Source organism: Streptomyces sp. Root1310, assembly GCF_001426425.1.
In the GTDB taxonomy this organism is placed as follows: domain Bacteria; phylum Actinomycetota; class Actinomycetes; order Streptomycetales; family Streptomycetaceae; genus Streptomyces.
In genome coordinates this window covers 2,084,981-2,195,430 of record NZ_LMEQ01000001.1, presented here as the reverse complement: position 1 = coordinate 2,195,430, position 110,450 = coordinate 2,084,981, and the positions used below count along the sequence as shown (strand labels likewise).

General features: G+C 71.6%; 111 protein-coding genes, 1 tRNA gene and 1 riboswitch (1 of these 113 cut by a window edge). Of the genes, 62 read left to right on the top strand and 50 right to left on the bottom strand.

All coding sequences use genetic code 11. The features are described 5' to 3' along the window. Window positions 1–225 precede the first annotated feature (225 nt). Genes ASD48_RS09535 through ASD48_RS09520 form a run of 4 tightly spaced genes read right to left on the bottom strand, consistent with a single transcriptional unit; the run spans window position 226 to window position 3,666 of the window. A complete protein-coding gene (locus ASD48_RS09535) occupies window positions 226–1,248 on the bottom strand; it encodes an ABC transporter permease (protein WP_057600897.1) in 1,023 nt (340 codons plus the stop codon). Further along, complete coding sequence (locus ASD48_RS09530; RefSeq protein WP_057600896.1) at window positions 1,245–2,273, bottom strand: ABC transporter permease; 1,029 nt, start codon at window positions 2,271–2,273, stop codon at window positions 1,245–1,247. Before ASD48_RS09530 ends, ASD48_RS09535 begins: the two co-directional genes overlap by 4 nt. Next, on the bottom strand, window positions 2,270–3,211 hold the full coding sequence (locus ASD48_RS09525; RefSeq protein ID WP_057600895.1) for an ABC transporter ATP-binding protein: 942 nt from the start codon (window positions 3,209–3,211) through the stop codon (window positions 2,270–2,272). The genes ASD48_RS09530 and ASD48_RS09525 overlap by 4 nt, the downstream gene beginning before the upstream one ends. Further along, window positions 3,208–3,666 carry a GntR family transcriptional regulator gene (locus ASD48_RS09520; RefSeq protein WP_057600894.1) on the bottom strand — a complete coding sequence of 153 codons (459 nt, stop codon included), beginning with the start codon at window positions 3,664–3,666 and terminating at the stop codon, window positions 3,208–3,210. Before ASD48_RS09520 ends, ASD48_RS09525 begins: the two co-directional genes overlap by 4 nt. Window positions 3,667–3,787: 121 nt before the next feature. Between ASD48_RS09520 and ASD48_RS09515 the strand changes: the two genes are divergently transcribed. The 5 genes from ASD48_RS09515 to ASD48_RS09495 all read left to right on the top strand — a co-directional run bounded on the left by ASD48_RS09515 (window position 3,788) and on the right by ASD48_RS09495 (window position 8,440). Beyond that, window positions 3,788–4,339 (top strand): RNA polymerase sigma factor, encoded by a 552-nt coding sequence (locus ASD48_RS09515; protein WP_057600893.1) that lies wholly within the window; start codon window positions 3,788–3,790, stop codon window positions 4,337–4,339. Window positions 4,340–4,406: 67 nt separating this feature from the next. Further along, window positions 4,407–5,249 carry a hypothetical protein gene (locus tag ASD48_RS09510; protein ID WP_057600892.1) on the top strand — a complete coding sequence of 281 codons (843 nt, stop codon included), beginning with the start codon at window positions 4,407–4,409 and terminating at the stop codon, window positions 5,247–5,249. 58 nt (window positions 5,250–5,307) lie between these two features. Further along, entirely contained in the window at window positions 5,308–6,186 is an 879-nt protein-coding gene (locus ASD48_RS09505; protein WP_057600891.1) for an ABC transporter ATP-binding protein, read from the top strand. Further along, window positions 6,183–7,733 carry an ABC transporter permease gene (locus ASD48_RS09500; protein ID WP_079073673.1) on the top strand — a complete coding sequence of 517 codons (1,551 nt, stop codon included), beginning with the start codon at window positions 6,183–6,185 and terminating at the stop codon, window positions 7,731–7,733. Before ASD48_RS09505 ends, ASD48_RS09500 begins: the two co-directional genes overlap by 4 nt. Beyond that, window positions 7,721–8,440, top strand: a complete 720-nt coding sequence (locus ASD48_RS09495) for an ABC transporter (protein ID WP_242432536.1) — start codon at window positions 7,721–7,723, stop codon at window positions 8,438–8,440. Before ASD48_RS09500 ends, ASD48_RS09495 begins: the two co-directional genes overlap by 13 nt. A gap of 368 nt (window positions 8,441–8,808) precedes the next feature. Here ASD48_RS09495 and mshD read toward each other — a convergent pair whose 3' ends face one another. Next, window positions 8,809–9,735 carry a mycothiol synthase gene (gene mshD / locus ASD48_RS09490; protein WP_057600890.1) on the bottom strand — a complete coding sequence of 309 codons (927 nt, stop codon included), beginning with the start codon at window positions 9,733–9,735 and terminating at the stop codon, window positions 8,809–8,811. Between the two features lie 249 nt (window positions 9,736–9,984). Between mshD and ASD48_RS09485 the strand changes: the two genes are divergently transcribed. The 4 genes from ASD48_RS09485 (at window position 9,985) to ASD48_RS09480 (ending at window position 14,304) form a co-directional block, all read left to right on the top strand. Continuing rightward, window positions 9,985–11,787, top strand: a complete 1,803-nt coding sequence (locus tag ASD48_RS09485; protein WP_057600889.1) for a bifunctional metallophosphatase/5'-nucleotidase — start codon at window positions 9,985–9,987, stop codon at window positions 11,785–11,787. A 248-nt stretch (window positions 11,788–12,035) separates the two neighbouring features. Then, complete coding sequence (locus ASD48_RS45930) at window positions 12,036–12,170, top strand: hypothetical protein (protein ID WP_282438179.1); 135 nt, start codon at window positions 12,036–12,038, stop codon at window positions 12,168–12,170. A 100-nt stretch (window positions 12,171–12,270) separates the two neighbouring features. Continuing rightward, window positions 12,271–12,405, top strand: a complete 135-nt coding sequence (locus tag ASD48_RS45925) for a hypothetical protein (RefSeq protein ID WP_282438178.1) — start codon at window positions 12,271–12,273, stop codon at window positions 12,403–12,405. A gap of 93 nt (window positions 12,406–12,498) precedes the next feature. Continuing rightward, window positions 12,499–14,304 (top strand): ABC transporter ATP-binding protein, encoded by a 1,806-nt coding sequence (locus tag ASD48_RS09480; RefSeq protein WP_057600888.1) that lies wholly within the window; start codon window positions 12,499–12,501, stop codon window positions 14,302–14,304. 133 nt (window positions 14,305–14,437) lie between these two features. Here ASD48_RS09480 and ASD48_RS09475 read toward each other — a convergent pair whose 3' ends face one another. The 8 genes from ASD48_RS09475 to ASD48_RS09440 all read right to left on the bottom strand — a co-directional run bounded on the left by ASD48_RS09475 (window position 14,438) and on the right by ASD48_RS09440 (window position 23,495). Then, window positions 14,438–15,232 carry a response regulator transcription factor gene (locus ASD48_RS09475; protein WP_107104252.1) on the bottom strand — a complete coding sequence of 265 codons (795 nt, stop codon included), beginning with the start codon at window positions 15,230–15,232 and terminating at the stop codon, window positions 14,438–14,440. Window positions 15,233–15,279: 47 nt separating this feature from the next. After that, the gene (locus tag ASD48_RS09470) at window positions 15,280–17,415 is read right to left on the bottom strand and encodes a pectinesterase family protein (protein ID WP_057600887.1); all 2,136 of its coding nucleotides are present in this window, start codon (window positions 17,413–17,415) and stop codon (window positions 15,280–15,282) included. A gap of 112 nt (window positions 17,416–17,527) precedes the next feature. Then, a complete protein-coding gene (locus ASD48_RS09465; RefSeq protein WP_057600886.1) occupies window positions 17,528–19,018 on the bottom strand; it encodes a HAMP domain-containing sensor histidine kinase in 1,491 nt (496 codons plus the stop codon). Continuing rightward, a complete protein-coding gene (locus tag ASD48_RS09460; protein WP_057600885.1) occupies window positions 19,015–19,752 on the bottom strand; it encodes a response regulator transcription factor in 738 nt (245 codons plus the stop codon). The genes ASD48_RS09465 and ASD48_RS09460 overlap by 4 nt, the downstream gene beginning before the upstream one ends. 117 nt (window positions 19,753–19,869) lie before the next feature. Further along, window positions 19,870–20,079, bottom strand: coding sequence for a hypothetical protein (locus ASD48_RS09455; protein ID WP_057600884.1), 210 nt, complete (start codon window positions 20,077–20,079; stop codon window positions 19,870–19,872). 29 nt (window positions 20,080–20,108) lie between these two features. Then, entirely contained in the window at window positions 20,109–21,362 is a 1,254-nt protein-coding gene (locus tag ASD48_RS09450; RefSeq protein WP_057600883.1) for a trypsin-like peptidase domain-containing protein, read from the bottom strand. Between the two features lie 216 nt (window positions 21,363–21,578). After that, window positions 21,579–22,601, bottom strand: coding sequence for a LacI family DNA-binding transcriptional regulator (locus ASD48_RS09445; RefSeq protein WP_079073672.1), 1,023 nt, complete (start codon window positions 22,599–22,601; stop codon window positions 21,579–21,581). 105 nt (window positions 22,602–22,706) lie between these two features. Next, complete coding sequence (locus ASD48_RS09440) at window positions 22,707–23,495, bottom strand: response regulator transcription factor (RefSeq protein ID WP_057600881.1); 789 nt, start codon at window positions 23,493–23,495, stop codon at window positions 22,707–22,709. Window positions 23,496–23,697: 202 nt separating this feature from the next. Here ASD48_RS09440 and ASD48_RS09435 point away from each other — a divergent pair, with 202 nt between their 5' ends. The 7 genes from ASD48_RS09435 to ASD48_RS09405 all read left to right on the top strand — a co-directional run bounded on the left by ASD48_RS09435 (window position 23,698) and on the right by ASD48_RS09405 (window position 29,259). Continuing rightward, complete coding sequence (locus tag ASD48_RS09435) at window positions 23,698–24,537, top strand: alpha/beta fold hydrolase (RefSeq protein ID WP_079073671.1); 840 nt, start codon at window positions 23,698–23,700, stop codon at window positions 24,535–24,537. A 37-nt stretch (window positions 24,538–24,574) separates the two neighbouring features. Beyond that, complete coding sequence (locus ASD48_RS09430; RefSeq protein WP_057600879.1) at window positions 24,575–24,829, top strand: MoaD/ThiS family protein; 255 nt, start codon at window positions 24,575–24,577, stop codon at window positions 24,827–24,829. Window position 24,830: 1 nt separating this feature from the next. Further along, window positions 24,831–26,393 (top strand): hypothetical protein, encoded by a 1,563-nt coding sequence (locus ASD48_RS09425; protein WP_057600878.1) that lies wholly within the window; start codon window positions 24,831–24,833, stop codon window positions 26,391–26,393. Window positions 26,394–26,523: 130 nt separating this feature from the next. After that, a complete protein-coding gene (locus tag ASD48_RS09420) occupies window positions 26,524–27,261 on the top strand; it encodes a DUF2993 domain-containing protein (RefSeq protein WP_057600877.1) in 738 nt (245 codons plus the stop codon). Window positions 27,262–27,743: 482 nt separating this feature from the next. After that, complete coding sequence (locus ASD48_RS09415; protein ID WP_020130363.1) at window positions 27,744–28,583, top strand: sulfurtransferase; 840 nt, start codon at window positions 27,744–27,746, stop codon at window positions 28,581–28,583. Window positions 28,584–28,622: 39 nt separating this feature from the next. Further along, the gene (locus ASD48_RS09410; protein ID WP_010351646.1) at window positions 28,623–28,910 is read left to right on the top strand and encodes a DUF1416 domain-containing protein; all 288 of its coding nucleotides are present in this window, start codon (window positions 28,623–28,625) and stop codon (window positions 28,908–28,910) included. A gap of 88 nt (window positions 28,911–28,998) precedes the next feature. Continuing rightward, a complete protein-coding gene (locus ASD48_RS09405; protein ID WP_054243839.1) occupies window positions 28,999–29,259 on the top strand; it encodes a DUF3099 domain-containing protein in 261 nt (86 codons plus the stop codon). 83 nt (window positions 29,260–29,342) lie between these two features. Here ASD48_RS09405 and ASD48_RS09400 read toward each other — a convergent pair whose 3' ends face one another. After that, window positions 29,343–29,705 (bottom strand): DsrE family protein, encoded by a 363-nt coding sequence (locus ASD48_RS09400; RefSeq protein ID WP_057600876.1) that lies wholly within the window; start codon window positions 29,703–29,705, stop codon window positions 29,343–29,345. A gap of 34 nt (window positions 29,706–29,739) precedes the next feature. On the opposite strand from ASD48_RS09400, the gene ASD48_RS09395 reads away from it, so the two are divergent. From ASD48_RS09395 to ASD48_RS09380, 4 genes are all read left to right on the top strand, one after another. Then, complete coding sequence (locus ASD48_RS09395; protein WP_057600875.1) at window positions 29,740–29,949, top strand: hypothetical protein; 210 nt, start codon at window positions 29,740–29,742, stop codon at window positions 29,947–29,949. Between the two features lie 231 nt (window positions 29,950–30,180). Continuing rightward, complete coding sequence (locus ASD48_RS09390; protein ID WP_057600874.1) at window positions 30,181–30,756, top strand: FABP family protein; 576 nt, start codon at window positions 30,181–30,183, stop codon at window positions 30,754–30,756. A gap of 16 nt (window positions 30,757–30,772) precedes the next feature. Next, on the top strand, window positions 30,773–31,219 hold the full coding sequence (locus ASD48_RS09385; protein ID WP_020130354.1) for a Fur family transcriptional regulator: 447 nt from the start codon (window positions 30,773–30,775) through the stop codon (window positions 31,217–31,219). A gap of 10 nt (window positions 31,220–31,229) precedes the next feature. Next, window positions 31,230–32,195, top strand: a complete 966-nt coding sequence (locus ASD48_RS09380; RefSeq protein ID WP_057600873.1) for a folate-binding protein YgfZ — start codon at window positions 31,230–31,232, stop codon at window positions 32,193–32,195. A gap of 78 nt (window positions 32,196–32,273) precedes the next feature. On the opposite strand, the gene dtd is transcribed toward ASD48_RS09380, so the two are convergent. After that, entirely contained in the window at window positions 32,274–32,699 is a 426-nt protein-coding gene (gene dtd, locus ASD48_RS09375; RefSeq protein ID WP_057601104.1) for a D-aminoacyl-tRNA deacylase, read from the bottom strand. A gap of 159 nt (window positions 32,700–32,858) precedes the next feature. Here dtd and ASD48_RS09370 point away from each other — a divergent pair, with 159 nt between their 5' ends. The 3 genes from ASD48_RS09370 to ASD48_RS09360 all read left to right on the top strand — a co-directional run bounded on the left by ASD48_RS09370 (window position 32,859) and on the right by ASD48_RS09360 (window position 36,102). Further along, window positions 32,859–33,425 carry a hypothetical protein gene (locus ASD48_RS09370; RefSeq protein WP_057600872.1) on the top strand — a complete coding sequence of 189 codons (567 nt, stop codon included), beginning with the start codon at window positions 32,859–32,861 and terminating at the stop codon, window positions 33,423–33,425. A gap of 159 nt (window positions 33,426–33,584) precedes the next feature. Continuing rightward, entirely contained in the window at window positions 33,585–34,850 is a 1,266-nt protein-coding gene (locus ASD48_RS09365; RefSeq protein WP_057600871.1) for a GNAT family N-acetyltransferase, read from the top strand. A gap of 385 nt (window positions 34,851–35,235) precedes the next feature. Next, window positions 35,236–36,102: a GntR family transcriptional regulator gene (locus ASD48_RS09360; protein WP_199875701.1), complete on the top strand. Its 867-nt coding sequence runs from the start codon at window positions 35,236–35,238 to the stop codon at window positions 36,100–36,102. Here the strand turns inward: ASD48_RS09360 and ASD48_RS09355 are convergent. Beyond that, entirely contained in the window at window positions 36,092–36,286 is a 195-nt protein-coding gene (locus ASD48_RS09355) for a hypothetical protein (RefSeq protein WP_057600869.1), read from the bottom strand. The two genes, ASD48_RS09360 and ASD48_RS09355, sit on opposite strands and share 11 nt — an antisense overlap. 153 nt (window positions 36,287–36,439) lie before the next feature. Between ASD48_RS09355 and ASD48_RS09350 the strand changes: the two genes are divergently transcribed. Continuing rightward, entirely contained in the window at window positions 36,440–37,318 is an 879-nt protein-coding gene (locus tag ASD48_RS09350; protein ID WP_199875699.1) for a GntR family transcriptional regulator, read from the top strand. Window positions 37,319–37,347: 29 nt separating this feature from the next. After that, window positions 37,348–38,064 carry an HAD-IA family hydrolase gene (locus tag ASD48_RS09345; protein ID WP_107104251.1) on the top strand — a complete coding sequence of 239 codons (717 nt, stop codon included), beginning with the start codon at window positions 37,348–37,350 and terminating at the stop codon, window positions 38,062–38,064. On the opposite strand, the gene ASD48_RS09340 is transcribed toward ASD48_RS09345, so the two are convergent. After that, window positions 38,051–38,236, bottom strand: a complete 186-nt coding sequence (locus ASD48_RS09340) for a hypothetical protein (RefSeq protein ID WP_057600868.1) — start codon at window positions 38,234–38,236, stop codon at window positions 38,051–38,053. The two genes, ASD48_RS09345 and ASD48_RS09340, sit on opposite strands and share 14 nt — an antisense overlap. A gap of 169 nt (window positions 38,237–38,405) precedes the next feature. Between ASD48_RS09340 and ASD48_RS09335 the strand changes: the two genes are divergently transcribed. Next, window positions 38,406–39,287, top strand: coding sequence for a winged helix-turn-helix domain-containing protein (locus ASD48_RS09335; protein ID WP_057600867.1), 882 nt, complete (start codon window positions 38,406–38,408; stop codon window positions 39,285–39,287). Between the two features lie 203 nt (window positions 39,288–39,490). After that, window positions 39,491–41,689 carry an aminoglycoside phosphotransferase family protein gene (locus ASD48_RS09330; RefSeq protein ID WP_242432535.1) on the top strand — a complete coding sequence of 733 codons (2,199 nt, stop codon included), beginning with the start codon at window positions 39,491–39,493 and terminating at the stop codon, window positions 41,687–41,689. An 83-nt stretch (window positions 41,690–41,772) separates the two neighbouring features. On the opposite strand, the gene ASD48_RS09325 is transcribed toward ASD48_RS09330, so the two are convergent. Further along, window positions 41,773–42,813: a zinc-binding dehydrogenase gene (locus tag ASD48_RS09325; RefSeq protein WP_057600866.1), complete on the bottom strand. Its 1,041-nt coding sequence runs from the start codon at window positions 42,811–42,813 to the stop codon at window positions 41,773–41,775. A 228-nt stretch (window positions 42,814–43,041) separates the two neighbouring features. On the opposite strand from ASD48_RS09325, the gene ASD48_RS09320 reads away from it, so the two are divergent. Both ASD48_RS09320 and ASD48_RS09315 read left to right on the top strand, forming a co-directional pair. Then, window positions 43,042–43,686 (top strand): TetR/AcrR family transcriptional regulator, encoded by a 645-nt coding sequence (locus ASD48_RS09320; RefSeq protein ID WP_057600865.1) that lies wholly within the window; start codon window positions 43,042–43,044, stop codon window positions 43,684–43,686. A gap of 53 nt (window positions 43,687–43,739) precedes the next feature. Then, a complete protein-coding gene (locus ASD48_RS09315; protein WP_057600864.1) occupies window positions 43,740–45,860 on the top strand; it encodes an AAA family ATPase in 2,121 nt (706 codons plus the stop codon). Between the two features lie 217 nt (window positions 45,861–46,077). On the opposite strand, the gene ASD48_RS09310 is transcribed toward ASD48_RS09315, so the two are convergent. Next, on the bottom strand, window positions 46,078–46,770 hold the full coding sequence (locus ASD48_RS09310; protein ID WP_057600863.1) for a TetR/AcrR family transcriptional regulator: 693 nt from the start codon (window positions 46,768–46,770) through the stop codon (window positions 46,078–46,080). 53 nt (window positions 46,771–46,823) lie between these two features. Between ASD48_RS09310 and ASD48_RS09305 the strand changes: the two genes are divergently transcribed. The 4 genes from ASD48_RS09305 (at window position 46,824) to ASD48_RS09290 (ending at window position 49,906) form a co-directional block, all read left to right on the top strand. Further along, complete coding sequence (locus tag ASD48_RS09305; RefSeq protein ID WP_057600862.1) at window positions 46,824–47,945, top strand: NAD(P)/FAD-dependent oxidoreductase; 1,122 nt, start codon at window positions 46,824–46,826, stop codon at window positions 47,943–47,945. 260 nt (window positions 47,946–48,205) lie between these two features. Further along, window positions 48,206–48,634 carry a helix-turn-helix transcriptional regulator gene (locus tag ASD48_RS09300; RefSeq protein ID WP_057600861.1) on the top strand — a complete coding sequence of 143 codons (429 nt, stop codon included), beginning with the start codon at window positions 48,206–48,208 and terminating at the stop codon, window positions 48,632–48,634. An 86-nt stretch (window positions 48,635–48,720) separates the two neighbouring features. Next, window positions 48,721–49,398 (top strand): hypothetical protein, encoded by a 678-nt coding sequence (locus ASD48_RS09295; RefSeq protein ID WP_057600860.1) that lies wholly within the window; start codon window positions 48,721–48,723, stop codon window positions 49,396–49,398. A gap of 163 nt (window positions 49,399–49,561) precedes the next feature. Continuing rightward, entirely contained in the window at window positions 49,562–49,906 is a 345-nt protein-coding gene (locus ASD48_RS09290) for a DUF2516 family protein (RefSeq protein WP_028806934.1), read from the top strand. Between the two features lie 199 nt (window positions 49,907–50,105). Here the strand turns inward: ASD48_RS09290 and ASD48_RS09285 are convergent, their stop codons facing one another. The 3 genes from ASD48_RS09285 to ASD48_RS09275 form a co-directional block, all read right to left on the bottom strand. Beyond that, a complete protein-coding gene (locus tag ASD48_RS09285) occupies window positions 50,106–51,560 on the bottom strand; it encodes a fused response regulator/phosphatase (protein WP_057600859.1) in 1,455 nt (484 codons plus the stop codon). A gap of 281 nt (window positions 51,561–51,841) precedes the next feature. Then, window positions 51,842–52,933 (bottom strand): C40 family peptidase, encoded by a 1,092-nt coding sequence (locus ASD48_RS09280; protein ID WP_057600858.1) that lies wholly within the window; start codon window positions 52,931–52,933, stop codon window positions 51,842–51,844. Window positions 52,934–53,152: 219 nt separating this feature from the next. Beyond that, complete coding sequence (locus tag ASD48_RS09275) at window positions 53,153–53,983, bottom strand: class I SAM-dependent methyltransferase (protein WP_107104250.1); 831 nt, start codon at window positions 53,981–53,983, stop codon at window positions 53,153–53,155. Window positions 53,984–54,624: 641 nt separating this feature from the next. On the opposite strand from ASD48_RS09275, the gene mshA reads away from it, so the two are divergent. Both mshA and ASD48_RS09265 read left to right on the top strand, forming a co-directional pair. Next, window positions 54,625–55,962: a D-inositol-3-phosphate glycosyltransferase gene (gene mshA, locus ASD48_RS09270; RefSeq protein ID WP_057600856.1), complete on the top strand. Its 1,338-nt coding sequence runs from the start codon at window positions 54,625–54,627 to the stop codon at window positions 55,960–55,962. After that, window positions 55,955–56,458: a YbjN domain-containing protein gene (locus ASD48_RS09265; protein ID WP_057600855.1), complete on the top strand. Its 504-nt coding sequence runs from the start codon at window positions 55,955–55,957 to the stop codon at window positions 56,456–56,458. Before mshA ends, ASD48_RS09265 begins: the two co-directional genes overlap by 8 nt. Window positions 56,459–56,559: 101 nt before the next feature. Here ASD48_RS09265 and ASD48_RS09260 read toward each other — a convergent pair whose 3' ends face one another. Both ASD48_RS09260 and ASD48_RS09255 read right to left on the bottom strand, forming a co-directional pair. Continuing rightward, window positions 56,560–57,144, bottom strand: a complete 585-nt coding sequence (locus ASD48_RS09260) for a hypothetical protein (RefSeq protein ID WP_057600854.1) — start codon at window positions 57,142–57,144, stop codon at window positions 56,560–56,562. A 24-nt stretch (window positions 57,145–57,168) separates the two neighbouring features. Beyond that, window positions 57,169–57,984, bottom strand: coding sequence for an AraC family transcriptional regulator (locus ASD48_RS09255; RefSeq protein ID WP_057600853.1), 816 nt, complete (start codon window positions 57,982–57,984; stop codon window positions 57,169–57,171). Between the two features lie 49 nt (window positions 57,985–58,033). Here ASD48_RS09255 and ASD48_RS09250 point away from each other — a divergent pair, with 49 nt between their 5' ends. Then, window positions 58,034–58,552 carry a DUF2000 domain-containing protein gene (locus ASD48_RS09250; RefSeq protein ID WP_199875697.1) on the top strand — a complete coding sequence of 173 codons (519 nt, stop codon included), beginning with the start codon at window positions 58,034–58,036 and terminating at the stop codon, window positions 58,550–58,552. Window positions 58,553–58,621: 69 nt separating this feature from the next. Here the strand turns inward: ASD48_RS09250 and ASD48_RS09245 are convergent, their stop codons facing one another. Continuing rightward, window positions 58,622–59,953, bottom strand: coding sequence for an MFS transporter (locus tag ASD48_RS09245; RefSeq protein ID WP_057600852.1), 1,332 nt, complete (start codon window positions 59,951–59,953; stop codon window positions 58,622–58,624). A gap of 175 nt (window positions 59,954–60,128) precedes the next feature. Between ASD48_RS09245 and ASD48_RS09240 the strand changes: the two genes are divergently transcribed. Next, window positions 60,129–60,890 carry a phosphoglyceromutase gene (locus ASD48_RS09240; protein ID WP_057600851.1) on the top strand — a complete coding sequence of 254 codons (762 nt, stop codon included), beginning with the start codon at window positions 60,129–60,131 and terminating at the stop codon, window positions 60,888–60,890. Window positions 60,891–60,971: 81 nt separating this feature from the next. Here ASD48_RS09240 and ASD48_RS44135 read toward each other — a convergent pair whose 3' ends face one another. Beyond that, window positions 60,972–61,136: a hypothetical protein gene (locus tag ASD48_RS44135; protein WP_157880611.1), complete on the bottom strand. Its 165-nt coding sequence runs from the start codon at window positions 61,134–61,136 to the stop codon at window positions 60,972–60,974. A gap of 538 nt (window positions 61,137–61,674) precedes the next feature. Between ASD48_RS44135 and ASD48_RS09235 the strand changes: the two genes are divergently transcribed. Beyond that, entirely contained in the window at window positions 61,675–61,953 is a 279-nt protein-coding gene (locus ASD48_RS09235) for a hypothetical protein (protein ID WP_057600850.1), read from the top strand. A gap of 249 nt (window positions 61,954–62,202) precedes the next feature. On the opposite strand, the gene ASD48_RS09230 is transcribed toward ASD48_RS09235, so the two are convergent. Together ASD48_RS09230 and ASD48_RS09225 are read right to left on the bottom strand one after the other, a co-directional pair. Next, on the bottom strand, window positions 62,203–63,570 hold the full coding sequence (locus ASD48_RS09230; RefSeq protein ID WP_057601100.1) for a chloride channel protein: 1,368 nt from the start codon (window positions 63,568–63,570) through the stop codon (window positions 62,203–62,205). A gap of 666 nt (window positions 63,571–64,236) precedes the next feature. Further along, window positions 64,237–64,890, bottom strand: coding sequence for a DUF1326 domain-containing protein (locus tag ASD48_RS09225; RefSeq protein WP_057600849.1), 654 nt, complete (start codon window positions 64,888–64,890; stop codon window positions 64,237–64,239). 209 nt (window positions 64,891–65,099) lie between these two features. Here ASD48_RS09225 and ASD48_RS09220 point away from each other — a divergent pair, with 209 nt between their 5' ends. Continuing rightward, the gene (locus tag ASD48_RS09220) at window positions 65,100–65,927 is read left to right on the top strand and encodes a DUF2182 domain-containing protein (protein WP_057600848.1); all 828 of its coding nucleotides are present in this window, start codon (window positions 65,100–65,102) and stop codon (window positions 65,925–65,927) included. A gap of 138 nt (window positions 65,928–66,065) precedes the next feature. On the opposite strand, the gene ASD48_RS09215 is transcribed toward ASD48_RS09220, so the two are convergent. Next, window positions 66,066–66,560 carry a VOC family protein gene (locus ASD48_RS09215; RefSeq protein WP_199875695.1) on the bottom strand — a complete coding sequence of 165 codons (495 nt, stop codon included), beginning with the start codon at window positions 66,558–66,560 and terminating at the stop codon, window positions 66,066–66,068. Between the two features lie 206 nt (window positions 66,561–66,766). On the opposite strand from ASD48_RS09215, the gene ASD48_RS09210 reads away from it, so the two are divergent. Next, the gene (locus ASD48_RS09210; RefSeq protein WP_157880610.1) at window positions 66,767–67,438 is read left to right on the top strand and encodes a hypothetical protein; all 672 of its coding nucleotides are present in this window, start codon (window positions 66,767–66,769) and stop codon (window positions 67,436–67,438) included. Between the two features lie 33 nt (window positions 67,439–67,471). Here ASD48_RS09210 and ASD48_RS09205 read toward each other — a convergent pair whose 3' ends face one another. Both ASD48_RS09205 and ASD48_RS46140 read right to left on the bottom strand, forming a co-directional pair. Further along, the gene (locus tag ASD48_RS09205; RefSeq protein WP_063887409.1) at window positions 67,472–69,280 is read right to left on the bottom strand and encodes an FAD-dependent monooxygenase; all 1,809 of its coding nucleotides are present in this window, start codon (window positions 69,278–69,280) and stop codon (window positions 67,472–67,474) included. Between the two features lie 298 nt (window positions 69,281–69,578). Then, window positions 69,579–70,148: a hypothetical protein gene (locus ASD48_RS46140; RefSeq protein ID WP_348983210.1), complete on the bottom strand. Its 570-nt coding sequence runs from the start codon at window positions 70,146–70,148 to the stop codon at window positions 69,579–69,581. Here ASD48_RS46140 and ASD48_RS46135 point away from each other — a divergent pair. Next, on the top strand, window positions 70,060–70,479 hold the full coding sequence (locus ASD48_RS46135; protein ID WP_348983209.1) for a DUF4232 domain-containing protein: 420 nt from the start codon (window positions 70,060–70,062) through the stop codon (window positions 70,477–70,479). The two genes, ASD48_RS46140 and ASD48_RS46135, sit on opposite strands and share 89 nt — an antisense overlap. Before the next feature lie 38 nt (window positions 70,480–70,517). On the opposite strand, the gene ASD48_RS09195 is transcribed toward ASD48_RS46135, so the two are convergent. The 3 genes from ASD48_RS09195 to phoU all read right to left on the bottom strand — a co-directional run bounded on the left by ASD48_RS09195 (window position 70,518) and on the right by phoU (window position 72,244). Further along, the gene (locus ASD48_RS09195) at window positions 70,518–70,766 is read right to left on the bottom strand and encodes an SCO4226 family nickel-binding protein (protein WP_057600846.1); all 249 of its coding nucleotides are present in this window, start codon (window positions 70,764–70,766) and stop codon (window positions 70,518–70,520) included. A 298-nt stretch (window positions 70,767–71,064) separates the two neighbouring features. Then, complete coding sequence (locus ASD48_RS44695) at window positions 71,065–71,223, bottom strand: hypothetical protein (protein WP_189921217.1); 159 nt, start codon at window positions 71,221–71,223, stop codon at window positions 71,065–71,067. 295 nt (window positions 71,224–71,518) lie between these two features. Continuing rightward, complete coding sequence (gene phoU, locus ASD48_RS09185) at window positions 71,519–72,244, bottom strand: phosphate signaling complex protein PhoU (protein WP_057600844.1); 726 nt, start codon at window positions 72,242–72,244, stop codon at window positions 71,519–71,521. A 277-nt stretch (window positions 72,245–72,521) separates the two neighbouring features. Here phoU and ASD48_RS09180 point away from each other — a divergent pair, with 277 nt between their 5' ends. Then, window positions 72,522–73,868, top strand: coding sequence for an ATP-binding protein (locus ASD48_RS09180; protein ID WP_057600843.1), 1,347 nt, complete (start codon window positions 72,522–72,524; stop codon window positions 73,866–73,868). Then, window positions 73,865–74,545, top strand: coding sequence for a response regulator transcription factor (locus ASD48_RS09175; protein WP_007382946.1), 681 nt, complete (start codon window positions 73,865–73,867; stop codon window positions 74,543–74,545). The genes ASD48_RS09180 and ASD48_RS09175 overlap by 4 nt, the downstream gene beginning before the upstream one ends. Window positions 74,546–74,676: 131 nt before the next feature. On the opposite strand, the gene ASD48_RS09170 is transcribed toward ASD48_RS09175, so the two are convergent. Then, window positions 74,677–75,351, bottom strand: a complete 675-nt coding sequence (locus ASD48_RS09170; RefSeq protein ID WP_057600842.1) for a copper chaperone PCu(A)C — start codon at window positions 75,349–75,351, stop codon at window positions 74,677–74,679. Window positions 75,352–76,002: 651 nt separating this feature from the next. Here ASD48_RS09170 and ASD48_RS09165 point away from each other — a divergent pair. The 6 genes from ASD48_RS09165 (at window position 76,003) to ASD48_RS09140 (ending at window position 82,523) form a co-directional block, all read left to right on the top strand. Then, a complete protein-coding gene (locus ASD48_RS09165; RefSeq protein WP_003953493.1) occupies window positions 76,003–76,485 on the top strand; it encodes a CarD family transcriptional regulator in 483 nt (160 codons plus the stop codon). A gap of 357 nt (window positions 76,486–76,842) precedes the next feature. Beyond that, the gene (gene ispD / locus ASD48_RS09160; protein ID WP_057600841.1) at window positions 76,843–77,595 is read left to right on the top strand and encodes a 2-C-methyl-D-erythritol 4-phosphate cytidylyltransferase; all 753 of its coding nucleotides are present in this window, start codon (window positions 76,843–76,845) and stop codon (window positions 77,593–77,595) included. After that, window positions 77,585–78,082, top strand: a complete 498-nt coding sequence (gene ispF, locus ASD48_RS09155) for a 2-C-methyl-D-erythritol 2,4-cyclodiphosphate synthase (protein ID WP_057600840.1) — start codon at window positions 77,585–77,587, stop codon at window positions 78,080–78,082. The genes ispD and ispF overlap by 11 nt, the downstream gene beginning before the upstream one ends. 106 nt (window positions 78,083–78,188) lie before the next feature. Continuing rightward, entirely contained in the window at window positions 78,189–79,589 is a 1,401-nt protein-coding gene (cysS, locus tag ASD48_RS09150) for a cysteine--tRNA ligase (protein ID WP_057600839.1), read from the top strand. Between the two features lie 103 nt (window positions 79,590–79,692). Then, window positions 79,693–80,634, top strand: a complete 942-nt coding sequence (rlmB, locus tag ASD48_RS09145; RefSeq protein WP_020130316.1) for a 23S rRNA (guanosine(2251)-2'-O)-methyltransferase RlmB — start codon at window positions 79,693–79,695, stop codon at window positions 80,632–80,634. 218 nt (window positions 80,635–80,852) lie between these two features. Then, a complete protein-coding gene (locus tag ASD48_RS09140; protein ID WP_079073667.1) occupies window positions 80,853–82,523 on the top strand; it encodes a DoxX family protein in 1,671 nt (556 codons plus the stop codon). 184 nt (window positions 82,524–82,707) lie between these two features. Here ASD48_RS09140 and ASD48_RS09135 read toward each other — a convergent pair whose 3' ends face one another. The 3 genes from ASD48_RS09135 to ugpC form a co-directional block, all read right to left on the bottom strand. Continuing rightward, entirely contained in the window at window positions 82,708–83,439 is a 732-nt protein-coding gene (locus tag ASD48_RS09135) for a nucleotidyltransferase family protein (protein WP_057600837.1), read from the bottom strand. Window positions 83,440–83,540: 101 nt separating this feature from the next. Then, window positions 83,541–84,011 carry a hypothetical protein gene (locus tag ASD48_RS09130; RefSeq protein ID WP_057600836.1) on the bottom strand — a complete coding sequence of 157 codons (471 nt, stop codon included), beginning with the start codon at window positions 84,009–84,011 and terminating at the stop codon, window positions 83,541–83,543. A gap of 210 nt (window positions 84,012–84,221) precedes the next feature. Beyond that, window positions 84,222–85,310 carry a sn-glycerol-3-phosphate ABC transporter ATP-binding protein UgpC gene (ugpC, locus tag ASD48_RS09125; protein ID WP_057600835.1) on the bottom strand — a complete coding sequence of 363 codons (1,089 nt, stop codon included), beginning with the start codon at window positions 85,308–85,310 and terminating at the stop codon, window positions 84,222–84,224. A gap of 274 nt (window positions 85,311–85,584) precedes the next feature. Here ugpC and ASD48_RS09120 point away from each other — a divergent pair. The 3 genes from ASD48_RS09120 to ASD48_RS09110 all read left to right on the top strand — a co-directional run bounded on the left by ASD48_RS09120 (window position 85,585) and on the right by ASD48_RS09110 (window position 87,832). After that, a tRNA-Thr gene (locus tag ASD48_RS09120) sits at window positions 85,585–85,658 on the top strand. A 119-nt stretch (window positions 85,659–85,777) separates the two neighbouring features. Next, window positions 85,778–86,404, top strand: a complete 627-nt coding sequence (locus ASD48_RS09115; RefSeq protein ID WP_199875732.1) for a rhomboid-like protein — start codon at window positions 85,778–85,780, stop codon at window positions 86,402–86,404. 9 nt (window positions 86,405–86,413) lie between these two features. Further along, on the top strand, window positions 86,414–87,832 hold the full coding sequence (locus tag ASD48_RS09110; protein WP_057600834.1) for an FAD-dependent oxidoreductase: 1,419 nt from the start codon (window positions 86,414–86,416) through the stop codon (window positions 87,830–87,832). A 101-nt stretch (window positions 87,833–87,933) separates the two neighbouring features. Here ASD48_RS09110 and ASD48_RS09105 read toward each other — a convergent pair whose 3' ends face one another. Then, on the bottom strand, window positions 87,934–89,430 hold the full coding sequence (locus tag ASD48_RS09105) for an MFS transporter (RefSeq protein ID WP_057600833.1): 1,497 nt from the start codon (window positions 89,428–89,430) through the stop codon (window positions 87,934–87,936). Window positions 89,431–89,490: 60 nt separating this feature from the next. After that, window positions 89,491–90,462, bottom strand: a complete 972-nt coding sequence (locus tag ASD48_RS09100) for a zinc-binding dehydrogenase (RefSeq protein ID WP_057600832.1) — start codon at window positions 90,460–90,462, stop codon at window positions 89,491–89,493. A gap of 300 nt (window positions 90,463–90,762) precedes the next feature. Here ASD48_RS09100 and ASD48_RS09095 point away from each other — a divergent pair, with 300 nt between their 5' ends. Beyond that, on the top strand, window positions 90,763–91,479 hold the full coding sequence (locus ASD48_RS09095) for a pentapeptide repeat-containing protein (protein WP_057600831.1): 717 nt from the start codon (window positions 90,763–90,765) through the stop codon (window positions 91,477–91,479). Here ASD48_RS09095 and ASD48_RS09090 read toward each other — a convergent pair. Continuing rightward, on the bottom strand, window positions 91,476–91,976 hold the full coding sequence (locus ASD48_RS09090) for a hypothetical protein (RefSeq protein WP_057601096.1): 501 nt from the start codon (window positions 91,974–91,976) through the stop codon (window positions 91,476–91,478). The genes ASD48_RS09095 and ASD48_RS09090 overlap by 4 nt on opposite strands. Before the next feature lie 58 nt (window positions 91,977–92,034). Between ASD48_RS09090 and ASD48_RS09085 the strand changes: the two genes are divergently transcribed. Beyond that, window positions 92,035–93,462 (top strand): M1 family metallopeptidase, encoded by a 1,428-nt coding sequence (locus tag ASD48_RS09085; protein WP_057600830.1) that lies wholly within the window; start codon window positions 92,035–92,037, stop codon window positions 93,460–93,462. A 4-nt stretch (window positions 93,463–93,466) separates the two neighbouring features. Here the strand turns inward: ASD48_RS09085 and ASD48_RS09080 are convergent, their stop codons facing one another. Beyond that, complete coding sequence (locus ASD48_RS09080) at window positions 93,467–94,441, bottom strand: bifunctional GNAT family N-acetyltransferase/NUDIX hydrolase (protein WP_057600829.1); 975 nt, start codon at window positions 94,439–94,441, stop codon at window positions 93,467–93,469. Window positions 94,442–94,617: 176 nt separating this feature from the next. On the opposite strand from ASD48_RS09080, the gene ASD48_RS09075 reads away from it, so the two are divergent. Then, on the top strand, window positions 94,618–95,196 hold the full coding sequence (locus ASD48_RS09075) for a carboxymuconolactone decarboxylase family protein (protein WP_057600828.1): 579 nt from the start codon (window positions 94,618–94,620) through the stop codon (window positions 95,194–95,196). A gap of 242 nt (window positions 95,197–95,438) precedes the next feature. Here the strand turns inward: ASD48_RS09075 and ASD48_RS09070 are convergent, their stop codons facing one another. After that, window positions 95,439–96,014: a TerD family protein gene (locus tag ASD48_RS09070; RefSeq protein ID WP_020130301.1), complete on the bottom strand. Its 576-nt coding sequence runs from the start codon at window positions 96,012–96,014 to the stop codon at window positions 95,439–95,441. Window positions 96,015–96,213: 199 nt separating this feature from the next. Here ASD48_RS09070 and arfB point away from each other — a divergent pair, with 199 nt between their 5' ends. After that, window positions 96,214–96,651 carry an alternative ribosome rescue aminoacyl-tRNA hydrolase ArfB gene (gene arfB, locus ASD48_RS09065; protein WP_057600827.1) on the top strand — a complete coding sequence of 146 codons (438 nt, stop codon included), beginning with the start codon at window positions 96,214–96,216 and terminating at the stop codon, window positions 96,649–96,651. Between the two features lie 126 nt (window positions 96,652–96,777). Here arfB and ASD48_RS09060 read toward each other — a convergent pair whose 3' ends face one another. Together ASD48_RS09060 and ASD48_RS09055 are read right to left on the bottom strand one after the other, a co-directional pair. Next, window positions 96,778–97,254 carry a GNAT family N-acetyltransferase gene (locus ASD48_RS09060; protein WP_057600826.1) on the bottom strand — a complete coding sequence of 159 codons (477 nt, stop codon included), beginning with the start codon at window positions 97,252–97,254 and terminating at the stop codon, window positions 96,778–96,780. Between the two features lie 50 nt (window positions 97,255–97,304). Then, entirely contained in the window at window positions 97,305–97,823 is a 519-nt protein-coding gene (locus ASD48_RS09055) for a flavin reductase family protein (protein ID WP_057600825.1), read from the bottom strand. A 437-nt stretch (window positions 97,824–98,260) separates the two neighbouring features. On the opposite strand from ASD48_RS09055, the gene cdgB reads away from it, so the two are divergent. Together cdgB and ASD48_RS09045 are read left to right on the top strand one after the other, a co-directional pair. After that, window positions 98,261–99,928, top strand: coding sequence for a diguanylate cyclase CdgB (gene cdgB, locus ASD48_RS09050; RefSeq protein ID WP_057600824.1), 1,668 nt, complete (start codon window positions 98,261–98,263; stop codon window positions 99,926–99,928). Between the two features lie 120 nt (window positions 99,929–100,048). Next, window positions 100,049–100,996, top strand: a complete 948-nt coding sequence (locus ASD48_RS09045) for a hypothetical protein (RefSeq protein WP_057600823.1) — start codon at window positions 100,049–100,051, stop codon at window positions 100,994–100,996. Between the two features lie 10 nt (window positions 100,997–101,006). Here the strand turns inward: ASD48_RS09045 and ASD48_RS09040 are convergent, their stop codons facing one another. The 3 genes from ASD48_RS09040 to ASD48_RS09030 form a co-directional block, all read right to left on the bottom strand. Then, entirely contained in the window at window positions 101,007–101,936 is a 930-nt protein-coding gene (locus ASD48_RS09040) for a 1-phosphofructokinase family hexose kinase (protein WP_057600822.1), read from the bottom strand. 136 nt (window positions 101,937–102,072) lie between these two features. After that, entirely contained in the window at window positions 102,073–103,254 is a 1,182-nt protein-coding gene (gene nagA / locus ASD48_RS09035; protein ID WP_057600821.1) for an N-acetylglucosamine-6-phosphate deacetylase, read from the bottom strand. After that, complete coding sequence (locus ASD48_RS09030; RefSeq protein WP_079073665.1) at window positions 103,254–104,195, bottom strand: ROK family protein; 942 nt, start codon at window positions 104,193–104,195, stop codon at window positions 103,254–103,256. Before ASD48_RS09030 ends, nagA begins: the two co-directional genes overlap by 1 nt. A gap of 229 nt (window positions 104,196–104,424) precedes the next feature. Between ASD48_RS09030 and ASD48_RS09025 the strand changes: the two genes are divergently transcribed. Genes ASD48_RS09025 through otsB form a run of 3 tightly spaced genes read left to right on the top strand, consistent with a single transcriptional unit; the run spans window position 104,425 to window position 106,844 of the window. Further along, window positions 104,425–105,645 carry an extracellular solute-binding protein gene (locus ASD48_RS09025; RefSeq protein WP_079073696.1) on the top strand — a complete coding sequence of 407 codons (1,221 nt, stop codon included), beginning with the start codon at window positions 104,425–104,427 and terminating at the stop codon, window positions 105,643–105,645. A 50-nt stretch (window positions 105,646–105,695) separates the two neighbouring features. Then, complete coding sequence (locus tag ASD48_RS09020; RefSeq protein WP_020130290.1) at window positions 105,696–105,941, top strand: DUF3263 domain-containing protein; 246 nt, start codon at window positions 105,696–105,698, stop codon at window positions 105,939–105,941. A 30-nt stretch (window positions 105,942–105,971) separates the two neighbouring features. Further along, entirely contained in the window at window positions 105,972–106,844 is an 873-nt protein-coding gene (gene otsB, locus ASD48_RS09015; protein ID WP_057600819.1) for a trehalose-phosphatase, read from the top strand. Here the strand turns inward: otsB and ASD48_RS09010 are convergent. After that, on the bottom strand, window positions 106,832–108,244 hold the full coding sequence (locus tag ASD48_RS09010) for a trehalose-6-phosphate synthase (RefSeq protein WP_199875689.1): 1,413 nt from the start codon (window positions 108,242–108,244) through the stop codon (window positions 106,832–106,834). The two genes, otsB and ASD48_RS09010, sit on opposite strands and share 13 nt — an antisense overlap. Window positions 108,245–108,360: 116 nt before the next feature. After that, window positions 108,361–109,305, bottom strand: a complete 945-nt coding sequence (locus ASD48_RS09005; RefSeq protein ID WP_028806925.1) for a glucosyl-3-phosphoglycerate synthase — start codon at window positions 109,303–109,305, stop codon at window positions 108,361–108,363. A gap of 170 nt (window positions 109,306–109,475) precedes the next feature. Continuing rightward, window positions 109,476–109,641, top strand: a riboswitch (SAM riboswitch). 18 nt (window positions 109,642–109,659) lie between these two features. Here ASD48_RS09005 and thrC point away from each other — a divergent pair. Continuing rightward, window positions 109,660–110,450, top strand: the 5' portion of a protein-coding gene (gene thrC / locus ASD48_RS09000; protein ID WP_057600818.1) for a threonine synthase. It continues 511 nt past the right edge of the window; only the first 791 of its 1,302 coding nucleotides appear in the window; its start codon is at window positions 109,660–109,662; its stop codon lies off the right edge, out of view.

Sequence of the window (110,450 nt, the reverse complement as noted above, 5' to 3'; positions counted from 1 at the left end):
CGGAGGACCTGTCGGAGGCGGCCGGGCGGCGGGCTGCGGCGGCGCGGGCTGGTCGCCGTGTGCGGGCGGTCCTGGCGGCGGGGTGTGCTGCCGGGTGCCCGTGGGGTGAGTCGTGCGGCGGGGCGTGGTGTGTGCCGTGTCGGGTGGGGTCCCTCCCCCCGTGGAGGGACCTCCATACCCGCACCCCGGGGCCCGGGGTGCGGGTATGGAGGCAGGGGGGCCGGATCAGGCCGCGGAGGCGGTGGCCGTGCGGCGGCGCAGGAGGAGGAACGCGGCGGCGGTGGCGAGGGCGGCCACGGACAGGACGACGCCGGTCTCCACGAGCTGGATCGGCCAGTAGTGGGACTCGGGGTGGTAGGTCGTGTAGTAGCCGGTGACGCCCAGGTCGTCGAGGCAGCGCCGGGCTTCGGCGACCGTGCCGTCGCAGTTCCAGTAGTCGACGTCCGGGGTGCGCCGTCCGCGGACCAGCACACCGTTCTCCAGCTCCCAGGCGTTGTCCGGATAGTCGACGGCGTCCGCCGCGGAGGTGCGGGTGACGGCGGGCCAGAAGGACCCGCGGTACCGCGCCACGACGAAGGAGAACAGCCCGCTCGCGGCGACGGAGACGGCCAGTGCGGGCAGCGCGCGGCGCAGCACGAGCGCGGTGAGCACGCCGAGGGCGAGTGCGCACAGGACGTACGCGAGGCCGGCCGGACCGCGTGAGAGGTACGCGTCGTCGCCCATCCACCCGTTGTCCGTCAGGGCCCGGTGGGCGCCCCAGGCCCAGCGGTACACCAGGGTCAGCACGGTGACGCCGGCCGACAGGGCGAGCGCGGGGACGGCGAGCTTGGCGGTGAGCCAGCGGGCGGGGGTGATGCCCTGGGCCCAGGCGAGGCGGGCGGTGCCGTTCTCCAGCTCGCGGCCGATCAGCGCGCCGCCCGCGAAGGCGGCCACGGCGAGGAAGCAGTAGGAGATCAGCAGGCCGACCCAGCCGAGGGACTCGCTGTAACCGACCCAGCCGATGGTCATGTCGCACAGGTCCTGGCCCGCACGCTCACAGGCCTCCCAGGCCGCGCGTTCCTCCTCGACGGCGATCTCGGTGAGCCACACCAGCCAGCCGCTCAGGGCCAGTACGACGGCTGCCCAGCCGAGGAGGCCGGTGCGGTGCAGGCGCAGCACGGTGCGGACGGTGCCCCAGGCGGTGCGGCCGCCCCCGCCGCTGCCGCGAGCCGGTCTGTGCGGCGCCTCCTCGGCGGCGACGGCGGTCATACGGAGGCCCCCGTGCCGACGCGCGCGGTGGAGGCGGTGGTGCGCTTGAGCAGGACGAACGCCGCCACGGCGAGAGCGGCGGCCACGGCCGCCACGACGGCGGTCGTGGTCAGCTGGAGCGGCCAGTAGTGGGACTCGGGGTGGTAGGTCGTGTAGAAGCCGGTGGCGTCGAGCTCGGCGTAGACCGCCTGGCAGGTGGAGGAGACGGAGGTCGGCCCGCAGCCTGGATCGGCCATGTGCGCGCCGGTGGCGGTGACCAGGCCCGAGTCGACGCCGAGGCCCGAGCCCCGGTAGCCGTCGGCGAGGCTGGTGACGCGGGTGACGGCCGGCCACAGGTGCGGCATGAGCTGGTCGGCGAGGAACCGCACGGCGGCGACGCAGGTGAGGGCGAACGTCAGCGCGGGCAGCGTACGGCGCAGCAGCACGCCCCCGAGGGCGCCGGCGGCCAGGCCGGTCAGGGCGAAGGCGACGGTGGTGGGCCCGTTGGTGTGCAGGGTGAGGTTGTCGTACCAGGTCTTGGCGGTGTCGATACGGCCGTCGCCCGCCGACCACATCAGGCGGTGCAGCGTGACCAGCAGTCCGGTGCCCGCGGCGACCAGGACCGTCGGCACGATCAGCTTGGTGGCCAGCCAGCGGGCCGGGGACAGGCCCTGGGTCCAGGCGAGCTGGGCGGTGCCGTGCTCCAGCTCGCGGCCGAACAGGGCGGCGCCCGCCCAGGCCGCGACGACGAAGGGGAGCGCGGTCAGCGCGCCGGTCGTGTACATGTACACGCTCTTGTAGCGGACGATCGAGTCCTGGTCGTAGTGGCAGTCGCGGTAGTCGTTGCAGGCCTCCCGGTACTGCCGCCAGGCCGCGACCGACGAGTCGGTCAGCGGACCCCACAGCCACACCAGGGCGGCGGCGAGGACGGCGACGACGCCGATCCAGACGTACAGGGCGGGCCGGTGCAGGCGGAGCAGCCAGCCCGCTCCGGGGGCGCGGCCGGTGGTGGCCGAGGCGTCGGGCGACAGGGCGAGTGCGGTCATACGGCGGCCTCCTCGGGCTCGGCCGGGGTGAGCGGGGCGGCCTGCGGGTTGCGCAGATAGGCGAGCACGAGCTCCTCCAGGGAGGGCGTCGAGGTGCGCCAGTCGGCGGCGAGCGGGCCCGCGGGGCGCACCAGGGCGGTGAGCTGGCGGCCGGTGACGCGGGACTCGACGACGGTGTGCGGGGCCAGTTCCGGCAGGCCGCCCGGGGCGCTGTCCGGGGAGACGCCCGCGGGGGCGGGCCCGGTGGCGCCCGTGGTGGTGCTCACGCGCGTGTGGGCGGCGAGCAGGTCGTCGATCTCACCGGCGAGGCGTACCCGGCCGCCCCCGACCAGCAGCAGGTGGTCGCAGGAGTCCTCCAGCTCGGCGACGACGTGCGACGACATCACGATCGTCGTGCCGTGCTGCGCCGCCCGCGCCATCAGGGTGCCCATCAGTTCGTGCCGGGCCAGCGGGTCGAGGTCGGCCATCGGTTCGTCGAGGAGGAGCAGCTCGGGCCGCTTGCCGAGGGCCAGGGCGAGCGCGACCCGGGTGCGCTGGCCGCCGGAGAGGGAACGGATCTTCTTCCTGGGGTCGAGATCGCCCGCGGAGACGATCCGCTCGGCGGTCTCGGCGTCCCAGCGCCCCGGGTTGAGATCGGCGCCCACGCGCAGGGTCTCGGCGACGGAGAGCTGGGGGTACAGCGGCTTGTCCTGGGCGACGTAGCCGACACGCGCGCGGGCGGACGCAGGATCCGTGCCGAGGACGGTGACCCCACCCTCGGTGGGGGCCAACAGACCCGCGGCGAGGGCGAGGAGCGTGGACTTGCCCGCGCCGTTGGGGCCGACGACGGCACAGACGCGCCCGGAGGGGAGGCGGAACGTGCAGTCGCGCAGCGCCCAGCCCCCGCGCCGGCCGAAGCGCTTGCCGAGCGCGGTTGCCGCCATGGCGGTGTCGGTCATGAAGGGTCTCCAGAATTCAGGTCGGGCCGGTCGTGCATGTCGGTTCGGCTGTGCCGGTCGGTTCGGCCGTTGGGGTCCGGCACGGCGAAGTGCTCGTCGAGTACGGCGGTGAAGAGCGCGGCCACGTCGTCGCGGTCCAGTGCGGCCTCCCGGGCCCGGACGGCCCAGGCGTCCAGTTCCGCGCGCAGGGGCGAGTCGGCCGGGGTGGTGTTCAGCCCGCGCCGCACGAAGGTGCCGACACCGCGCCGGGCCTCCACCAGCCCGTCGCGCTCCAGCTCGCGGTAGGCCTTCAGCACGGTGTTCGGGTTGATGGCCGTCGCCTCGACGACCTCGCGGGCCGTGGGCAGCTTGTCGCCGGCCTGCAGTACGCCCAGGCGCAGGGCCTGCTTCGTCTGCTGGACGATCTGGACGTAGGTGGCCACGCCGCTGTGCCGGTCGATGCGGTATTCGACCACTGGACAACCACCCTTTCACTAATTGAGTAGTGAAAGGGTGGTGGAAGGTGGTGCCCGAAGTCAAGAAAAAATCGTGCGGCGAACCGTGAACCGATCGGCGGGGCCCGTCCGATGAGGGGATGTGAGCGAAACGAGAAGCGACGGGGAGCTGCTGCGGGCCATCGCGGCAGACCGGGACCGTCACGCCTTCGAGGAGCTGTACCGGCGGTACGCACCCTGGCTGACCGCCCGCCTGCGCGGCCGCTGCGCGGACGCCGGGACGGTCGACGACGTCGTGCAGGAGACCTTCCTCGCGGTGTGGCGCGGCACCGCCCGCCACCGCCAGGACGGCTTCTCCGACGACGCCGCCGGCTGGCTGTGGCGCATCGGCTCGCGGCGGCTCGTCGACGCCGTGCGCGGGGACGGGGCGCGCGGCCGGCTGCGCCAGGCGCTCTACCGGCTGCGCCACCGCGACGAGGCCTCGGCGGAGGAACGCGTGCTCGCGGGGGTGGAGCACGGGGACCTCGCCGGGGCCCTCACCCGCCTCTCGCCGGAGCTGCGGGCCGTCCTCCAGGCGACCGTCATCGACGGCCTCACCACCCGGGAGGCGGCCGTTCTGCTCGGCATCCCGCCCGGCACCGTCAAGACGCGGGCCCTGCGTGCCCGCAAGCAACTGCGGGAGGCGCTGGCATGAGGCGGCACGTGTGCGGAACGGACCTGCGCGGACGCGTGGGCGACGGACAGTCGAGGGAGGTCGTGGCATGACGTGGCATGTGGCTGAAGAAGACCTGCGGGCGTACGCGCACGGCGAGTTGGCGCCGCCGCTGCTGTGGTCCGCCGACACCCACCTCGCCGCGTGCGCGCAGTGCCGGGCCCAGCTCGCGGGGACCACCGACCCGGTCGCGCTGGACGCCGGCTGGGAGCGGCTGGACGCCGAGCTGGACGCACCGCGGCAGGGCCTGCTCGAGCGGCTGCTGGTGCGGCTCGGCGTGGCCGACCACACCGCGCGGCTGCTGACGGCCACGCCGGTGCTGCGCCGCTCCTGGCTCCTGTCGGTGCTGTTGCTGCTGGTCATGACGGTGCTGGCGGTACGCATGGCGGACCAGCCGGCGCTGTTCCTGGCACTCGCCCCCCTGCTCCCGCTCGCCGGGGTCGCCCTGTCGTACGGCCCGTCCCTGGACCCGACGTACGAGATGGCCGTCGTCGCCCCGCTGCACGGCTTCCGGCTGCTGATGATCCGCACGGTCGCGGTGCTCACCGCGGGCCTGGCGTTCAACGGCCTGGCGACGCTGGCGCTGCCGGGGTACGGGCTGCTGGCCCTGGCCTGGCTGCTGCCCGCGCTCGCCCTCACCGCGACGGGACTCGCGCTGACCGCCCGGCTCGGTCCGGTCGTCGCGCCCGGCCTGGTCGGCGGCGCGTGGGTGGCGCTGCTGGTGGTGGCGAAGAGCCAGGTGCACGCCCACGACGTGCTCGCCCCGTTCACGGTGGCCGGCCAGTCGGCCGCGGCGGCCGTGGCGGCCCTCGCCGCTCTCCTGCTCTACCAGGCCCGCGACCGCTTCGACGCCCGCCCCCTGGGCGGCTTCCCGGACGGCGGCGCCGGGTGACGCGGCCCGCCCGCACGGCCCCCGCCCCGCCCGCCCACCGGACTTCCAGGAGCTTCACATGACCACCGCTTCCACCGGCCCCGCCACCCTGACGGCCACAGACCTCTCCCTGCGCTTCGGCGGTACCCGCGCCCTCGACGGGGTCTCGCTGCGGCTGACGCGCGGTGTCACCGGGCTGCTCGGCCCCAACGGCGCCGGGAAGACCACCCTGTTGCGGGTGCTGGCCACGGCCGTGCCGCCCGACGGGGGCGCGTTCACGGCCCTCGGGCACGACCCCGGCACCGCGGCCGGCCGCCTCGCCCTGCGCCGCACGCTCGGCTATCTGCCCCAGACCCCCGGCTTCCACCCGGATTTCACGGCTTTCGAGTTCGTCGACTACGTGGCCATCCTGAAGGAGCTGACCGACCGTGGTGCCCGGCTGCGCGAGGTACGACGCGTGCTGGAGGCCGTCGACCTCTCGGAGGTGCGCGGCACGCGCATCAAGCGGCTGTCCGGTGGTATGCGGCAGCGCGTCGCCCTGGCCGCCGCGCTCGTCGGCGAGCCCGGCTTCCTGGTGCTGGACGAGCCGACGGTCGGCCTCGACCCCGAACAGCGCATGCGCTTCCGTGAGTTGATCGCCCAGGCAGGCGAGGGACGCACGGTACTGCTGTCCACCCACCAGACGGAGGACGTGGCGATGCTCTGCCACCGGGTCGTGGTGCTGGCCCAGGGCCGCGTCCACTTCGAGGGCACCCCCGCCGACCTGACCGCCCGCGCGGCCGGCCGGGTCTGGAGCAGCACGGAACGCGACCCGAACGCCCTGGCGGGCTGGCGCACCGGCACCGGAAGCTTCCGCAACATCGGCGATCCGCCTGCCGGCGCCGAACTCCTCGAACCCACCCTGGAGGACGGCTACCTGCTCGCCCTCGACGGCGAGAGCGCGGAGGTGGCGGCGTGAGCACCACGAACCCGACGATCACGGAACCCGCCGCCACGCTCACCGAGCCGCCGCGCGAGGGCCACCGCGCCAGGGCCGTCCTCGCCCTCGCCCGCTTCGAGACCCGTGAACTGCTGCAGCAGATCCCGGTGCTGTTCTTCTTCGCCCTGTACGTCGTCCTCACCGCCCTGCGGCTGATGAGCAGGGACGGCATGGACGACTTCCCCGTCCTCAACACGGTCGACCGCCGTACCCAGGCGATGCCGCTGCTGTTCGCCCTCGCCGTGTTCATCTGCGCCAACGCGGCCGCGCTGCGTTCGCGCAAGCACGGCACGGTGCAGCAGTTCGGGGTTCTGGCCATGGAGCCCTGGCGGCGCACCCTCGCCCATGTCCTCTCCGTGATCCCCTACGCGGGGCTCACCGCGCTCGTCGTCGCGGCCGAGTACACCCGGGAGGCGCTGAGGCCCGGCGCGATCGGCCACGGCTCCTTCGGTGAGCTGGCAGTCGGCCCCCTGAGCGTCCTGCTGGCCGGCGTCACGGGCGTGCTGCTGGCCCGACTGCTGCCCTCCCCTTTCGTGCCCATACTGTTCGTCATCGCCGTGTACGTGCTCGGCGTCCTGGTCTCCGGGCTCGTCGACGTCCGCCAGGAGTGGGTGGCGTGGCTCGACCCGGTCCAGTTCTTCTCGTCCAGCGGCGGCGACCCGGTCCCCTCCGACCTGCTGGGCCGTCCGGCCGGCTGGCACGCGCTGTACGTGACGGGTCTGTGCGCCGTGCTGAGCTGTGCGGCGCTGCTGGTCGCGGGCGGTCGCACCCGGGCCGTCAAGGCGGTGACCGCGCTCGCCCTCGCGGCCACCGCGGCCGGTGTGGTCGGCCAGCTCCCGGGTGACACGGCGGCTCTGGACGCGGCACGCAGGACGGCGTCCGAGTCCCCGGAGAAGGTCCAGTCGTGCGTGACGCACGACGGCTCGACGTACTGCTCGTTCCCCGAGTGGAGCGGTGTGCGGGACGACTGGGCCGAGGTCGTCGACCGCGTCAGGTCCGGGGCCGGCGGCGCGGCGGAGGCCCCGCTGACGGTCCGCCAGCGCATCTACACGGACGGCGGAGTGGAGACGGACGGCGCCCTGGACCCCTCGGCCACTCCCGGCGAGGTGACCGTCGGTACGCGCTGGGGCGGCAACCGCGTCCCCGAGTTCGCGGTCGGTGTCGCCACGGTCCTGGTGGGGGGCTCGGAGGACGTCACGACCGAGCCGATGTGCGACGCCCGCGCGGTGACCATCATGTGGCTGGTCCTGGGCCAGGACCCCGACCCGACGGCCACCTTCCGGAACGTCCGGCTGGACGACAGCACCACCGGCTCGGGCGTGGTCCTGGCTCCGACGAACGGACTGAGCCTGTCGGCCCCGCAGACGACGGTGATCCGGGAACTGCTGGACCGGCCGCGTGCCGAGACGACGGCCCGGGTCAAGGCCCACTGGACGGAACTGACGTCCGCGAGGACGACGACCGCCCAGGCCGCGAAGCTGCTGGGCGTCGAGGTGCCGAAGGAGGCGGACGAGTGCGAGGAATAGCGCAAGCGGCGACGACGAGGTGGGGGCTCCCGGCGGAACTGGTGCGGTCCCTGGTGCGGCCGGTGTGGCGCGGCCTCCCCCGGCGGGCGCTGACCACGGCCGGCGGGCTGGGCCTGCTGCTCGCGGGCGCCACCCGGCTGCCGGACCACGCTCCGGACGCCGAACTGGGGCGGCTGGTCCTGCGCCTCACCGCCCTCGCCGGCGCAGTGGGCCTGGCCTTCGTGCTGGACGACCCGGCCCGCAACACCACGGCGACGACACCGGTGGGCCGCCCGCGGCGAACCGTGCTGCGGCTGGCCGTCGTCGCCCCCCTGGCGGCCCTGTGGTGGGCGGCGGTTCTGCTCCTGACCCCTGCCCCGACCCGCCCCGCGCTCGGCCCGGCCACGCTCGAGGCCGCGGGGACGGCCTGCGCCGCCCTCGTCCTCGCGACGATCGCCGTCCGTTTCACACAGACGGCGGAAGTGGGCAGGAGTACGGCGGTCCGGCTGGGGGCGGCGGCCGCGGTGGCGGTCCTGGTCCCGAACCGGTGGGGCCTGCTGGGCACGCCCCAGGACCCCTACTGGGCGGCGACACAGGTGAGATGGGCGGTGGTGCTGGGGGTGGCGGTCACGCTGAGCGTGCTGTGGACACCGGAGCCGCTGCGGGGACGACCCCGTAGACCCGGCCCGGCCCGGCCCGACCCGTCCTGCGGCCGCCTCTCCGGCTGAGGCCCCGGACCTCGGGGCGAGACCCCGGCCCTCGGCTATGGCCCCGGCTCTCGGCTGAGGCCCGGCTGTCGGGGCGAGGTCCCGGCTGTCGGCTGAGGCCCCTGCTCCCGGGTGAGGCCCGGCTCTCGGCTGAGGCTCGGCTCTCGGGGTGAGATCTAGGCCGTCGGCTGAGGCCCCGGCTCCCGGGGGTGAGGCTCCGGCCCTCGGCTATGGCCACGGCTGTCGGCTGAGGCCCGGCTGTCGGGGTGAGGCCCCGGCTCTCGGGTGAGGCCCGGCTCTCGGGGTGAGATTCAGGCCCTCGGCTGAGGCCCCGGCCCTCGGTTGAGGTTCGGGCTCCCGGGGAGTGACTCAGGCTCTCCGCGGCCGGCTCAGGTCTCCGTCCGGTACATCAGGTCCGTCTCATGGGTGATGAACCCCAGCCGTTCGTACACCGACACCGCGGCCTTGTTGTCGGCGTCGACGTACAGCATCGCCGTCGGCAGGCCCTGCGCCGCGAGGTGCCGCAGACCGATCGTGGTGAGGGACTTGCCGAGGCCGCCCCCCTGCTCGCCGGGGGCGACCCCGAGGACGTACACCTCACCGAGCTGCTCCTCGGCGTGCACCTTCGTCCAGTGGAAGCCGACCAGCAGCTCGCCGCGGAAGGCGAGGAAGAAGCCGGCGGGGTCGAACCATGGCTCGGCCCTGCGGGCGTCGAGGTCGCGCTGGGTGAGGGAGCCCTGCTCGGGATGGTGGGCGAACGCGGCGGCGTTGACGGCGAGCCAGGCGGAGTCGTCCTTCCCGGGGACGAAGGCACGGACGGTCACGCCCTCGGGCAGCACCGGATCGGGCAGGTCGAGGTCGGTCAACGGCCGCCGCATCTGGCGCAGTTCGCGGAACAGGGAGAGCCCCAGGACCTGGGCGAGGTGCCGGGCCGCGGAGTGACCGCCGTGGGCCCACACGCGAAGCCGCTTGCCGGAGGCGGCGAGCAGGGCGGAGCCGAGCGCGCGGCCGTGTCCGTGGCCGCGGTGCGAGGGGTGGACGACCAGTTCGGCGGCGGGTGCCTCGACCGGATCGGTGTCCTCCAGCTGGGCGTAGCCCACGAGTTCGCCGCCGAGGGTGAGGACCAGGTGGGAGACACCTTCGCGGGCGCCTCCGCGCAGCTGGAGGCGGCCCTGTTCGGACACCGCCTGCTGGCCGTCCGTCCGGGCGGCCTCCGCGAGCAGTTCGAGGACGGCCTCGGTCTGTTCGGGGGAGAGCTCGGAGTGGGTCTCGATGGATCGGGAGCCGGGGATCCGTGCGATGTCGTCGCTGGTCATGCGTACGAGGGTAAGGGGCGGGACGCACAAAGTGGCGGCAAGGGGAGAGGCGGAAGGCTGCGGTCCGGAAAGGCAAAGCAGAGGGTAAGCGCAGGACAAAGGGAAACCAGGATGTAACCAAGAACCCCCTGTCGCGCTACGCGCGTTGACCCTAGGCTGCGCCGGACGGGGCCACTTCCTCATACGTCCCCCAGGGCCGGTCGGGCCCGGGGGACGCAGACACCACAGGCAGACACCTCAGGGGGGCGCATGCCAGCCACTTCCCAGCCGCATCCGAACGGCAGACGTCGTACGTACCGTCTTCTCGCGGCCGCCGCGGGTCTCGCCACCGCCGGTGCCATGGCCGCCGCGCTCCCGGCGGACGCCCACGACACCAAGCACTCCAAGCCGCTGCCGAGCCGCTACCAGGACGTGCAGCTGCTGTCCTTCAACGACCTGCACGGCAACCTCGAGCCGCCGTCCGGCTCCTCCGGCCGGGTCACGGAACTCCAGGCGGACGGCACGACGAAGACGATCGACGCGGGCGGTGTGGAGTACCTCGCCACGCACCTGCGTGAGGCCCGCAAGGGCAACACGTACTCGGTCACCGCGGCCGGCGGCGACATGGTCGGCGCCTCCCCGCTGATCTCGGGCCTCTTCCACGACGAGCCCACCATCGAGGCGCTGAACAAGCTCGACCTGGACGTCACGTCGGTCGGCAACCACGAGTTCGACGAGGGCGCCAAGGAACTGGCCCGGCTCCAGAACGGCGGCTGCCACCCGACGGCCGGCTGCTACACGGACCAGAGTTTCCAGGGCGCCGACTTCCCGTACCTGGCGGCCAACGTCCTGTCCGAGAAGACCGGGAAGCCGATCCTCAAGCCGTACTTCGTCTGGAAGAAGAAGGACGTCAAGATCGGCTTCATCGGCGTGACGCTGGAGGACACCCCCGGTGTGGTGTCCGCCGAGGGCGTCAAGGGCCTGAAGTTCAAGGACGAGGTCGAGACGATCAACAAGTACGCCAAGGTGCTGCAGAAGCAGGGCGTGAAGTCGATCGTGGCGCTGATCCACGAGGGCGGTCTGCCGGCCTCGGGCTCCTACAACTACAACTGTGACTCGCCGGGCGCGGGCGCCGGTATCTCCGGCCCGATCGTCGACATCGCGAAGAACATCACGCCGTCGGTGGACGCGCTGGTGACGGGTCACACCCACGCCGCGTACGCGTGCACGATCCCGGACCCGTCGGGCAAGCCGCGCACGGTCACCTCGGCCGCGTCCTTCGGCCGGCTGTACACGGACACCACGCTGACGTACGACCGCTTCACCGGCGACATCGCGCGGACGGCGGTCAAGTCGGCGAACCACGTGGTCACCCGGACCGTCGCCAAGGCGCCCGACATGACCGAGCTGATCAGCAAGTGGAACACCCTGGCGGCCCCCGTCGGCAACCGGGCGATCGGCTACATCTCCGCGGACGTGCCCAGCACCGGCACCGAGTCGCCGATGGGCGACCTGATCGCGGACGCCCAGCTCTGGTACGGCAAGGGGCTGGACCCGGAGACGGACCTCGCGCTGATGAACCCGGGCGGCGTCCGGGCGGGCCTCACCTACGCGGCCAAGGGCAGTGAGGGCGACGGCGTGGTGACCTACGCCGAGGGCTTCACCGTCCAGCCGTTCTCCAACACCGTCAACCTCCAGGACTTCACCGGCGCCCAGCTGATCCAGGTCCTCAAGGAGCAGGTGAGCGGGACGAACGCGAGCGCGCCGAAGATCCTTCAGCCGTCCGCCAACCTGGCGTACACGCTGGACCTGACGAAGAGCGGCGCCGACCGTGTCGTCACCGACTCCATCAAGCTGAACGGCGCGGCGATCGACCCGGCCGCCACCTACCGCGTCGCCACGAACAGCTTCCTCGCGGGCGGCGGCGACGGTTTCACCACGCTGGGCCAGGGCACGAACGACCTCGTCGGCGCCGACGACCTGACCGCGCTGGAGCAGTACCTGCTCGCCAACTCCTCGGCCACGGGCCCGATCGCCCCGCCGACGGCGAACCGGATCGCGATCGTGCAGTAACCCTTTCTGCAGGACAGTCAAGAGGCGGCCGCGTCACCGACGCGGCCGCCTCTTCGTATTAAGACCTGTGTGAGTTCCTGGTTGGTTCCCACTGCTGCCTGAAAACTCGTCTCAGCCGCAATTCATCGAGGTCTAAGCGGAATTGGCTTTCTCCTCTCCGGTCGTCCCGTAGTGTTTTCCATGTCGAAAGCGAACGACGCGAAAGCGAAGTGAGCGAAGTAAGCGAACAGCGTGAACGGAGAAACACCATGAGCTTCCACAAGATCACCCCCGTCAAGAAGGCCCGCAAGGCCGCTGCCGTCGCGGCCCCGAAGCCCGTCGCCAAGAAGAAGGCCGCGAAGAAGGTCGCCCCGAAGCGTCGCCCGATCTCCCACAAGGGCTGATGCCGCAGCCGCCTCGGTCGACACTGTTGCAAATCCGCGACAAATAAGCCGCTCGTAAAAGCAACATATTCAGCGCCTGATAAATGGAGAGGTAATTCCCATGAGCTTCCACAAGATCACCCCCGTCAAGAAGGCCCGCAAGACGGCTGCCGTCGCGGCCCCGAAGCCCGTCGCCAAGAAGAAGGCCGCGAAGAAGGCCGCCCCGAAGCGCCGCCCGGTCGCGCACAAGGGCTGACGGCACGCCACGAGGCGGGGTCACCGGTGCGAGCCGGTGACCCCGCCTCGGCCGTGCCGTTCGTACACGCAGGGAGTCGAGGGAGTTGCTGACATGAGGGAAGCCCGTGAGGCCTTCCGCCGCTTCTGGCCGCTGACCCGCGGTGACCGCGGATGGATGCTGGTGATCGTGGGGTGCGTGGTGGTGTCCGCGCTCGCCGAGACGGCATCCATCCTGCTGTTCGCCGAACTCACCGACAACGCCCTGGCGGCCGGCTCGCTCAGCGCCTTCTGGGGTCCGGCCGGCGCCTGGCTGGGTGTCGCCGCGGTCGGCGCACTCGTCGGCTACCTGGGCAACTCGCTCGCGACCTGGACGGCGGAACGATTCGTCCTCCGGCTGCGCGCGAACGTCTTCGGGCACGTCCAGGACCTCCCGCCCCACTTCTTCCAGCGGCACCGCCGCGGCGACCTGGTGGAACGCCTCACGGGAGACGTGGAGGCCATCGAACAACTGGTCGTGTCGGGCGTGGTCGGCACCATCTCAGCGGCCTTCTCGGCCGTCTTCTACGCGGCGGCGGCCCTGTGGCTCCGCTGGGACCTGGCCCTCGCCACCTTCGTCCTCGCCCCGCTCTTCCTGCTCGCCGCCCGCCGCTTCTCCGGCCGGATCAAGCAGGCCTCCCAGGACGAACGCGTCGCCGACGGCGCGATCACCTCGGTGGTGGAGGAGTCGCTGGGCAACGTCGTGCTGACCCAGGCGTACAACCGCCGCCGCGACGAGGAGCGGCGCCTCGACAAGGAAGCCCGCGCGTGGATGCGGGCCAGTGTGCGCGGTGCGCGGCTGAGCGAGATGTACGAGCAGTTCGTCGAGGTCGTCGAGACCCTCTGCGTGCTGTCGGTGATCGGCCTCGGCGTCTGGGAGATCTCGGCCGGCCGGATGACCCTCGGCGCCCTGCTCGCCTTCGCCGCGTTCATCGGCTACCTCTACCCGCCGGTGCGCAACCTCGGCCAACTCGGCCTGACGGTCACCGCGGCCACGGCGGGCGCGGAACGCATCGCGGAACTCCTGGACGCACAGCCGTCGGTGCGGGACCCGGACGTCCCCGTCCCCGCCTGGCCGGTCCGGGGCCGGGTCAGCCTGCACGGCGTCTCGTTCCGCTACCCCGACGCGGCCCGCGAGTCGCTGCGGGACGTGACCTTCACCGCGGGCCCCGGCGAACTGGTCCTCGTCACGGGCGCGAGCGGGGCCGGCAAGTCCACCCTCTCCAAACTCCTCACCCGCTTCTACGACCCCGACGCGGGCGTCGTCTGCCTGGACGGGGTCCCGCTCACGGACGTCCCGCTGGAGTTCGTCCGCGAGAACACGGCGCTGCTCCCCCAGCAGACCCTCGTCCTCAACGGCACGATCCGGGAGAACATCGCGTGCGGCCGCCCGGGCGCCACGGACCTGGAGATCGAGCGCGCGGCCAGGTCGGCCGCCGCCCACGAGTTCGTCGCCGCCCTCCCCGACGGCTACGACACCCACATCGCCCCCGGCACCGCGGCCCTCTCCGGCGGCCAGCTCCAGCGCGTCGCCATCGCCCGTGCGATGCTCCGCGCGGCCCCGGTCCTCGTCCTCGACGAACCCACCGCCGGCCTGGACTCGGTGGCCGCCCGGCAGATCGTCCAGCCCCTGCGCCGCCTGATGTCGGGCCGCACCACGATCATGATCACTCACGATCTGAGCCTTGCCCGCGACGCCGACCGCATCCTGGTCGTGGACGAGGGGCGGCTGCTGGACGCGGGAACGCACGACGAGCTCATGACCCGCTGCGCGGTCTACACCAGGCTGGTCGAGCCGTGGTCGGAGCCGGCCCGGCGGACCACGGCGGCGCACACGGGGGAGAAGCGGCCCACCGACGACACGCTGGCACTGCGGCTGTGAGACAGCCCCGTCGGCGCCGCCGGTACCGCCGCGCCGGCACGGCCGTCCGCGTCGGCACGGCCAGTACCGCCACGTCAGCACGGCCGTCCGCGCAGGAATGCGGCCGCGTCAGTACCGCCGGACCGGTCAGCGCTCATCCCACCCGCAGCATGTACCCCAGCCCCCGCGCCGTCTGGATCAGCCGGGGTTCGCCGTACTGCTCCAGCTTGCGCCGCAGGTACATGACGTAGACGTCGAGCGTGTTGGACGTCGGTTCGAAGTCGAAGCCCCAGACGTCCTTGTGGATCCGGGCACGGCTGAGGACCTTCGTCGGATGGCGGAGGAAGTACTCCAGGAGGGAGTACTCGGTGGGGGTGAGGTCGAGCGGACGGGCGGCGCGCATGGCCGTGTGGGAGGACAGGTCCATGACGATGTCGTGGAACGTCAGCCGGGCGGGGGCGGCGTCGGCGGGCGGGGCCGCCCGGCTGGTGCCCCGGCGCAGCAGGGCCCGCACCCGCGCCAACAGTTCCTCCGCGGCGAACGGCTTCATCAGATAGTCGTCCGCGCCGTTGTCGAGGGCGACGATGCGGTCGCCGACCGCGTCCCGGCCGGTGATCATCAGGATCGGGACGGTGGAGCCGGAGGCCCGGATCCGCCGGGTCGCGGCCAGACCGTCCAGGCCGGGCATGGTGACGTCCATCAGGACCAGGTCGGGGGCGTTGCCGGGGGCTCCGACCGGATCGAGCGCGAGGTCGAGGGCGAGCCGTCCGTCTCCGACGAGGACGGTCTCGTAGCCCTCGAAGCGGAGCAGCCGGCCGAGTCCCTCGCGGATGTCCGCGTCGTCGTCGGCCAGCAGTATTCGCCCCGCCCTCCCCGCTCGCCCCGCCGTTCCCCCGCCCGCCGCCGTCCCCGCCGTCCCCGCCGTCCCCTTCACCGTTCGTATCACCATTCCCTCACGGTGGGGCGAGGGGCTGTGGTGGAGCTGGCAGAGGGATGTCAGGAGGCCGTGGGGGTCCAGTCGCCCAGCCAGTCCGCGACCTCCTGGGCGGCGGCCTGGGCGTCGGTCAGCAGCGGGCGGTCGGCGCTCGCGGCACCCGAGCCCGCGCCGGTGTTCCTGTACTCCGCGAACCGGTCGTCCTTCCAGGAGAAGCCGCTCATGTCGGTCCACGGTGTGGTCCTGATGGCGGCGCTCAGGGCGGTGTTGCGGACGGTGGTCTGCGGGTCCAGGGTCGCGTCCCCGCCCGCGTGCCAGGGGCGGCCGAGGTAGAAACTGCGGTCGGCGACGTCACCGTTGACCGTGGAGTTGGCGATCAGGATGCCCTTGCGGTCGGCGGCGGTGCTGGGGGCCGTGACATAGCCGGCCGAGGTGCCGTTCCAGCGCTTCTTCAGGGTGATGACGGACTTGTCGATCACCGCGGTGGCCCGGCCGAAGATGAAGTCGGTGTTGCCGATGACGTAGGAGTTGGTGAGGTAGACGCGGCCCAGCTTCTCCTTGGCCGCGGTGTCCACCAGCAGGGTGTCCTGGTCGCCGCTGACGATGACGCTGTCGAGGAACACCTTGTCGGCGGAGGTGCGCAGGGCGACCGCCTGGTTGGCGATGTCCTGGTGGGCGGCCTCGTCGAAGTCGTTGGAGATGGTCAGGTTACGGGCCTGGAAGTCGTCGCCGTCGACGGCGACGGTCGCGCTGCCGCCGGTGCCGTACGTGCCGGAACCGTCGGGCTTCGGCGTACCGGACGCGTTGTCGTAGACGATCGTGGTGTCCTTGCGGCTGCCGCCGGTGCCCTGGATGGTGACGTGCGGCTTGTTGGACGGGACCTTGACCAGCTCGCGGTACGTGCCCGGCTTGACGGCGATCACGACGCGCGCGGGATTGTTCGTCGGCACGGCGTTCACGGCGGCCTGCACGGTCGTGTACTGCCCGCTGCCGTCCTTGGCGACGGTGAGCGTGGTGGCGGCCGCCGCCTTCGTGCCGGCCGCCGCCTTCGTGCCGGCCGCCGCCTTCGTGCCGGCCGTCGTCGTACTCGTCGAGGTGCCGATGGAACCGCGCGGTCCCGCGCCCGACTTGAGCAGCGCCGGCACGTCGGCCGCCTGATCGAGGGTGTACGGGTAGTACGTCTTCGGGTCCCAGGCCGCGCCCGTGCCGCCGCTCTCGTTCTTGCCGGTCGTGCCCGAGAAGACGTTGCCGCGCTGGACGAGGGTGGCGCCGGCGTCGCGGACGACGGGGTTCGTCAGGCCCTGGAAGTAGGAGTTCTCCAGGACCATGTTCGTCGCGCCGCGCGAGTAGTTGCCGTACGAGGACTTGATGTCCGTCCCCGCCACGTCCTCCAGGAAGTTGTTGTACAGGTGCGCGTGGGCGACGTTGTCCGTGGACGGGTTGCGCTGCTCGGTCTCGCGGATCCAGTTGTGGTGGATCGTGATGTCGGCGGTGACGTTGTCGGTCCAGCCGATGCCGAACGCCTTGTTCTCCTGGCTCAGCCTGTTCCAGGAGACCGTCAGATAGGTCGTGTCCTTGCGGCTGTCGATGAGCCCGTCGGCCATGTGTCGGATGTCGTTGTGGTCGATCCAGACGTGGTGCGCGCCGTCCATCTGGATGCCGTCGTAGTCGTGCTCCTTGTCGTTCCAGACGCCCTGGTAGGCGTCCCGGATCGTCAGGTTCCGGATGATGACGTTGTGGACGCCCTGGCCGAGGAAGAAGCCGCCGCCGACGATGTGCCCGGCGGTCCCGGACCCCACGATCGTCTTGTCCGACTGGACCTTGATCTCTTTCCCGACCGGGTCCATGGTGATCGTCGCGGCGACGACGATGACGTACGGCTCGGCGGCCGTCGCGTACTTCTCCAGGTCGGCGAGCGTCTTCACGGTGACGGTCCTGCCGTCCCGCCCGCCGTACGTACCGTTCTGGCCCAGGGCGTCGACGGAGGCGAAGCCGTCGGCGGTGGCGGTCGCCCAGGCGGGCGTGGCCGCGGTCGCTGCCGAGGCCCTCGCCTGCGCGTCCGTGCCGAAGAGCCCGAGGTCCGCGCCGTAGGCGAGGGTGCCGGCGGCGGTGAGGGCGAGGGGTACGCCGATCGCGACCGCGGTGCCGCGCCTGCGATGCCGGGGCCTGCTGGTGCCTCTGTTTCGGTGCGCGCTCATACGACCATCCGTTCCGTGCGGGCGGGGGGAGTTGATGCGCTGCTGGGTCGCCGCCCGGATCGGAAAGGTTGCCGACCTCACGGAGGTTCGTGAGGAGAGTGCCGTCCGCCCGCTACGGGGCGACGGCGGGATCCTCCGGCGGCGGGGTCGGTGCCCCCGGCAGCCGGACCGTCGCCACCGTGCCGCCGCCGTCCGCGCGGGCCAGACCGACCTGGCCGCCGGCCTGTTCCACGGTACGGGCGACGATCGAGAGACCGAGGCCCGAGCCCGGGAGGGCCCGCGCGCTGGGGGAGCGCCAGAAACGGTCGAAGACGTGCGGGAGTTCCTCGGCCGGGATGCCGGGGCCGTGGTCGCGGACCGTCAGCGTCCCGTGGCTCAGCCGGACGTCGATCGTGCCGCCCTCGGGGCTGAACTTCACCGCGTTGTCCAGGATGTTGACCACCGCCCGCTCCAGCGCGGCCGGCTCCGCCCGGGTGTACCAGGGCTCCAGCGAGGCCGTGATGGTCAGCTCCGGGCCGCGCAGCCGGGCCCGGCGCAGCGCAGACTCCACCGCGTCCTCCAGTGAGACCACCTGGACGCGTTCGCCGCGCTGACCCTCGGAACGGGACAGTTCCTGGAGGTCGCCGATGAGCGACGCCAGCTCGGTCATCTGCGCCTTCACCGAGGCGAGAAGCGCCTTGCGGTCCGCCGGGGGGATCGGCCGGCCCGTCTCCTCGCTGCGGGTGAGGAGCTCGATGTTGGTGCGCAGGGAGGTGAGGGGGGTGCGCAGCTCGTGCCCGGCGTCCGCGATCAGCTGCTGCTGGAGCTCACGGGAGTTGGCGAGGGAGGCGGTCATCGAGTTGAAGGAACGGGAGAGGCGGGCGATCTCGTCGTCGGTGTCGTCCTCGACGGGGATGCGGATGCTCAGGTCCTCCGTCCGGGCGACGTGTTCGACGGCCTCGGTCAGCTTGTCCACGGGGCGCAGTCCGGCCCGCGCGACCGCCAGCCCGGCGGCGCCGGCCCCGACGACTCCGATACCGGAGACGAGGAGCAGGACCAGGGCGAGGTCGTTGAGGGTGGATTCGGTGCTCTTGAGGGGCGCGGCGATGAGGAGCGCCGTGTCCGGGTAGAGCTGGGGCGGACTGCCCATGCCCTGAGTGACGATCAGCGGTGCGGTGAGTACGCGTACGGCGTTGCCGTCCGAGTCGGTGCCATTGCGGATGATCCCTTCACCGCTGCTGCTCGCGTCCTTGATCACCTTCTTGTCGGCGTCGGTGACCTTGACGGTGCCCGCCGAGGTCGCGGAGACACAGGCCGTCCCGTCCGCCTTGACCAGCTGGATGTAGGTGTTCCGGGCCCGGAGGTCGCTGATGTCGGGCCCGTCGGTCTGGGCGGACTGAGCGGCCTGGGGACAGCTGGCGAGGAGGTCCTCGACCTGGTTGTACCGCTGCGGCTGTGACATCTTCCTGAGGTCGTTGTCGACCTGGTCGTACAACTTCCCCTGCACGATGAACCAGCAGGTCACCGAGACCGCCGCCACCGCGAAGGCCACGGCGGCAGCGACGAGCATCGACAGCCGGGCCCGGATGGGCAGGGTCCGGAACCGCCGTACGAGCTTTTTCACTCCGCCCCGCCCTGTCGCAGCACGTACCCGACGCCCCGCACGGTGTGCACCAGACGCGGCTCGCCACCCGCTTCCGTCTTGCGGCGCAGGTACATCACGTACACGTCCAGCGAGTTGGACGACGGTTCGAAGTCGAAGCCCCAGACCGCCTTCAGGATCTGCTCACGGGTGAGGACCTGACGCGGGTGTGCCATGAACATCTCCAGGAGGGTGAACTCCGTGCGGGTCAGTTCCACGGGACGTCCGCCGCGGGTGACCTCGCGGGTCGCGAGGTCCATGCGCAGGTCGGCGAAGGTGAGGGCCTCGTCCTCCTCCACGGTGCCCGCTCCGGCCGCCGCCGCGTAGGAGCTGCGCCGCAGCAGGGCCCGTACGCGGGCGAACAGTTCGTCCAGTTCGAAGGGCTTGACCAGGTAGTCGTCAGCTCCCGCGTCCAGGCCCGTGACCCGGTCACCGACCGTGTCGCGGGCCGTCAGCATCAGGATGGGCGTGGTGTCGCCGGCCCCGCGGATGCGGCGCGCGGCGGTGAGGCCGTCCATGCGCGGCATCTGGATGTCCAGCACCACCAGGTCGGGCCGGTAGGCCGTCGCCTTCTCCAGCGCGTCCGCGCCGTCCACGGCGACCTGCGTGTCGTAGCCCTCGAAGGCGAGGCTGCGCTGGAGTGCTTCACGCACCGCCGGCTCGTCGTCGACGATCAGGATGCGCTGGGTGTCACGGTCGCCTTCGGCGGGGCTCATGGGCGTGGTTTCCTCGGGTGCGGTGGGACGACGGGAGGCCGGACCTGCTGAACGTGCTGAGTGTCCTCAGCCTCGCACGGTTCCCGGTGTGCGCGTGAAGAGCGGGTTGTGGTGAGATCAGCCGCGCATCGTCGCGAGCCGGTTCAGCGGCACCTTGCGCTGATGCGGGCGGGCGGCGGTGGTGCGCAGACCCATCAGCTGCGGGGCCGCCACCTCAGGCGCGCGGGTGGGCGCGACCGGCGGGTGCAGCTCGTACGCCACGTCGAGGGCCAGGCCGAGGTCGGCCGCACCGAAACCGGTCACCGTGTGCGAAACCTGCTTGATCATGACGTACTCCCTGACTCGGTGGTGGGTTGTCAGCTGTCGGAGCCGCCGGCCCGCAGCGTGGCGAGGTCGGCCTTGACGGTGTTGATCGGGATGGCGAAGCCGAGGCCGACGCTGCCGGCGTCGGCGGAGGAGGACGAGTCCGTCGCGGCGGAGTACATCGCGGAGTTGATGCCGATGATGTTGCCGCTGGCGTCGATGAGCGCGCCTCCGGAGTTGCCGGGGTTCAGGGAGGCGTCCGTCTGGAGCGCCTTGTACGTCGTCGTGGACGTGCCCGTGTCGCCGTTGAACTGCTGGCCGCCGAACTGGAACGGCCAGTTGCCGTCGCCGCCCTGGCCCTGCCCCTGGCCCTGACCCTGGCTCTCGTCGGTCGAGACGGTCACGTCCCGGCTCAGCGCGGAGACGATGCCGCTGGTGACGGTGCCGGTCAGGCCCTCGGGGGAGCCGATCGCCACGACCGTGTCGCCGACCTTGACGCCGTCGGAGTTGCCGAGGGTCGCCGCCTTCAGGCCGGACGCGTTCTCCAGCTTGATGAGCGCGAGGTCCTTCTTGCTGTCCGTTCCGACGACCTTGGCGGTGTACGACTTCCCGTCGCTCGTCGACACCTTGATCGAGGTGGCGCCGGAGATGACGTGGTTGTTGGTGATGATCTCGCCGCCGCTGGTGATGATCACACCGGAGCCGGTGGACGTCCCGTTGCTGAGTGTGGCGCTGACCTCGACGACGCTCGGGCTGACGGCCGCCGCGATGGTGGCCACGTCACCCGTCTTGCTGGAGGGCACCACGCTGGTGGTGGTGGACGAGGAGACCACCTCGTCCTTGCCGGTCAGCTCCTGGATGCCGTAGGCCGTGCCGCCGCCTATGGCCGCCGCGACGATCGCCACGGCGGCGAGCAGCGCGAACGGGCCGCGGGCGCGCTTCTTCCGGTCGGGCGCGGGCTCGGAGGCCACGGGGGTGAGGAGAGCGGTTCCGCCGCCGTTGCCGCCCTGGCCGTCGTAGCCGCCATAGCCGGCGCCGCCTGCCGCTGCCTGGGTCTGCCACACCGCGGTGGGCTCGACGGCCGGCTGCTGCTGGTGCGCCGACGGCTGCTGCACGGGCTGCTGCTGCACCGACTGCTGCTGCACGGGCTGCGCGACCGGCTCGTAGGCCGGCGGGGGCGGCCACTCCGGGTTCACCGGGGAGGAGCCCACTGGGGCGGAGGCGTGCTGCTGGGCGCCCTCGTACGGGGCCTGGTACGGGTTCTCGAAGTTCTCGTACTCGCCGCTGCGGCGGATGCTCTCGGTCATGGAACGAAGCTTCTCGCCCGACCATGAGAGCTCCCTGAGTGCTCCCTGAGAAGCCCGCCAGAACCTCGTATGCCCGATATAAAGAGCCATCCCGAAGTCGGGCGGACCCTCTCAGACGCGTCTCATGCACGGCTCGTACAGGCCCGTGCACGGCTCATAAGGGCCGGTGCACGGCTCATACGGGCCGGTGAACGCCTCGTTCAGGCCCGTGCACCGCTACTCGCAGCCGCAGGACTGCCGTACCACCAGCTGTGACGGGAACACCTTCAGCCGCTCGCGCCGCGACCCCGCGACCCGCAGACCGTCGTCCAGGACTAGGTCGACGGCGGCCCGGGCCATCGCTGAGCGGTCCGATGCGATCGTTGTCATGGGCGGGTCGACAAGGGCCGCTTCCTTGATGTCGTCGAAGCCGATGACCGCCAGCTCGCCCGGCACGTCGATGCGCAGCTCGCGCGCCGCGCGCAGCAGACCGATCGCCTGGTCGTCGGTCGAGCAGAACACGGCCGGCGGCCGGTCCGGGCCCGCCAGCAGTTCCAGGGAGACGCGGTAGGCGTCGTAGCGGTTGTACGGCGCCTCGAAGAGCCGGCCCTCGGTGCTGACGCCGGCCTCGTCCATCGCGCGCCGCCAGCCCTCGACGTGGTCGGAGACCGGGTCGCCGACGGAGGGGGTCTCCGCGGTGCCACCGACACAGGCCACGTACTCGTGGCCGTGCTCCAGGAGGTGGCGTACGGCGAGCTGGGCGCCGCCCAGGTCGTCGGTGACGACGGCGACGTCGTCGATGGCCTCGGGGCGTTCGTGCAGCAGCACCACCCGGGCGTCCCAGGCGTCGATCTCCGCGGCCGCCAGGTCGTTCAGCGCGTGGCTGACGAGGATGAGGCCCGAGACGCGCATCCCGAGGAACGCCCGCAGATAGTGGACCTCGCGCTCGGCGACATAGTCGGTGTTGCCGACCAGCACCATCTTTCCGCGCTCGGAGGCGGCCTGCTCGACCGCGTGCGCCATCTCGCCGAAGAAGGGCTGACGGGCGTCCGGGATGATCAGGCCTATGAGGTCGGTGCGCCGCGACGCCATCGCCTGGGCGACCCGGTCGGGCCGGTACCCCAGCTCCTTGATGGCGGCGAGGACACGCTCGCGCGTGGCCGGGGCGACCGGCCGGGGTCCGTTGTTGATGACATAGCTGACGACAGCGGTCGAAGTACCCGCCAGTCGCGCCACATCATCCCGAGTCACCTTGGCCACCCGCGGAGTCTACGCGGATGGACCCGCTCTGGGCAGGGCGTACAGGAGCTTCCCTGTGCGCGGGCAACGCCCTTCCCGAGCGGGTGCCGGGCTTACCGGCGGGTACTACGCCTCCGCTGTGACCTCTGCGGCGTCCAGGGCCGTCACGTTGTCCGTATCGTCCGCGTTTGCCTGCTCCGACCGGTCCGTCTTGGCCTTGGCGTCGTCACTCGCGCGCTCCCCCTTCTCAGGGGTAACGAATCGATAACCGACGTTCCGGACGGTTCCGATCAGCGACTCGTGCTCGGGGCCGAGCTTGGCGCGCAGGCGTCGTACGTGGACGTCGACGGTACGGGTGCCGCCGAAGTAGTCGTAGCCCCAGACCTCCTGGAGCAGCTGTGCGCGGGTGAACACCCGGCCCGGATGCTGGGCCAGGTACTTCAGGAGCTCGAACTCCTTGAAGGTGAGGTCCAGGACCCGTCCCTTCAGCTTCGCGCTGTAGGTCGCCTCGTCGACCGACAGGTCGCCGTTGCGGATCTCCATCGGGGAGTCGTCGTTGACGATCTGCTGGCGGCCCATGGCCAGTCGCAGCCGGGCCTCGACCTCGGCCGGTCCGGCGGTGTCCAGCAGTACGTCGTCGATGCCCCAGTCGGCGGTGACGGCGGCGAGACCGCCCTCGGTCACGACCAGGATGAGCGGACAGCCGGGTCCGGTGGAGCGCAGCAGCTGGCAGAGGCTGCGGACCTGGGGCAGATCGCGGCGGCCGTCGATCAGGATGACGTCGGCACCGGGGGTGTCGACGAGAGCCGGGCCTTCGGCCGGGGCCACCCGCACGTTGTGCAGCAGCAGTCCGAGGGCCGGAAGCACCTCCGTCGACGGCTGGAGAGCGTTGGTCAGGAGCAGCAGAGAACTCATACGTCTGGTTCCTCCTCGGTCCCTGCGAGGACATTGCGGCACTGCGGCTTTTGCGGCACTGCTCTGCGATCCCGGGGGGCCGTACACCTGCGGTCACCTGGCGTTTCCCGCCCGGTTCCCATTTCGTATACAACGCTTCCGAAAGCACAAAAGGACCCGGGGGCTACGCTGCCCGAGTCCTCTGTCCAGCAGAATAGCCCACATGAGCAGCGGTCCGGCAGGTCATGTGGCACGTTCCACCGTTCGTCCGTATTCCGAGACGGGCACGCGCGCACCATTGCGGACGTTTCTGCCCACCGCCGACGGGATTTCCGTCGATTCCGTATACGAACCGGGTGCGGCCGTATACGACGCCTCCGCGCCGTCCAGCCGTCATCCGGTGTTCGTCGTCGCCCACGGGTTCACCGGCGACGTGGACCGCCCGCACGTGCGGCGCGTGGCGTCCGCCCTCGCCGGGTACGGCGCCGTCGTCACCTTCTCCTTCCGGGGCCACGGCCGCTCCGGCGGGCACTCGACCGTCGGCGACCGCGAGGTCCTCGACCTGGCCGCCGTCGTGGAGTGGGCCCGCTCGCTCGGGCACGCGCGCGTCGTGACCGTCGGCTTCTCGATGGGCGGCTCGGTGGTCCTGCGGCACGCGGCGCTCCACGCGGGGACGGTGGACGCCGTCGTCTCCGTGAGCGCCCCCGCCCGCTGGTACTACCGGGGCACGGCCCCGATGCGCCGGCTGCACTGGATGGTGACCCGCCCCGAGGGCCGCCTGGTCGGCCGCTACGGCTTCCGCACCCGGATCCACCGCCGGGAGTGGGACCCCGTCCCGCTGTCGCCGGTCGAGGCGGTCCCGAAGATCGCGCCGACCCCCTTGCTGATCGTGCACGGCGACCGGGACGGCTACTTCCCCCTCGACCACCCCCGGATGCTGGCCGAGGCGGCCGCCGGGCACGGCGAACTCTGGCTGGAGCACGGCATGGGCCACGCCGAGCACGCGGCCGACGACGGCCTGCTGGCCCGTATCGGGGACTGGGCGGTGGCGCGGGCGGGCTAGCCTGACCGTGTACACAGCCGATTGATTGAGGAACCTGATGCCCAAGGTCACGGTGCGCTACTGGGCGGCAGCCAAGGCCGCGGCCGGGGTGGCCGAGGAGCCGCACGACGCGGCCACACTCGCCGAGGCGCTCGACGCCGCACGTGCGCGACACCCCGGTGAACTCGTGCGTGTCCTGCGGCGATGCTCGTTCCTCGTCGACGGTGACCCCGTGGGCACCCGCGAACATGAGACGGTACGGCTGGCCGACGGCGGCACGGTCGAGGTGCTCCCGCCGTTCGCAGGAGGGTGAGATGACCGACCAGCCGTACGACCAGCAGGGCCAAGAGGGGTACGAGGGCTACGACCCGTACACCCGGCAGCCCCAAACCCCGCAGGCTCATCAGTCCCAGCAGGCTCATCAGTCCCAGCAGGCTCATCAGCCCCGGCATGCCCAGCAGCCCCGGCATGCCCAGCAGCAGGCCTGGCCTGGGCAGCAGCAGGGGTACGAGGACCCGCAGGCCCACCTCCAGCACACGCAGCAGTGGCAGGGCCAGACCTGGGAGACGAGCGTCCAGGCGCCGGTCACCCCGGCCGACCCGGCCCCGACCGCCTATCTGCCCCCGCAGACCGGCGAGGCGCCGATCTACGGCAACCCGCAGCCCGCGTACGGCAACGCTTCCGCGTACGACGAGTCCTCCGGCTACGGAAACGCCCCCGGGCACGCGGATCCCGGGTACGGAGACGCCCCCGCGTACGGCGGTGGCCCGGCGTACGGCGGCAGCCCCGCGGGGCGCGCACCCCTGCCACCGGAGAACCACGCACAACCGCAGGACCAGGCCCAGCCGCACGGTCACGCCCAGACTCAGGACCAGGCCCAGCCGCACAGTCACGCCCAGCCGCACAGTCACGCCCAGCCGCACAGTCACGCCCAGCCGCACAGTCACGCCCAGGCGCAGAACCACGCCCAGGCGGGAAACTGGCAGGCCCCGGCGCCGCAGCAGGCCTCCCGTCCGGCCTCGGCGCCCGCCGCCCCCCTTGCTTCCGCCCCTGTGCCGGAACCCGCGACCGGAGAGACCGGCATGACCTACGGCCCCGCCACCCTGGCCGGCAACGCCCGTGTCACCGACGCCCAGCGGGCCCGTCTGGAGGGGCGTTCGCCGATCATCGAGCCGGGGATGCAGCCCGCCGCGCTCACCGCGCTCCTCGGTCTGCTCCTCTCCGGCGCGGCGGCCATCGGCTCGTACGCCCTCCTCGTCCCGCTCGTCGTGCTCCAGGCCGTCACCGCGGCGGGCTGGTTCCGGCTGAACGGCATGTGGCCGGCCCGCCAGGGCATCGCGCTCGCCTTCCTGGGCGCACTGGTGTCGGACGCGGCGCTCCTCGCGGCGGGCCGGGAGAACGCGCCCGCCGCCATCTTCGGCACCCTCGGCGTCTGGGTCCTGCTCTGTCTGGTGCTCCAGCTGCGCTCGCACGCCGACCCCGACGAACGTATGTACGGACTGATGGCGACCGTCGCCTCCTCCGCGCTGGCCGTCCTGGCCACCGGGCATCTGGGCGCCGAGCCGGACGCGGTGACGGTCGGCACGGCCGCGGTGGCGGTGGCCGTCCTGGCCCGGGCGCTGCCGCTGCCCACCCCGGCCTCCGTCGTGGTGGCCCTGCTCGCCGCCGCGGGCGCGGGCATCGCGGTCGGCGGGATGACCGGCCTGGGCGCCAAGGGTGCGCTGCTCGGCGCGGGCGCGGCGGTCTGCGCGCTCGTCGGCCACCGGGTCGCGAGCTACGACTACCCCTCCCGCTTCGTCCACTTCACGGCGGGCGTGGCCCTGCCGCTGGCCGCCGCCGCGCCCGCGGTCTACGTCCTCGGGCGGGCGCTGGCGTAGAGGTAAGGGGTAAAGAGCGGTGATGGTCTGTCACAGGTGATCGACAAATCGCCGGTGCCCCTTCCGTGCGGGGTTACCTTGAACCGTTGTCAATGAACCGTTCAGGCCATCCGGGTGGGGGAACTACCGCATGCGTGCGCTTCGAATACTGCTGGTCGTCGTCGTGGTCCTGGGCGGCCTGTTCGTGCTCGCGGACCGCCTCGCCGTGAACTTCGCGGAGGGTGAGGTGGCCGACAAGCTGAAGGCCAACGAGGGCCTCGCCACCACCCCGGACGTGTCCATCAAGGGCTTCCCGTTCCTCACCCAGGTCGTCGGCGGCTCGCTGGACGACGTCGAGGTCGGCATGAAGGACTACGAGGCGGCGACCGGCAAGAGCGGTCAGTCGATCCGTATCGACGACCTCCAGGCGGACATGAAGGGTGTCGAGTTCTCCGGCGACTACAGCTCCGCCACCGCCTCCAGCGCCACCGGCACCGCGTCCATCACCTACGCCGAGCTGCTGAAGACGGCGAAGTCCGAGCCGACGCAGGTGATGCAGGGCGTCACCGCCAACGTGGTCGGTCTCTCCGACGGCGGCAACGGCAAGATCAAGGTCGCCGTCGAGGCCACCGTGCTCGGCACCAAGCTGCCGCAGCCCGTGTACGTCCTCAGCACGGTCACCGTCGAGGGCGACACCGTCCGCGTGCACGCCGACTCGCTGCCCAGCTTCGGCGGGGTCCGGGCCGCCGAGAGCGAGGTGCGCTCCATCACCGACTTCCAGCAGAAGATCGACGACCTGCCCGGCGGGATCCAGCTCGACAAGGTCCAGGCGGGGACGAACGGGGTGGACATCTCGGTGAAGGGTTCGAACGTCAGGCTGGCCGGGTAGGGCTGACCCCCGGACCGGCCATGGGCCGACCATGGACGTCGAGCCATGGACGACGAACCATGGACCGACCCCTGATGGACGGCGAGTGTCCGACAGGCGAGACGCCGCCGTCCGTACCGTAGGGGTGACGACGGACACAAGCGCCCGGAAGCCGTGCTGCAACGGCCCGGGCGCTTTTTCTGTCCCACTATCCGGACGATCGCATCTCAGCATTCGGCATGCTGGTGACATGCCCACCTGTCCGTCCCTACGATCGTCGACATGATGCAGCGACAGGCGGATCTCACGAAGCGGCGGGCAGTAGACCTGTGCCGCGTCGCCGCCATGCTCTGTCGCACTTTCTGAGCGGAAGCGCCGCCGGCCTTCCGCGCCTCCCGGCGCCCTCATTCGAGGGCATCCGTGCGCCGGCCGCCGGCGAGACCCGGCCGCGCGCCCCTCTTTCTTGCACACCCCCGCCGCAACTGCCCCGGAGGAGAACGAGCATGAGCCGCAGTGACGTCCTGGTCGATGCCGACTGGGTCGAGGCCAACCTCGACAACGCCGACATCGCCATCGTCGAGGTCGACGAGGACACGTCCGCGTACGAGAAGAACCACATCCGGAACGCCATCCGGATCGACTGGACCAAGGACCTCCAGGACCCGGTCCGCCGTGACTTCGTCGACCAGGAGGGCTTCGAGAAGCTCCTGTCGGCCAAGGGCATCGCCAACGACACCCTGGTGATCCTCTACGGCGGCAACAACAACTGGTTCGCGTCCTACGCCTACTGGTACTTCAAGCTCTACGGCCACGACAACGTCAAGCTTCTCGACGGTGGCCGCAAGAAGTGGGAGCTGGACGCCCGCGAGCTGGTCGAAGAGGTGCCCGAGCGCCCCGAGACCTCCTACCAGGCCAAGCCGCAGAACAAGTCCATCCGCGCCTTCCGCGACGACGTCGTGGCGGCCATCGGCTCGCAGAACCTGGTCGACGTCCGCTCGCCCGACGAGTTCAGCGGCAAGCTGCTCGCCCCGGCGCACCTGCCGCAGGAGCAGTCGCAGCGCCCGGGCCACGTCCCGTCCGCCCGCAACATCCCGTGGTCGAAGAACGCCAACGACGACGGCACCTTCAAGTCGGACGACGAGCTCAAGGAGCTCTACGCCGACGAGCAGGTCGACCTGGCCAAGGACACCATCGCGTACTGCCGCATCGGCGAGCGCTCGGCCCTGACCTGGTTCGTGCTGCACGAGCTGCTGGGCGTGGAGAACGTCAAGAACTACGACGGCTCCTGGACCGAGTACGGCTCCCTCGTCGGCGTCCCGATCGAGCTCGGCGCCAACAAGTAACCATCCGAAAACCGACCTGAACGACCTCTGGAGAAGCACATGTGTGGAGCGAAGGCCGGCGGCCCGGACGCCTCGACGATCAAGCCCGGTGAGACCACGATCCAGGGTCAGGTGACCCGGGACGGCGAGCCGGTGACGGGCTACGTCCGTCTGCTGGACTCGACCGGCGAGTTCACCGCGGAGGTCCCGACCTCCGCCACCGGACAGTTCCGCTTCTATGCGGCCGAGGGCACCTGGACCGTTCGCGCCCTCGTCCCCGGCGCCACCGCCGACCGCACGGTCGTCGCCCAGCAGGGCGGCCTCGCGGAGGTCGCGATCGCGGTCTGAACGACACCGTGAACCACTGAAGGGCCGCACCCTGCGGGTTGGACACCGGGGGGCGGCCCTTCGGCGTGCACGGACCTACGCTGGAGATATGTACGCACGGCGACGGCACGTCTACTTCGCCATGATGGGGACCTGCATCGGCCTCTTCGTCCTGGCGTGGGCGGTCGTGCGCCTCTGGTCGATCCCGGTGGCCGTGGGCATGTGCGTGGTGGCCATGCTCATCCCGCCGCTCGCCGCGATGGTCGCCAACCGGCGCGGTCCCGAGGACCGCTGGTGGGACGACCCCTCCGGTGACCCGAAGTCCGACGAGTGGTGGGACGAGCTGGACGGCAAGAAACGCCGTCCGTAGGCGCCGCCCCGTCGAGCCCGCCCCGCCGAGCCCACCCCGTCGAGCCCGGCCCGGCGGCCCGTTCCGGTGGACGAACGCCCGTTCTAGTAGACGAGCGCCTGGACGCCGTCGGCCAGCGCCTCCTGCACGAACACCTGCGCTCCCGCGATCCGTACGCCCTCGATGACGTCCTTCTCCGTGATGTCCCGGCGGGCCGCGCACTGGGTGCACAGGGTGAGGCGGCCACCGGCCAGGACCGACTCGAGCAGACCGGGCAGCGGGGCCGCGTGCGGCAGCTCGAACTCGGCGGCCCGGCCCGGCAGCGCGAACCACGCGGACTCCCCGGTCAGCCACAGTGAGACCTCGACCCCACTGGCCACGGCGACGGCCGCGACCGTGAACGCCTGGGAGCACCGCTCGGGCGCGTCCGCGCCCGCCGTCACCTTGATCACGAGCTTCTTCGCCATGCCTGAATCGTAATCAACTCCACTACGACTGCTGGTGTCGATCACGGGTTCCGGTGAGCGCGAGAGGGAATCGGCGGCCGACGACGTCTGCGGGGAGCTCACCACCCATGGAGCGGAGCCGCCGCGGCGGGCCTGCCTCCGCGCGGGTGACGTCGTCGCCGTGGTCCTCCGGTCCCGCAAGGGCACCGCCGCGGCCGTCCCCTTCCAGCAGACCGTCACCCCGCAGAGTCAGCTGCCGGGCTGACCCCCGTGAGGGAGTACCTCACACGGAGGGCCGGTCCCCGGCCGCGTAAGCTGGGGGCCGGCCCTGTAGTACGTACCCCGAAGCACGCTCATCCGAGGAGCACCCCGTGGAGATCTTCTTCGAAGCCCTGCTGGTCCTGGTCTGCGTCGGCACCCTCGCCTTCGCCGGTCTGACCGTGAAGAAGCTGTACCAGGGCCAGCGCTGACCGACCATCTCCAGGAACTGTCACTCATGATCGAGATTCCGTCCGACCTCCACAAGGACCTCGTCCCCCTCGCTTTCCTGCTGGGCAGCTGGGCGGGCGCGGGCGTGCATGACTTCCCCGGCTCGGAGAAGTGCAACTTCGGACAGGAGGTCACCTTCGGCCACGACGGCCGGGACTTCCTGGAGTACCACTCCCACACCTGGGTCCTGGACGGCGACGGCAACAAGGTCCGGCCGCTGGAGTCGGAGTCCGGCTTCTGGCGCGTCGACGCCGACCGCAAGGTCGAGGTGACCATGGTCCGCGACGACGGCGTCGTCGAGATCTGGTACGGCGAGCTGGCCGACAAGAAGCCGCAGATCGACCTCGTCACCGACGCGGTGGCCCGCACGGCCGCCTCCGGCCCCTACACCGGCGGCAAGCGCCTGTACGGCTACGTCAAGAGCGACCTCATGTGGGTCGGCGAGAAGCAGACCCCCGAGACCGAGCTGCGCCCCTACATGTCGGCGCACCTGAAGAAGGTCGTCACCCCGGAGGACGTCGAACGCTGGGCGAAGGCCCTCCCCGACGACATGCCGGACGACGGGATCGCCTTCTTCAAGTAGTTCTAGACTCTTCGGTGTGGTGAGCACTGAAAGCACTGACTGGAAGAGCGACCTGCGGCAGCGCGGTTACCGGCTGACGCCGCAGCGCCAGCTTGTCCTCGAGGCCGTGGACACCCTGGAGCACGCGACCCCCGACGACATCCTCGTGGAAGTGAGGAAGACGGCGTCGGGGGTCAACATTTCCACCGTGTACCGGACCCTGGAGCTCCTGGAGGAGCTCGAGCTGGTCAGCCACGCGCATCTCGGGCACGGGGCACCGACGTACCACCTGGCGGACCGGCACCATCACATCCACCTGGTCTGCCGCGACTGCGGCAATGTCATCGAGGCGGATGTACAGGTGGCCGCGGAGTTCCGGGACAAGCTGCGCGAGACCTTCGGCTTCGACACGGACATGAAGCACTTCGCGATCTTCGGGCGGTGCAAGGACTGCACGCTCAAGGGTTCAATTACCAAGTCGTAGGCTTGGGCCCATGAAGAGCCCTCTGCTGTCCCTGCCCGGCGCCGTCCCCGCCGAGGGTGTGGACGAAGGCGTCGCCGGTCACTACGGCGACCTGTTCCGCGAGCAGCGCGCCCTCGCCGACGGCGCCGGTTTCGTCGATCTCTCGCACCGCGGAGTCGTCACCGTCTCCGGCGAGGACCGGCTGAGCTGGCTGCACCTTCTCCTCACCCAGCACGTCACCGACCTCCGTGTCGGCGAGGCCACCGAAGCGCTGATCCTCTCCGCGAACGGCCACATCGAACACGCGCTCTACCTGGTGGACGACGGCCTGACCGTCTGGATGCACGTCGAACCCGGCACCCAGGAGGCGTTGATCGCGTACCTGGAGTCGATGAAGTTCTTCTACCGGGTCGAGGTCGCCGACCGCACCGCCGACCTGGCGGTCGTACATCTCCCCGCGGGTTCCATCGCCCCCGTCCCGCCGGGTGTCGCCGTCCGGGAGACCGCGTACGGCCGTGATCTCTTTCTCCCCCGCGCCGACCTGGAGGCGTACGCCGGGCAGGCGGGTCCGCCGGTCGGGATCCTCGCCCACGAGGCCCTCCGCGTCGAGCAGCACCGCCCGCGTCTCGGCTTCGAGACCGACCACCGCACCATCCCGCACGAGCTCGGCTGGATCGGCACCGCCGTGCACCTCCAGAAGGGCTGCTACCGCGGCCAGGAGACGGTGGCCCGGGTGGAGAACCTCGGCAAGCCGCCCCGCCGTCTCGTCTTCCTGCACCTCGACGGCAGCGAGGTCCACCTGCCGGTCGCCGGCACCGAACTCCGCGTCGCCGACGACGGCCCCGACGGCCGCAAGATCGGCTTCATCACCACGTCCGTACGCCACCACGAGCTCGGCCCGGTGGCCCTGGCCCTGGTGAAGCGGAACGTGCCGGTGGACGCGCCGCTGCTGGCCGGGACGACCGCGGCCGCGCAGGAAACGGTGGTGGAACCCTAGGGGGCAGCCCCGGGATCCCGGGGGCCCGGTGGCCCAGCCGGACCAGGAGCCCAGGAGGCCTGAGGGGCCAGGAGACCCCTAGACCTCGATCAGCACGGTGAACGGGCCGTCGTTCGTCAGCGACACGCGCATCTGCGCGCCGAACCGGCCCGTCGCCACCGTCGCGCCCAGCTCCCGCAGCCGGGCGACGACCTCGTCGACGAGCGGCTCGGCGACCTCGCCGGGGGCGGCCGCGTTCCAGGTGGGCCGGCGCCCCTTGCGCGCGTCCCCGTACAGCGTGAACTGGCTGATGACCAGCAGCGGGGCGTCGATGTCGCTGCACGACCTCTCGTCGTGCAGCATGCGTACCGACCAGAGTTTGCGGGCCAGCCGGTCCGCCTCCACCTTCGTGTCCTCGTGCGTGACCCCGACCAGGACGCACAGTCCCTCGCCGTTGATCTCCCCGACCGTCTCGCCGTCCACGACGACGCTCGCGCCGTCCACCCTCTGCACCACCGCTCGCATGCGGACCATGATGCCGGGTCCCCCGCACCGACCCGTGAGGGGCCCATTTTTGATCCTTAAGCCCCTATCTGGGGCCGTTCGGGGGGACTCGGTAACCCGGCGGTCGATCGGGGTGGCACGATGCTTCCCACACGCCGGTCGAGGGGACGGTAGAAGGACATGAGCACACCGAGTACCAGGCGGCCTGCCACACAGCGGCCGCCGGCACAGCGCAGCGACAGCCCCGTGCTGCCCGTGGAACAACCCGAGCACGACCTGACCCGGCTGAGCCTGCCCGAACTGCGCACCCTGCGCCGGGACGCCCAGCGCGACGAGGCCGACCTCAGCTACGTACGACGGCTGCTCCAGGGCCGTATCGACATCCTGCGCGCGGAGCTGGCCCGCCGCTCTCCGTCGGGCGCGGCCTCCGTGGTGGAGCGGCTGTCGGAGATCCTCACCGACGCCCCGGCCCGGCACCGTTCCTCGGCCCGGCACGTCACCCTGGGCACCCCGCACAGCGAGGAGTACCGGCGGCTGGCCGCCGACATGCTCGCCGACGTCGAACTGTCCGACCTCGACGCGCGCACAGATCCCGAGCTCCACGACGCGATGGGCTGCCTGGTCCGCTACGAGCAGCAGGTCTCGAGCCGCCGCCAGCGCCTCCAGCGGACGGCCGACGAGTCGGGCGCGGAGATCACGAGGCGCTACCGGGAGGGAGAGGCACAGGTGGAGGACCTGCTGGTGTGACCCCGTCGTGGTCCCACCGGGGCCGCGGCGGGGGTGCTCGGGCCGGCTCCGAGGCTTGGGCCGGTTGCGAGGAACGGGCCGCGGCCGGGGCTCGGGCCGGGGCGGCGAAGGCGGGAAAAATCTTCGCGCCGCCCGCCCGCCCCTGCCTACGGTGATCCCATGACCCGCCGAGCCAGCCAGCAGCCGATCGACGTCCGCGCAGTCACCGACGCGGAGCTTCCCGAGTGGACCCGTGCCGTGAACACGGGCTTTCTGCGCCCGCCCACCGTCCCCGACCAGATGCTCGCCGACCGTCGTCTCGCGTTCGCCGACTCCCGTGTCTCCGGCGCCTTCGACGCGGGCCGGTGCGTGGCGACGTTCCGCTCGTTCGACCAGGAGCTGACGGCGGTCGGCGGCGCGACCGTCGCCGCCGACGCCATCTCCAACGTCACCGTCGCGCCCACGCACCGCCGCCGCGGAATCCTCACCCGCATGATGGCCGACGACCTGACGGCGGCGAAGGACCGCGGGGACGTCGTGGCCACCCTGATAGCCGCCGAGTACCGGATCTACGGCCGGTACGGCTTCGGTCCGGCGACCACCATGACCGAGTGGTCGATCGACGTGCCGCGCGCCGGCCTCGACCCGAACTGGTCGGGCCCGCAGGACGGCGGCCGGATCGACTTCGCCGACCCCGAGGAGATCCGCCGGATCGGTCCCGAGCTGCACGAGCGGCTGCGCAGCGCCCAGCCGGGCGCGATCGACCGGGACGAGCACTGGTGGGCGGCGCGCACCGGGCGGTTGTGGCTGTTCGGCAGTGCGTGGGTCGAGCCGTTCTTCGTGGTCTACCGCTCGGCGGAGGGTGTGGTGGAGGGCATGGCCTCCTACAGCGCGGACGACGAGTGGAGCGACGGCAAGCAGCCGCTGAACACGGCGACGGTGAACTGGCTGAGCGCGGTGACCCCGGCCGCGGAGCGCGCCCTGTGGCACTACCTCTGTTCCATCGACTGGATCACCCGGGTGAAGACGGGCTGGCGCTCACCGGACGACCTGCTCCCGCTCCATCTGCCGGACCCGCGCGCGGCGCGCATCACCACGCAGGCGGACTGGCTGTGGGTGCGGATCCTGGACGTCGTGCGGGCCCTGGAGGCGCGGACGTACGACGCGTCGGGCGCGTTGGTCCTCGAGGTCACCGACCGGTCGGGCCTGGCCGGAGGCCGCTTCCTGCTGGACGCCACCCCCGACGGTGCCTCCTGTACGCCGACCACCCGCGGCGCCGACCTCACTCTGGACGTGGCCGAGCTGGCGACGCTGTGGCTGGGCGACGAGTCCGCGGGGCGGCTGGCGGTGCTGGGCCGGCTCCGGGAAGAACGAGCGGGCGCCGCCCGGGAGGCCGACGCCCTGCTGCGTACGTCCGGGCGGCCTTGGTGCCCGGACATCTTCTGACGACTCCTTTCCGTGCGGCTGTACGTCTGTACTGCTGACTGCTGACTGCCGTGTGTCCGTGGTTCTTCGAATGCGGGTATCCGTAGCTGTTCAGTTGTGGCTGTGCGATCGATCTGAAGTTGTGGCTGTGCGGGCGATGTTCAGTTGTGGCTGTACGTCGGTGTCGACTGCTCGGGCTCCCGGCTCCCCTCCGGAAGGGAGCCCGACCGCCAACCGTCTGAAAGTTTGACCATGTCGTTGAAGTTGGCTGCCAACTTCACTGTAACTATGTCCGCTTGGAAGCGTCCTATAACCATCTCTCTTTGAACTGCCCAAAGATGGCGGGAAGTTGTAGTGTGCGGACGTGGAGCCGGAACATGCCTCCGTCAATGGGCGGAGGGGGGCGGTGCGGCCGCAACGGTCACATCGCGAGGTGGCCGACGAGCTGCGCACCCGGATCAGGACCGGAGTGCTGCGGCCGGGGCAGCGCATGCCGACGCAGGCCAAGCTGGCGGACGAGTTCGGCGTCGAGCGTGGTGCCGTACGGCAGGCGCTGCGCATTCTTCAGTCCGAGCAGCTCCTCACCAACGTCTCCAAGGGAAGCCCGGCGACGGTCGCCGCGCGGCCGGGTGCGGCCGGCCTCCCGGCGGGTCCCGCGGCGGCCCCGCAGCCCTCGATGGTGGCCCTTCCGCCGAAGATCACCGAGGCCTTCGCGGCCGATCACGTCGAGGTCGACGCCCTGTGCCTGACGGCGGTCTCGCTGACGGCCGCGATCGGTGAACCCCTGCGGCAGATCCACGCGGGGCAACTGAAACCGGCCAAGATCGACGTCCGTGTCCTGTTGCCGTCCCGGAACATCGAACTCGCCTTTCCGGCACCGGTGGACATCACGGAGACCGGGCGGCTCCAGCGCCGCTGGCTGGCCCATCGCAACGCCCAGGGCCAGGTGCTGCGCCACAACCTGCTCACGCTGCGCTCCACGCACGGAATCGACGTGCACGTCACGTTCCGCGCACTGCCCTTCACCCCGCCCGTCAAGCTGTATCTCCTCAACGGGACGGAAGCGCTGTTCGCGTACTACACGGTCAAACGGCGCGAGCAGACGATCGACCACGAGCACCTGGAGATGTACGACGCCGAAGGCACGCGGTCGGTGCTGTTCGCCTTCGAACAGGGCGCCGGGCCGCGTGACACGGCGTTCGTGGAACAGTCCCACCTGTGGTTCGACGCACTGTGGGAGACGATCAGCTCGGAGCTGGTGCTCACGAGCTGACGGCGGGCCCGGTGGCGAGAAGGGCGAGAATCACGGCGCCGGCGGAGCTGATGACCGGGCTCTTGGCCTTGATGCCGACGCTGAGCAGGAGCAGGCCGATGGCGCCGGCGGTGCCGTACTTCCACTGGATGGTCTGCTCGACACCGACGACGAAGACGGCGCAGAGGAGGACGAGGACGGGCATGGTGGTTCCCCCCTTCCGAGATGGGAGTGGGAGGCAAACCTTCCGCCAACTCACTCAAGTTGGTTGCCAACTATGACTATGTTGTCCCCACTTGGCGGCAGCTGTTAAACAACTTTCAAACAACTCCCGCCAGATGGATCTAAGTTGTAGCGTTTGGTCGTGACCCAGGAGAACGTGGCAGTGAACGGCAGCAGGCTCTCACCGCGTGAGATCGCCGATGTCCTGCGCGAACGCATCCGCGTCGGGGATCTCAGGGCCGGTGACCGGTTGCCCACCCAGGCCGAACTGGCCGATGAGTTCGGGGTGGAGCGCGGTACCGTCCGCCAGGCCCTGCGGGCGCTCCAGGACGACGGGCTGCTCACCAACGTGAGCAAGGGCAGTCCGCCGCGGATCGCGGAGCCGCCGGCCCCGGACCGCGGCGAGCCCCAGCCCACGATGGTGGGCCTGGCCCCGCGGCTCACCGCCGCGTTCGGCGTGCCGCACGTACGGATCGACGCGGCCTGTCTCACCGCCGAGAGCCTGATCCCGGCCCTGGGCGAGCCCCTGCGGCTGATCCACGCCGGCAGCATCCGGCCCCAGAAGATCGACGTCCGTATCCTGCTGCCGTCCCGGGACATCAGTCTCGCCTTCCCGGTCTCGGTCGAGGACCGCGGGGACGACGAGGACCCGGTCCACCAGCGCTGGCTGTCGATGCGCAACGCGCAGGGCCAGGTGCTGAGTTACAACCTCCGCGCACTGCGCTCGCACGGCGTGGACGTCAACATCACCTTCCGCGCACTGCCCTTCACCCCGCCGGTGAAGCTGTACCTCCTCAACGGGCAGGAGGCGCTGATCGCGTACTACATGGTCGCGCGCACCGAGGAGACCACCGACAGCGGAACCCTCGACATGTACGACGTGCGGGGCACCGAGTCCCTCCTCTTCTCCTTCGAGAAGGCCGCCGGTCAGCGCGACGCCGCGTTCGTGGAGGAATCCCAGAAGTGGTTCGACGCCCTCTGGGAAACCATCACGACGGACCTGACACTCTTCTAGTGACCTCTGATACGACGCAGACTGAGCAGGTGGCAGCAGGCACCGGGAACGGGAACGCGGATCTGCGGGAGCTGATCACCCGCACGAGGGTCGTCCTGTGGGACTTCGACGGGCCGATCTGCCGGCTCTTCGCCGGGCACTCGGCGGAAGGAGTGGCCGACGGTCTCGTCCGGTGGCTGGAGGCGCGGGGCCTGCACGGCCTGCTGACGGACTCCGAGCGGGAGTCGCTGGACCCGCACGTCGTGCTGCGCGCGGTGGATCGTCGGCACCCGGGCAGCGACCTGGTCACGGAGCTGGAGCAACGCCTCACCCAGGAGGAACTGAAGGCCACGGCCACGGCGATGCCCACGGCGTGGGCCGATCCCCTGATCCGCACCCTGGTGGCACGGGAGCTGCGGCTGGCCATCACCACCAACAACTCACCCCGGGTGGCGACCACGTACCTGGCGAGCCGCGGGCTCACCTCCTGCTTCGCGCCGCACATCTACGGCCGCACCCAGGAACTGAGCCACCTCAAGCCCCACCCGCACTGTCTGAACCGCGCTCTGCGTGCCATGGGATCGTCGCCCGGCACCGCCCTGATGATCGGCGACACCACCTCCGACTTCCTGGCCGCCCGTGAGGCCGGCGTGCCGTTCCTGGGCTACGCGCGCAACGCGCACAAGGAGAAGCTGCTCAGGGGAGCGGGTGCCACGACGGTGGTCGACTCGCTGGAGCTGTTGCTGAACGCGGTCAGGCGGCCCTGAGCAGCAGCACCACGAGCAGGACGGCCGCCCCGACGGCGAGGACGTCGTGCCGGGCCCGTATGCCCACGGCCAGGGTGAACAGCAGCATCACGCCCACCGCTCCCAGCTTCGCCTGCACCGTCAACCCCGCGCAGAACGCGAGGAGTTCCCAGAGTGCCGATAACAGGAGCACGGCCTTCCACCTTCCTGCCAGTCTCTGTGAAGCTTTCAAATCCCAGTCCAATTGGCCTGGTTGACTTGAAGTGGATTTCCCCTGGCCGGTTGATCCTTAATCGACCTGAACCGGCCGGTACTTGACCGGGATTGGTTTGCCATTGGATGGATAGCGGTACGGTCGCTGTGTGGACGCTCAGCAGAGTGGTGACAGCGGCGGCCGGGAGTTCCACCGGGTCGCCGACGATCTGCGTGCCCGGATGGCGAACGGGACCTATCCGCTGCGCTCGTTCCTGCCGTCGCAGCGGGACCTCGCCGAGGAGTTCGGAGTCTCGCGGGACACCGTTTCCCGTGTGATGAGGGAACTGGCCCACGAGGGCTGGATCGAGTCCCGCCAGGGGAGCGGATCCCGGGTCGTCAAGACGCAGCGGATCCAGTCCTCCACGCCCAAAGCCACCCGGCAGCGCCAGGGGGCGACCCTGGGGCCGCTGCTCAGCGAGGCCTTCGAGCAGCCGGAAGTCACCCTGGACGTCTACACGTTGACGTCCGAGTCGCTGGACGCGCACATCCGCTTGCAGGCGGAGCGGATACACCGCCGCTCCATCGCACCCCAGCACATCGGCCTGCGGATGATCCTGCCCTCCGAGGAACTGGTCCTGCCCTACCCGAGGGTCAAGGACGACAAGGACGACGACCGGCTGCGCAACCGTCTGCACGGCATCACCAACCGGCACACCGAGTCACTGCGCGGGGTGCTCAGGGACCTGCGGACCGAGAAGCTCGTGCCGTCCGTCGACATCCAGATCCGGCACGCCCCGCTGACCCCCACCCTCAAGCTCTACCTCTTCAACGGAGCCGAGGCGCTGCACGGCCCCTATGAGGTGATTCAACGGCAGATCGACGTCGGCTCGAACGACGAGATCGAGGAGATCACGGCTCTCGACGTGCTGGGTCTCGGCGCCACCCTCAGCCATCAGGTGAAGGACGGGGACCCGAACTCGCCGGGCACCGTCTTCGTGGACACCTGGCAGTCGTGGTTCGACTCCGTCTGGAATTTTCTCGCCGAATAGCCCGGTCCCCGTGCGCTAGCATGCCTCAATCGCGCGAGCAATCGCTCTCGTCCATACGTATGAGACGGCGAACAGGCCCGTCTCGAACCGCCCGACGTGAGTGAGTGGCAAAACCACCAATCGGCTCAGCTGATCATCACTCCGGTCGTGCGGCGCGTTTACCGTTTGCCCTACCCTGCCCAGCGCGAGTACCGGAGCGGCCAGTGGTCGACCACCTTGTTCCCCCTCGTCACCTCGGGGAACGAGCAGCCGAGGACGTACCCGGGGCGCTGAGGGCCTTCGTCAGGGCCGCCGAGGCGACCCAGGAGTCCAGCGGCCATCACAATCGCAACTATGTGCTGCCGTTGACGGAGCGGGTCGCCCCTCTGGTGGGCCGCCCCCCGGGGACCTCGGTGATCGTGCGGATCAGGCGCTCGGACGCGCTGCCGGTGGTGATCAGGACCTGGCCGGAGGCGGCGATCCTCGACGCCGTCCGCGGCGCCCTGCCGCACGCACCCGAATGCCTGATCAAGACGCCTGGTTACGCCATCCACAGTCATGTGGAGGGCGTACCGCTCTCCACCATCTGCGGAAACGGTAAGCCTGTCGACAACCTGCTGATCAAGGCGCTGGCCGGGTTGCTGGCGCAGATGACCCAGGTGCGCCGCCAGGCACTGCCGCCGCTGCCCGGTTCCTGGCCCGCCAACCACAGCGACAGCCAGGCCTTCCTGAAGACCCTGACCCTGTGCGCCGACGAACAGATCCGCAAGCCCAACTGGGGTGAGTTCGGCGGGCTGTTCAAGGCGCTGGGGATCTCCGACGACGCTCTGCTCCGCCTGGCGGAGCGGGTGCCCGCGATGACCCGGCGGCCGTACAGCCTGCTCCACGCGGACCTGCACCGGGACAACCTGATCGTGTCGTACGGCGGGGACCCGCCGCTCGTGTGCGTGGACTGGGAGCTGGCGACCTTCGGCGACCCGCTGCACGACCTCGCCACCCACCTGGTGCGCATGCAGTACCCGGACCACCAGTGGGGCGAGGTGATCGAGGCCTGGGCGCGGGCCATGCGGAAGTTCCGGCCCAGCGCGATCAAGGGCCTGGACAAGGACCTCTCCCACTACGTCGCCTTCGAGCGGGCGCAGTCGGTCTATCCGGACGTGATGCGTGCGGCGAGGTCGCTCCAGGAGTCCTTCACGCAGAAGGGGTGCGACGAGGCGACGGTGGAGGTGCACCGGGCGCTGAAGGCGGCGGCGGAGCCCCTGCGGCTCGGGAACGTGCCGACGTACGACGAGATCGAGCGGGCTCTCGTCAGGTGGCTGGCCTCGCGGGTGGACCGGGGCGACAGCGGCCGGCACTGGATCGCGAAGGCCTCCGCATGGCGGCCGGACCGGCGCCTGTCCGAGAATCCCCGCTTTCCGGCGTCCGCCGTGCGGGAGGCGCTGCTCGCCGAGGGCGCCGCCCCCGCGCACCGGGTGTTCAAGGGAACCGCTCATCTCAACTCGGTCGTGTGGGTGCGGGACATGCCCCACCCCGTGGTCGTGCGCCGCAAACTGGCCAACGTCTCGCGGCGGGAGCCGAGTTACCTGAGCGAGCACGCCGTCCTCAACGCCATCCAGGAGTCGCGCGCCCGGGTGGCGGCACCGCAGGTCCTGGCGCTCGGCGAGAGCTACCGGGACGACGCCTTCAGCATTCACACCTATGTCGGCACCCGGGTCGACCAGCCGCCGAGCCACCCGGTGAACGGTCTGCTCCCGCACGAGGCCGACGCGCTCGTCGATCAGTTGTGCGAGCTGACCCGGGTGGACCACCGGGCGATCGATCCTCAGGCCGGGGACGTCGACTTCTACGAATGGCTGAAGGAGCAGCTGGTCGGCCTGGTGCGGAACCTGCCGAAGGAGTCGCTGCAACTGGCCCGCACGCTCGGGCTGCCCGACGAGTGGCGGCTGCGCGAGATCCTCTCCCGGCACCGGCTGAGTCACCGGGCGCCCGCCCTGCTGCACGGTGACCTCAACCCGTGGAACCTGGTGCGCCGCAACGACCACCGGGCCCTGACCATCATCGACTGGGAGATGGCCCTGGTCGGCGATCCGCTGTACGACCTGGTCCGGCACATGCACCTGACGCCGATCCGGCCGGAGATCAGGGACCGCATGTTCCGTCGCTGGGAGCGGAACATGCCTCCGGAGTACAGCAGGGACTGGCGGGTGGACTGGCCGGTCTACCGCTGGAGCGAGATCATCCGCTCCGCCTATGTCGATCTCGACCGGCTGGCGACCAGGACGGGCCTGGACGCCCCCAATGTCCGCAGGGCCGTCGACTCCTACGCCGAGACGCTGGCCGCGGCCACCGCCTCCCTCGGCCTTCCGGCCTCCCGAACGGCCAACCCCTACCTCAAGCTGGCCCTGACACGCGGACGGTCCTGACAGGCGAAGAGTCCTGACCCGGGTGGTGCGCGGGCGGGCGCGGGCGCCTGTACGGGCGCGGGCTCGGTCACCCCCTTCGGGCCTCAGACATCGAGGACCACCTTCCCGAGCGCCTCCCGCCCCTCGATCGCCGCGTGCGCGGCGGCGGCCTCCGTCAGCGGAAACCGGGCGCCGATCACGGGACGCAGCCGACCCGCGGCCGCCTCCGCCAGGACGTGCGAGGCCAGGCGGCGCGCCTCGGCCTCGCCGAACTGCACGTCCCCGATGCCGAACAGGGTGACGCCCCGCCGTTCCGCCTCTGTCGCGTCCACCGGCGCGAAGCCACCCGTGGGCGCCCCGTGCGCGGAGAAACGTCCACCGTCGGCGGTCAACGGGAAGGCCGCGAGGCCGAGATCACCGCCGACACCGTCCAGCACGACATCGGCGGCGGCTTCGGTGGCGGTCCCGGGGGCGGCTTGGGTGGCGTCTTCGGTGCCGGTCCCGGCGGCACGGGTGGACTCCGGGCGGCGCCCCAGGGCCTGCCGGGCGCGCTCCACCCAGTCCGGCTCCGACACGTCCACCACCGCGTCCGCCCCCAGTTCCCTTACCAGCGCCGTCTTCCGCGTTCCCCGCGCAGCGGCCACCACCCTGGCGCCCCGGGCGCGGGCCAGCTGGATCAGCAGGGTGCCCATGCCACCCGAGGCGCCGAGGATCAGGACGCGGTCACCGGGGCCCACGGCGGTGCGTTCCAGCAGACCGGCGGCCGTCACCCCGTCGTGGACGAGGGCCGCGGCCGTGCGCAGGTCCACGCCGTCCGGGACCGGGGTAGGCGCGGTGGCCGGGGCCGTCACGCGCTCGGCGTAGCTGCCGGTCACGAAGGACGTCACCCGGCGCCCCACCCACTCGGCGTCCACGCCCGCGCCGACCGCGGCGACCGTGCCGGCCACGCCGCCGCCGGGGACGTACGGCGGCTCGACGGGGAAATAGGCACGGAAGTGGCCCGAGCGGACCTGGGTCTCCACGAAGATCGTGTCGGCGTGGGCGACCTCGATCAGGACCTCGCCGGGGCCGGCGACCGGCTCCGGCAGCTCCACCGTGGCCAGGACCTCCGGTCCGCCGAACGCCTTCACCTGTGCTGCTCGCATGACATACCTCCACCGCGGTGCCGTTGAATGCGTGTGCATGAAGTCTTCGGCCTCAACCACGGTTGAGGTCAACCCCGGCAGAGATCGGGCGGGATTGAGGCCGTCGAGGCCGTGCGGTGTCGAGGCCGGTCGGTGTCGAGGCCGGTCGGGCGGGTGTGGAGGTCGGGCGCGCCCGGGGTCGAGGTCGGGCGCGCCCGGGGCGGGCGGTCGGCCCCGTAGGCTCGGTCCATGAGCGAGACCGGGCTGCGCGAGCGCAAGCGGCAGCGGATGTACCAGGTCGTGTCGGACATCGCCGTCCGGCTCTTCGTCGAGCGCGGCTTCGACGCGGTGTCCGTCGCCGAGATCGCCGCGGCGGCCGACATCTCCAAGCCGACCCTGTTCCGGTACTTCCCGGCCAAGGAGGACCTGGTCCTGCACCGGATCGCCGACCACGAGCAGGAGGCGGCCCGGGTGGTGACGGCGGCGCGGGCCGAGGGGGTCGCGCCGCTGCCCGCCCTGCGCCGGCACTTCCTGGCCGGACTGGCCGCCGGCGACCCCGTCACCGGCCTCAACGACCATCCGAGCGTGCGCGCCTTCCACGCGATGCTCTACGGCACGCCCTCCCTGGTCGCCCGTCTGTACGGCTATCTGGAGCGCTCGGAGGCGGCCCTCGCCGACGCCCTGGCGGACGAGCTGCCCGACGCCCTCGACGCCCGGCTGGCCGCCGGTCAGATCGTCGCCGTCCGGCGGATCCTCGCCGAGGAGAACTGGCGGCGGATCGCGGAGGGGGAGCGGGTGGAGGACGTGCGGGGGGACGCGGAGGCGGCCGCGGACCGGGCGTTCGCGGGGCTGGGGGCGGGCCTGCCGCAGCTGGGCCGGCCGGTATCCAGCTGACTGAGACAGAGTAAAAAATGTGACTCGGTTACGTTATTCGCTACCCTTCGCGTATGACGACACCCGAGCCGGTCCCCGAGGGCGACCCGAACGGCCCGCCGGATCTCGGCACCGCGTTGCACCACGAACGCGCCCACCACGACAGCTGCCGCGCCGCCCTCGCCGCGATGGTCGAGGGCGCCGACCTCCACGTCGTCACCGGCGAGGACGTCTCCGCCTCCGGCGCCGACGCCGAGGTGCTCGGGTTCCGGCTGCGCAGCCACGCCAAGGCCCTGCACGAACTGCCCGAAGGCCCCCTGTTCTTCGGCCGGCTGGACTTCGCCCACGGCACGGGCGGCGAGCACGAGGGCCTCGCCCACCACATCGGCCGGCTCCGCATCAGCGAGCACCCGGCGGCCCCGCCCCTCGTCGTCGACTGGCGCGCCCCCGTCTCCCGCGCCTTCTACCAGGCCAGCGCCCGCGACCCCCAGGGCGTGGCCGTCCGGCGGCGGTTCGGCTGGGCCCCCGGCAGCCGGGGTGACTCCACCGACCTCACGGGCCTGGAGGACGAGCGCCTCGACGCGGGCGGGCGCGTCGACGGCGGGGAGCGGGCCGGGGGCCACGTGCCGGGCGGGGCGGGGCGGCCGGGCGGGATCGTCGCCCGTGAGATCGAACGGCCCCGCGTCGGCCCCATGCGGGACATCGCCGCGACCATCCAGCCCGAGCAGGACGAACTCGTCCGCGGGGAGCTCGCCGAGTCCGTGTGCGTGCAGGGCGCCCCCGGCACCGGCAAGACCGCCGTGGGCCTGCACCGGGCCGCCTACCTCCTCTACACCCACCCGCGCCGCATCCGGCGCGGCGGCCTGCTGATCCTCGGCCCCAACCGCACCTTCCTCTCCTACATCGCCGAGGTGCTCCCCTCCCTCGGCGAGACCGGCGTACGGCAGTCGACCCTGCGCGACGAGATCGCCCGCCGGCCGGCGGCCGGGACGGACCCCGACCGGACCGCCGCGGTCAAGCACGACGCCCGGATGGCCGAGGTGCTGCGCCGGGCGGTGTACGGACGGGTGACGGCCGGCCGCGCCGACGACCTCTCCGTCCCCGACGACTCCTACCGCTGGCGGATCTCGGGCGACCGGCTGACGGAGATCGTCGCCGGGGTGCTCGCCGAGGAGCCGCCGTACGAGATCGGGCGCGAGCGGGTGCGCAGCCGGATCGTGCGCCGGATCCAGGAGCAGGTGGAACGCCGGAGCGGGCCGCGCCCGGCCTCCTGGACGCGCCGCATCGAACGGTCCCGGCCGGTGAGCGCGTGCGTGGAGGCGCTGTGGCCGAAGCTGCGCCCGGAGGAGGTCCTGGCCCGACTCCTCACCGAGCCTGCGGTGTTGGCGCGGGCCGCTGACGGTCTCCTCGACCCCGAGGAGCAGCGTGCCCTGCACTGGTCCCGGCCGCCCCGCTCACCGAAGTCGGCCCGCTGGTCGCCCGCCGACCTCGTCCTGCTCGACGAGATCGCCGGTCTTCTCGATCATCCCCAGGGCTACGGGCATGTCGTCGTCGACGAGGCTCAGGACCTCTCCCCGATGGAGTGCCGGGCGGTCGCCCGCCGGGTCCGCTTCGGCTCGCTCACCGTCCTCGGCGACCTGGCGCAGGGCACCACGCCCTGGGCGGCGGACTCCTGGCGGGCGCAGATGGCCCACCTGGGCAAGCCGGACGCGACGATCGTGCCGCTGACCACGGGCTTCCGTGTCCCGGCCGCCGTCCTCACCCTCGCCGGTCGCCTGCTCGACCTCCTCGACGCCGACGTGCCGCGCGCCGAGTCCCTGCGCAGGGACGGCGAACTGCGCGTCCGGCGAGCCGACGGTGACCTGCGCTCCGCGGTCGTGGCCGCCGTGCGCGACGCACTTCCCCGGGAGGGCTCGATCGGCGTCATCGCCGCGGACCGCCAGGTCGACGAGGTCCGCGCGGCCCTGGCCGGGGCCGGCATCCCGGCCTCCGGCCCGGACGACGCGGCCGCCCGGGTGACGGTCGTCGCGGCGACCCTCGTCAAGGGCCTCGAGTACGACCACGTCGTCGCCGTAGAACCGGCGGCCATCGCGCAGTCGGAGCGACGCGGCCTGAACCGGCTCTACGTGGTGCTGACCCGCGCGGTCTCGCGACTGGAGGTGGTGCACGAAAGGGAGTTGCCGTGGGAGGCGTGAGCAGGGACGGGTAGGTGTCCGTTCCCCGATGATCTGAATCGATGAGGTGTCGCCGAGCTGGGCCTTGTCAGTTCTGCCGGTACTGCGAATCCGAAGCCGGGCGGCCCAGTGGACCTGCACGGTGATGCGCCTGCTTGAGCGCGAGCCGGGCCGGCCCCGTTCGTTCTGTCGGACGGTACGGCCGCGGTCCGGTGTCCTTCCGTGCGAGAGCCGAGTGTCACACCGGCGGTGGGGTGAGTTTGGCGGCCACGGCGTCCAGGACCCAGTCCAGGCCGGTCGCGAAAGACGTCTCGGCGTCCACGTCCGTGCCGTCGTACACGGCCCTGGCCAGCGCCGGGAAGCGGCCCGTGGCCAACATGCTGGTCACACGCGGGCCGTGGGCACGCTGCCAGTCGTGCTTGGACAGGCCCGTGGCGCGTTCGGCCCGCAGGTTCGCGGTCTCGCGTCTGATCGCGCCGATGAAGTAGGCGCTGACGGTCTCCACGGCGCGCAGGACGGTGTCGATGTCGGCGACGCCGTCGAAGGCGGACAAGGTGGCCTCGGTCATGGCGAGGCCGTTCGGGCCCATGGCCGGGCGACCGCCGAGCAGGTCGGCCAGCCATTCGTGGCGGAGGGCGGTCTGCCTGGTGCGCTGGGCGAGGACGCGCAACGCCTCCCGCCAGTCACCTGGCTGCTCTTCGGGGCGGATCTCGGCGTACACCTCGTCCACCATGAGGTCGAACAGTTCCTCCTTGGTGGAGATGTATCGGTACAGCCTCATCGGACCGGCGTCCAGGCGGGCGGCGATCTTGCGCAAGGACACCGCTTCCAGCCCGCCCTCGTCGGCCAGCGCGACGGCGGCGGTGACGATCCGCTCCCGGTCGAGCGGTACGGGCTGCGTCGGCGGCTCCGGGCGGTCCCACACGGTCATGGGGACATCGTACCGTTGCGATACACCGTAGTGCGCTAATACAGTGTATCGACATGAGACGCCGCATCGCAGTGGTCGGCAGCGGTCCTGCCGGCCTTACCCTCGCCCGCGTTCTGCACCGTCACGGTCAACCGGTCGCCGTCCTCGAACGCGATCCCGCCCCCGACGCCCGCCCCCCGGGCGGCACCCTGGACCTGCACGAAGGGCTGGGCCAGCTCGCGCTGGACAAGGCGGGGCTGCTGGCGGAGTTCCAAGCGCTGTCCCGTCCCGAGGGGCAGGCCATGCGCATCCTGGACACGGACGGGACCGTCCTCCGCGACTGGCAATCCCGCCCGGATGACCGGGCCAATCCCGAGATCGACCGCGGGCAACTGCGTGACCTGCTGCTGGGGCCTCTGGACGTCCGGTGGGGTCGGGGCGTGACGCGGGTGGTGCCGGGGGCCCGGGACGGTGTACTGGTCCATTTCGCGGACGGGCGACAGGAGGTGTTCGACCTCGTGGTCGGTGCGGACGGCGCCTGGTCCCGGACCCGCCCGGCGGTCTCACCTGTGACGCCGCACTACACCGGCGTCACTTCGGTCGAGACCTCGCTCGACGACGTCGACACCCGCCACCCTGACCTCGCCCGGTTGGTCGGCGACGGTTCCGTGGCCGTGTACGGCGTAAACCGAGCTCTCGTTGCCCAGCGCAACAGCGGCGGCCACGTCAAGGTGTACTCCCAGTTCCGCGCGCCGCTGGACTGGCACAAGGGCCTGGACCTGGCCGACCCCGAGGCCGTCCGGTCGAGCCTGCTGGCTCTGTTCGACGGCTGGGCCGCTCCCGTCCTCGACCTCCTTCGCCACGGCACGGCTTTCGTCCACCGCCCCCTCTTCGTCCTGCCCGTGTCCCACACCTGGACCCACGTCCCGGGGGTGACGCTACTGGGCGACGCCGCCCATCTGATGCCCCCGTTGGGGGCGGGCGCGAATCTCGCGATGCTGGAAGGTGCCGAACTCGCCGAGTCCATCGCCACCGCCGGCCCCGAAGATCTGGACGACGCCGTCCGCGCCTTCGAGGAACGGATGTGGGCACGGGCCGGCAGGTGGGCGAAGATCACGACGGCGGGTCTGGAGCGCCTTGTGAGCGCGGACCCCGCCGAAGCGCTCGCCCTCTTCGACCAGGTCCAGCCATCCTGACCGCCAGCGCGAGAGCGCCGGCGCCAACGGCCCGCCACGGCTTCACGGGACGGTACGGGCGCTACCGCGGTCCGTTCACGGCTTGCTGCGCGGGTCGTCCGGGACCCGTTCGCTTCACATCGCGGACTCCGCGGGAGCCCACGGACGGACAGGACCGGACAGTAGGGCGGGGAGGATGGGGCACCCGGTCCGGAGTGGCGCGACACACTATTGCAAGCAGGTGCTTGCAATAGTTAGCAAGACTGGTGCACAGTGGAGTCATGGCATCGCTCAACGTCGGCAATCTCGGTGAGTACCTGCGCGAGCAGCGGCGCAACGCGCAGCTGTCGCTCCGGCAACTCGCCGAAGCCGCCGGCGTGTCCAATCCGTACCTGAGCCAGATCGAGCGCGGGCTGCGCAAGCCGAGCGCGGAGGTGCTCCAGCAGGTCGCCAAGGCGCTGCGGATCTCCGCCGAGACGCTGTACGTGCGGGCCGGCATCCTCGACGCGGAACGGGACGGGCAGGAGTACCGGGACGGTGCGACCCGCGCGGTCGTCCTCGCCGACCCCACGCTGACGGGGCAGCAGAAGCAGGTGCTGCTCCAGATCTACGAGTCCTTCCGCAAGGAGAACGGATTCGCGGACGGTGACGGTGCGGCGGGCCCACGGAACCACGAGAGCGACGCCGACCCGCAGCAGACGGCCGGTTGACCGGACCAGGGGACCGGCCGCCCCGCTGCGGACCTGCACGACCCTCAGCCGAAAACGACGTATGTGAATCCGGGAGGACCTTCACCATGGCCATCACCGACGACCTGCGCAAGACCTTCAGCGACCCGACTCCGTTCTACTTCGCCGCGGGCACCGCCGATCTGGCCCTCCAGCAGGCGAAGAAGGTGCCGGGTCTGGTGGAGCAGCTGCGCACCGAGGCCCCGGCCCGTTTCGAGGCCGTCCGCAACACCGACCCCAAGGTGGTGCAGGAGAAGGCCGGCGCCCGCGCCAAGGAGGCGACCGCCAAGGCCAAGGAGGCGCAGGAGACCCTCCAGGCCAAGGTCACCGACTTCATCAGCAGCCTCGACGGGGACATCAAGAAGCTCGGCAGCACCCTCGACGCCGACCTGAAGAAGTTCGGCGAGTCCGCCCAGGACTTCGCGCTGCGCGGCGTCGGCGTCGCCGCCGAGTACGCCGTCAAGGCCCGTGAGACGTACGAGAAGGTCGCCGAGCACGGCGAGCAGGCCGTGAAGACCTGGCGTGGCGAGGCCGCCGAGGAGATCGAGGAGCTCGCCATCGCGGTCGAGCCCAAGTCGGAGCCCAAGCCCGCGCCCGTGGTCCAGCCGGTCGTGGTCAAGGACGAGCCGAAGCCCGCCGCGGCCGCGGCGCAGTCCGACGCCGCGACGGCGAAGAAGCCCGCCGCCCCCAAGAAGGCTCCGGTCCGCAAGCCCGTCGCGAAGAAGACCACGCCGCCGGCCAAGTGAGACCGACGGCCGGGACGGACACGGCGGACAAGGACATACAGTCACGGGCCGGGCACTCATGTGGTGCCCGGCCCGTTGTACGGGTAGCGGGAGTGCGGTAGCGGGTACGGTGACCGCGTAAGGACGAGCGAGTCGAATCGCGTCGAGTCGGGTGGTGGACGTTGTGCTGATCGAAGGCTTCGCCGGGCTGGTGTGGCTGCTCTACCTCGCCATGCTGGTCCTCGCCGTGGTGGCGCTGGTGATGGCCGCTCTGTTCCGTGATGACGCCTACCGGGCCGCCGACAAGCAGAACAAGGGCTTCTGGCTGATCATCCTCGGTGTCACGGTGGCGGTGAACCTCCTGGTGCCGATGCTCTTCCTCCAGCTCGCGGGCCTGGTCGCCACGATCGTCTTCTTCGTGGACGTACGGCCCGCCCTCCGTCAGGTCGGCGGTGGCGGCGGCTGGGGCCGCAGGCGCGGCGGCAGCAGCAGCGACGGCCCGTACGGCCCGTACAACGGCGGCCGCTGACCCCACAGGAACCTTCCGCGCCCCGCAGCCCCCTCCCAGGGGGCGCGGGGCGTCGCCCTGCCCGGCTCCGCCCCCCCCCGCTCCCGACCGGTTCCCGGTGCCGGCGCCGGCGCCGACCTCGACGCCGGCTCGACCGTGCAGGCGCTCCGCCCCGGGGGATTCCCGCAGGGGCCGGCCCGCTTCGGGTTACGGGAGCGGGTTACGGGAGCGGTGCGGGGACCCGGTCCAGCAGGACGAGTGCCACGTCGTCCGTCAGCTCGCCACCGTTGAGCTCGCGTACCTCGTTCACCGCGGCCCGCAGCAGTGCCTCGCCGCTCAGTCCCTCGGAGAGCTGGCGGCGGATCATCTCCACCATGCCGTCCTGCCCCAGCCGTTCCCGGCCCTCGCCGATCCGCCCCTCGATCAGGCCGTCGGTGTACAGCATCAGGCTCCACTCGGCGCCCAGTTCGACCTGTGTCCGCGGCCAGCGGGCGCCCGGCAGCAGGCCGAGGGCGGGACCGTTGTTGTCGTACGGCAGCAGGCGCGCGGGCCGGTCCGGGCGGGCGATCAGGGGCGCGGGGTGGCCGGCCAGGCACAGGCCCGCCCGGCGGCCGTCGGGCGCGATGTCCACCGTGCACACCGTCGCGAAGATCTCGTCGTCGTCCCGCTCGTGCTCCAGCACCTGCTGAAGCGTGTTCAGCAGCTGGTCCCCGCACAGGCCCGCCAGCGTCAGCGCGCGCCAGGCGATGCGCAGCTCCACGCCGAGCGCCGCCTCGTCCGGGCCGTGCCCGCAGACGTCGCCGATCATCGCGTGCACGGTGCCGTCGGGCGTACGGACGGTGTCGTAGAAGTCGCCGCCGAGCAGCGCGCGTGAGCGGCCGGGACGGTAGCGGGCGGCGAAGCGCAGCGGGGAGCCCTCCAGGAGGGGCGTGGGCAGCAGGCCGCGCTCCAGGCGGGCGTTCTCCTGTGCGCGCAGCTTGCCCTCGGCGAGCCGCCGCTCGGCCGTGTCGGAACGTTTCCTCTCCACGGCGTAGCGGATCGCACGGCTCAGCAGCCGTCCGTCCAGCTCGTCCTTGTAGAGGTAGTCTTGGGCGCCCACGCGGACCGCCTCGGCGCCGCGCTCGGCGTCGCCGGACGCGGTGAGCGCGAGCACGGCGTGCCGGGGCGCGAGCTCGAGCACGTGCCGCAGGACGGCGAGCTCGTCGTCGGACTCGCTCGCCCTGCCGGGCGCCGGCAGCGCCAGGTCCAGCAGGATGCAGTGGACGTCATGCGTCAGCAGCCGCTCGGCCTCGGTGAGGTTGCGGGCGGTGCGTACGCGGATCGGCCTGCCGTCCGCGTCGAGCAGGTCGTGGACGATCGGCGCGGCCGTCGGGTCGTCCTCGATCAGCAGCAGGGTGAGCGTGGTGTGGGCGGTGCCCACACCGGTGGCGCTCACGCCGGTGGCACTGACGCCGGTCGTGCTGACGCCGATGGTGCTCACGCCGGGCGTGCTCACGCCTTGGTGGACGCCGTCGGCCGGCGTCGCGTCGAGCGCGGTGTTGTTCCGGTTCTCGGCCGTGGTCGCCTCGTTGCGAAAGGTTTCTTCCTTGGAGGGGCCGCCGACTATGGGCGCGGCCTGCGCCTGACCACTTTCCACGGCCGGGATCGCTCTCTGCCGCGGTACGGGTACGGGCATCGTCTTGAGTTCCTTCCCTCCCCCCGAGGGCATGGTGGGGACGAGGGACCTCGACCCACCGACGGGGACCATAGCGGCAGAAGGCGCCGCAACGGAATGGTGTGAGGCAGGCCGCTTGATCTCTGGCCACAGTCATATGCCGCGTTCTGTCCCGCATTTGGGCAGGGCGGGTGTGGTGCGGGGATGACGAACGTCACGTCCGCGCGGAGTTTGCCTGCGGGGTGGAGGTGGCCTGGGTCACGCGGAGGACGGGGTCCGAAGGGCCGCCCCGCCGACGGGCCTCACGCGTCCGGCCGGACCACCCCGAGGATCGGCATCGAGCCCGCCCCCGCGACCGTGACCGTGCGGCCGGGCCGCGGGGCGTGGATGATCGCGCCGTCGCCCACGTACAGGGCGACATGGCTGGCGTCGTCGAAGTAGATGATCAGGTCGCCCGGGCGCATGTCCTCGACGGCGATGTGCGGCAGTTGCTTCCACTGCTCCTGCGAGGTGCGCGGTATCGCCTGCCCGGCGCTCCGCCAGGCCTCGGAGGTCAGTCCGGAGCAGTCGAAGCTGTCCGGGCCCTCCGCGCCCCACACATACGGCTTGCCGATCTGCGCGGTGGCGAACTGCACGGCCTTCTTGCCCTGGACGGAGGCCGCGCTGTCGATCTCGTCGAGGACGCCGGTGTCCAGCCAGGCCGTCTGCGCCTCCAGCGCGGCCTGCGCCTCCAGTTGTTCGAGGCGCTCCTTCTCCTTCTTCTCGAGCCGGGACTCGAGCTTCTCGGCGGCCGCGATCTGCTTCTCGATCCTCTTCTGTGCCGCGGCCTTCGTCTTGCGGCCCGCCTCCAGCTTCTGCCACTGGGTGGAGGCGTCCTTGGAGTACTGCTCCAAGTCCTGCTGGGTGCGGGCGAGTTCGCCGATGAGGCCCTTGGTGGCGCGCTGTCCCTGGAGCGCCCGGCCCGCGCCGTCGAGGAACTCCGACGGGTCGTCGGTCAGCATCAGTTGGGCCTCGTCCGGCAGGCCGCCGGTGCGGTACTGGGCGCGGGCCGCGGCACCCGCGCGGTCCTTGAGGTCGTCCAGCTTCTCCTGACCCGCGACGATCTTCTTGGCCAGCTCGACGATCTCCGCCGACTGCTTCTTCGCGGCTTCCTCGGCCGCGTTGTAGGCGTCGGTGGCGACCGCGGCGTCGTGATAGAGCGCTTCCAGCTTGGTGCGGACGGCTTCGAGGTCCTTGTTGGACGCGGTGGAGGGGAGCGGCGGGGTCGTGGAACTCGCCGACGGCGACGGCTTGGGGCTCGGGCTGGCGAACGCGGTGCCGGGTGCGCCCAGCACGGTGACCGCGCAGACCACCGTCACAGCCGCCGTGAGCAGGCCGCGCTTCCCCGTTCCCATACCCCGTCCCCCAACCCCTGATTAACCGTCAGTAACTTACGGTGCCCGGGGGATCGTGCCACGTCACGGCCGAAAACGACAGAGGTGGTGACGGAACGACGGAGCGGTGCGGCGACCGAAGCAGTCCTTCCCCGCTTCGCCACCCCGCCATGACGATCTCCCCGCCAGTGTGACGAACGACTCACGGAGATCGTTCCCGGCGGCCCGGGGAACGGGGGTTCAGCCGCCGGCTCGGTTCCGGGGCGCCAACGCCCCCCACCGCACCGTCACTTCCCCCTGCCGCCACCGCGCCGGCCCGTCCGTCACCGGCCAGTCGGCCGTCAGGTCCCGCACCGCGCGGATCCACCGCTGGCGGGCGCCGTACGACGCGTAGGGCGCGGCGGCGGCCCAGGCGCGGTCGAAGTCGCGCAGGAAGGCGTGCACCGGCTCACCCGGGACATTGCGGTGGATCAGCGCCTTGGGCAGGCGCTCCGCCAGGTCCGAGGGGCGTTCCAGGGAGCCCAGCCGGGTCGCGAAGGTGACCGTGCGCGGCCCCTCCGGTCCGAGCGCGACCCATACGTGCCGACGCCCGATCTCGTCGCAGGTCCCCTCGACGAGCAGCCCGCCGCGGGACGCGGTCACCGGATCGGCGGGCGCGAGCCGCGCGCACAGGCGCCGCCAGACCGCGGCGACCTCGTCCTCGTCGTACTGCCGCAGCACGTTGGCGGCGCGCACGAGGTGCGGCCGCCGGGGCACCGGGATCTCGAACCCGCCGTGCCGGAAGTCCAGCCCCTCGCGCTCGTACGGCTTGGCGGCCGCCACGCGGGCCGGTTCGATCTCGACGCCGACGACACGCGCGCGGGGGGCGACGGAACGCAGCCTCCGCAGCAACTCGACGGCCGTCCAGGGCGCCGCCCCGTACCCGAGGTCGACGGCGAGCGGCTCGGCGGCGCGGCGCAGCTCGGCGCCGTGCGTCGCGGCGATCCAGCGGTCCATGCGGCGCAGCCGGTTGGGGTTCGTCGTCCCGCGCGTGACCGTGCCCACAGGGCGGGCGGGGGCGCGGGATGTCATGCCTACGAGGGTAATGCGACGCAGCCGCCCACCCACAGGAGTCCCACCCCCCCCTCCGGCCTGCCCGGCATCTCGCCCCCTTCCGCATCTCGGCCCCTTCCGCATCTCGACCCCTTCCGCACCTCGGCCCGTCCCGCATCTCGGCCCGTTCCGCATCCGGGCTCGGCCTGTCCGGCATCGCAGCCCGTTCCGCAGCCGCGCCCCTTCCGCAGCCGTGCCCGTTCCGCATCCGGGCCCGCCCGGCATCTCCGCCTCTCCGGTGTCTCGGCCCGTCCGGGCCCGCCCGCTGTCTCGGCCCGTTCGGTTTCTCAGCCCGTCCGGGCCCGCCCGGTATCTGGGCCCGTTCGGTTTCTCAGCCCGTCCGGCGTTTGAGGACGAGGCCCTTTCGGGGCCGAGGCGGGGGTTCGGGGGCGGCGGCCCCCCGGGTCGGGACGGGAAGGGGCGGCGGGGGCGAGAACCTCCCGGGTCCACCCCGGGACGCCCCTCGCTCTCGAACGGTTGAGCGATACGTGGTAATGGCTGGGCAAAAACCGCCCCATCCGAAACCCGCCCGGAATGGGAACGCCTTCCTCCGGCGTTGCAGCCCCTTGGAGGGCCCCACACCCTCTTTCCGGCATGCCCGCAGCAAGGAGGAACGCCCCGTGAGCCAGTACACCAACAGGCTCGGGCGTCGCTCTTCGGCGGCACCCTCGCGGCTCAGGCTCCACCGCCGCCCCCGCCGCGTCGCGATGCTCTCCGTGCACACCTCTCCGCTCCACCAGCCCGGCACCGGCGACGCGGGCGGCATGAATGTCTACATCGTCGAGCTCGCGCAGCGCCTCGCCGCGATCAACATCGAGGTCGAGATCTTCACGCGCGCGACCACCGGCGGCCTGCCGCCGACCGTCGAGCTGGCCCCCGGAGTCCTCGTCCGGCATGTCGACGCGGGCCCCTACGAGGGCCTCGCCAAGGAGGACCTCCCGGCGCAGCTGTGCGCCTTCACCCACGGCGTGATGCAGGCCTGGGCCGGTCACCGCCCCGGCTACTACGACCTCGTGCACTCGCACTACTGGCTCTCCGGCCACGTCGGCTGGCTGGCCGCCCAGCGCTGGGGCGCCCCCCTGGTGCACGCCATGCACACCATGGCCAAGGTCAAGAACGCCAACCTGGCCGACGGCGACACCCCCGAGCCCGCCGCGCGCGTCATCGGCGAGACCCAGATCGTCGCCGCCGCCGACCGCCTCATCGCCAACACGGCGGAGGAGGCCGACGAACTCGTCCGGCACTACCACGCAGGCCTCGACAAGGTCGCCGTGGTGCATCCCGGCGTCAATCTCGACCGCTTCACCCCGGCGGACGGCAGGGCCGCCGCCCGCGCCCGTCTGGACCTGCCCCAGGACGCGCTGGTCCCCCTCTTCGCGGGCCGCATCCAGCCCCTGAAGGCTCCCGACGTGCTCCTGCGCGCGGTGGCCGTCCTGCTCGACGAGCGCCCCGAGCTGCGCTCGCGCATCGTCGTCCCGGTCGTCGGCGGCCCCAGCGGCAGTGGCCTCGCCAAGCCGGAGGGGCTGCAGAAGCTGGCCGCGCGGCTGGGCATCGCGGACGTCGTGCGGTTCCGTCCACCGGTCGGCCAGGACCAGCTCGCGGACTGGTTCCGGGCGGCGTCGCTGCTGGTCGTGCCCTCCTACAGCGAGTCCTTCGGGCTCGTCGCCATAGAGGCGCAGGCGGCCGGCACCCCGGTGCTCGCCGCCTCCGTCGGCGGGCTCCCGGTGGCCGTGCGGGACGGCGAGACGGGCTTCCTGGTGCAGGGCCACGATCCGGCCGCCTACGCGCGCGTGCTCGAGCGTTTCGCCGACGGTCCCGACCTCCCCGCCCGGATGGGCGCGGCCGCCACGGCGCACGCCCAGTCCTTCGGCTGGGACACCGCGGCCGCCGCCACCGCCGACGTCTACGCGGCCGCCGTCCAGTCGCACCGCCGTCGCGTACGCTCCGAGCATGGGTGACGTGGAGAAGACGGCCGCACAGGTCATCGAGGGTTTCCTGAAGGACGCGGAGCTGGAGTGGGAGGGCCCGGCCCCCGGAAACTACGTGGTCCAGCTCCCCGGTACCCGGAAACTCAAGACGACGGTCTCCCTCATCGTCGGCCGCCACTCCCTCTCCCTGAACGCCTTCGTCGTCCGTCATCCCGACGAGAACGAGTCCGGCGTCCACCGCTGGCTCCTGGAGCGCAACCTCAAGCTGTACGGCGTGAGTTACGCCGTCGACCCGCTCGGTGACGTCTATGTCACCGCGCGCCTTCCTCTCGCCTCGATCACCGGCGACGAGATCGACCGCCTCATGGGCCAGGTACTGGAGGCCGCCGACGGAGCCTTCAACACGCTCCTGGAGCTGGGCTTCGCGAGCGCCATCCGCCGTGAGTACGAGTGGCGGGTCTCCCGGGGCGAACCGACGCGCAACCTGGACGCGTTCGCCCATCTGACGCAACGCCCGGCCGACTGACGCCACGCATCCCGACGCACCCCGACCGACGCCGACTCACCCCGACCGACGCCGACGCACCCCGACCGACGCCGGCTCACCCGTCAGCGGCCGGTGAACGGTCAGGAGGCGTCCGGGGCTTCGGGATCCCGGGCGGGAGCGGTCGGCGTGGCCGGAGGGTCGAGCCGGTCGGCGAAGGCGCGCAGGGCGTCGGCCAGTTCCTGCTTGGTGGGCAGCTGGTCCAGCTTCCGGTCGATCGCGTTCAGACGCCGGTTGATCTCGTCCAGGTCGGCCGGCGCGGTGGGCGGGGAGGAGGGCGTGGACGGTGTCTCCGTCGCGTCGGGGCCGCTCCCGCCGTCGGCGCCCACGCTGGTACCGCCGTCGACTCCCGTGCTGGTTCCGCCGTCGACTCCCGTGCTGGTCCCTCCGGAGACGTCGCCCCCTGTGTCGCCCCCCGTGTCGCCCCCGGAGTCGGCGGGCTCCCCGGTGACCGACGGCCGGGTGGACGACGCGCTGGGCAGGGGGGTGGCGGGAGCCTCGTCCGAGGTGGCCGCGAGGGCGATGCCGACGCTCAGCGCCACCAGGGTCGCCGCCCCCGCGACGGCGACGGCCGTCCGTCTCGCGTGCAAGCCGCCCCGGGCGGAGGGCGCCGGGGACTCCTGCGGGTCGGGTGTGCCGGAGGAGTGCGGTGTGCTGTCGGTGTCCATACAAGCGACGCTATGCGCCGGTCATCAGCGGACGGAGGGCTTCCGTCGATCTCCGTACCGCCCGGGTGTGACCCCCACGAGCTTCCGGAAATGCCGGGTGAGATGCGCCTGGTCGTAGAAGCCGGCCGTCGCCGCGACCTCACCCGGCGGCCGCCCGTCGAGCAGCAGCCGGCGGGCCAGGTCGACCCGGCGGGCGGTGAGGTACTGGTGCGGCGCGATGCCGTACGCCGCGCTGAACGCCCGTACCAGATGGGCCGGATGGGCCGACACGAGCCCGGCGGCCTCGTCCAGCGTCAGGCCCTGGACGACCCGTTCGTCGAGCAGCTCACGCAGGCGTCGCGCGAGGTCCGGATCGCGGCGCGCGGCGGCGGTGCGCGGCCCCGCGCGCAGGTGGGTCCGCAGCCGCTCGCCGATCAGCGTCAGCCGGCTGTCGGCCTCCAGCTCGTCGCCCGGCAGCGCGAGCGCGGAGTGCAGCTGCCCGACCCGTCGGCGCAGCACGGGATCGCGCAGGTCGGGGGAGTCGACGGCGGCCCCGATGAGGTCCTCGCCGAGCACCTCGGCGTCGAGGTACAGGACCCGCTTGCGGAAGCCGCCCGAGGTGGCCGGTGAGCCGTTGTGCGGCACGTGCGGCGGCAGCAGGGACACCGTGTCGTGCGGGGTGCCGTGCTCGTGCCGGTCGAGGTCGTACCGTACGGCGCCGTCGTCGACGATCAGCAGCGTCCAGGCCTCGTGGACGTGCATCGGGTACGCGTACTCGCTGAAGTGGGCGTGGAAGACCTCCACGACGCCCGGGACGGCCGGGCGCCAGGCGGAGACGTCGGCTGTCGGCTGCGGGGCCATGCAAAGAACGTACAAGACGGCGCCGTCGGCGGCTCGGCAGTCTCGGACCATGAACGACGAGACCCCCGCTGCCCCCGCCGCATCCCCTGTCCAGGCTGCCCCCGCCGCCTCCACCGCCTCCACCGCCTCCACCGCCTCCGCCGCCTCCGCCGCCCCCCTTCGCTTCGACACGAAGATCGCCGTCCTGCTGCGCGAGGACCTGGAGACCTGGCAGCGCCTGAACGTCACCGCGTTCCTGGTCAGCGGCCTCGGTACGGCCCTCCCCGAGGTGATCGGGGAGCCGTACGAGGACGCGGACGGCGTGGCGTATCTGTCGATGTTCCGCCAGCCGGTGCTGGTCTTCGAGGGCACCAAGGAGACGCTGACCGCCGCTCACGCGCGCGTGCTCTCCCGGTCCCTCCCGCGCGCGGTGTTCACGAGCGACCTCTTCGCCACCGGCAACGACCACGACAACCGCGCGGCGGTGCGTGCCGTACCGACGGCCGGGCTGGATGTCGTGGGACTGGCGGTCTACGGTCCGAGGAACGCGGTGGACAAGGTGCTGAAGGGCGCTCGGATGCACCCCTGACACCCGCGCCCGCCCGCGCGCATCCTTGACGCCCGCCCCCCGGCGCCCCTCCCGCGCCGCGCCCGCCGCTCAGACGGCGCTGGCCGCGGGCTCGGCGGCGCCCCCGGCCTGCTCGCCGGGGGCGGTCGCCGCGACCTGCCGGCCGGGAACGGTCGCCGCGACCTCGGTCTTCCCGCCCTCGCCCTTGCCCCTGCCCTCGCCCTCCTCCGGAAGGCGACGCATCAGCACGGCGTATCCGACCCCCGCCGCCGTCCCGACGACCGCGCACATCCCCCACAGCCACTCCGCCCCGAACCGGTCGATGACGAAGCCGGACATCACCGGGGCGACCAGGGAGGCCACGGCCCAGGAGAGCGTGTACATGCCCTGGTAGCGCCCGCGCCCGTGGGTGGGGGAGAGGCGGACGACGAGCCCGGTCTGGGTCGGCGCGTTGACGATCTCCGCCAGGGTCCACACGCAGACGGTGAGCGCGAAGACGCCGACCGACCCGGCGAAGGCGGTGAGCCCGAACCCGTACCCCGCGAGCACCGAGGAGACGACCAGCAGTCGCCGCGGGTCCCGGTGCTCGATGAACCGGGTGACGGGGATCTGCAACGCGACGATGATCACGCCGTTCACGGCGATCGCCATGCCGTAGTCGGCCGGCGTGAACCCGGCCGCGCCCATCGCCACGGGCAGCCCCACGGCCCCCTGCTGGAAGACGAGCGCGACGAGGAAGGACAGCCCGACGACGCTCATGAACCGGCCGTCCCGCAGGACGGTCCCCAGCCCGACGCCGTCCTCCCGTACGGCCTTGTCCTCCCGCTCGGGCCGCGACTCGGGCAGCTTGAGGAAGACGACGACCGCGCAGACGAGGGTCATCCCGGCCTCGAGCAGGAACCCGGCGCGGTAGCTGACCTCGGCGATGAACCCGGCGGCCATGGAGGAGACGGCGAACCCGAGGTTGATGGCCCAGTAGTTGAGCGAGAAGGCGCGGACCCGGTCCTCCGGCCGCACGATGTCGGCCATCATCGCCTGCACGGCCGGCCGGGAGGCGTTGGAGGCCATGCCGACCAGGAAGGCGACACCGGCGATGGCGACGGGATGCTCCACGAACCCGAGCAGCGCGACGGAGGCGGCCGTCGAGGTCTGCGCGACGAGCAGCGTGGGCCGCCGCCCGAGCCGGTCCGCCATGACCCCGCCGCCGAGCGACGAGACGACCCCGCCCAGCCCGAGCAGGGAGGCGACGAGCCCGGCGTAGGAGGCGGAGTACCCGCGGTCGAGTGTCAGGTACAGCGCCATGAAGGTGGCGACGAAGGCCCCGAGCCGGTTGACGAGGGTGCTGGTCCACAGCCACCAGAACTCGCGTGGCAGCCCGGACAGGGTCTCGCGGGCGGCACGTCTCAGGACGGCGACGGACATGGCGGATCCCCCGGGAAGCAGCGGCTCGTGTAAGTGGCTCAGGCGGCGCTCAGAACTTACGAGAGGCGAGACGCGGAGGGCCACTCAATTAACAGATCCCGTCAACCGGCAGGGGGCGTGTCCGCTGTACGAGCGGGCGCACAACGGATCGGAGCGGTGGATTACGCTCATACGCATGGCCGACGCACCGTACAAGCTGATCCTCCTCCGTCACGGCGAGAGCGAGTGGAACGCGAAGAACCTGTTCACCGGCTGGGTGGACGTCAACCTCAACGAGAAGGGCGAGAAGGAGGCGGTCCGCGGTGGCGAACTCCTGAAGGATGCCGACCTCCTCCCCGACGTGGTCCACACGTCGCTCCAGAAGCGCGCGATCCGCACGGCCCAGCTGGCCCTGGAGTCCGCGGACCGCCACTGGATCCCGGTCCACCGCTCCTGGCGCCTGAACGAACGCCACTACGGCGCCCTCCAGGGCAAGGACAAGGCGCAGACCCTCGCGGAGTTCGGCGAGGAGCAGTTCATGCTCTGGCGCCGCTCCTACGACACCCCGCCCCCGCCGCTGTCGGACGACTCCGAGTTCTCGCAGGCCGCCGACCCGCGCTACGCGTCCATCCCGCCGGAGCTGCGCCCCCGCACGGAGTGCCTGAAGGACGTCGTCGTCCGCATGCTCCCGTACTGGTACGACGGCATCGTCCCGGACCTCCTGGCCGGCCGCACGGTCCTCGTCGCCGCCCACGGCAACTCGCTCCGAGCCCTCGTCAAGCACCTCGACGGCATCTCCGACGCCGACATCGCGGGCCTGAACATCCCGACGGGCATCCCCCTGGCCTACGAACTCGACGCATCCTTCAAGCCGCTCACCCCCGGCGGCACCTACCTCGACCCGGACGCGGCCGCGGCGGCGATCGAGGCAGTCAAGAACCAGGGCAAGAAGAAGTAACACGACACCGGTAAGCCCCCGACCTGCGGTTTCTTGGCAGGCCGGGGGCTTTTTGGTGGGGGCTGGGCCGTCTCTGGGCCGTCAGGTGTGCTGGCGCCAGAGGCGGACCCGGATGTCGAGGATGATCAGCAGTGCCACGGGGACGACGATCGCGGCGGGGGCGTCGGCCCAGAGGACGGGATGGGCGCTGAGGTGAGTGGGGGCGGCGCGAGTGGGATCATCACCTGTGACACTGATTAAGTACATGACAAGCGGCAACGGTGAGCGATGGTGGATACAGGGTCTCGGGCTCACGGCCGCAGCGGTCTGGGCCGGCGCCCGCGCGGTGGGTGACGGACGACCGCCACTACTTAGGCTGGGCTTCGCCGCAGCGGCGATCTGTTTCCTGGCCGCACTTGCAGGACTCATCATCGACCGAATGCGAGCAGCCAGGCGAGGCCGCAGAGGTTCCGCGGATGACACGGCCGCGGGCGAGCCGCAAGAGCCTTGATCGATGAGGTTTCGAGGGGGTCGCGGGGTGGGCCGTCCCTGGGAGCCCGCCGCCCCTGAGCAGCGAAAACGCGGGTCGACAAGATCCCCGGCAAGCCCCGGGGCAAGACGAAATAGGCAGCCCCGTTTGGGCCCCCGACCCGCGGTTTCCTCGCGGGGTGGGGGCTCTTTGGTTGCTTGGGGACCCGTCGAGGCGCTGCCGATCGTGATCGTGGCGGGGCGTAACCGGTGGTCTGCGCCGTCCCGGGCCGTTGGTCGGGATGCGAGGTGGTTTGGGTCGTTGGATGGTGGAGTCATGAACCAGCACCAGCCTCATCGGACGATCGACATCGACACCCGGCTCGTCAGGACCGGTGCCGTGCTCACCGCGACCGGTGCCGCGGTGGCGTGTGCCGGACTGGCCGTCTGGGCCTTCGCCGCGTTCACGGCAGGTCGGCGCATGATCCGCGACATGGACGTGCCGCCGGCCCAGCAGGCGGCTGCGAAGTGGCAGCAGGCCAAGGAGGCGTCCCGAGCGGCTTCGGAGGCCTGGCAGGCCGCGTCCCACGCCCATAACGGGTCGCACGCTCGCTAGCTCGGCGAGGCACACCGCCGACTCCGGTCCCGGCCCGGGCGCAGCCGACTTCGCTCCGGCCGGGCGATCCCGGCTGCGCTGGTCGGCGACGCCACGGTCGGCGAGCGGGCGGTGCGGACATCGACCGGTCACGACATTCACCGCCGGTCAGGACATTCACCGGTCAGGACATCCACCACCGGTCACGACACCCGCCGGTCACGACATTCGCCACCCGTCACGCCATCCACCCGTCACGCCATCCCCCCGTCACGACGGCTGTCTGCGTGGACTCGATTCCTGCTCCTGCTCCGGCTCCTGCTCCGGAGCGGGAAGAGGTGTGAGCCTTGCCGTCATGACGTAGGAGACCACGACCGCGACGATCACCAGGGGCATGACAGTGAGCCCCTGCGACCCGATCAGCAGGGTGGCGAGCAGGACGGAGACCAGCGGAAGCCGCAGCATCGCGGCGCTCATCGCTCCGATCCCCATCGCGAAGCCCGCGACCAGGGTCAGCCCCGGCAGGTGGGAGAACAGAATGCCGCCCGCCGCTCCCACGAACATGGCGGGAAAGATCGGACCTCCGCGGAAACTGCTGAGCGATGCGCAGTAGGCCAGGCTCTTGCACAGGACCAGCAGCAACAGGGCACCCACCGAGAACGCGGCGTTGTGTGTCAGGAGTGGATCCAGCGCCGTCTGCCCCGAATACAGCACGTCGGTCGCTGCGTTGCCGGTGCCCTCCGCGTAGCCGATCGCGAGCCCCGCCACCACCAGGCCCATGACCACCGTGGCCGGCACCCGGCGCCGTTCGACGTGCGCCCTGAGCCGGACGGCGACCCATCGGATTCCCACCCCCACGAACGCGGCCGACACTCCGATGACCAGAGCCCAGCCGAATTCCGCCGCCGTCGGGGTGGCGGCCTCGGGCACGTCGTGCAGTGCCAGCGAGTAGGTGCCCAGGCCGGTCCAGGACCCCAGTCCGACGAAGATGAGGGCGCCGATGCCCGCCGCGAGCAGGCCGGGCACCAGTACCAGCGCCATCATGGGCCCGCCCAGCCCGGACGCCTCCATCAGGAGGAACGCTCCCAGCAGGGGCGAGCCCAACAGCGAGCTGACGGCCGCGAAACTGCCCGCCGCGCCCAGCACCGCGCTCACCTGCTCCGGGGGGTCCCGTCTGACCAACCGCACGGCTCCGGCGGCGAGTCCGCCGCCGAGCGCCAGCAGAGGCGCCTCGGGTCCGAGGACGGCGGCGAAGCAGAGGGTCGCCAGGGCCGCGAAGAAGATGCCGGGCAGTTCGATGGGTGTGGGCACGCCGGCGGCCTTGAACCCGGCTGTGGGTTCATGGCCGCCGTGCCCCGGCAGGTACCGCACCGTCAGTGCGGTGAGCAGTCCGCCGACGGCGAGCAGCGGCAGGGGCCACCACGCCGGCGTTCCGTCGAACCCCAGCGACTTGGGAAGATCCGTGTAGATCAGTGGCTGGACTTCGCCGACCAGCGCGAGGAAGCCGAACGCCGCCGCGGACACCGGCACGCCGATCAGCGCGGCCATCACCAGGAGCACCAGGTACTGACGGCTCCGTAGAAGCGTCAGCGGATCCGGGTGCGACGCGGCCTCGGATCCCTTCGTGTCGACCGGCATGCGCATGGCCTCCTCGCGATGCGGACCCGTTGGTCTCGCCGGCTGCTTCAGCGAACCCGGAACGCTCCGTCATCCGTTGGGAGCGGCGCGGTTCCGAGCCTGGCACGCCATTGCCGTACGGGCATTTCGACGCCGCCCATGCGGGGAGGCCCGGAGCTTCCGAGTCGTCCCCCCGGCCCGGCGTCGCCCCCCCCCGGCCCGCTCGCGCTCGCGCTGCGGGGACCCGGTGGCGCGGGGCGGCGCGGGGCTCGCTGTCACCACGGCAGCTGTCGAAGTATGCGCTCGGTTCGGGAGGTGTCCTCGACTCCCGGTCATGGGGAAGCATCACCGAGGGGCGGTCGTCGCATTCGGCGCGCGTCGTCCTGAGGGGGAGGATGCTCGTGTGCCTTCGCCGCGCTGGTCGTCGTCGCGCCGGCTGTGACGCTGCTGACCGGTGGCCGAGGGCGGAACGCCGTAGGCGCCGCGTACAGGTCCACCTTCGGCTGGGCGGGCTGGATCACGCCCTAGGCCGCCTCCGCGGATCCTGCCTGACCCGCGACGCCTGGCACCGCGTCTCGATGCGTATCCGAAAGCCTCGCGGCGTATCCGGAAGACTCAAGGCGTATCCGGCGGAAGACTCGCGGCGTATCCGAAAGCCTCGCGGCGTAGCCGAAAGGGAGGGCCTGACTAGTCGGGTCCGGTCCAGTCGAAGGTGATGTGCTTGCTGGACAGGCCTTCGCGCCTCCAGAGGAAGCCGTGGGCGTCGGCGCTGTCCATCGTCGAGCGGCCCCAGGTCGCGACCTGGCCCGGTCCGGTCTCCGCGCCCGGCAGGTTGGTCGACTGGACGCGCGCACCCTCCGGGGTCGTGGGTCCGGTGAGCGCGACCGCGCTCGCCTCGACGCGGTCCGGCACCACGGCCCGCCAGCTCGCGAGGTCGTCGGCGACCTCGATCTCGATGGGGGCGAACTCCATGCCGCGCATTTCGCCGCCCATCATGCTCACCATCTCGGCGGGCCAACTGCCCGCCTGCCCACCGAAGATCATCTGAAGTGCCTCGCGCTGGGGGCCGTCGGCGCGCTCGTCGACGAAGACCGCGGCGTACGTGTCCGTGTGCTCGGCCCAGATGTTGCCGACGAACGAGGCCAGCATCAGCACGTTCAGGCCGTCCAGCCGCACGTCACCGTAACGGCCCTCGCGGATGTGCCAGGCCAGGATGCCGTCGCAATCGCCGTGGGTGGGCAGCTGTGCGAACGAGCAGGGGCAGGGCACGTCGCACTTGCAGGTGTCGAACCAGTCGCCCGCCGCGTGCCACCGGGGAACGGTCGCCGTCGTCTCGGACATCTCCCTGCCTCCTCGTGACCGTGCCTGGACGTCGGTCTCGGGAGGACGGCAGAGCTTCCGGGAACCCTCGCCGGCCCACGCCCGGGTCGTACGGATATCACTACGATTGTCCCACCGCAGGGGTCACCGGGAGGAGGTGCTTTCCGCTTACATGCGTTTTACATGCGTTCCCGCGCGCACGTGCGGGTCCGACGTGTTGTGCTGGAGGTGTGCGCCTCGACCGGAAGGCCCTGTCACCCCCTCTGCGTCCGGCTAATCTGCTGTCGGCCAGGCAACTGGCGTTCGCCTGGTCCGTGATGGCGTCGATCGCGCTCCTCGCCTGGGTGCTGGTGGCCGACCAGGCCCGTGACATGGGGGTCGAGCCGGGAACCATGGGTATGGGCGTCCCGCTGTTCCTGCTGCTGTGGCTGGTCATGATGATCGCCATGATGTTCCCGTCGGTGGCCCCGGTGGCCCTCACCTGGGCGCGGGCCATCGGGCGCCGGTCGCCCACGGGAGCCGTGCGGGTGGCTCGTACCGCCCAGTTCGTCGGTGGGTACCTGCTGGCCTGGACGGCCTTCGGCCTGATCGCCTACGGGCTCCTCGCCGGGACCGGGGCCCTGGTGGACGAGCACCCGGGTGCCGGGCGCTGGATCGGTGCCGGGGCCTTCCTGGTCGCCGGGCTGTACCAGTTCGGCCCGTGGAAGGACCTCTGCCTGCGGCACTGCCGGAGCCCGATGGGCCAGCTCGCGCGCTACACGGGCTTCCGGCCCCGGGTCCGGGATCTGCGGGTCGGGGCGCACCACGGGGCGTACTGCGTGGGCTGCTGCTGGGGGCTGATGGTCGTGCTCGTACCGCTGGGCGTCATGAACGTCCTGGCGATGGCCGCCGTGTCCGTGGTGATCTTCGTGGAGAAACTCTGGCGGCTGGGCCCCGTCTTCTCGCAGGTCGTCGGGGCCGCCTTCCTCGTACTCGCGGTACTGAGCCTCTTCCAGCCCTGGCTGCTGCCGGGCCTGATCCCGCCGGAGACGCCCATGACGGACATGCTCCGCCCCTAGACCAAGACCGTGTCCTCCGGATCGCCGGGTCGCCGGGTTGCCGGGTCGCCGGGTTGCCGGGTCGCTGGATCGCTGGATCGCTGGATCGCTGGATCGGCAGGTCATCGGATCACCGGATCCGCCTTACGCGGTGACGGGTCAGGCCCGTGCGCCGGCGCCGGCGTCGGCGTCAGCGCCGGAGTCCTGCGTGGCGGCGGTGAAGGCCTCCGGGCCCTGTTCCGCGGCCGGCGGATCCATCCACATGACCTGCCAGCCGTGGCCGTCGAGGTCGAAGAAGCTGCGTGCGTACATGAAGCCGTAGTCCTCGGGGCCGTCCGCCTCCGAGCCGCCCCCCGCGAGCGCGGCGGCGCTGACCTCATCGACCTCGTCGCGGGACGACACGCTGAAGCAGTACAGGGCCGACGTGTGCGTGGTGGGATCTGCCGTCGGCAGTTTCGCGAGCTGCCCGAACCTCTCACGGCTGAGCAGCATGACGAAGGCGTGCTCACCGACCAGCATGCAGGCGGCGGTCTCGTCGGTGAAGTTCAGGTGGAAACCGAACCCGAGCGCGGCGAAGAACGCCTTGCTGCGGTCCAGGTCCGCCACGGGGATGTTCACGAACAGCATGCGGCCGGCGTGTGCGGGATTCGTCATGGTGGTTCTCCAGTCGGCGTCTCGTTGCGTACGTCCTGGTTGCGTACGTCCTGGTAGACCGGATCGGCCGGCGGAACTCATCGGTGGCTCTTCCGTGCCGAGGCCGACGGACGGAGATCGCCGACGTGCTGGTGGGCCTGATCGTCCAACTCGTACTGTGGGTCCGTCCGGTAGGGGAAGCGGTCGCGAAGCAGGCGGGGGAACTCATGGGACGTGCAGGCAAGTTGTGCATACCGGCTGCCGCCGTGGCGGTGCTGCTCACGGTCTCGGGGTGTTCGGACGACGAGCCGGCCGCCGAGGCTTCCCCGTCCGAACTCGCTCACTACACGGCCGCGCCCGGCACGGTCACCCCGACGCAGACCCCGACGACGGCCGCGCCCGCGGAGTGCGTGAAGACCAGGGGCATGAGCGTCGAGCAGCTGACCGGCTATCTGAAGGAACTGCGCAGCGGCAGCGGTGAATACCGGTCCAAGGGCTTGACCCTGGACTCCTCCGGCCTGAACTTCACCCCGGAGGCGACCCGAAGACCGTGCGAGGCGGTCACGGTGAAGCTCGCCCGCTACTGGGTCGATGTCGAGAAGACGAGGGAGGCGACTGCCGTCAGCCCGGCCCGCTACGAGTACGACTACACGCTGATCGACGTCACGTCCCACAAGGCCGGCCCGAAGGACGGCAGGGTCCCCGACACCGCGCCGCCGGGGGGCGCCGACTGCCAGGGCACGGTTTCGGTGGTCTACCTCGGCGAAGACATCCCGGTGCGATCCCTGCCCTACGACTTGGAGCTGACCGATACGACAGCGCCGGTCCCGGTCGAGGTGGACGGAGACGGGGTGCTGTCCGCGATCTACGTCTCGCCCGTCGGCGTGGAGTCCTGCTGACCGCCGTGGCCCCGCCGGCCGCGGGCGGGCGCCTCAGGTCCCGTCGGGTGCCGGTGCCGGTGCCGGTGCGGGTGCGGGTGCGGGTGCGGGTGGCGGTGTGGACAGTGCTGTCAGGTAGGGAGGCAGGGCTGTCGTGGTGGCGGGGAGCGGGAAGCGGGTGGCGAGGTATCCGTCGGGGCGGATGACGTAGGCGGTCGGGCCGTCGGGGCGGTAGAGGCGGGCGAACTCGCCGGTGGCGTCGCGGTAGGCGGGGACGCGGAGGGTGTTCGGGGTGGACAGCTCGGGTGCCGTCTCGCGGGCGAGTACGGCGATGAGCTGAAGGTCGGGGCCGGCGGCGGCGGTTGCTCTCGCCGTCGCCGTCACGGACTCGGCCGCCGCAGCCACCGTCGTGGGGTCCGTCGTGTAGAGAAGAACCACATGCCCCGTGCGTCGGCGCAGGACGTCGAGCAGGCGCCAGGGGTACGCGGACCCGGACGCGGTCAGGCCGGCGCAGTCCGGGGCGCGGTCGCCCGGCCGGGGTGTTCCCGGGGAGCCGGCGAGGTGGGGAGCCAGGGGGCCGTTGCGGTAGTCGACGAGGAGTTGGGCCTCTCGGAGCAGGACGGTGCGTGGGTCGTCGGGGTCGGCTTCGATGCCCCGGGTGGCGTGGCGGACCGTTCGGCCGACGACCTCCTCGCCGATCGGGCGGCGCTCGGCGTCGTAGGTTGCCAAGAGGGTGGGTCCGGCTTCTCCCCGGATGACGAGGGCCAGTTTCCAGGCAAGGTTGCACGCGTCCTGGATGCCGGTGTTCATGCCCTGGGCGCCGGTGGGCGGGTGGATGTGGGCGGCGTCGCCCGCGACGAAGACGCGTCCGTCGGCGTATCGGTCGACGATGCGGTGGCTGATGCGGAAGACGGAGGACCACCGCAGCCGGGAGAGGACCGCCGGTTGCGGGGCGAGGCGGTCGACCACCGCTTGGAGGTGGTGCAGCTCCGGGGCGCGGCCGCTCTCCAGGCCGTGGGCCACGCCGTCGTCGCGCGTCCCGCCGTGGGCGCGGGCCGCGCCATCCCCGGTCGTCTTGCCGTCCGGGCCGTCCGTGCCGTCCGGGCCGTCCGTGCCGTCCGTGCCGTCCGTGCCTGTCCGCGTGGAGAGTTCGGGTGGGACGAGCATCGACATGCGGTAGCGGCCGGGGCCGGGGAGCGGGATGCAGACCAGAATGTCGTCGGTGGAGCCGTCGGCGGCGAGGTGGCTGGCGCGGATGCCGTAGCCGTGGGGGATGTCCCAGTCCGTCTCGACGTCGCCCAGCATGTACTCCTCGTCGAAGGCCGCCCCCGCGAAGTCGAGGCCGAGCCCCTTGCGCACGGTGCTGTGGGCTCCGTCGCAGCCGATCAGATAGGCGGTCCGCACCTCCTCCTCCGTGCCGGAGGCGGTGCGCAGGCGGGCGGTGACCCCGTCCTGGTCCTGGGTGAACGACAGGAGTTCGGTGCCCCGTTCGATGGCCGTACCGAGGCCGGCGACGTACTCCTCCAGGAGGCGTTCGGTCTCGTACTGCGGTAGCGCGGCGAATGCGTAGGGCACCTCGGGCGGCAGCGTGAGCTCGATGCGCGCCCGCTCCCGGCCGTTGACGTAGATCAGCTGACCGCGCAGCACCGCGGCGGCCTCCAGGACCGTGCGGGCCAGGCCCATCCGGTCCCAGATCTCCAGGGTGCGGGGCTGGATGCCGACGGCCTTCGCGTACGGGAGACGGGCGGGCAGCCGGTCCACGAGCCGGCAGCGCACCCTCTGTCGGCGCAACTCCGCCGCGGCGCTCAGGCCGACCGGACCGGCGCCCGCGATCAGTACGTCGGTCGTTCCGGTGTGTGGCACGGGTGCCTCCCAGTGCGGCGCTTGACCCCCGGGCCGGTTCTGTCACCCATGGTCACCCGGCGGCGGCCGGGCGGCGAGCGGGGCGGTCAGCCGCCACGACCGACCGGTTATTCCGATTTACGGGGTTCAGTCGATGTGGCCGGATATCGTCACCGATGCGTCACAGGTCGGTCCCCGGGAGAACCCGTCTGCCTGGCCGCTCTGTCTGGGTTGACGGACTACACGCAGGCGAGCGGGTGGCTTGGTGGGTGCCGAGGGCCGTCGCCCTCGGCGATTCGGATCCGGGGGGCGGCATGCGCTACGCGAAGACGAACGAGAACGCGAACGCGAACGCGAACGAGAAGGCCAACAGGTACGCGGACGCCGACACGAACAGGTACGCGGACGTCGACACGAACACGGACGCGGACGACAACACGAACACGGACGCGGACGACAACACGCAAGCGAACAGGAACGGGAACGGGTACATGCGCTGGAACAGGGTCGGAATTCGGGGTTCCGTGATGGCGGCCTTCGTGGCCTCGGCCGCTCTGGTGGTGACGGGGTGCGATTCGGGGGAGTCCCCCAGCACCTCCGCGAGTCCCGCCTCCGACAGTCCCGCCTCCGCCGGCTCCGCGTCCGCGACCCCCAGCGCCGCAACGTCCCCCTCCGCGGCCTCTCCCTCCGTGGCTTCCCCTTCCGCGGCCTCCGCCTCGGCGAGTGCCGCCGCCGCGACGCCCGCCGCGGACAGTTCCCGGGGTGTCGGTGCCGCCGCGCCGGCCTGTTCCGCGGGGAGCTTGAAGGTCGCCGCACGGCAGGCCGCCGATCGGCCGTCGGGAACGGGGACCGGGGCGGCGATCGTCGAGTTCACCAACAGCTCGGCCAAGGCCTGTGTCCTCAAGGGTCATCCGACCGTGGCGGGAGCCAGCAACGGTTCCCCGGAGAAGAACGCCCCGCTCGCCGTCACGCCCACCGGATCCGCCTCACCGGTCACGCTGGCCCCCAAGGGCAAGGCCTGGGTGAAGCTGACCTTCGTACAGGTGCAGGGGGAGGCCGACGGGTTCTGCGAATCCGGTGCGGAGCCCGTCGTGTACCCGACGCTCGTCATCGGACTGCCGGGCGCGGGGAAGCACCAGGTCGCCCTGGACGACGGCCAGTTCGCGCAGTGCGACAACAAGGTGACCGTCACCGCCGTGTCGGCGGTCAAGCCCTCCTGACCCGGGTCGGCGCCCCTCGGCGGAGGCTCCGAGCGGTCTCACACCGTCAGCGGCACCGGGTGGATCTCGTCCGCCATGTGGCCGGTGCGCTCGTGGACGCGGAGGACGGCTTCCGCCGAGGGCCCTTCGGAGAGGCAGTAGACGGTGCCGGACTCCGGGTCCGCCCAGGCCCGTTCGAAGTGCACGCCCTCCTCGCCCTCGACGGCGAGGTCCGCCCGGTGGGCCTCGAGGAGCTGGTCGGCGGTGATGCCGTGCATGCCGTGGTGGACGTCCATGAAGCGGGTCATGACTGCCCGCCCCCTTCCAGTCGCCGTGCCTGTGTCTGTACCTGTACCTGTGCGTGCCACTGTGACTGCGGGTGTGCGTGTGCGTGTGCGTGTGCGTGTGTCTGTGCCCGCGCTCGCGCGCCTGCACTTCCATGCTGCGCTCGCGTTCCCGGCGCGGCGACCGGACGAGGAGCGACCCGGGCATGACGAGGGCCCGGGCATGACGCTGGACCGCACATGACGAGGGCCCGGGCAGGACGAGGGGCCCGGTGCCTGTATCGGCACCGGGCCCTCGTTCAACCGCGTTCGTCGTGCGTCTTCAGCCGCACTGGCAGGGGTTGCCCGACTGGCACCCGCAGCCGCACCCGGAACCGCAGCCGCACGCGCCGATGAGCATCAGGTTCCTGATCTCGGCGGGCTGCTCGGTCGGGCGTTCCTGTGCGGGGTCGGGCGTGGGAGTGGTGGGGGACTCGGCCATGGGTTCCTCCCGGAGGCGTAGGACCTGTGCCCATTGCATGCCCGTTCCGCTGGGCGCATCAACGGCTCAACGGCGCACGGTGGCTTGCGCACGCCCTGAGGGGATCCGTACGCCCCTGCCGGACGGGCCCCCGCGGTCACCCACTCACCACCGTGGCCTCCCGGCCACTCAGGTCCCACCTGCTCACCGTCGCGGTGACCTGCTCACCGTCGCGGTGACCTGCTCACCTTCGCGGTGACCTGCTCACCGTCCCGGTCACCCGCTCACCGTCCCGGTCACCCGCTCGCCGTCCGGCTCAGACGCCCTCGGCCGCGGTCCCTGTCCCCGTGCCTGCTCCGGTCGCCGGCTGGATGTCCGGCTGGATCTCCGGCTGGAGCTCGTCCGCGTGCTCGCCCGTCACCAGGAACACCACGCGCTTGGCGACGGCGACCGCGTGGTCGGCGAAGCGCTCGTAGTAGCGGCCCAGCAGCGTGACGTCGACGGCGGTCTCGATGCCGTGCTTCCAGCGGTCGTCCAGCAGGTGCTGGAAGAGGGTGCGGTGCAGGAGGTCCATCGCGTCGTCGTCCGACTCCAGCTGGAGCGCGAGGTCGACGTCCTTGGTGACGACGACCTCCGCGGCCTTCGCCATCAGGCGCTGCGCGAGCTGGCCCATCTCCAGGATGGTGGCGTGCAGGTCCTGCGGGACCGCGCGGTTCGGGAAGCGCAGCCGCGCCAGCTTCGCCACGTGCTGGGCGAGGTCGCCGGAGCGCTCCAGGTCGGCCGACATCCGCAGGGACGTGACGACGATCCGCAGGTCCGTCGCCACCGGCTGCTGCCGGGCCAGCAGTGCTATCGCCCGTGCCTCCAGGTCGTGCTGGAGCTCGTCGACCTTCTTGTCGGCCTCGATGACGCTCTCGGCGAGCTTCAGGTCGGCGTCGAGAATGGCGGTCGTGGCGCGCCCGATCGCCGACCCGACCAGCCGGGCCATCTCCACCAGGCTGTCGCCGATCGAGTCCAGTTCCTCGTGGTACGCGTCCCGCATCAGGGTTCCCTCTCGTACGTCGTGCTTGGGGTTCGGGTTCGGTTCCGGGGGCCAGAACCGGCCGCGAACCGGGTCGTCACCGGCTGCTGCACCGGCGCCGACCGGCCGTGGAACCGGTGCTGCGAACCCCACGGTGCCACGCTCCGCCCCGTACGCGTCGATTTCCGGCACCCCAAATGAACCACCACTGGCTCCAAGGTGAACTCTGGGCGACGAGTGTTCGAGGTCGCACCTCGATAGCTGTGGCCAGGACCGATCGCGTGCCTAACCTGGTGGCATGGACGTGAACGCGGCGGTCGCCGCAGCGGCAGCGATCGCCGGGGTACTCACCGGTGTCATCGCCATGCTGGCGTTCCGCTGGAGCGAGCGGGAGCAGAAGCGCCCCACGCGCACCTCGCTGCACACGGACCCGGTGCTTCCGCCGGGTGTGGACACCGTCCTGTCCGTGCTTCGCTCCTCCGCCGTCGTGCTCGACGAGGCCGACGCCGTCGTGAAGGCCAGCTCCGCCGCCTACGCCCTCGGGCTGGTACGCGGCGGCCGGCTTAGCGTCGAGCCGATGCTCAAGATGGCGCGGGACACCAGACGTGACGGAGAGATACGCCAGGTCGAGCTGGACCTCCCCCGGCGCGGGACCGGGCGCGGCGAGGCCCTCGCCGTGTCGGCCAGAGTGGCCCCGCTGGGTTCCCGGCTGGTCCTCCTGCTCGTGGAGGACCTCACCGAGGCCCGTCGTATCGAGGCGGTCCGGCGGGACTTCGTGGCGAACGTCAGCCATGAGCTGAAGACCCCGGTCGGCGCGCTCTCCCTTCTCTCCGAGGCCGTCATGGACGCCTCGGAGGATCCGGAGGCGGTGGAGCGGTTCGCCGGCCGTATGCAGATCGAGGCGACCCGGCTGACCAGCCTGGTCCAGGAACTGATCGACCTCTCCAGGGTCCAGAACGACGATCCTCTGGAGGACGCCGAGCCGGTGGGCATCGACGAGCTGGTCGCCGAGGCCGTCGACCGCTGCCGTCACCAGGCCGGCACCAAGCAGATCACCATGGCCGCCGGCGGCACCGCCGACCTGCGGGTCTTCGGGAACCGGGGCCAGCTGGCCGCCGCCCTCGGCAACCTGGTCGAGAACGCCGTGAACTACTCGCCCGCCCGGACCCGCGTCGGCATAGCCGCCCGCCGGGTGAGCGCGCCGGGCGGCGACCTGATCGAGATCGCCGTGACCGACCAGGGCATCGGTATCTCCGACAAGGACAAGGAGCGCATCTTCGAGCGCTTCTACCGCGTCGACCCGGCCCGCTCCCGCCAGACGGGCGGTACGGGGCTCGGGCTGGCGATCGTCAAGCACGTGGCCGCCTCGCACGGCGGGGAGGTCACGGTGTGGAGCGCCGAGAACCAGGGCTCCACGTTCACCCTGCGGTTGCCGGAGGTGGGCGTGGCCCGCGACCGCGCGCAGCAGCATCCCGACCCGGACGAGGCCGACGACGTCGACGACCTCGGTGACGTCGACGACGTCGAAGGCCTCGACGAGGTCGGCCACTCCTCCCCGCACCGCTCCACCCAGACATCACCCCGCGCCTCATCCCCCGATTCGTCCGCGTACCGGACGCTTTCCGCCCCGGAGGTCCTTCCGTGACCCGAGTGCTCGTCGTCGAGGACGAGGAGTCCTTCTCCGACGCCCTGTCCTACATGCTCCGCAAGGAAGGCTTCGAGGTCGCCATCGCGGCCACCGGGCCCGACGGACTCGACGAGTTCGAGCGCAACGGCGCCGACCTCGTACTACTCGACCTGATGCTGCCGGGTCTGCCCGGTACGGAGGTGTGCCGTCAGCTGCGCGGCCGCTCCAACGTCCCCGTGATCATGGTGACCGCGAAGGACAGCGAGATCGACAAGGTCGTCGGCCTGGAGATAGGAGCCGACGACTACGTCACCAAGCCCTTCTCCTCGCGCGAGCTGGTCGCCCGTATCCGGGCCGTTCTGCGCCGCCGGGGCGAGCCGGAGGAGGTGACCCCGGCGGCCCTGGAGGCCGGTCCGGTCCGTATGGACGTCGACCGGCACGTCGTGACGGTCTCCGGCTCCAAGGTCGACCTGCCCCTCAAGGAGTTCGACCTGCTGGAGATGCTGCTGCGCAACGCGGGCCGCGTCCTGACCCGTATGCAGCTCATCGACCGGGTCTGGGGCGCCGACTACGTGGGCGACACCAAGACCCTCGACGTCCACGTCAAGCGCCTGCGCGCCAAGATCGAGCCCGACCCGGGTGCCCCGCGGTACCTGGTGACGGTCCGCGGCCTGGGGTACAAGTTCGAGCCTTAGACCGGCCGCGGCCGCGGTCGCGGCCGCTCCCGGCGACGGGCGGGGACGGACGGGCACGCGAGGAGGGCGGCACCCCGGGTGGGGTGCCGCCCTCCTCGCGCGTGCGTACACGCGCGGGTGCGCGGGTGAGGTCAGTGACCGGCGGCCGCGGACTCCGACTCCGACGCGGAGGCCGAGTCCGACGGGGAGGCCGAGCCGGACTCCGCGGTGCCGCCCCCGGCGGCGGCCGCGCCCGAGGCCGACTGGGACGGGGACGCCGACGCGCTCTGTGAGGGGGACTCCGCGGCGCTTGGCATGTCGCTCGGGCCCCACTTGGTGAAGTAGCTCTCGGCGGGGACGACGAAGGCGCGCAGGCTGACCTCGCCGGTGTCGCTGAAGGTGAAGGTCACCTTCTGCGCGTCGCCGTCCTTGACGGCCTCACGGCTGCTCGTCAGGACGGCGGAGGCGTTGTTCGCGCCGCCGATGACGACCGAGCCGCCGGCCGGGACGGTCAGCTTGCCCTTGCCCTTGGCGGGCGAGAGCTCGGCGGACTTGCCGCCGTCGAGGGTGATGGAATCGAGCGTCTGCGCCTTGCTGCCGCTGTTGAAGACGGTCGCCGAGATCACGGCGGGACCGGTCGACTCCAGGTCGGGCTGGGTGATGACGAGGACGTTCTGAAGCTTGATGTCGCCGACGCTGGTGGCGGCGTTGTCCGGCTTGATCTCCAGGGTCTGGGAGTCGTTGCCGGCCCCACAGGCGGCGAGCGAGGCGATCGAGAACGCGATGGCGGAAGCGGCGAGGGCGCCGCGTCGAAGGCTGCTGCTCACGGCGGCGGCAACTCCTTGAACACACGGACGGCCTTCCTTTGGATAAAGCCGTCCTAAGGGTCTGTCAGCGGCCTTAGGTTACCGAGCCGTTCTCGCGCCATCGCACCCGACCCGCCTCTAGAGCGATCCCGTGCCTCGACGGACGCGCTGAACGGCCTCCGGCACCACCCGTCCCGACCGCCGCAGGTGACCCATGAGTCACTTTGGCTTCACCCGTCGTCTTCACGCTCGTCTTCTCACTTCGTCCATTCGTATAACCGCGCCGGACGTCCCCTCGCGGATTTTCGGTGAAGGAATGCGAGGTCGTCCCCGGAATTGATCACGGGCCGGGTCGGGGGGTCGATGATCAATTCCGGAAACGGCTCGTATCCGGCCACGTGAACCGAACGGAGTAGCGGAAGTCGCACTCCTGGAAGCGGACATATGTGGACGTTCGGCCGTTCGGGCGGGGCTCCGGATGTGTGTAACGTGCTCGTTTCTCCCCCCTCGGAGAGCACCTCCGACCTGCGAATACCTGCTTCCGCCGACCCTGCGCAGCACGTTCCTGTTGCTGTTGTCAAGCCCCGAGATATGCCCTGACCTGCGAAAACGCCATTCAGAACCCGCAGTTTCCGTGTTACCCTGGATAGCCACGGAAGGGGTACCTGTCACATGACGTTCAAGGTTGGCGACACCGTGGTCTATCCCCATCACGGGGCCGCGCTGATCGAGGCCATCGAAACTCGCCAGATCAAAGGCGTGGACAAGACCTACTTGGTGCTGAAGGTCGCCCAGGGTGACCTGACGGTACGTGTGCCAGCGGACAATGCGGAGTTCGTCGGCGTACGTGATGTGGTCGGTCAGGACGGGCTGGACCGGGTCTTCGAGGTGCTGCGCGCGCCGTACGCCGAGGAGCCCACGAACTGGTCGCGTCGTTACAAGGCAAATCTGGAGAAGCTCGCCTCCGGCGATGTCATCAAGGTCGCGGAAGTCGTGCGTGACCTGTGGCGTCGTGAGCGCGAGCGCGGACTCTCCGCCGGTGAGAAGCGCATGCTCGCCAAGGCCCGCCAGATCCTGGTGAGCGAGCTCGCTCTCGCGGAGAACACCAACGAGGACAAGGCCGAAGCCCTGCTCGACGAGGTGCTCGCGTCCTGAGCTCGACGCGTTTTTCGAGTGCTGATGCCGGCCCGAGACCGGTCTCCGCGCTCTGAGGAACACGCACACTGAAGAACACCGAAATGCCGCGGTGCCCGATGACGAATTCCCCGTCGCCGGGCGCTGCGGCATGTTCGCGCCAGGACAACCGTCGTACGCCCTACCCCCACAGGGGTGGTCGGTCGATACTGCCCCGAACCGCCCCCGATAATGCGACCGATGCTTCGATACTTGGTGTGCCGGGCCCGGGCTGCTGCCTCGACCGGCACGTCACGGAAGGGTCCGGTCAAGGCGTCGCGCCCGGCACTTCCAGGGCCATACCCACGCCGGGCCGGAACACAAACCTGACAGGAACCGATGTCTGACGATTCGCGTCCCTCCCCCGCGCCCACCCGTACGGCCGCGGTGATTCCGGCCGCCGGGCGGGGTGTCCGCCTCGGTCCGGGCGCCCCCAAGGCGCTCCGCACGCTGGGCGGCACACCGATGCTGATCCACGCGGTGCGCGCCCTCGCCGCCTCCCGCGCCGTCTCCCTGGTCGTCGTCGTTGCCCCGCCGGACGGCACCGCCGAGGTGAAGTCGCTGCTCGACGCGCACGCGCTGCCCGACCGCACCGACTTCCTGGTCGTGCCCGGCGGCGAGTCCCGCCAGGAGTCCGTGAAGCTCGGTCTGGACGCGCTGCCGCCCGGCCACGACATCGTCCTGGTGCACGACGCCGCCCGGCCGCTCGTCCCCGTCGACACGGTGGACGCCGTGATCGAGGCCGTACGGGAGGGCGCCCCCGCCGTCGTCCCGGCGCTGCCGCTCGCGGACACCGTCAAGGAGGTCGAACCGGCCGCGACCGCGGGCGACCCCGAGCCGGTCGTCGCGACACCCGAGCGCGCCCGCCTCCGCGCCGTGCAGACCCCGCAGGGCTTCGACCGGGCCACCCTGGTCCGCGCCCACGAGTCGGTCACGGAGAACGTCACCGACGACGCGAGCATGGTCGAGCAGCTGGGGCTGACGGTCGTGGTCGTCCCCGGCCACGAGGAGGCCTTCAAGGTCACCCGGCCCCTCGACCTGGTCCTCGCGGAGGCGGTCCTGGCCCGCAGGAGGCTCAACGATGGCTACTGAGACGCGGCCCGTGCTTCCCCAGGTCGGCATCGGTACCGACATCCACGCCTTCGAGGAGGGCCGCGAGCTGTGGTGCGCGGGCCTGAAGTGGGAGGGCGAGGGCCCCGGGCTGGCCGGGCACTCCGACGCGGACGTCGTCGCGCACGCCGCCTGCAACGCGCTCTTCTCCGCGGCCGGCCTCGGCGACCTGGGGCAGCACTTCGGCACCGGGCGCCCCGAGTGGTCCGGCGCCTCGGGCGTCACCCTGCTCACGGAGGCGGCCCGGATCGTCCGCGCGGCGGGCTTCGTCATCGGCAACATCGCCGTACAGGTGGTCGGACCCCGCCCCAAGATCGGCAAGCGGCGCGACGAGGCGCAGAAGATCCTTTCCGAGGCGGCGGGCGCGCCGGTGTCGGTGTCGGGCGCGACGACGGACGGGCTCGGGTTCCCGGGACGCGACGAGGGCCTGATGGCGATCGCGACGGCGCTGGTGGCGCGCGCCGGCTGACCGGCGCCGTGGGCGCCGGCCGACATATGCCATGGCATGTCACGAATGTGTGGCCCTTGGGCGGAAGGGGCTCGGGGCATCGCTTCGCGCCCACTACCCTGGAGAGGTGACCATTCGCCTGTACGACACCAGTGCCCGGCAGATCCGTGACTTCGCCCCGCTCCAGCCGGGTTGTGTCTCGATCTACCTCTGTGGTGCCACCGTGCAGGCGGCCCCGCACATCGGGCACATCCGCTCGGGCCTGAACTTCGACATCATGCGCCGGTGGTTCGCCCACCGGGGCTACGACGTCACGTTCATCCGCAACGTCACCGACATCGACGACAAGATCATCGCCAAGTCGCACGACCAGGGCCGTCCCTGGTGGTCGATCGGGTACGAGAACGAGCGGGCGTTCAACGACGGCTACCAGGCGCTGGGTTGCCTGCCGCCGACCTACGAACCCCGCGCCACCGGGCACGTCCCCGAGATGATCGAGATGATGCGCGGGCTGATCGAGCGCGGTCACGCCTACGAGTCCGAGGGCAACGTCTACTTCGACGTGCGCTCGTTCCCGGAGTACCTCCAGCTGTCCAACCAGGAGCTGGACAACCTGCTCCAGCCCTCGGGGGACGGCGAGACCGGCAAGCGCGACCAGCGGGACTTCGCCCTGTGGAAGTCCGTCAAGCCGGGTGAGCCGAGCTGGGAGACCCCCTGGGGCCGAGGCCGTCCCGGCTGGCACCTCGAGTGCTCGGCCATGGCGCACAAGTACCTGGGCACCGCCTTCGACATCCACGGCGGCGGCCTCGACCTGATCTTCCCGCACCACGAGAACGAGATCGCCCAGGCCAAGGCCTACGGCGACGAGTTCGCGCGGTACTGGGTGCACAACGCCTGGGTCACCATGGCCGGGGAGAAGATGTCGAAGTCGCTGGGCAACAGCGTCCTCGTCTCCGAGATGGTGAAGCAGTGGCGCCCGATCGTGCTGCGCTACTACCTCGGTACGCCCCACTACCGCTCGATGATCGAGTACAGCGAGGAGTCGCTGCGCGAGGCCGAGTCGGCGTTCGCGCGGATCGAGGGCTTCGTGCAGCGCGTCGTCGAGAAGGCCGGGGGAGTCGTCGAGCCGGCGGCCGAGGTGCCGCCCGCCTTCGCCGAGGCGATGGACGACGACCTGGGTGTCCCGCAGGCGCTCGCCATCGTGCACACGACGGTCCGGCAGGGGAACTCGGCCCTCGCCGCCGACGACAAGGAAGCCGCCGTGGCACGCCTCGCCGAGGTCCGTGCCATGCTCGGCGTCCTCGGTCTGGACCCGCTCGACGCCCACTGGGCCGGCGAGGAGAGCCGGGGTGAGGACCTGCACGGCGTGGTCGACAGCCTCGTACGACTCGTCCTCGACCAGCGCGAGTCGGCCCGCGCGCGCAAGGACTGGGCGACCGCGGACGCCATCCGCGACCAGCTCACCCAGTCCGGCCTGGCCATCGAGGACGGCCCGCAGGGGCCGCGCTGGACCCTCGGCCCGCGGTAGGGCGGGCCCCGGGGCCTGTCCTTGATCGACTGTGCCGCCCGGCCTTCCGGGCGGCACACTGCATAAGACGTACGTACGAAAAGCTCACGGAGACGAGAGACTCATGGCAGCCAACAACCGCCGCATGTCCGGCAAGAAGGGCGCGCAGGTCGGCAGTGGCGGCCAGCGGCGCCGGGGCCTGGAGGGCAAGGGTCCCACCCCGCCCGCCGAGATGCGCAAGAAGCACAAGGCGAACCGGATCGCGACCGCCAAGGCGAAGCAGGCCGTGCGCCGGCCCGCACAGCGCGGCCGCGGCGGCAAGGGCACGTCCGAGATGGTCGTCGGCCGCAACTCCGTCGTCGAGGCGCTGCGCGAGGGCGTGCCCGCGACGATGCTCTACGTGCAGCAGTTCATCGACAACGACGAGCGGGTGCGCGAGGCGCTCCAGCTCGCCGCCGAGCGCGGTGGCATCCACCTCATGGAGGCTCCGCGTCCCGAGCTGGACCGCATGACCAACGGCCTCAACCACCAGGGCCTGGTCCTCCAGGTCCCGCCGTACGAGTACGCGCACCCCGAGGACCTGGCGTCGACCGCCTACGACCACGGCGAGGACCCGCTGATCGTGGCCCTCGACGGCGTGACCGACCCGCGCAACCTGGGTGCAGTCGTCCGTTCCGTCTCCGCCTTCGGCGGTCACGGCGTCGTCGTCCCCGAGCGCCGTGCGGCCGGTATGACGGCGGGCGCCTGGAAGACGTCCGCCGGTGCGGCCGCCCGTACGCCGGTCGCCCGCGCCACCAACCTCACCCGCGCCCTGGAGGCCTACAAGAAGGCCGGTATCGCGATCGTCGGCCTGGCCGCCGACGGTGAGCACGAGGTCGGCACGCTGAAGGCACTGGACGGCCCGGTCGTCATCGTCGTCGGCAGCGAGGGCAAGGGCCTCTCCCGCCTGGTCGGCGAGACCTGTGACTTCCGGGTGCGGATCCCGATGCCGGGTGGCGCGGAATCCCTCAACGCGGGTGTGGCGGCCGGGATCGTGCTGTACGAGGCGGCTCGGCGCCGGGGCTGAGGCAGACAGGCCGGGCCGCGCCGGCCCGGACCGGCGCAGCTGGCCGGCTCGGACCGACGCGGCCCTGCGACGCCGCGTCGCGCGCGAGGGCCGCAGGGGGCGAAGGCTCACTGCGGTTCACTCGGACGGGTTAATCCCGGCGAGTAGTGCAACCTTGACGGAGTCCGGACACATCCGGCGGGTCAAAGCAGTGTCCTAAACACACGTCACTCGGTTAGATGAGTGTGGACACCAGAACACCCCGCACACCCACGGGGGACCGCTCGTCGGGATTCGACGACGCTCCCGCGCTGAGCATGGTGAAGGTGCCGAGCGATCCGGCGCAGATCATCGTCAGCCACGCGAGCTTCCGCGTGCAGCTGGGCGCGTCGGCGCGGCGTAACCAATCCCCGCGGATCGCCCGGCACGTGAGCGCCATCGATGACACCGCGCGCATCGCCGCCGTCGGGTCGGCCGGCAGAGCGGGCGCCGCTTCCGGTGGCCGTCGGCGGGCCGTCGTCTGGAGCGGCAAGTCCGCCCCGGACGACACCGGCGCCCACCGACTGCTGCAGGCCGTGCGGGCAGGCAGCGTCGGCCACGGCGAACCGCCCGGTGCCGACGCCGGAGCCACCCAGGTCATCCCCCGCGTCGGCATGGGCGACCGCGGGTACGACGGCGACCTCGCCGCGCAGACCCTCGAGACCCCGATCGTCGGCGCCCAGCGGACGCCCGTCGACGGCGAGCGGCGGATCCTGCCGAACATGCGCGGCGTCGGCAGCGCCTACGACGAACCCGCCTACGACGACGCCCAGTTCGAGGACTTCGGGGAAGCCGACGTCGACCCGGACCCGGCGCCCCGGAGCCGGCGGCAGGGCGACGACCCCGCCCGGCACGCCTACTACCCGGGCCGCCGGATGAACCTCGGCGTGGTCCTGCTCCCGCTGCGCATCTTCCTCGGCTTCATCTCCATCTACGGCGGCATGGGCAAGTTGTGCGACCCCGTCTACTTCGACGGCGGCAAGCGCGGTTCCATGGTGAAGTGGCTCAACACCCTGCACCCGTGGGAAGTGGCCGAGCCGCTGCGCCAGTTCGCCCTGCACCACCCGGTCGGCTCCGGCCTCGTGATCGCCTTCCTCCAGGTCGTCGTGGGCGTCCTCACGATCCTGGGCTGCTGGCAGCGGGTCGCCGCGGTCGTCGGCGCCGGGCTCTCCGCGGCGCTCATCGTCACCGTCAGCTGGAAGACCGTCCCGGTCTACGACACCCCCGACATCATCTACCTCGCCGCCTGGTCGCCGCTGATCATCGCGGGCGCCCCCGTCTACTCGGTGGACGGTCGGCTCGCCGCCGGTGCGTGGCGCCGGCTCGGTCCGCGCTCCGACCTGTGGGAGCTGCGCCGTTACGTGCTGCGTCGTGGGGCCCTGGTGACCGCGATCGCCGTCGGGCTCACCCTGCTCGTCGGCTCGCTGCTCGGCGGCGCCGTCCGCGACGCCGACCGGGTGGTCGTCCCCGGCCCGGGCGAGCCCCCGCGCAACGAGCTGCCCGGCTCGCCGCTGCCGGAGAAGTCCGGCACGCGCAAGGCGTCCCGCGAGCCCTCCGCGTCCAGCTCGCCCACCCAGGGCGCCACCTCGGCGGCCCCGACGGCGGGCACGGACAGCGAGCCGTCGAAGGCACAGGACTCCGGCACCACCGGCAGCGGCGACGCCGGCGCCCCCAGCCAGACGCAGGGCACCGCGGGCGAGGCCCCTCCGGAGCAGTCCACTCCCGTGGAGCAGGCGCCCGCCACCAGCTCCGGCCCGTCCTCCGGCGGCTCGGCCGGCTCGGGCGGTTCGTCGAGCGGCGGCGGTGGCGGCTCGGACGGCGGCTCCTCGTCCTCCGGCCAGCCGGGCCTGGTGGGCGGGCTGCTCGGGTAGGGAGGGACCGCGGAAGGGCCGGGGTGCCGTGCGCTGACAAGCGCACGGCACCCCGGCCCTTCCGCTTTGTGAGGGGGCGCGGGAACTGCGTTACCGGCCCCCACCGGGCCGGTGGCCGACGAGGAACCGCTCCGGTCCACCCGCGGAGCGACTCCCGGCGACTCCCGGCGACTCTCAGCGACTCTCAGCGACTCAGCGCCGCCAGTTCCTTCGCCGCCTCCGTGAGGTCCTTCGCGGTGTCGATGGCCCGCCAGTACGCCCCCTGCGGGAGCGGGAACCCGGCCAGCCGCCGTTCGCGGGCGAGGTGCGGGAACGTGGTCCGCTCGTGGTCCCCGCGCTCGGGGAGCAGACCGGCGAAGGCGGGGGAGAAGACGTAGACGCCCGCGTTGATCTCGTACGTGGTGGGCGGCGCCTCGATGAAGTCCGTGATGTGGCCGAACCCGTCCGTCTGCACCGCACCCCACGGAATGCGCGGACGGGCCAGCGCGAGGGTCGCTATGGCGTCGCGCTCGGTGTGGAAGTCGGCCATCTCGCGCAGCGAGAAGCGGGTCCAGATGTCGCCGTTGGTGGCGTACCAGGGCCGGTCGGGGTGGGGCAGGTGGGCGGCCGCGTACTTCAGCCCGCCGCCGCGGCCCAGGGGCTCGGTCTCGACGACGGTGGTGACCTTGACGGGCAGGTCGGCCGACTTCAGCCAGTCCTGGAGGACCTCGGCGAGGTGGCCGCAGGAGACGACGACGTCGGTGACGCCCTCCTCGGCGAGCCAGACGAGCTGATGGCCGATGATCGGCGTCCCCGTGCCGGGGATCTCGACCATCGGCTTGGGCCGGTCGTCGGTGTACGGACGCAGCCGCGACCCCTGGCCACCGGCCAGGATGACGGCTTGCGTGGGGCGGGACGCGGCGTGCGGATCGGTCATGCCCGCACTGTACGTGCCGCTTGTTGCGGGGCGTACGGCTCCCCCGGCGGGAGGGAACCGCACGCCCCGGTCGCTGCGGGCCGGCCCGGCGACCCGGTCGCTCAGCCCCGGGCCGCCAGGACACCCGAGGCGAAGGCCGTGTCGCACACCGGGCGGGAGTACGACTGGGCGCGCGAGGGGCCGTACACGCGGACGGCCGCCCGGCCCAGGGCGCGGGCGATGGAGGAGCAGTGCTTCGCCAGCGACGGCTTGCCGTTCACGGCGGCCTGGAGGTGGGTCAGGGCGGTGCCCGGATCCTTCTCCTGGAGCTCGGTCAGCAACTGGTCGCGCAGCACGTCCTGCGGGGCCTTGGCGGCCTCGTGCGAGGACTGCTGCGCGGCGGAGACGTCGGAGGCGGTGAGCACCGAATCCGAGGGGTTCCCCGACCAGTTGACCCGGGTGACCGCGAGGGTCCCGGAGAGCACCATGACGACGGGCAGGACGAGGGCGAGCGAGCGGCCGATCCGGCGGGCTGGGCCGCCCTGGCCGCGGCGCGTGCGCTGGGTGGTGGAGTGGTTCGCGGAGTGCTTCACGCGTGAGAGGGTAGCGTGCAGTAATGATGTGGCGACATTGAGTCACTCGGACGGGGGATGAAGCTGTGCTCCCTTTTGGGTAAGGGGTTGACGGACCTCGGTCGGAATGTCCGCTGTGCCGGGGATTTCCGCGGGCAGGGAAAAGGGCCCCGCAGCAGCCTGCGGGGCCCTTTTCGTCAACCCGGGTGAATCACCCGGGTTCAAACCGGGTCAGTCGGAGAGGCGTGCACCCGTCGACGTCGAGAAGACGTGGGTCTCGCCCGCGCGCGGGACGACGTGCAGCGTGCTGCCCTTCTCCGGGACGTCACGGCCGCCGACGCGGACCACGAGGTCCTTCGACTCGCCGCCGACCTTGGCGGTGCCGTAGACGAAGGCGTCGGAGCCGAGCTCCTCGACCACGTTCACGACGACCGCGAGGCCCGTGTCGGCGTCGGAGCCGGCCACGTCGAAGTGCTCGGGGCGGACACCGACGGTGACCGTCTTGTCGGTGGCGGCGGCGAGCGCGTCGCGCTGGACCGGGACCACCGAGTTGCCGAACTTCACGCCGCCGTCGGCGATCGGCACCTCGACGAGGTTCATCGCCGGGGAGCCGATGAAGCCGGCCACGAAGAGGTTCGCGGGCCGGTCGTACATGTTGCGCGGGGTGTCGACCTGCTGGAGCAGACCGTCCTTGAGGACCGCCACGCGGTCGCCCATGGTGAGGGCCTCGACCTGGTCGTGGGTGACGTAGACGGTGGTGATGCCGAGGCGGCGCTGCAGCGAGGCGATCTGCGTACGCGTCGAGACGCGGAGCTTGGCGTCCAGGTTGGACAGCGGCTCGTCCATGAGGAAGACCTGCGGCTCACGCACGATGGCGCGGCCCATCGCGACACGCTGGCGCTGACCACCCGAGAGGGCCTTCGGCTTGCGGTCCAGGTACTCGGTGAGGTCGAGGATCTTCGCGGCCTCTTCGACCTTCTGCCGGATCTCCGCCTTGTTGACGCCGGCGATCTTGAGCGCGAAGCCCATGTTGTCGGCGACCGACATGTGCGGGTAGAGGGCGTAGTTCTGGAACACCATGGCGATGTCCCGGTCCTTGGGCGGCAGGTGCGTGACGTCGCGGTCGCCGATGCGGATCGCGCCGCCGTTGACGTCCTCGAGCCCCGCGAGCATGCGGAGCGAGGTGGACTTGCCGCAGCCGGACGGGCCGACCAGGACGAGGAACTCGCCGTCCGCGATGTCGATCTCGAGAGCGTCGACGGCGGGCTTGGTGGAACCCGGGTAGATCCGGGTCGCCTTGTCGAACGTGACAGTGGCCATGGTGAAGGGCCCCCTTCTACCGGCAGGAACGTGCCGGACGATCCGTTGTAGGAAGGTGGTTGGTGTAGTCCACATGAGCGAACTGGGTCAGGACGGTACCTGGCGTTTCCCCGTCTGTCAGTACCCGCAGGCATGTGAACTTCGCGGAAACTTTCGCGTGGGGCCGAGCCGTCCGCCGGTCAGGGCCGCGCGGACCGCGCAAGTCCGTGGCCCGGGGAAAGCGGGGCTGTGTACAGTGGTCCCGCCCTCGCGTGCGTGCGGTGGCGCGCGCGATGCCTCCTTAGCTCAGCTGGCCAGAGCAGCTCACTTGTAATGAGCAGGTCGTCGGTTCGAATCCGACAGGGGGCTCTCCGAAAAGCCCAGGTCAGCTCTTGTGCGACCTGGGCTTTCGCATGCCCGCGACCGGTGATTCGCCGATACTGGGCCGGGTGAGACGGCTCAGCGGGCTTTCCGGCGTCCCGCGGGCGGTGTGGGCGTACGTCCGCAGCGCGCCCGGCACCTATGTGTGGCTGACGGTCCTGTTCGTCACGACGGTGGCCCTGCACCACATGTCGCCGGAGTTCGAGCAGGAGTTCCTGCGGCAGCGGTCCACCAACATCCATGAGCTGACCCGGCACCCGGTGCGGGTGCTGGTGGCGAGCGCGATGTGGATCGACGGCGGGCACTGGCTGCCGTACGCGGTGCTGTACTCCGTGTTCCACGCCCGGGCCGAGCGGTGGCTGGGCACCGCTCGGTGGCTGGCGGTGTGCGCGGCGGCCCATGTGCTGGCGACGCTGATCAGCGAGGGGGCGCTGGCGAAGGCGATCCGGGACGGGCTCGCCCCGCAGTCGGCGGTCAACACCCTCGACGTCGGGGTGAGTTACGCGCTGTCGGGCGTGGTCGCGGTGCTCGTCTACCGGATCCGCCCACCCTGGCGGTACGGGTATCTCGCGGCCGTGCTCGTCTTCTACGGCTTCCCGCTGACCGCCGGACCGACGTTCACGGACTTCGGCCACTTCGTCTCCGTCCTCATCGGGCTGGCGTGTTATCCGCTGGTCACAGGACGTGAAAGACAACGGAATCCGAAGGAGACAGCGCCCGTGCCGCCGGGTTAACGTCCGGCCATGAGCAGCTCGGCAAGCGGTGTCGTGGACGGCGTCGTCAACGGCGGCATCTCCTTCTGGTACGCGGACGACGGCCTTCCGGCGGTGCGGGAGCCGCTCGCCGGGGACGCCTCCGCCGATGTCGTGATCGTCGGCGGCGGGTACACGGGGCTGTGGACGGCGTACTACCTGAAGAAGGCGGCGCCCTTCCTGCGGATCACCGTCCTGGAGCAGAGGTTCTGCGGATACGGCGCCTCCGGGCGCAACGGCGGCTGGCTGTACAACGGCATCGCGGGCCGGGACAGATACGCGAAGCTGCACGGCCACGAGGCCGCCGTACGGCTCCAGCGGGCGATGAACGACACCGTCGACGAGGTCGTCCGTGCGGTGGCGGAGGAGGGCTTCGACGCCGGTGTCCACCAGGGCGGGGTGCTGGAGGTGGCCCGGACCCCCGCGCAGCTGGCGCGGCTGAAGGACTTCCACGCGCACGAGCTGTCGTACGGGGAGCGGGACCGCGAGCTGTACGGCGCCCGGGAGACGGCGGAGCGGGTGCGGGTGGCGGGCGCCGTGGGGTCGAGCTGGACCCCGCACGGGGCGCGGGTGCACCCGGTGAAGCTGGTCAAGGGGCTCGCGGCCGCCGTGGAGGCGCTGGGGGTGGAGATCCGCGAGTCGACCCCGGTGACGGAGATCCTCCCGGGACGGGCGGTGACGCCGTACGGGACCGTGCGGGCGCCGTACGTGCTGCGTTGCACGGAGGGGTTCACGGCCGCGTTGAAGGGTGAGCGGCGGACCTGGCTGCCCATGAACTCCTCGATGATCGCCACCGAGCCGCTCACCGAGGAGCAGTGGGCGGCGGTCGGCTGGTCGGGGCGGGAGGCGCTCGGCGACATGGCCCACGCCTACATGTACGCCCAGCACACGGCGGACGGCCGGATCGCGCTCGGCGGGCGCGGGGTGCCGTACCGCTTCGGCTCGCGGACGGACAACGACGGACGCACGCAGCTCGAGACCGCCGGGGCGCTGCGCGAGATCCTGGTCGGGTTCTTCCCGGCGCTGGCCGGGGTGCGGGTCGAGCACGCCTGGTCCGGGGTGCTGGGCGTGCCGCGCGACTGGTGCGCGACGGTCACGCTGGACCGGGCCACGGGCCTCGGCTGGGCGGGCGGTTACGTCGGCTCCGGCGTCGCCACCGCGAACCTGGCCGCGCGGACCCTGCGGGACCTGGTGCGGCTCGACTCCGGCCAGGAGGGCCGCACCGACCTCACCGACCTGCCCTGGGTCGGACACAAGGTGCGCAGGTGGGAGCCAGAGCCGCTGCGCTGGCTGGGGGTGCAGGGCATGTACGCGACCTACCGGGCGGCGGACCGGCGGGAGACGGAACGCCACGCGTCGGGCTCCTCGCGGCTGGCCCGGCTCGCGGACCGGGTGGCGGGACGCCACTGACGGGTCGGCCAGCGGCCGGTCGGGGGGCAGGGGCAGCGTCGGGTCGGGAGGCAGGGGTGGGTCGGGTCGGGTCGGGCAGGGGTGGTCGACGGCGAAAGCGGTCAGGCCACCGATTCCGGTACGGCCGCTGCCGGGGCGTGTCTCGGGGGGCCGGTGGTGACCATCAGGCCCGCCACCAGGCCGGCCAGCAGCATGATGCCGGCGGCCCACCAGATGGCCACCGTGTAGCCGTGCACAGTGCCCTCCGCGATGACCTGGGCCCGGCGCGCGGGGCCGGTCGGACGGGCCGAGATGTAGGCGGCGCTGCTGGTGGTGGCGATCGTGTTGAGCAGCGCGGTGCCGATGGAGCCGCCCACCTGCTGTGAGGTGTTGACGGTGGCGGACGTGACGCCGGCGTCCTGCGGGGCGACCCCGGCGGTGGCCGTGGAGAAGACCGGCATGAACGTCAGCCCCATGCCGAGGCCCATCAGGAGCAGGGCGGGCAGGATCTCGTCGGCGTAGGAGGAGTCCACCGTCATCCGGGTCAGGATCATCATGCCGCCCGAGGCGAGGAGCATGCCGGGGACCATCAGCATGCGCGGCGGCACGCGGCTCATCAGCCGCGCGGAGATCTGGGTGGAGCCGATGATGATCGCCAGGGTGAGCGGGAGGAAGGCGAGGCCCGTCTTCAGGGGGGAGTAGCCGAGGATGACCTGGAGGTAGTAGGTCATGAACAGGAACAGGCCGAACATCCCGATGATGGCGAGGCCCATGGTCAGGAAGCAGCCCGCGCGGTTGCGGTCCTTGATGATGTGCAGGGGCAGCAGCGGCACCCGCGCCTTGGTCTGCCACCACACGAACACCGTGAGCAGGACGATCCCGCCCGCGAAGAGCCCCAGCACCAGGGGGTCGGTCCAGCCGCGCGGTTCGGCCTCGCTGAAGCCGTAGACGATCGCGACCAGGCCGCCGCAGCCCAGCACCGCGCCGGGCACGTCGAGACGGACGTCCGCGTGACCGGGGCGGTCGTGGAGCAGTGCCAGGGCGCCGAGCACGGCGACGACGGCGATGGGCACGTTGACGTACAGGCACCAGCGCCAGTCGAGGTACTCGGTGAGCAGGCCGCCGACGATGAAGCCGATCGCGGCGCCGCTGCCGGCGAGCGCGCCGTAGATACCGAAGGCCTTCCCGCGTTCCTTGGGGTCGGTGAACGTCGTCGTCAGGAGGCTGAGCGCGGAAGGGGCGAGCAGGGCCGCGAAGGCGCCCTGGAGGGCGCGGGCGCCGAACAGCATGCCCGAGCCGGTGGCCGCCCCGCCGAGCGCGGAGGCGACGGCGAAGCCGATGAGCCCGATGACGAACGTGCGTTTGCGGCCCACCAGGTCGGCGATGCGGCCGCCGAGCAGGAGCAGGCCGCCGAAGGCCAGGGTGTAGGCGGTGATCACCCACTGGCGGTCGCCGTCGGAGATGCCCAGGTCCTCCTGTGCGGAGGGGAGCGCGATGTTCACGATCGTCGCGTCGAGGACGACCATGAGCTGGGCGAGGGCGATGATCACCAGGCCCCACCAGCGGCGGGGATCGGGTTCGGTGTCTGCGGAGGATTCACCTGTTCGGGTGACACTCATCCAGACAGAACACCATGAATCATCTCTTGTCGCATCCCTGGACCGGTTGGCCCTGGTGGGTCATGGCACCAGGACGACCTTTCCGACCGTTCCCCGGGTCTCCAGCGCTCGGTGCGCGGCGGCGGCCTCGGCGAGCGGGAAGGTCTGCACCGCCGGGTTCAGCCGGCCGGCGGCCGCCTCGGCGAGGGCGCGAAGCTCCAGGGCCCGCAGGCCGCCCGCCTTCTCGATCATCACCGGTCCCAGGACCGACCGGGAGACTCCCTCGACGAAGTAGCCCTTCCCGTCGCGGACGCCCTCGGCGGACCAGCCGAACACGAGGTGCCTGCCGGTGGGGCCGAGCAGGGCGACGGCCGCACGGCCGACGTCACCGCCCACGCCGTCGAAGACGACGTCGGCGGTCCGGCCGCCCAGCCGGGCGCGGACCTCGGCGGGCCAGCCGGTGTCCGTGTAGTCGACGGCGAGATCGGCGCCGTTCGCCGCCACCCGGGCCACCTTCTCCGGCCCGCCGGCCAGCCCGACGACGGTCGCGCCCACGTTCTTGGCGTACTGCACCAGGAGCGTGCCGATGCCGCCCGCGGCCGCGGGGACCACGGCGACGGACGCGGGCCCCAGCTCGGCGAACTGGAGGATCCCCAGCGCCGTCCGGCCGGTGCCGATCATGGCGACGGCCCGGGCGGGGTCCAGGTTCGGCGGGATCTCGTGCACACGGTCGACGTCGGTGACGGCACGTTCGGCGTACCCGCCGGGCGCGAAGCCGAGGTGGGCGACGACGCGTCTGCCGAGCCAGCTGTCGGGGGTGCCCTCGCCGACCGCCTCGACGAGGCCGGCGATCTCCCGGCCGGGGATCGTGGGGAGGGTCGTCGGCGCGGGGGCGGGTCCCTGGAGGCCCTCGCGCAGGGCGGTGTCCAGGAGGTGGACGCCCGCGGCCTCGACGGCGACACGGACCTGGCCGGGTCCGGGCACCGGGTCGGCGACCTCCTCGTGGCGGAGGTTCTCGGCGGGGCCGAAGGCATGGAGGCGGATGGCGTGCATGGTGATCCCCCGTGGGTGGTGGGCGGTGGCTGGTGCGTGGTGCGTGGTGCGTGGCGGGTGGTGCGTGGTGGGTGGCGGGTGGTGGGTTCTTGGTTACGGGTGCGGGGCGGCGGGGCCGGGTCGGGACCGGCTGTTGCCCGACCGCTCCCACCCTTCAACCTGAACCTTGCTTGAGGTCAAGGGCGTTCCGGCTGCCGGGAGGGAACGGAGGGAGGACGGGGAGGGAGGGGGACGGGGAGGGAGGGGGACGGGGAGGGAGGGGCCAGGGGGATTGTCAGTGGTGGGGTGCAGCATGGGGGCATGGCGAGGACTGGGACCGGGAGAACCGGCAGGGCCGGCGGCGGCACGGGCGGCAGCGTCGGTGCGGCGGTGAAGGGTGCGCGGCGTCCGGAGGTGCGGCTGCCGCCGCTCGAGCCGTACGAGGGCGGCGGGCTGGAGCCCGACGGCGACTACGACGGCGTGGATTTCCGCGAGCTGGACCTCGCCGGGCAGGACGGCGGGGGAGCCCGCTTCATGGACTGCGCCCTGACGGGCTGCGCGCTGGACGGGACACGGCTGCGCCACGCCCGCTTCCTCGACTCGGTCCTCACCGGCATCCGGGGCGTCGGCACCGACCTCGCGGAGGCGACCCTGCGCGATGTGGAGCTGCTCGACGCCCGCCTGGGCGGCACCCAGTTGTACGGCGCCGTCCTGGAGCGGGTCGTGATCCGCGGCGGCAAGATCGACTACCTGAACCTGCGGCAGGCGCGGCTGCGGGACGTGGTCTTCGACTCGTGCGTCCTGGTGGAGCCGGACTTCGGCGGCGCCCGCCTGGAGCGGGTCGGGTTCGTCGACTGCGCCCTGAAGTCCGCCGACTTCACCGCGGCGACCCTGACGGACGTGGACCTGCGCGGAGCGGTGGAACTGGGTCTCGCGGGTGGCGTGGACCGGCTGTCCGGCGCGGTGATCAGCGCGGCCCAACTGCTGGATCTGGCCCCCGTGCTGGCCGCCGAGCTGGGGATCAGGGTGGAGGGCTAGCTCACCCGGGGGAAGCGGGCCTGCAAGGTCCAGATGGCCGGGTTCTCGGCCAGGTCCTCGTGCAGGTCGGTCAGGTCGGCGAGAAGGTCGTGCAGGAAGTCGCGTGCCTCGCGGCGGAGTTCGGCGTGGGAGAAGGTGAGCGGGGGCTCCTCCGTCGGCATCCAGTCGGCCGTGATGTCCACCCAGCCGAAGCGGCGCTCGAACAGCATGCAGTCGGTGGACTCGGTGAAGTCCAGTTCCGCGTACTGCGGGCGGGAGGCGCGGGAGCCCGCCGGGTCCTGGTCGATCAGCTCCACGATGTCGCACAGCGCCCACGCGAAGTCCAGCACCGGCACCCATCCCCAGGCTGTGGACACCTCACGGTCCGCCTTGGTGTCGGCGAGGTAGACGTCGCCGCAGAACAGGTCGTGGCGGAGGCTGTGGACGTCCGCGCGCCGGTAGTCCTTCTGCGGCGGGTCCGGGAAGCGGTTGGAGAGGGCGTAGCCGATGTCGAGCACGTAGGCGATGGTGTCACGCCCCCGCGCCGGGACCGGCCGTCCCCATAAGATCACTGACATGTCCCGATCCGTACGCCTTGTTCCGGCGGTGGCCGCCGCAGCGCTAGTGCTCACCCTGACCTCGTGCGACGGCGAGGGGGCGCCGGACACCCCGGGCCCCGGGGCCCGGGACGCCTCGGGTGCCCCCGGCGTCGGCGATCCGTACTTCCCGAAGGCGGGCAACGGCGGCTACGACGTCTCCCACTACGGCCTGACCCTCGCCTACACCCCCGACGGCAACCGGCTCACCGGCACCGCCGTCGTCACCGCCCGTGCGACCGAGGACCTCGCCGCCTTCGACCTGGACCTCACGGGCATGAAGGTCGAGGAGGTGACGGTCGGGGGCGACCCGGCCGCGTTCCGCCGGGACGGTCAGGAGCTGATCGTCCGGCCGCCCGGCGCCCTGTCCGACGGGGAGACCTTCGAGGTCCGGGTCCGCTACTCCGGCAGCCCGCGGACGATCACCGACCCGGACGGCTCGAAGGAGGGCTGGCTGCGCACCGCGGACGGAGCGCTCGCCCTGGGTGAGCCGACCGGTTCCATGGCCTGGTTCCCCGGCAACCACCACCCCTCCGACAAGGCGTCGTACGACATCGCCGTCACCGTCCCGAAGGGCCTGACGGCCGTCTCCAACGGCGAGTTGCGCAGTTCGAGGACGGCGGACGACGGCCGCACGACCTTCGTCTGGCACACGGCCGAACCGATGGCGAGCTATGTGGCCACCCTCGCGATCGGCCGCTACACCGTCACCCGTTCCACGGCGCGGGGCGGGCTGCCGGTGTACGTCGCCGTGGACCCGTCCCAGGTGACCGCGAGCCGCAAGGTGCTCGCCCGGCTCCCCGAGGTCATGGAATGGGCGGAGTACAACTTCGGCCCCTACCCGTTCTCCTCCACCGGCGCGATCGTCGACCGCCCCGAGGACGCCTTGTACGCCCTGGAGACCCAGAACCGTCCCTTCTACCCCGGCGCCCCCGACACCGCGATCCTCGTCCACGAGACCGCCCATCAGTGGTTCGGCGACTCCGTCACGCCGAAGAGCTGGCAGGACATGTGGCTCAACGAGGGCCTGGCGACCTACGCCGAGTGGCTGTGGACGGAGGACGAGGGCGGTGCCACGGCGGAGGAGACGTTCACGGAGCTGTACGACCACGGCGAGGACGAGTTCGAGGACCTGTGGGCATTTCCGCCCGCGAAGCCGACGAGCGCTGCACAGGTCTCCGACTCCCCGGTCTACCAGCGCGGCGCGATGGTGATCCACCGCATCCGCCAGACCGTCGGCGACGACACCTTCTACGACATCGTTCAGGGCTGGGCCGCCGCCCACCGCCACGGCGGCGCCGACACCGACGACTTCACGGCGTTCGTGGAGAAGCAGGCGCCGGACGAGGACTTCGACGACATCTGGGCGGACTGGCTGTACGGGGAGGGCAAGCCCGCCCGCCCGTGAGCCGTCACGCCGGTCCCGGACCGCGGTGGCCGCTCTCCGCCTCCCACGCGTCGAGCAGCCGGGCGAGACCGGGCGGCCACACCGGCTCCGTCTCCCGGGCGAGCTCCTCGCGCGTCCACCAGCGCCAGCCGAGGATGCCGTCCGCGGCGTGGGAGGCCGCGAGACCGGGCCCGCCGGGTTCGCGACGCGGGCCGGGGGTGACGTGGATGTGCTCGTGCTGGGTCACGAGGATGCCCATGCGGGTGAAGTCGTGTTCCCAGGTGCACAGCAGCGGCCCCGGCTCCAGGTCCGCCCACCCGGTCTCCTCGCGCAGCTCCCGCCTCGCGCCCTCGCGCGGTGACTCGCCCTCCTCCAGGCCGCCGCCGGGCAGCGCCCAGTGGATGCCGACATCGGCGTTGTGGTACCGGAAGAGGAGGACGGCGCCCTGCTGATCGACGACGGCGACCCGGGCGGCACGGCGGAACCTGCGCAGCGGCTTGCGCAACACAGCGCACGGACGGCCCAGTTGCAGGTCGGGCCGGTGCCCGATGACCTGGTACCCGAGGGCGGTCCAGAAGGCGAGCCCGTCGGCGTTGGCGTCGAGCACGGCGAGCCGCAGGGCGTCGCGGCCGGCCTCCCGGAAGCGGTCCTCGACCTGACGGACGATCCGCCTGCCGTGGCCTTGCCCCTGCACGGCCGCGTCCACCATCAGCAACCCGACCCACGGATCGGGATCGGCCGGGTCGGGATGCCGGTCGAGGGTGACCACGACCCCGACCAGCCGTCCCTGACTGCGGGCGAGCAGCACCTCGACCCCTTCCTGCGCCAGCTCCCGGGCGAGCTCAGCCGCCACCTGCTCCGGCCGGATGTCGTCCGGATCCGGGAAGTCACCGCTGAGGGCGTGGAACGCGTGCTGGGAGGCGTAGAGCGCGGTGAGTTCGGTGAGCAGGGGCGCGGGGATGTCCCGGTCGGGGGTGAGGCGGAGGGGGTCGAGAAGCATGGGACGCACGCTAGTCGGCGAACCCGGTCCGACGGGTCCCGCGCCGGCCTGTCACGTCCCCGGGCCCGGCGGTGTCTTCATGCCGACCACGTTGCACCGGCCGAGCGGGCCGCACCGGCCGAAGCGACTGAAGCGACTGAAGCGACTGAAGCGGCCACCGAGACAGGGAGAACACCGTGACACCGCGTATACCGAAGGCGGAGCTTCCCACCGAGTTGAGGGAGAACCTGATCAAGCAGTTCGGTGCACTGCCCGAGCCCGTGGAGGTGGGGTTCCACAACCCCGCGGTCACCCTGGCCGCTCTGGAGTTCGGGGCGAAGGCGGCCGAGTGGAACACGGCCGACGAGAGCCTCAAGACCTTCGCGCACATGGCCGTCGCGGCGCAGGTCGGCTGCAGCTGGTGCCTCGACATCAACTACTTCGCGGCGCTGAACCGGAACCTGGACCTGGGCAAGGCGAGCCAGGTGCCGCGCTGGCGGGAGGCGGACGTGTTCACGCCGCTGGAGCGTGACGTGCTGGAGTACGCCGAGGCGATGACGAACACGCCGCCGACCGTCACCGACGAGCTGTCCGCGCGTCTGCTCGACGAGCTCGGCCCGGCGGCGCTGGTCGAGCTCACCGTGCTCATCGGCTTCGCCAACCTGTCGGCCAGGACCAACGCGGCGCAGGGGATCACCTCGCAGGGCTACTCGGACGCGTGCGCGATTCCGCTGGCCGCGGGTCCCGGCCGGTCCCCGGTGGCGTCCACGGCGTGACCGGGGCCCCTTCGCCGCCCACCGCAGCCCGCTGTTCACGGTCGCGCGGCCCGCTGCTCCGCCCGGCTCACCCGCATCCGCGGCCGCCGGGCGGCCACGTGATCGGGGCCCGGGTCCATCTGATGAGGAACCCGCGCAAGCTGACCCGGCTGGACGCGCCGGCCGAACTCGCCAGGTAGGCCGCGGAGCCCCCGGCCGGGTGGCCGGGGGCTCCGATGAGGCGTGCGCGTGGGCGCAGGACGTCAGACGCTCACGCCGAAGTCCTGGGCGATGCCCACGAGGCCCGAGGCGTAGCCCTGGCCGACCGCGCGGAACTTCCACTCCGCGCCGTTGCGGTAGAGCTCGCCGAAGACCATGGCCGTCTCGGTGGCCGCGTCCTCCGAGAGGTCGTAGCGGGCGATCTCGGCGCCGCCGGCCTGGTTGACGATGCGGATGTAGGCGTTGCGGACCTGGCCGAAGTTCTGCGAGCGGTTCTCCGCGTCGTAGATCGAGACCGGGAAGACGATCTTGTCGATGTCGGCCGGGAGACCGGCCAGGTTGACGTTGATCGCCTCGTCGTCGCCCGCGCCCTCGCCGGTGCGGTTGTCGCCGGTGTGGACGATGGTCTGGTCCGGCGTCTGCTTGTTGTTGAAGAAGACGAAGTGACCGTCGGAGTAGACCTTGCCCTGGGGGTTGACCGCGATCGCCGAGGCGTCGAGGTCGAAGTCCGTGCCGGTGGTGGTGCGGACGTCCCAGCCGAGGCCCACGGTGACGGCGGTCAGGCCCGGAGCCTCCTTGGTGAGCGAGACGTTGCCACCCTTGGACAGGCTTACAGCCATGGTTGGGAGTCCTTCCCTCGTTGCGTACGGCTTCGTACGGGGCTTCGTACGGGCACGAAGCTACAGCTATCCCTATGAACGCAGCGAAGGGTGCTCAAGGTTCCCCGCCACTCCGCGTTTCTTTACTTTCTTTACCAAGACGACCCCGCGGCGGGTTCCGGGGATATTCGCGTGACGTGGGGGCGGCGTGGGCGGGAACATGGTCGGCATGTCTGGTCCCCATGTCATCCGCGGCTCCGTCTCGCTCCCCGAGGCCGAGCTCATGTGGCGTTTCTCGCGGTCTTCGGGGCCGGGCGGGCAGCACGTCAACACCAGTGACTCGCAGGTGGAGCTCCGCTTCGACCTCGCGCGCACCGAGGCGCTGCCCGACGTGTGGAAGGCGCGGGCGCTCGACCGGCTGGCCGGCCGGCTCGTCGACGGCGTCGTCACCGTCCGCGCCTCCGAGCACCGCTCCCAGTGGCGCAACCGCGAGACCGCCGCCGTACGCCTCGCCGCCCTCCTCGCCGAGGCCACCGCCCCGCCGCCCAAGCCGCGTCGGCCGACCCGGATCCCGCGCGGGATCAACGAGCGCCGGCTGCGGGAGAAGAAGCAGCGCTCGCAGACGAAGCGGGGCCGGAACGGACGGGACTGGGGCTGACCGGACGGGACTGGGGCTGACCCGGCGGGACCGTTCGCGACGGGTGCTGATCGAATTCGCCGCCCCGCCCGCATCGACGGGCGGACCCCGGGGCCGGAAGGCGGGCCGTTCCGGGGGCGGGGGCGGCTAGTCCAGGGCGAGGACGCCGACCGTCTCTCCCTCGCTGGTCTCGCCGTTCTTCCGGAAGCCCAGCCCGAGATAGAAGTCCGCGGGACCGTTCTCGCCCTCGTGCCAGGTCACGTACATCTCGTCGGTGCCCCGGCGCCGCAGTTCCGCGGCCACGGACTCCACGGCGAACCGGCCGTAACCGCGGCCCTGTTCACCGGCGGCGATGTTCAGCCGCCACAGTCCGGAGCGCACCGGGCCGCCGTCCCCGCGCCCGTTCCAGTCGATGTCGAGAAAGGCCATCAGGAAGCCGACGGCCCGGTCGCCGTCCATGATCAGGCGCGGCCAGGCGACCCCCGCGCCATGGACGTAGGCCTCCGCGAGCGACTGCATCACCGGCGAGACCGCGAATTCCTGGTCGGGGCGGACCCGAATGCCGGTCGCCGCCTCGAAATTCGCGGGAGTGATGATCTCGAGACGGGGCCCTGAAGTCGTCATGCGGGCACCCTAGGCGGGCCGCCCGTCCGGCGGCCACGGCATTTCCGGTGTCACCCCAACTGCCGGTAACGGCCCCGGAAATACATCAGCGGACCGCCGCCCGCGTTCGGCACCGACGCGGTCAGCACGCGGCCGATCACCAGCGTGTGGTCGCCGGCCGTGACCTGCTGCTCGGTGCGGCACTCCAGAGTCGCCAGGGCGCCGCCGACCAGGGGCGCGCCGGCCACCTCGCCGCGGGTGTACGGGATGTCCTCGAAGAGCAGCCGGTCGCTGATGCGGCCCTTCATGGCGAAGCGGCCGGCGATGTGCCGCTGGCTCTCGGAGAGCACCGACACCGCCCACAGGGGCTGCTCGTCGAGCAGGTCGTCCATCCGGGAGCCGGTGCGCAGACTGACCAGCACCAGCGGTGGGTCCAGGGAGACCGACATGAACGCCGTCGCGGTCATGCCGACGTCCTCGCAGTCCGGCGCCCCGGGGTCGTCCGGGTCGAGGGACGGCTCCCGGGCGGTCACCAGGACCACGCCGTCGGCGAGCCGGGACATGGCGGCGCGGAACTCGTCGTTGCTCACTCCCTCAGCATGCCTGGAGCGGGTCTCGGACAAGGTCTTGAGCACGGCCGGCTCGAGTACGTCTGGGGGCATGTCCGGAACGCTAGTGTCCGTCCGGTGCGCGGCGCATCGGACCTCCGCCCGAGTAGGGTCGTAGGACCGTGGACCGATTCCCCCGGCGCCCGATTCCGGTGTCCGTCCGGGCAGGTTCGTGCCTGTCCGTGTTCAGGAAACACACAGGAAAACGCGGAAACTCCACTCAAATGTTCATCTTCATCTGTGACTTGAGTCACAAGACGCATTAATTGTTGACCCTGTGTACCGAGTGGGCAGCGCGCTGTGATTCAGTGGCGGAGGCGTCACAAGGAGACACACACCGACAGCACAGCACCAGAAACGACGTTACGCCGAGAACAACCCTTGATTCGCTGCGAAGTCTCGGGGGGAGGGCGAAACACATGGAGACCGAGTCGGAGCCTTACGTCCGCCTTGCGTCCCTGCGACAGCTGCACCAGGTCATGGCCGACATGAACACGGCCCGCAGTCTGGCCGACACCTTGCAGACCGTCGCCGACGGCGTGGTCACGGCACTCGGGTACGAGCTCGCGTGCGTCAATCTCGTGCGTCCCGACGGCGATCTCGTGGTCGCCGCCTTCGCCGGAAACCCGGCCGCCGAGGCCCTGATCACCGGCCGGGTCGGCTCGCGCGAATCCTGGGACCGGCGCCTCGCCATGGGGGAGACCTGGGGCGACCTGATCTTCATACCGCACACCGAGGGCTGGGTCCTCGACGACGACGACGTGCCCCAGTGGTACACCGACGGGCCCGCGCCCCGCTTCGAGGACGAGTGGCACCCCTCGGACCGCCTCTTCGCCCCCATGTACATGCCCGCCGCTCCCGGCAGCGGAGGCGCCTGCGGTGAGCTGATAGGCGTCCTGTCCGTGGACCGGCCGCGCAACGGCAGACGGCCCGGCGCGTGGGGGCGCGAAGCCCTCCAGATGTACGCCTTCCAGGCCGCCATCGCCATTAGCAACGCGCGTCTACGTGCGAATATGCAGCGGGCACTGGTCCGGCTCGAACGCGAGCAGCAGGCCCTGCGCGCCAGTGAGGAAAGCTTCCGGCAGGCCTTCGAGTACGCCCCCTCCGGCATGGCGATAGCCGAGATGGGCGGCGACCAGCACGGTCGGATACTCCGGACCAACGACGCCCTGTGCCGTCTGCTGGGCCGCCCCGCCTCCGCGATGCGCCGGTACTCCTTCTCCGACCTCGTCCACCCCGAGGACATAGGCACCCTGCTGCGCACCTCCGCCGAGGGCGGGCGCGCCGAACTCCGCCTCGGCCGCCGGGACGGCACCTACGTCTGGGTCAGCCTCCGCAACTCGGTCGTCGCCGACGCCGCCGACGGGCCCCGCTTCCTCCTCACCCACGTCGAGGACATAGAGGACCGCAAGCGCCGCGAGCTCCAGCTCGCCCACCGGGCCTCGCACGACTCCCTCACCGGACTGCCGAACTCCGCCGAACTGCGCTCGCGGCTCTCCGCCCGGCTCTGTCAGCGCCCCCAGTCCACCCATCCCGCCGCGGTGGACGCCATGGACACGGCCTACGGCCACGCCGCCTTCGACGCCAACGGGCACGGCTTCGACTACCGGCCCGGCGGCGCCGAGTCCTTCGACGGCTACGACCACCATGTGCACACCGCCGCCCCCGAGGAGGGGCGCGACGACGGCACCAAGGGGCTCGCGGTGCTCTTCTGCGACCTCGACGGCTTCAAGTCGATCAACGACCGGTTCGGCCACAACGCCGGTGACGCGGTCCTCATCGAGGTCGCCCGCCGGCTCTCGCGCCAGGTCCGCGACGGCGACACGGTCGCCCGGCTCGGCGGCGACGAGTTCGTGATCCTCGCCGACGGCCTCGGCCGGGCCGACGCGGCCGACCTGGCCGTACGGCTGCGCAACGAGATCATCCAGCCGATCCGCGCCGAGGGCCGGGCCGTGCGGGTGGGAGCGAGTTTCGGCATCGGCTGGGCACATTGCGGGATGACCGCGGACGAAGTGCTGAAGTCCGCGGACGAACGCATGTACGTCGAGAAACGATCTCGTCCCAAACAGCACCGGCGTGCGGGATGATCACCAGGTCGGCGGCTTGATGCGATCAGAGTCACCTGTTTGGGCCATCCGGAGCGGGTAGGCTCGCCAGTCTGACCGCACCACCGCATCCGACCCGCACTTGCTGAGGAGTACCAAGGGATGACGTCCGGCAACAACGGCGCGAGTACGCCCGAGGACGACGACCCGTTCGGCTACCTCTACGCCGACGGCCAGGCCAACGGCGCGCAGCCGCCCTCCGGTGGTGGCTACGGCTACCCCAACTCGGTCAGCAGAGTGCGCGCGGTCGGCGAGCGCCAGTACGGACAGCAGCAGACCGCGCAGTACGGGCAGCCGCCGACGATGCCTCAGCAGCAGGGCGCGTACGGCCAGCCGAACGCGCACTACGCCGCGCCCGAGAACTTCGGCGGCGGCCCCTCCACCGGTCGTCAGCCCGCGCAGAACGGCGGCGGCCGCGGCCGCGGCCCCAACACCAAGGGTCTGCTGATCGGCGCGGTCGCGGTGGTCGCCGCGGTCGTGATCGGCATCGTGGTGGTCATGGCGAACGGCGACGACGGCTCCGACGACAACAAGGCCAGCGACCAGCCCACCACCTCGACCTCCGCCTCCGCGAGCCCATCGCCCAGCGAGTCGGCCGCCGACGACGCGGACAAGGCCGAGATCCCGCCGGTGGACGCGAAGGCGCTGAACCTCGGCGGCAGCGCCGCGCTGGCCTCGGACGTCGAGGGCGCGCAGGCGGCGGGCGGCGTGTACGTCGGCAACCTCAACCAGGTGGGCAACTCGGTCACCTGGACGGTCAACGGCGTCCCGTCGGACGGCGATTACACCCTCTTCGCGCACTACAGCGTTCCGGGTGAGGACCAGGCGATGACGCTCACGGTCAACGGCAAGACCTTCGGCAGCAAGTTCCCCCTCAAGAACTACGCGAAGGGGCCCGCCGGCGACTTCGTCAAGGGCTGGACGACGAGCTACACGTATCCCACGCTCACCAAGGGCACCAACACGCTCACCCTCTCCTGCCAGGACGGCGACAAGTGCAACGTCCTGCTGGACCAGTTGTGGGTGAAGGCGGGTCACGTCAAGCGCTGAGCCGCCGGGTTCAGGCCGCGGTGCTCTCCGCGGCCACCGTGATCCGGCCCAGCAGCTCCTCGTAGGCGGCGCGGTCGAACTCGCCCGCCACCGGGGCCGCCACGGTCGCCGCCGACAGGGCCACCGCGCGGGACAGGCGGTCCGGCCAGGGAAGGCCCTCCACCCAACCGGACAGCAGGCCCGCGACCGCCGAGTCGCCCGCGCCGGCCGGATTGCCGTGGACGCGGCGTGGTGGGACGGCGCGCCAGCGGCCCTCCGGGGTGACCGCGAGGAAGCCTTCGGCGCCCAGCGAGGCCACGACGGCGTGCGCGCCACGCCTGCGGGCGTCCCGGGTCGCCTGCAACGGCTCGTGCGAGCCGGTGAGTTCGGCCAGCTCGGTGGCGTTCGGCTTGACGATGTCCGGGCGGGCGGCGACCCCCCGGCGCAACGGCTCCCCGCTCGTGTCCAGCAGCACGGGGACACCCGCGGCCCGTGCCCGCCGCACCAGGACCGCGTACGCGCCCACCGGGACGCCCGGCGGCAGACTCCCGCACAGGGCCACCGCGTCGGCGCCGGTGAGCAGCCCCTCGTACGCCTCCTGGAAGGCGGACCACTCGGCCGGCGCGATCACCGGGCCGGGCTCGTTCAACTGGGTCGTGTCGCCGGTGCGGGCGTCGACGACGGCGACCGTGCGGCGGGTGGACCCGGCTATCGGGACGAGGGCGTCCACGATCCCGGTCGTGGCGGTGAGCCGTTCCTGTACGACCCGGCCGGTGGGGCCGCCCGCGAATCCGGTGACCGTCACCTCGTGGCCGAGGGCGGCCAGCACCCGGGCGACGTTCAGCCCCTTGCCGCCGGGCCGTTCCCGCACGTCGGTCACCCGGTGCGAGGTGTGCGGCCGCAGCGCGGGCACGCGATAGGTGAGGTCGAGAGCGGTGTTCAGGGTGACGGTGAGGATCACCTGGCGGCCTCCCCCGGATGGCATGCGTACATGAACGGTTCCGGAACTTTGCGGCTCCCGGAGGCCTGATCATGCCAAAGAGACGGCGACCGGCCCAGTGCGCGGGTCGGCCACCGTTCCTGTGCGGGGGGACGTTTCAGGCCAGTTGGGGATCCACCACCCAATCCCCCTGGCGCATCACGCCCTTGAGCTCGAAGTTCTCGTCCAGCAGGACCAGGTCGGCGTCCTTGCCGGGCTCCAGTGAGCCCACCCTGTCGTCGATGCCCAGCAGCCGGGCCGGGTTGGCGGACAGCGCGGCGACGACGTCCTCGACCGGCAGCCGGTCGATCGTCACCGCCCGCTGGAAGGCGCGGTCCTGGGTGAGGGTGGAGCCCGCGATCGACCCGCCCTCCACCAGCCGGGCGACGCCCTCGCTGACCTCGACCTCCAGCGGGCCGAGCAGATAGCGGCCGTCGCCGATGCCGGCCGCGTCCATCGCGTCGGTGATGAACGCCACCCGGGCCGGGCCCGCGTGCCGGAACGCCAGCTCCAGGGCGGCCGGGTGCAGGTGTGTGCCGTCGTTGATGAGCTCGACCGTCACCCGCTCGTCCGCCAGGAGCGCGGCGATCGGGCCGGGGCTGCGGTGGCCGAGCGGCGGCATCGCGTTGAAGAGGTGGGTGGCGACGGTGGCTCCGGCCTCGATGGCCTGAACCGTCTGCTCGTACGTCGCGTCCGTGTGCCCGACGGCGGCGATCACGCCGTGCTCGGCGAGCAGTCGTACGGAGTCCAGGCCGCCCGGGAGTTCCGTCGCGAGGGTGACCATGCTCGCCCGGCCGCGCGCCGCGTCGATCAGCTTGCGCACCTCCGCCGGGTCGGGGTCGCGCAGCAGCGCCTCGGAGTGCGCGCCCTTGCGGCACGGCGAGATGAAGGGGCCCTCGAAGTGGATGCCGGCCAGGTCGCCCTGCTCGGCCAGCTCGCTCAGCAGGCCGGCCTGGCGGGCCAGGAAGTCCATGTCGTCGGTGACGGTGGAGGCGACGAGGGTGGTGGTGCCGTGCAGCCGGTGGGTGCGGATGGCCTTCAGGACGTCCTCGGCCGTACCGGAGAAGGAGGCCCCGCCGCCGCCGTGGTTGTGCAGGTCGACGAAGCCGGGGACCAGCCAGTGGCCCGTCACGTCGATGACGTCCCCGTGCGGGGCTTCGGCCACGATCTTCGTGCCGTCGATCGTGACACGGCCGTCCGGGACCGTGCCCTTCGGCAGTACCACCCTGGCGCCGGTGAGTACCTGCGGGCGCGTCGTGGGTCGTCGCGCGGTTCCCCGCGCCCCTGGGAGGGTGGCCATCAGGGTGTTACCTCCATACCGTCGGTTGTGTTGAGGAGATCCCAGGCCAGGAGGCCCGCGCCCAGGCAGCCGGCGGTGTCGCCCAGGGCCGCCGGGACGATCTCCGGCAGCTTCTGGAAGGTCACCCGTCGGCGGACCGCGTCCCGTAGTGGCGTGAACAAGGTTTCCCCCGCCTCGGCGAGGCCGCCACCGATGACGAGCGTGCGGGGGTCCAGCAGGGTGAGGGCGGTGACCAGGCCGTCGGCGAGCGCGTCCACGGCCGCCTGCCAGACCCGGACGGCGTTCGGGTCACCGGACGTGACGGCCTTCGCGCAGTCCGCGGCGTCCGCCTCCGGGTCCCCGCAGGCCGCCGCCCACGCCTCGCTGACCGCCGCGGCCGACGCGAAGCGCTCCAGACAGCCGTGCTGTCCGCACGGACACGGGGTTCCCCCGGGCCGTACGACGATGTGGCCGATCTCGCCCGCGAAGCCGTGGGCGCCCGCCTCCACCCGGCCGTCGACGCCGATCGCGCCCGCGATGCCGGTGCCCAGCGCCACGAACAGGAACCGGTCCGCGTCCCGGCCCGCACCGATCCGGCCCTCGGCGAGGCCGCCGGTGCGTACGTCGTGCCCGAGGGCGACGGGAGCGCCGAGACGCTCGGCGAGCAGTGCGCGCAGGGGTACGTCCCGCCAGCCCAGGTTGGCGGCGTAGGCGGCGACGCCGTTCGCCTCGTCGACGATGCCGGGCACGGCCACGCCCGCCGCGGCGGCGGGTTCGCCGAACTGCCGGGCGCCGTGGTCGCGCAGGTCGGCGGCGAAGTCGAGGATGCCGGCGACGACCGCTTCGGGTCCGCGCTCACGGCCGGTGGGCCGGCGGGCCCGGTGCAGCAGTGCGCCGTCCGCGCCGACCAGGGCGGCCTTCATCCCGGTGCCGCCCACGTCGAGGGCGATGACATGTCTCACGGGGACAGTGTGGACCGCGGACCCGCGAGAGGTCTAGTCCACTCGCGGTTGTGGGGGTACCGTGCCGCCTCGGAGGCCGAAAGAGGTCTAGTCCACATAGTGGTGTAGACCTTAATCCGTATAACGGTCCATTGGTATGAGCAATCAGTTGGGGAGCGTCACGGTGCAGCGGCGGGCACGGAAGTCAGGAACGATCACAGGAGCGGTGGCGGGGGTGTCGGCCCTCGGCATGGCCGCGGTCCTCACCGGCTGCGGACTGTCCGAGGACTCCGACGACGTCACGCTGAGACTCGTCGCCGCCGACTACGGCGACAGCAGCGCCAACAGCTCGAAGAAGTACTGGGACAAGCTCGTCGAGGGGTACGAGAAGGACCACCCCGGCGTCACCGTCGAGGTGAGCGTCTACTCGTGGAACGACGTGGACGCCAAGGTCAAGTCGATGGTCGACGCGGGCAGGGCCCCCGACATGGCCCAGATCGGCGCGTACGCCGACTACGCGGCCGCCGACCTCCTCTACAAGGTGAGCGACGTGCTCTCCATCCCCGTCGAGGCCGACTTCGTGTCCCAGCTCGCCGGCGCGGGCGAGGTGCACGGGGTGCGGTACGGCATGCCGTTCGCCTCCTCCACGCGCCTGCTGTTCTACAACAAGTCCCTCTTCGCCGAGGCCGGCCTGAACCCGCCGACCACCTGGGCCGAGCTCGCCGAGGACGCGAAGGCGCTCAAGGACGAGGGCGTGAAGTACCCGTACGCGCTGCCCCTCGGGTCCGAGGAGGCGCAGGCCGAGACCCTTCAGTGGCTGCTCAGCGGCGGGGGCGGCTACACCCAGACCGTCAGCGCCTACAGCCTCGACTCCACCGAGAACGTCGAGACCTTCGACTGGCTGAAGGACGACCTGGTCGGCAAGGGCCTCACCGGGCCGGTCGCGCCGGACAAGCTGAACCGGGCCGACGCGTTCGCCGCGTTCGCCGCCGGCGACGTGGGCATGCTCAACGGGCACCCCTCGCTGATGAAGGCGGCCGCGAGCAAGGGCGTGAAGTTCGGCATGGTGCCGATGCCCGGCGTCGCCGGCCCGACCAAGGTCTCCATGGGCGTCGCCGACTGGATGACCGCCTTCAAGCAGAACGGGCACGCCGAGCAGGTCGGCGACTTCCTCGACTACGTCTACAGCGAGAAGAACGTGCTGGACTTCTCCCGCGAGTACGACCTGCTGCCGGTCACCAACTCGGCCTCCCAGGTCATGAGCACGGCCAAGGAGGACGCCGACCTCAAGCCGTTCCTCGACCAGCTCCCCCTCTCCGAGACCTACCCCGTCGGACGGACCTCCTGGGCGAAGGTCAGCGCGGAGATCAAGCAGCGGATCGGCCGGGCCGTGACCCCGAACGGCGACCCGGCCGGCGTACTGGGCGAACTCCAGACCACGGCCACGACGCTGGACGCCGGCACCGGCTGACGAGCCGGCGGCGCTGGGCCGCTGTCGGTGCCGGGCGTTACCGTGCGGACATGGAACGGCGAGCGGAAGCGGACGGGCTGGGGGCGGGGGAGCGGGGCATCCTCGCCCTGGAGCGGCGCGGGTTCTCCGGCCCCGGCGCGAAGGAACGGGCGATACGCGAGGAACTCGACCTGTCCCCGGTCCGCTACTACCAGCTTCTCAACGCCCTCCTGGACGACCCCCGCGCCCTGGCCCACGACCCGGTCACGGTGAACAGACTGCGCAGGGTGCGCGAGGCGAGGCGGGGGGAGCGCTAGCCGCGGGCGGGCGTTGGCTATCGTCGGCGTATGGGCACCCACGAGACGCACTCCTCGGAACCCGAACCCCTCCCCCTCCCCGTTCCGGTCACCCCGGCGGGCCGCGCCGCGCTCGACGCGATCGTCGGCCGGCCCTCCACCACGCTCGTCGCGCTCGACTTCGACGGCACCCTCGCCCCGATCGTCGAGAACCCGGAGGACGCCCGGGCCCACCCCGACGCCGTCCCCGCGCTCACCGCCCTCGCGCCCAAGGTCGCCGCCGTGGCCGTCATCACCGGGCGGCCCGCCGAGGTCGCCGTACGGCACGGCGGGTTCGCCGGGGCCGAAGGACTGGAGCACCTCTCCGTCCTCGGCCACTACGGCGCCGAACGCTGGGACGCCCGCACCGGCGCCCTGAGCGCCCCGCCCCCGCACCCGGGCGTGGCCGCCGTCCGCGCCGAACTCCCGGAGGTGCTGGCCGCCGCGGGGGACCACCCGGGTGTCTCGGTCGAGGAGAAGGGCGGCCGGGCCGTCGCCGTCCACACCCGCCGCGCCGACGACCCCCGGGCCGCCTTCGAGGCGCTGCGGGCCCCGCTGGGCGAACTGGCCGCCCGGCACGGTCTGATCGTCGAACCCGGCCGGATGGTCCTGGAGCTGCGCCCGCCGGGCATGGACAAGGGCGTCGCGCTGCTGGAACACGTCCGCGAGACCGGCGCGCGATCGGTCCTCTACGCCGGTGACGACCTCGGCGACCTGCCCGCGTTCGCCGCCGTCGAGAAGCTCCGCGCGGACGGCGTACCCGGGCTGCTGGTGTGCAGCGGCAGCACCGAGGTCGGCGCACTGGCGGAGCGCGCGGACCTCGTCGTCGACGGGCCCGCCGGCGTCGTACGGCTGCTGCGGGAGCTGGCCGCTCAGCTCGGCTGAATCTCCCGCAGGGCGTTCAGCTGGTCCAGGAACCACCGGGCCGGGGGCAGCGCGGTCGCCGCCGCGGCCAGCCGCTTCGTGCGTTCGGCCCGCTCCTCCGGCTTCATGGTCAGCCCCTCGTGCAGGGCGCGGGCGGTCTCCAGGACGTCGTACGGGTTCACCGTGATCGCGTCCTCGCGCAGCTCCCAGTAGGCCCCAGCCTCCCGGGACAGAACCAGCGCGCAGCCCTCGTCGGAGACGACCGGAACCTCCTTGGCGACCAGGTTCATGCCGTCGCGGATCGGGTTCACCAGGGCCACGTCGGCCAGCCGGTAGGCGGCGAGGGAGCGGGCGAAGTCGTCCTTGAGGTTCAGCAGGACCGGGGTCCAGCCGGGCGTGCCGTACGCCTCGTTGATCTCCTCGGACAGGCGTTGCACCTCGGCCATGTAGTCGCGGTAGACGGCGAGGTCCTGGCGGGAGGGGTAGGCGAAGGCCACGTGGACGACCCGTTCGCGCCACTCCGGGTGGTCGTCGAGCAGCTGCCGGTAGGCCAGGAGCCCGCGCACGATGTTCTTGGACAGCTCGGTGCGGTCGACCCGGACGATCGCCTTGCGGCCCTCGCCGATCTCCGCGCGCAGCGCCGCCATGCGCTCGTCGACGTCCGGCCGGTGCGAGCGCTCGCGCAGGAAGTCGGCGTCGGCGCCGAGACCGTGGACACCGATCCGCGTCTTGCCGGGGCCGCCGGCGAACTCCGTACAGCACGCGGCGAACGCGTCCGCCCAGCGCCGGGTGAGGAAGCCCAGGCGGTCCGCGCCGAGCATGCCGTGCAGCAACTGCTCCCGGACGTCCCCCGGCAGCAGCGCGAAGTAGTCCACCGGAGCCCACGGCGTGTGCGAGAAATGGCCGATGCGCAGGTCCGGGCGCAGCTCACGCAGCATCCCCGGCACCAGACACAGGTGGTAGTCCTGGACGAGGACCGCCGCGCCGTCCGCCGCCTCCTCGGCCAGCGCCTGCGCGAACGCCCGGTTGTAGGCCTCGTAGGACGCCCACTGACGGCGGAACTCCGCGTCGAAGGCGGGCTCCAGCGGCGTCTGGTAGAGCAGGTGGTGGACGAACCACAGCACGGAGTTGGCGATGCCGTTGTACGCGTCGGCGTGCACGTCGGCCGGAATGGCGAGCATGCGCACGCCCTCCTCGCCGACGCCCCGCCGGACCGCCTCACGGTCGCCGTCGGAGAGTGCCGAGCACACCCAGAGGGCGCCCGCCTCGGGGCCGATGGCCGACAGGCCGGAGACCAGCCCGCCGCCGCCGCGTTTCGCGTGCAGCGAGCCGTCCTCGCCCACCTCGTAGGAGACCGGACCGCGGTTGGACGCGACCAGCACCTCGGCGGCCCGGGCGGCAGTGTCGTGCGTGGAAGCCATACGCCCAACCTAGCCCGGTCGGGAAACGCTCAAACGTACGGTCGCGCTGCGTGGACGGGCCGTATCCGGCCGTGTCGCCGGTGCCGGCGCCCTGCCGTATACGGCCCGTCCGGCGCTCACGCGACCTTGCGGGTCGCGTACTCCGCGATCTCCGCCATCGGCGGCCGTTCCTCGGTGTCCACGGAGTACGTGCGCGGCTCGAAGCCGTCCGCGCTCCGTTCGAACTGGGTCAGGGACGGGCGGATCAGGTGCCCGCGGGCCAGCCGCAGCTGGGCGGTGCGGTAGATGGCCGCCGCCATCCGGCCCAGCGCCTGTCCGTCCTGGTGACGGTGCTTGCGCACGCCGATGTCGACCTGGGCGAGGGCGTCCAGGCCCACCAGGTGCAGGGCGTCCACCAGCATGCCCAGCTCCACGCCGTAGCCGACGGGGAAGGGCAGCTGCTCCAGCAGACTCCGGCGGGCCGCGTACTCGCCGCCGAGCGGCTGCACGAACCCGGCCAGCTGCGGCCAGTGCATGTTGAGCAGCGGGCGGGCCATGAGCTCGGTGACCCGGCCGCCCTGGCCGGCCGCGCCGCCCAGCGGACGGTCGTACATGCCCTTGACCAGGTCCACCCCGGGGTCGGTGAGCAGCGGGCCGACGATCCCCGTGACGAAGTCCGAGGAGAACTCCCTCAGATCGGCGTCGATGAAACAGACGATGTCTCCGGTGGTGACCAGCAGGGAGCGCCACAGGACCTCGCCCTTGCCGGGCACGGCCGGTATCCGCGGCAGGATGTCGTCCCGGTGGACGACCCGCGCGCCGGCCGCCGCGGCCACCTCGGACGTACGGTCGGTCGATCCCGAGTCGACGACGACGATCTCGTCGACGAGCGGGACCTGGTGCATGAGGTCGTGACGGATGACCGCGACGATGTCACCGACCGTCTCCTCCTCGTTCAGCGCGGGCAGGACGACGGACACCGACTGGTTCGTGGCACGCTTCGCGGCCAGGATCCGGTGGAGCGGACGATCGGTGACGGACCAGGAGCGGGTGGCCAGCCAGCGCTCAGTTTCTCGAAGCACAGTCTGCGGCTCCTCACTGTCGTGATCACACCGGGTGCACGGGAGGTGACCGTGTGATCCATCTCGCGGTTCGGACGACTATCTCAACTGTCCTGGCCTTCGGTTACAGTCTTGAGCAACGCGGATGACCATCGCATGTCCGAGGTCGCCTCCCGTTCACAACTTCATACCGCTCATCCAGAGGGGCAGAGGGATACGGCCCGATGAAGCCCCGGCAACCCTCCAGCCGGTCTCGTAACGATCACCGATCCACGTGGTGACCGCTCCGCGAGGCTCCCGGCTCGGGAAGGTGCCAAATCCGTCTCACGGCGAGATGCGTCGTGAGGAAGATGAGGAGAAAGGGCCTCGCCTCACATGGCTGCGCAGACTGTTGCAAGCACCACCGACTCTACGACGTCCTCTGCTGTCGACCTCGGTCCGGCCGCGGCGCTGAGCTGCCGCGAGTGCGGCCACCGCGTGCCCCTCGGCCCGGTCTTCGCCTGCGAGGAGTGTTTCGGCCCGCTCGAGATCGCCTACGACTTCTCCTCCTACGACACGGAGGAGCTCCGCAAGCGCATCGAGGCGGGGCCCGCGAACATCTGGCGCTACGCGCCGCTGCTGCCGGTCCCGGCGGACGTGGCCGACAAGCCCAACATCAACCCCGGGTGGACCAAGCTCGTCCAGGCCGACAACCTCGCCCGTGAACTGGGCGTCGACGCCGGCAAGCTCTTCGTCAAGGACGACTCCGGCAACCCGACGCACTCCTTCAAGGACCGGGTCGTCGCCCAGGCCATCGAGGCAGCCCGCGCGTTCGGCTTCACCACCCTCTCCTGCTCCTCCACGGGCAACCTGGCCGGTGCCGTCGGCGCCGCCGCCGCCCGGGCGGGCTTCCGGTCCTGCGTGTTCATCCCGCACGACCTGGAGCAGGGCAAGGTCGTCATGGCCGCGATCTACGGCGGCGAGCTCGTCGGCATCGAGGGCAACTACGACGACGTCAACCGCTTCTGCTCCGAGCTCATCGGCGACTCGGCGGGCGAGGGCTGGGGCTTCGTCAACGTCAACCTGCGGCCGTACTACGCCGAGGGTTCCAAGACGCTGGCGTACGAGATCTGCGAGCAGCTCGGCTGGCGGCTGCCGGACCAGCTGGTCGTGCCGATCGCCTCCGG

What these genes read in the sequence shown, in the direction of transcription:
- ASD48_RS09535 (WP_057600897.1), bottom strand. Translation starts at nt 1,248, where the DNA reads ATGACCGCCGTCGCCGCCGAGGAGGCGCCGCACAGACCGGCTCGCGGC.
- ASD48_RS09530 (WP_057600896.1), bottom strand. Translation starts at nt 2,273, where the DNA reads ATGACCGCACTCGCCCTGTCGCCCGACGCCTCGGCCACCACCGGCCGC.
- ASD48_RS09525 (WP_057600895.1), bottom strand. Translation starts at nt 3,211, where the DNA reads ATGACCGACACCGCCATGGCGGCAACCGCGCTCGGCAAGCGCTTCGGC.
- ASD48_RS09510 (WP_057600892.1), top strand. Translation starts at nt 4,407, where the DNA reads ATGACGTGGCATGTGGCTGAAGAAGACCTGCGGGCGTACGCGCACGGC.
- ASD48_RS09505 (WP_057600891.1), top strand. Translation starts at nt 5,308, where the DNA reads ATGACCACCGCTTCCACCGGCCCCGCCACCCTGACGGCCACAGACCTC.
- mshD (WP_057600890.1), bottom strand. Translation starts at nt 9,735, where the DNA reads ATGACCAGCGACGACATCGCACGGATCCCCGGCTCCCGATCCATCGAG.
- ASD48_RS09485 (WP_057600889.1), top strand. Translation starts at nt 9,985, where the DNA reads ATGCCAGCCACTTCCCAGCCGCATCCGAACGGCAGACGTCGTACGTAC.
- ASD48_RS45930 (WP_282438179.1), top strand. Translation starts at nt 12,036, where the DNA reads ATGAGCTTCCACAAGATCACCCCCGTCAAGAAGGCCCGCAAGGCCGCT.
- ASD48_RS45925 (WP_282438178.1), top strand. Translation starts at nt 12,271, where the DNA reads ATGAGCTTCCACAAGATCACCCCCGTCAAGAAGGCCCGCAAGACGGCT.
- ASD48_RS09480 (WP_057600888.1), top strand. Translation starts at nt 12,499, where the DNA reads ATGAGGGAAGCCCGTGAGGCCTTCCGCCGCTTCTGGCCGCTGACCCGC.
- ASD48_RS09475 (WP_107104252.1), bottom strand. Translation starts at nt 15,232, where the DNA reads ATGGTGATACGAACGGTGAAGGGGACGGCGGGGACGGCGGGGACGGCG.
- ASD48_RS09470 (WP_057600887.1), bottom strand. Translation starts at nt 17,415, where the DNA reads ATGAGCGCGCACCGAAACAGAGGCACCAGCAGGCCCCGGCATCGCAGG.
- ASD48_RS09460 (WP_057600885.1), bottom strand. Translation starts at nt 19,752, where the DNA reads ATGAGCCCCGCCGAAGGCGACCGTGACACCCAGCGCATCCTGATCGTC.
- ASD48_RS09455 (WP_057600884.1), bottom strand. Translation starts at nt 20,079, where the DNA reads ATGATCAAGCAGGTTTCGCACACGGTGACCGGTTTCGGTGCGGCCGAC.
- ASD48_RS09450 (WP_057600883.1), bottom strand. Translation starts at nt 21,362, where the DNA reads ATGACCGAGAGCATCCGCCGCAGCGGCGAGTACGAGAACTTCGAGAAC.
- ASD48_RS09440 (WP_057600881.1), bottom strand. Translation starts at nt 23,495, where the DNA reads ATGAGTTCTCTGCTGCTCCTGACCAACGCTCTCCAGCCGTCGACGGAG.
- ASD48_RS09435 (WP_079073671.1), top strand. Translation starts at nt 23,698, where the DNA reads ATGAGCAGCGGTCCGGCAGGTCATGTGGCACGTTCCACCGTTCGTCCG.
- ASD48_RS09430 (WP_057600879.1), top strand. Translation starts at nt 24,575, where the DNA reads ATGCCCAAGGTCACGGTGCGCTACTGGGCGGCAGCCAAGGCCGCGGCC.
- ASD48_RS09425 (WP_057600878.1), top strand. Translation starts at nt 24,831, where the DNA reads ATGACCGACCAGCCGTACGACCAGCAGGGCCAAGAGGGGTACGAGGGC.
- ASD48_RS09420 (WP_057600877.1), top strand. Translation starts at nt 26,524, where the DNA reads ATGCGTGCGCTTCGAATACTGCTGGTCGTCGTCGTGGTCCTGGGCGGC.
- ASD48_RS09415 (WP_020130363.1), top strand. Translation starts at nt 27,744, where the DNA reads ATGAGCCGCAGTGACGTCCTGGTCGATGCCGACTGGGTCGAGGCCAAC.
- ASD48_RS09410 (WP_010351646.1), top strand. Translation starts at nt 28,623, where the DNA reads ATGTGTGGAGCGAAGGCCGGCGGCCCGGACGCCTCGACGATCAAGCCC.
- ASD48_RS09405 (WP_054243839.1), top strand. Translation starts at nt 28,999, where the DNA reads ATGTACGCACGGCGACGGCACGTCTACTTCGCCATGATGGGGACCTGC.
- ASD48_RS09400 (WP_057600876.1), bottom strand. Translation starts at nt 29,705, where the DNA reads ATGGCGAAGAAGCTCGTGATCAAGGTGACGGCGGGCGCGGACGCGCCC.
- ASD48_RS09390 (WP_057600874.1), top strand. Translation starts at nt 30,181, where the DNA reads ATGATCGAGATTCCGTCCGACCTCCACAAGGACCTCGTCCCCCTCGCT.
- ASD48_RS09380 (WP_057600873.1), top strand. Translation starts at nt 31,230, where the DNA reads ATGAAGAGCCCTCTGCTGTCCCTGCCCGGCGCCGTCCCCGCCGAGGGT.
- dtd (WP_057601104.1), bottom strand. Translation starts at nt 32,699, where the DNA reads ATGCGAGCGGTGGTGCAGAGGGTGGACGGCGCGAGCGTCGTCGTGGAC.
- ASD48_RS09370 (WP_057600872.1), top strand. Translation starts at nt 32,859, where the DNA reads ATGAGCACACCGAGTACCAGGCGGCCTGCCACACAGCGGCCGCCGGCA.
- ASD48_RS09365 (WP_057600871.1), top strand. Translation starts at nt 33,585, where the DNA reads ATGACCCGCCGAGCCAGCCAGCAGCCGATCGACGTCCGCGCAGTCACC.
- ASD48_RS09355 (WP_057600869.1), bottom strand. Translation starts at nt 36,286, where the DNA reads ATGCCCGTCCTCGTCCTCCTCTGCGCCGTCTTCGTCGTCGGTGTCGAG.
- ASD48_RS09325 (WP_057600866.1), bottom strand. Translation starts at nt 42,813, where the DNA reads ATGCGAGCAGCACAGGTGAAGGCGTTCGGCGGACCGGAGGTCCTGGCC.
- ASD48_RS09320 (WP_057600865.1), top strand. Translation starts at nt 43,042, where the DNA reads ATGAGCGAGACCGGGCTGCGCGAGCGCAAGCGGCAGCGGATGTACCAG.
- ASD48_RS09315 (WP_057600864.1), top strand. Translation starts at nt 43,740, where the DNA reads ATGACGACACCCGAGCCGGTCCCCGAGGGCGACCCGAACGGCCCGCCG.
- ASD48_RS09310 (WP_057600863.1), bottom strand. Translation starts at nt 46,770, where the DNA reads ATGACCGTGTGGGACCGCCCGGAGCCGCCGACGCAGCCCGTACCGCTC.
- ASD48_RS09305 (WP_057600862.1), top strand. Translation starts at nt 46,824, where the DNA reads ATGAGACGCCGCATCGCAGTGGTCGGCAGCGGTCCTGCCGGCCTTACC.
- ASD48_RS09300 (WP_057600861.1), top strand. Translation starts at nt 48,206, where the DNA reads ATGGCATCGCTCAACGTCGGCAATCTCGGTGAGTACCTGCGCGAGCAG.
- ASD48_RS09295 (WP_057600860.1), top strand. Translation starts at nt 48,721, where the DNA reads ATGGCCATCACCGACGACCTGCGCAAGACCTTCAGCGACCCGACTCCG.
- ASD48_RS09285 (WP_057600859.1), bottom strand. Translation starts at nt 51,560, where the DNA reads ATGCCCGTACCCGTACCGCGGCAGAGAGCGATCCCGGCCGTGGAAAGT.
- ASD48_RS09280 (WP_057600858.1), bottom strand. Translation starts at nt 52,933, where the DNA reads ATGGGAACGGGGAAGCGCGGCCTGCTCACGGCGGCTGTGACGGTGGTC.
- ASD48_RS09275 (WP_107104250.1), bottom strand. Translation starts at nt 53,983, where the DNA reads ATGACATCCCGCGCCCCCGCCCGCCCTGTGGGCACGGTCACGCGCGGG.
- ASD48_RS09265 (WP_057600855.1), top strand. Translation starts at nt 55,955, where the DNA reads ATGGGTGACGTGGAGAAGACGGCCGCACAGGTCATCGAGGGTTTCCTG.
- ASD48_RS09260 (WP_057600854.1), bottom strand. Translation starts at nt 57,144, where the DNA reads ATGGACACCGACAGCACACCGCACTCCTCCGGCACACCCGACCCGCAG.
- ASD48_RS09255 (WP_057600853.1), bottom strand. Translation starts at nt 57,984, where the DNA reads ATGGCCCCGCAGCCGACAGCCGACGTCTCCGCCTGGCGCCCGGCCGTC.
- ASD48_RS09250 (WP_199875697.1), top strand. Translation starts at nt 58,034, where the DNA reads ATGAACGACGAGACCCCCGCTGCCCCCGCCGCATCCCCTGTCCAGGCT.
- ASD48_RS09245 (WP_057600852.1), bottom strand. Translation starts at nt 59,953, where the DNA reads ATGTCCGTCGCCGTCCTGAGACGTGCCGCCCGCGAGACCCTGTCCGGG.
- ASD48_RS09240 (WP_057600851.1), top strand. Translation starts at nt 60,129, where the DNA reads ATGGCCGACGCACCGTACAAGCTGATCCTCCTCCGTCACGGCGAGAGC.
- ASD48_RS44135 (WP_157880611.1), bottom strand. Translation starts at nt 61,136, where the DNA reads ATGTACTTAATCAGTGTCACAGGTGATGATCCCACTCGCGCCGCCCCC.
- ASD48_RS09235 (WP_057600850.1), top strand. Translation starts at nt 61,675, where the DNA reads ATGAACCAGCACCAGCCTCATCGGACGATCGACATCGACACCCGGCTC.
- ASD48_RS09230 (WP_057601100.1), bottom strand. Translation starts at nt 63,570, where the DNA reads ATGCCGGTCGACACGAAGGGATCCGAGGCCGCGTCGCACCCGGATCCG.
- ASD48_RS09225 (WP_057600849.1), bottom strand. Translation starts at nt 64,890, where the DNA reads ATGTCCGAGACGACGGCGACCGTTCCCCGGTGGCACGCGGCGGGCGAC.
- ASD48_RS09215 (WP_199875695.1), bottom strand. Translation starts at nt 66,560, where the DNA reads ATGACGAATCCCGCACACGCCGGCCGCATGCTGTTCGTGAACATCCCC.
- ASD48_RS09210 (WP_157880610.1), top strand. Translation starts at nt 66,767, where the DNA reads ATGGGACGTGCAGGCAAGTTGTGCATACCGGCTGCCGCCGTGGCGGTG.
- ASD48_RS09195 (WP_057600846.1), bottom strand. Translation starts at nt 70,766, where the DNA reads ATGACCCGCTTCATGGACGTCCACCACGGCATGCACGGCATCACCGCC.
- ASD48_RS44695 (WP_189921217.1), bottom strand. Translation starts at nt 71,223, where the DNA reads ATGGCCGAGTCCCCCACCACTCCCACGCCCGACCCCGCACAGGAACGC.
- phoU (WP_057600844.1), bottom strand. Translation starts at nt 72,244, where the DNA reads ATGCGGGACGCGTACCACGAGGAACTGGACTCGATCGGCGACAGCCTG.
- ASD48_RS09180 (WP_057600843.1), top strand. Translation starts at nt 72,522, where the DNA reads ATGGACGTGAACGCGGCGGTCGCCGCAGCGGCAGCGATCGCCGGGGTA.
- ASD48_RS09165 (WP_003953493.1), top strand. Translation starts at nt 76,003, where the DNA reads ATGACGTTCAAGGTTGGCGACACCGTGGTCTATCCCCATCACGGGGCC.
- ispD (WP_057600841.1), top strand. Translation starts at nt 76,843, where the DNA reads ATGTCTGACGATTCGCGTCCCTCCCCCGCGCCCACCCGTACGGCCGCG.
- ispF (WP_057600840.1), top strand. Translation starts at nt 77,585, where the DNA reads ATGGCTACTGAGACGCGGCCCGTGCTTCCCCAGGTCGGCATCGGTACC.
- rlmB (WP_020130316.1), top strand. Translation starts at nt 79,693, where the DNA reads ATGGCAGCCAACAACCGCCGCATGTCCGGCAAGAAGGGCGCGCAGGTC.
- ASD48_RS09140 (WP_079073667.1), top strand. Translation starts at nt 80,853, where the DNA reads ATGAGTGTGGACACCAGAACACCCCGCACACCCACGGGGGACCGCTCG.
- ASD48_RS09135 (WP_057600837.1), bottom strand. Translation starts at nt 83,439, where the DNA reads ATGACCGATCCGCACGCCGCGTCCCGCCCCACGCAAGCCGTCATCCTG.
- ugpC (WP_057600835.1), bottom strand. Translation starts at nt 85,310, where the DNA reads ATGGCCACTGTCACGTTCGACAAGGCGACCCGGATCTACCCGGGTTCC.
- ASD48_RS09110 (WP_057600834.1), top strand. Translation starts at nt 86,414, where the DNA reads ATGAGCAGCTCGGCAAGCGGTGTCGTGGACGGCGTCGTCAACGGCGGC.
- ASD48_RS09105 (WP_057600833.1), bottom strand. Translation starts at nt 89,430, where the DNA reads ATGAGTGTCACCCGAACAGGTGAATCCTCCGCAGACACCGAACCCGAT.
- ASD48_RS09100 (WP_057600832.1), bottom strand. Translation starts at nt 90,462, where the DNA reads ATGCACGCCATCCGCCTCCATGCCTTCGGCCCCGCCGAGAACCTCCGC.
- ASD48_RS09095 (WP_057600831.1), top strand. Translation starts at nt 90,763, where the DNA reads ATGGCGAGGACTGGGACCGGGAGAACCGGCAGGGCCGGCGGCGGCACG.
- ASD48_RS09085 (WP_057600830.1), top strand. Translation starts at nt 92,035, where the DNA reads ATGTCCCGATCCGTACGCCTTGTTCCGGCGGTGGCCGCCGCAGCGCTA.
- ASD48_RS09080 (WP_057600829.1), bottom strand. Translation starts at nt 94,441, where the DNA reads ATGCTTCTCGACCCCCTCCGCCTCACCCCCGACCGGGACATCCCCGCG.
- ASD48_RS09070 (WP_020130301.1), bottom strand. Translation starts at nt 96,014, where the DNA reads ATGGCTGTAAGCCTGTCCAAGGGTGGCAACGTCTCGCTCACCAAGGAG.
- arfB (WP_057600827.1), top strand. Translation starts at nt 96,214, where the DNA reads ATGGTCGGCATGTCTGGTCCCCATGTCATCCGCGGCTCCGTCTCGCTC.
- ASD48_RS09060 (WP_057600826.1), bottom strand. Translation starts at nt 97,254, where the DNA reads ATGACGACTTCAGGGCCCCGTCTCGAGATCATCACTCCCGCGAATTTC.
- cdgB (WP_057600824.1), top strand. Translation starts at nt 98,261, where the DNA reads ATGGAGACCGAGTCGGAGCCTTACGTCCGCCTTGCGTCCCTGCGACAG.
- ASD48_RS09045 (WP_057600823.1), top strand. Translation starts at nt 100,049, where the DNA reads ATGACGTCCGGCAACAACGGCGCGAGTACGCCCGAGGACGACGACCCG.
- nagA (WP_057600821.1), bottom strand. Translation starts at nt 103,254, where the DNA reads ATGGCCACCCTCCCAGGGGCGCGGGGAACCGCGCGACGACCCACGACG.
- ASD48_RS09025 (WP_079073696.1), top strand. Translation starts at nt 104,425, where the DNA reads ATGGCCGCGGTCCTCACCGGCTGCGGACTGTCCGAGGACTCCGACGAC.
- ASD48_RS09020 (WP_020130290.1), top strand. Translation starts at nt 105,696, where the DNA reads ATGGAACGGCGAGCGGAAGCGGACGGGCTGGGGGCGGGGGAGCGGGGC.
- otsB (WP_057600819.1), top strand. Translation starts at nt 105,972, where the DNA reads ATGGGCACCCACGAGACGCACTCCTCGGAACCCGAACCCCTCCCCCTC.
- ASD48_RS09010 (WP_199875689.1), bottom strand. Translation starts at nt 108,244, where the DNA reads ATGGCTTCCACGCACGACACTGCCGCCCGGGCCGCCGAGGTGCTGGTC.